Consider the following 115343-nt stretch of genomic DNA (forward strand, 5'->3'; position numbering starts at 1 on the left):
CTGACCGGGCTGACGCATCACTCGGACCACGGGTCGAACTACATGGCGATGGTCTACACCGACCGGATCGTCGAACTCGGCGCCGTCCCGTCGACAGGAACGGTCGGCGACAGTTACGACAACGCCCTGGCCGAGGCGATCAACAACCTCTACAAGACCGAACTGATCCGTCAGCGCGGCCCGTGGAGAACCGTCGAGCAGGTCGAGCTCGCGACCCTCGAGTACGTGTGGTGGTGGAACAACCAGCGACTCCACGGCGAGCTCGACATGCGCACCCCGATCGAGGTCGAGCAGGCGTACTACGCTGACCTGGAATCAGCCCACCCGGCACCTGCCGGACAAGGCTCCCGATAGGAACGAAAGTCAGGCCGATTCAAAGGGAATCAGGTCAACGAGTCAGACGAGAGCAATCCAGATGACGTCTGGCCCGCTTTCATCGTTGGCCCAGACCTGAACTCGCACCTTGGGGGCGGCCTCAACTTCAAGCAGCGCTTCGTTGTAGATGGTCATCAGGGCAAGACGACCGCTGGTTTCTAGCTCGCCTTCCCAGACGAGAGAAGCGGGTTCCCCGCCGGGCGCATCACTGGGAATCTCGATGTGCACTTCAGTCTCGCCATCGAATTCTGACACGGTCCCAATAGCGAGCCCCGACGACGTGAAGGCGACCGAGCTCCCACCTATGCGTTCTGGAACTTCGCCGGTGAGCGGATCCAGAACCAGGAGCATGCTGTTGGGAGCGGACACCCGGACGGTAGGTATCACTTCGCGCCTCCTCGGCGGATCAGTTTGGGCGATCTAAAGCTCTGCTTTCGGCCTAACCCCGAGCAGTCGGTTTGCGAGTCGAGCCTGCATGGACTCGCGACCGTGCGCGCGCACGGTCGACCTACCCACGCTCCCGGCGCAGTCTCAGGAGAAGGTCGGCTTCCTCACTGGTCGCGTTGATTTCCGATGCCTCGATGACGGATCCGTCAGGTGAATAGACACGATGGAGTACGCGAATCCCGTACTCGTAGCGGGACTCTTCGGCCAACTGTCCATCCGGCCGGTACTCCCTCACGGCACCGTGTAGTTCACCTTGAACGAACTCCGACTCGCCCTTGAGCATGCCTGTTGGGTACCAATCTCGAGCCAGTCCATCCTGGAGTCCGTCTCGGTACGAAATCTCCGATCTTCCCAGACTTGGCGACTCCTCGAAGGCTGTGCCAGTAAATGGGGCGCCGCCGAACGTGCAGACGAGGTCAGAGTCGTAATCTAGCTCTGCGTCGGAAACTACTGGTCCGTTGTTCATCGGAATATATCCTCCGCACCGTTGAGAATGCCCGCGCAGTTCTGGCACATCATGATCTGGCTACCCTGTTGAGCGCCGCGCAACCGCACACTATACAACACGAAGTCAGAAATCGTTGACCCTGGTCGAGCGAAGAGTCCCTGGTTAATCGCGTTGATTTCGGCATGTGTTCCAGGGGTTCCCTTTCCCGCCGCTGCCGGACCAGGGAAGGCGTCTATCGCAGCCTTCATATTGCTGTTGAGCGGCGTTGGAACCCCGGTGTTCTGACCGAAGAAGATCTCGCCAGACTTTCGGTCCAAGGCTCCAGACAAAACGGGGCCTCGCTGTCTGATGGATTGCGACGCCACGACCCGCGTCGATTCACCTTCCACGGCCGAAACCAGTCGTGTTCCTGCGGTGCCACCCCTGGTACTGCCGGTGGCGATCCCCCGCCAAAACAGTCCGACACCGCCAGCGAGGGGATAGGTGCCCACCATCTCAAGTGCCGACAGGCTTGTCGCTCGCGCCGTTTCACCGATGTATCTCAGGTCGCGCTTGAAGTCTCGCTGGCTGCCGCATGCGGCGAGAGTCGTCGACGCCGACAGCCGCGAGCAGGCGCTATCGAATGACTCAACCACGGCCGCCAGCCGCGCCGCCACACTGTCCCGGATCGCATCAGCCGACGAACTGTTGATGGTATTGGTTGTGACCTTCTTTGTGCGTGGGTTATAGGTGCTGCCGTCCGTGGGTCCGACCATGAGGAGACCCGACGCATCAGAGTAAGTAAGCGGATTATTGCCTGAGTAGGCGTAGGCGTTCCATTGCTGCGGGTCGGTCAGGTCCAGGACGGGGTCGACGCTGATGAAGCCGCCGATGGTTTCGTCGTAGTAGCGGGCGCCGAGCAGGGTCAACCCTGTGGTTCCGTCGCGGGTTTTGCCGAGGAACTGGGTATCGCCTGGAACGGTCGAGGCGTCGGACGCCCCACGCGTCGCACCGAATGGGGTGGTGTAGAGCCGGCTGATGGCGGTCTTGGCCGGGTGGCCGCCGTTCGGGATCGCCGCGACCGGGGTCCCGTGATGATCAGCGACCAGGGAGGTGACGCCGTTGCCGAGGCCACGGTCGGTGCGCACTGCGACGGTCTGCCCGCTGAACGTGTAGTAGCGGGTCGCTTCCACAGTGCCGTTGGTCTTGATACGGATCTCTTGACCGCCGGCGTACACGGTGGTGCCGTTCGCGTCGGTACGCACGATCCGGTTTCCGTCGGCGTCGTACACGTTCGACGTGTCCCCGGTCGTCGTGAGCTCGCCCTCGACGTCCCAGGTGTACCCGGTGGTGACACCACCGGTCTTCGCGGTCACCCGGTTGCCCGCGTCGTCATACGTGTACGTGGCGGCGACACCATCCACGGTGGCGGAGGTCACCGCGTGCGGTCCGGCCGCACCGACCCCGTACGCGTAGGTTGTGGTCTTCGCGGTGCCGTTCTGAGTGGTGCTGGTCTGCTCGGTGCGGTTGCCTAGCACGTCGTACGTGAAACCAGTCCAGTACGGTGCCGCCCCACCCATCGCCCCAGCTGCCGGCGCCTGCGTGCAGTTCCCGTCGGTCGGCGTCCACGCAGTCTGCAACCGCGTCAGACCGTCGTAGTTGAAGCACTGGGTGTCCTTGAACGCCGCACCCGACAGCTTCGGACTCGTCGGGGCATCCGCGATGTTGGTGACGTTTCCGGCCTGATCGTACGCGTACGCCAGGTTGAGCTCAGTACCGTCGATGCGTTCGCGGTCGACGCTGATACCCGACAATCGCTTCGTGCCGTCTTCGTACCGGTACGACACGACGGACCCGTACGTGTTCCCGAGGTCAGCCAACAGCGGGCGCCCGTCGGCGGCAAACCGCGACGCCGCGACGTAGACGCCCCATCCGAAGCCGCCACTCATCCAGGACGGCATCGAGGATGCCGCGTCGTAGACCGTGGTCACCGCCTCAGCACCGAGGATCATCTTCCCCCGGGAGTCGACGACGGCCGGGTAGGTGATCTTCGCGGCCTGCCCATCGACCGTGTAATCCATTCTGGTCGTGATGGTTCGGGACTGCAGGTTCGCGAACACCCCAGTGTTGGGCAGCTCGAGCGTCGTCGAGGTCGGACGGTACGCAGTGTCCCACCCGTCCGTGCGGGTCGTGTACGCCTGCCCGCCGGCGAAGCGGGTGGACTTGGTGAGTACGCCCTTCAGGACGGTGTCGTACTCCCACGACGCACGGATGCTGCCGGCCGGCGACCCATCCCGGATACTCGTCGTACGGCCGAGCGCGTCATAGGTGTACCCGAGCGTCTGACCGTTGCCGTTGGTACGGGTGCTCACCCGCCCGAGGACGTCGTACGTCGACGACGTCTGCCCGGCGTCGGGGTCGGTCGCCGAGATCTGCCGCCCAGCCCAGTCATGCTCGTAAGACCACTCCACGTTGTTTGTGACCATGCGGTTCAGCGAGCCGGCGTGGTCATAGCCGTACGTGGTCGTGGACTTCTCGAGCTTGTTCAGCTCGGTCTGGGTCGTCGCCGCAATATTCGTGTCGGGGTCGCGGTGGTACTGGGTCAACTCGACGGTCCGCCCACGCGGGTCGACCGTGGTGGTCGTCGGCGTTGCACCCATCGGCGGAATCTGCCAGGTCGTGGCGCCGTCGTAGCTCGTGACGGTGCGCCATTTCTCGTGGACGAGGCTGGAGTCGGTGCCTACCCAGAAGATCTGCGCCGTCTGGCGCCCGGCCGCGTCGTACTCGTAGGTGGTGTGCCCGGACGTGTCGGCCGGTTTGACCTCCGGTTTGGCGGACACGTCGTCTTCGACCCACCAGGGCTCGGTCTGTTCGATGACCCGGCCGGCGGAGTCGTACCGGGTGTGCGCGACCATCCGTCCAAGGTCGGGATACCCGGATCCGCGTCCTTGCTGCTGGGTCTGGAACGGGCGCATCAGGCCGTCGTAGAGGGCCGCGCTGGCGTGCTGGCTCTTGCCGTCAGCTGAGATCGTTTTCGTGATCACGGCGTTGAGCCCGTTGGCCTGAACGGTGTAGTCGTATTCCAACGACGGGGGCCCCGCGTCTGAGTGTTGCGGGTAGGTGACTGTGCTCAACCGGCCCAGGGCATCGTAGGTGCCGTGGGTTGCTCGCCCGTTGGCGTCTGTGGATCGGATCGGGGCGCCGAGGATTGGGTCGAACTTGGTGGAATTGATGTGCCCGAGCGGGTTGGTCGTCGTGGTTTCTGCGACGAGCCCGCCCGGCGACGCGGTGAACGCCGTCGTGACTTTCTGTCCCGTCGCATCCGCCGTTTCGGTCCCGCGGCCGCGGGTGTCGTACTTCGTCGTCGACGCGGTGATGTACCCGTCGCCGTCGTTCGGGTCGATGGCCTCGACCTTCGTAGGCCGACCAGAGCTGTCGTAGCTGAGCTTCGATGCGGTGATCACGTCCGCCGGGCGTTGCGGCTGCTCGTCGCAGGCCTTCGCCACCGTCTCGAGGTCGGACGGCAGTGCCACTAGGTGCTTGCCCGCGAGGGTCTGGTCAGCGTCGTGGGCATACGTCGTGGTCGTGCAGACGTTGTCGGTCGCGGTCGTGGTGTCCCCGCGGTCATCGACGCTGGTGGGCTGGCTCAGCGCGTTGAACTTCGTCGTCGTCCTGGTGTGATGCTCTTCGGCCCCGGAGGCCCGGTACGTGACCACATCGACCGATTCCGAGGGGATACGGGTTGAGAGATACCCGGAATCGTGGGCACTGGTCGCGACAGTCACGGGGTCACCGAACGTGCTCACCGTCTCGGAGACCTTGGTGCTGCCGTTCAGCTGTGTGGACGAGAAGACCTCGCCAGCGAGACGATCGTGGTCCACGACGGAGCCGATGCTCGCAATCGGGCTGGTGAGTGTTTCGCCGGTTCCGCGGTAGTAGCTGGTCACCGTGCGGGTCTGGGGTGTGCTGCCATCGCCGGAGATCGTGGTGACCTGTTTCGCACCGCGGAACTCGGAGTAGGTCTTGTCCGCGTCATCGATCAGCGGGGAGTCGGGCTTGACCCACTTCCATGCCGCACCGGTGTAGTCGTACCGAGTCACCACGGCAAGGGAGCCCGTGATCAGCTCGGGGCTGTTCGCTTCGAGGCTGCTGTCGCCCTCGACGACGGTGTCGACGACGTACTTGTAGAAGTAATCGGTGCGCGGGGTGCCATCGTTCCACTTCACGGGGAAGCAGAGGTTGGAGTTCGTGGCCGGATCGGCCGTCAACCCGTCCACGCAGCGCGTGGTGTAGTTCACACTGACGCGGCCCCCGGATTCGGTTCGCACGCTCGTCACCCGATGACGCCACAGCCCGTCCGCACCGGTGTCAGCGACCTCGACCCGGTTCTTCAACGCCGTGTAGGAGAACTTGACCGCGGGGAGGGTGACATCCGCCCGGGATCCGCCCTGACCGGTGTGGGTGACGGCTTCGAGCCGGAGCATGATGCCCGTCGCGTACTCGAGGCCGATGCCATCGCCTTGCGGAACGAACCGCTGCGACAGCGTCCACGAATCGACCGGGACATAGTTGCTGCCGTCGCTGACCGAGGTCGAGACCTTCGACAGGCGGGTGCGGTTGAAGAACGTCGGCGCGTACGTCTCACATGCCGTCGCGGTTTCGCAGATCAGATCCACCGGGGTGTCGGGCCAATGGAACCCAGTCGTTGAGGACTGCCCGCTGGAACACCACGAGTCCGGGACCGCGAGGTCCGTGATGCATCGGGGAGTGTTCGTGAACTCGACCTTCGCCGGCGCGTTGCTGACACCATCGTCGGCGTGGGTGCCGTACTCGACCCGGCTCAAGTAGCCGCCCGAAATATACGACATGGCCGTGTCGCCGTAGAACGGCCGGTACTTGTTCGACTCGGTCGTGTAGAAGTACGCCGCCGTGTTGCCTGAGGGGTCGACGACACGGTCCAGGTTCCACCGCCACACCTGCTCGGTCGATGAGTCCTTGAACGCGGACGCATGCCCGGGTTCGCCGGCGTGATTGCCGAAGACGGGCACCGTCCACGCCGACGCAGCATCGGCTTGCTGTCCGAAGAAGTACTGGGTGCCATCGGTCGTGGTGACCTTCCAGTACTCCCCCTTCGCTCCACCGGTGGGAACCTGCTCGATCCGGGTGCCATCGTCCTGCTTCGGATGCCACGTCCCGGTCGTCTTGTCCTTGACCAGATCGGACCCGCCACCATTCAGCGACAGCGTCGCGTTCTCGGTCCCCCAGCACAGATCCGGCGCGGACAGGTCGATGTTGTTCGCACCAGCCGTCTCATCCTTCGAACACGACGTGTAAGTCCGCTCGATGAAACTGCCACCGATGTCGAAGCCCTCACCGATCAGTCCCGACTGATTGTTCGTCGACGCGATTCGTCCATCAGACACGGCTGACGTGTACGACAGCGACACCGCCGGTGACGGCCCGGCCGGCACCTTCGGCACCCGCATCGGATACGCCCACGTGAACGCGCCCGTCGCCCCGGACGTACCCCAGGTCGATGACAGTGCGAGGGAGGTCGCGGACCAATCCCCGAGCGGCCCGGCGACACCGGACCCGATACCCACGGACCCACCCGATGAACTGTTCGACGCGGCAGCGGTCGTTGTTCCCCGCAGCATCGCGGGCGCCGACCCACTCACCGAGGTGTTCGAATTCACGGGCACGGTCACGGTCACGGTCTGCGCGGTTTCGTCGCGGGTGCTCTGCAACGGCACCGGACGACACTCCGAGCTGGACTCCTCGGAGGATGCACAGTCGGGAACCCACACGGCCTGCAATCGGGATGCCCAGTCCCCGCCGCCGATTCCGGCGAACGCCGCATACGCGACCGACAGTTCGACGAGCTGATCACCGGTCGCTGGCGTCTCCGAGGCATCCGTTACCTCGAGCAGGACACCGGTGACGCCGGCCTGTTCGGTGCTCGCCTGGTCGAGGACCTTGACCGAGACACGCTCGGGCGCCGCCTCTCCCTCGACGGGTGCGACCGTCACCGACATCCCGCCGAGCTCGAGCGGCACGGCCGCCCCAGTGCCCGTTGTCTGCTCGCCACGTGGAAGGTCAACCGTCGTCTCGGCGGCGCTCGGAAGCGTGGACGGCAATTCCAAAGGAACCGCTTGCGCGGCTGGATCCTCGCCCGGTCCGGTCAGCGGGACGGACGCAGCCGGCACCTCCATCCCGAGGCTCGCTTCTGCCGCCGCAAGGTTCTGCGCCCGTGACTCATCGATCACACCGCTCGCCGCCGCCTGCGCGGCCGATGACGACGCGACTCCGAGCATGCCCGGATCCACGCCGAGCACGACCACCAGGACGCCGGCCACCGTCAACATCAACCGCTCGCGCAAACGCACCTCATTCATGGTCAGCCATCCACTCCTGCGAAGCCCGTCCGCGCGCACATTCGGCATCACTGCTCACCCACGGTCGGGTCGACCGCGTCGAACGCGCCAGTGCCCTGTCCGAAGTCCTCCGCCTCGGCACCCTGACACAACCGCCGCAGCTTGGACGCATCCGTCACCTGACCTGAGAAAACTCGAACGTTGTCGATCCGACCTGGCCACCACCCCGCACTGGTACCACCGGCCTGTCCTCGACCGACTGCGAACGCGCCCGGTGATCTCCACGCACTCCCCCCACGAAGCACTGGCGCACTCCCGAGCGGATCCCCGGTCGCGAGCCGCGCCGGTGTCCCGACCTCGCAAACCCACAACCGCACCGTCTTGTTCGTCGCGTCATGCTCACCGACCAAATGCACCCACTCATCTGCCGTCACCGTGGCCGAAGTCGCCGACACCACGGTTGCCCCGGAACTCGTGTCCGGCATCCCGAACGACCAACAATCCCCACCATCACCACAATTCGCGCGATACCCCAACCGGAACGCGGACTGCGTCAACCCGTCCTGAGACAACACCGTGTAATCGCCCAGCCCGAGCTTCGAACCGGTCAACAACACGTGCGCGGACACCGTGAACGACTTCGACGTGTCCAACACCGGGCCACCAGACGATGCCGCATCATTCACCCCGTCGAAACTCAGCGCCCAATCATCACCACGCGACCCGAACACCTGATGCGGGCCCGCAACCCAACCCGCACCCGAAACCGTCAACGGCCCCGCGACCTTCGGCCCCGAATTTGCAGCACTTGAACCAGTGTTCTCATCCAACTTCCAAATCACATCCTCAACCGGCGACGCAACCTTGAAGCGGTACTCCCGTGGTGATGAACGGTTGCCGGCACGATCCACGGATACGACGGTCAGGGTCACCGGTCCCGCACTGGTTGGCGTGAACGACACGGACGCCGAGCCGTCGCCAGCCACGCTGATCGACGACGGCGTGGACGGATCGTTGAATCCGTAGCGGAACGCCACCACATCCGAAGAGCTCCCACGATCTAACGCGAACGTGCCCGCCAGGCCCACGCCGCCGCGCTCGAGATCGGGAAGATACACGGCCTGGATTCCAACGGCTCCCGCAGCAACCACAGGGATGACGGGTTTCGTCACGTCCACTGAGAATCCGCACCACGGCGACCATTCGCCGCCGCGCGCGCCATCACCGCCGCGGGCATGGAAAGCATAGGAGTTTCCGTCAACGAGAACACCTGAAGGAACCGTCGACGTGAATCGCGACTGCGACGCCCCGATCACCTGCATCCAGCCGCTATCCCAGCGAACATCATTCCCGTTGCCAGCAGTCACGACGGTGAATTGTGGGTTCAAGTTGCCGCCATCAGGGTCAGACATCACCGCCGAGAGCTGCGGCGTGAGGGAAGCCACCCACCCGTCGCATTGCGCCACCGGTGAGGTCATCATCATCCCGGTGGGGATGTTCGGCGCACGATTGAACTCGACTGAGAGTTTCGCGTCGTGGCCGAATCGCTTCCAACTCGTCATGCTCGATTCGTCGCGTGCCTTCAACCCCAGAGACAACGTCGACCAGCTGTCGTTGTCCGCGAACGTCCGCGCAGCCGACGTCACGTTGAACGTCCTCCACCCGGCGTTCCCGCAGGACGCACTGTGGTATTCCGTCCGAGAGTCGATCCGGTTCGCGTCTGCCCACTCAAGCGACCCCCATGTTGTCGCAGCCGAGACGTTGCCCAGCATGTGAAGGTCAGTCGTGGTCGCCGTGCAACTCGCCGAATGTGTGCCGTAGACGGTGAAGCCGGCGGAGATGATGTCGCTGCTCGCAAGCGACGTGATCAGGGAGAGATCTGAGTACTCCCAAATCAAGCGCTGTTTGAACGTGGTGTTGCACGTCGCGAGATCGGTGCAGTATCCCGCGCCTTCCCCTCCCACCGTGTCCCAGTTATAGAGCGTCCCGGTGTACCCACCGGTACGGATTGCGACTCGCTCCGCCGCAAGATTGGCCGTGAATCCCGGATCGATGTATACGGGCCACACCGTATCGGGACTCGTCACCATGCCCGAATCTGGGGTCACGACAATCTGTGAATCACGAACCTCGGCACGCATCGACTCGACCCTGTCGCCAAGTCCAGGCGCAGTCACCCGATCGACACTGCCAGGCTCGTCACCAACCGCGGCCGCATCAACGCTCCCGCCTGCCGAGTCCCACATCAGCGGAGGCGGTGAGAAGAACGCGACTTCGCCTGCTTCATCGAGCATTCGAACAGATCCGTCGTGATCCAAGCTCAGTCGAAGGCCTTCAGAGAGCTTCGTCGAAAAGACCAGATCCCCAGAGCCGGTCGACCCTCCAGTCGTTGGATGCTGATCAACCAACACCCGAAACCGTTCATACGCCTGCGCGTCAGCGAGTACCACGACCGGCACGAATCCACTCGCTTGCGCGTTGATCGATACCACAAGACGAACACCCTCCGCGAGGTCATAGCTGACCCGCGAGCCCTGCAACTCGGGCACCGGTAGCTCAGCCGGGAACCACACGTCCAGTCGCCCGTCCTCCCGAGTAATCGACCCGAGCGGTTGACCACTGCCCGCCGAACCACCAGCATTCAACTCGATCGGGTAGACCGGCGACGCCACGCTGAGGACACTCTCTCCCGGCGTACCTTCGACGACAGGATCAATATCAGCCCACGGACCCGACACATCCGTCCGCACCGGCACGCTGGCGACCTCCAACCTGGTCGTCCCCCGTGGGGTAGCCCACATCGTCTGCGACGAGGAACGTTCACCGACGACTTCAACGTCGGCCTCACATGCCCGCGCCTTCGGCCCAGCAGCATCGAACGACCGCGCCTCCAGCACGGAACAATCGAACATCTCGGCATCAGAGTGACCCGCCGCATCGCGAGCCACAAAAGATACGACCGCCACCGCGAGCAAACCCAGAACAAGAAGACCAACCAGAACACGCCGGTGCCAGCGCACCACAAACCACGACCTCAACAACGGCCCTTTCGAACACACACCGATGCTCAACAGCACGACGCAGGGGTTAGCATTCACGCGCAGCGTCGTGCAACCTGTCGGGCAGGGCAACCGTAGGGTTCGGGTCGAAGACACGTGACTATCCCGACGAACTTACAGGCCATCCATCATCCACCACATACCCCCGAGTGAGGGGCACAGGCCACGAGGATTCCACGCATCAAACTCGGCTCAGCGCGTTGTCGACGCTAAGCCCACTAGACGGAGAGATCAGCTGACGAGCAGCCAAAGACCATTGCGCTCGAACCGTCTAAAGCGACCAAAACACCTGATCGGATAGCATTTGTGGGGCGGACCAGACTTGAACTGGCGACCGATGGATTATGAGTCCACTGCTCTAACCGGCTGAGCTACCGCCCCTCGAGCGACGTCAGTCGGGCAGTATGACCGGCATCGACTCGGTGACCGGATCGGTCACGCGCTGACCACGATACAGACTCTCGAACGTATCGAGCGTTCGGGTGATGTCGTGGGCCTTGATGTACTTGAGCGACGACGCCTTCATCGCGTTGTAGTCGTCGGAGGATGCCTCGAGCACCGTGCGGAGCTTTGCCGCCAGGTCTTCGGGGTTGCTCGGCTCGAAGAGGTAGCCGTTCTCGCCGTCATGCACGAGGTGCGGCAGCGCCATGGCGTTGGCCGCGACCACGGGCAGGGCAGAGGCCATGGCCTCCATGGTGACGATGCTCTGGAGTTCGGCGATCGAGGGCATGGCGAGCACGGACGCGCGGTGGTAGGCCTGTCTGAGCTCGTCATCGGTCACGTACCCGGTGAAGGTGACCCGGTCGGCGATGCCGAGCTCGGTCGCGAGGTTCTCGAGGTTGCGCTTCTGGTCGCCGCCGCCGACGATCTCGACCTTCGCGTCGAGTTCGGCAGGAAGCAGGGTGAGCGCGCGCAGCAGCACGTCGATCTGCTTTTCGCCCGTGACGCGGCCGACGAAGAGGATGCGGTTCTCGGTGCGCGGCTCCCAGTTCGGGGAGTACTTGTGCGCGTCGATGCCGCACGAGATGGCGTGCACGTCGCGGAGCCCCGTGTGCTTCTCGAGGAACTGCGCGGCCTTGAGGGTCGGCGTCGTGACCGCTTCGGCGCGGCCGAAGGTGCGCCCGGCCGCCTTCCATGCGAGGCCGACGGCCCAGTCCTGCCAGGCCTTGGGCAGCAGGGTGAACTCCAGCATGTTCTCTGGCATGAAGTGGTTGGTGCCGACGATGCGGATGCCGCGCTTCTCCGCCTCGATCGAGAGACCTCGCCCGACGATGATGTGCGACTGGAAGTGCACGACGTCGGGCTTCACGGCATCGATGATGCGGGCACTGTTCTGCTTGATGCGCCACGGCAGCGCGAAGCGCAGCCAGTCGTGGGGGAACCAGCGCCAGCTGTAGAGGCGGTGGGCGGTGATCTCCTGCCCCTCGTGCACCTCGGGCCAGGTGCCGTTCTTGCGGCTCGCGGCAGGGGCGACGACGTGCACCTCGTGGCCGCGCTCGACGAGGCCGGCGGCGAGCCGCTCGGCGAAGCGAGCGGCGCCGTTCACGTTGGGGGCGAAGGTGTCGGCGCCGATCAGGATTCTGAGCGGACGTTCCGGCTCTGCGCGGTCAGCGGCACTGGCGGATGTCGCACCGGGAGTGTCAGACACGTGGAGATGTTCCTCACAATTCTGGGGCGGCCGATTCGGCCGATCTCGCCACGGCGCAGGGATGTTCGCGGGCGATGAGTTCGAAGATAGTCTATGCAATCGGCTTCGTCAGCGGCTTCACGGGCATGTCGCCGAGGGTCGAAGGTCGTCGGGGCCGCGTCAGTGTCTCGTCAGAGCCTGGTCTGCGGGTGGTTGCGCGCGAGCAGGAACACGCCCCACACCGCGATCGCGCCGGCGATGGCGAACGTCACATTCGCGAAGATGCCGGCCTGCGACGCCTCGCCGAGCACGACGATGCCGATCAGCACGGCCACGATCGGGTCGACGACCGTGAGCCCCGCGATCACCAGGTCGGGCGGACCCGACGCGTAGGCGTTCTGCACGAAGTACGCACCGAGCGCGGTCGCCAGGAGCAGGCCGATCACGCAGGCGAAGGTCAGCCACTCGAACTCGCCCTGCTGCACGCGGCCGATGACGACCTTGGCGAGCGTGGCGACGAAGCCGTAGAGCACGCCGGCCATGATCACGTAGAAGACGGCCCGAATGCGGCTGCGGAAGAACCAGAACGCGAGGCCGGCCGCGACGAGCACGAGCGCGAGGAGCGAGAGGATGACGATCAGCTGGCGTTCGGTGACGGGCTTGTCGACCGCGGTGAACGCCGCGACGCCCACGAACAGGAACACGCCGCCCACGCACATCACGATCGCGGTGATCGACTTCGAGTTGAGCTTCACCTTGTTGACGCGCGAGTTCAGGATCGACGTGATCACGAGGGCGATCGCACCGAGCGGCTGCACGACGATGATCGGCGCGAAGTAGAGGCTCGAGAGCTGGAACACGATCGCGAGGCCGAGCATGAGCGTGCCGATGACCCACGAGGGTCGCGACAGCAGGAGCCAGAGCTGGTTGAGTCCGAGGCCCGTGCCGAGCGAGTCGCGGGTGTGCGCCTCGACCTTGGTCACGCCGCGGTGCTGGAACTGGGCGCCGAGCGACAGGAAGACGGCGCCGATGAGCGCCAACGGGATGCCGATGAACTGGGTGGGGTCGAGGGCGATCTGCTCGGTGAGGTCGCTCAGTTCAGGATCCACGGAAAAACCCTACCCTCCCGGCGTCGATATCCTTGGCGAATGGCCGTGCTTCCCATTCGCATCACCGGCGATCCGGTGCTCCACTCCCCCGCGCTCCCCGTCGTGACGATCGACGACGACATCCGCGAGCTCGTACGCGACCTGTACGAGACGATGGATGCCGCGCCGGGCGTCGGCCTGGCCGCACCGCAGGTCGGGGTGCCGTTGCGGATCTTCACGTTCACGTGGACCGACGAGTCCGAGCAGTCGTGGCGCGGCGTGGCGATCAACCCCGAGCTGTGGATCTCGCCGCTGACGCCCGGCCATCCCGACCCCGACCTCGAGTCCGAGGGTTGCCTCTCGTTCCCGGGCGAGCGGTTCCCGCTGCGCCGCGCCGATCGCGCCGTGCTGCGGGCGACCGACCTCGACGGCGAGCGGTTCGAGATCGAGGCCGAGGGCTGGCTCGCCCGCATCTTCCAGCACGAGTTCGACCACCTCGACGGCACGCTTTACACCGACCGGCTCACCGACAAGGAGCAGCGCATCGTCGCGAAGATCAGCCGCAAGGTGGGGTGGGGCGAGCCCGGCGTCTCGTGGATGCCCGGCGTCGACGACCTCGAGGGCTGAACGGACACCGCCCCGCGCACGGCGCACGAAGGGACGTCGCCGCCTCGCGGCATCCGCTCGAGTGACCTGCGCTCAGGTGAAGGCGCGGATGCCGGCGGCGACCGCCGCGGCCACGATGACGACGACCACGAACGGCACCCGGAGCGCGTAGAGCGCGGCGGCCACGACGAGCGCCGGAACGCGCGCGTCGAGCACGATCGCCTGCCCCGCGCCGAGCGTCTGCACGGCGATGAGCGCGGCGAGCAGCGCGACCGTGAGCAGGTCGGCGATGCGCGCCGGCCGTTCGCGCTCGAGGAAGCCGGCGGGCACGACGTAGCCGCCGAGCTTCAACGCGAGGGTCGCCGCGGAGGCGATGAGGATCACGTGCCAGGTCGTCATGTCGCCGGCCCCTTGCGGTCGAACCAGTCGAACCAGCCGACGAGCAGGGCGACGCCCGCGGCGACGAGCACCGGCAGTCCGGGCACGAGCAGGGGCGTCGTGATCGTCGCGACGACCGCGGCTCCGACGGCGACGGCGCCGGCCTGGAAGCGCTTGAGGCGCGGCCACAGGAGCCCGAGGAACGCCGCAGCCGCAGCGGCGTCGAGTCCCCAGGCCCGCGTGTCGCCGAGCGCGTCGCCGATCAGCGCGCCGAGGAGCGTGGTGAGGTTCCAGCCGACGAAGACGATCGAACCCGTGAGCCAGAACCCGAGACGCGCCGAGCGGTCCTCGGACTGGGCGAGGGCGACCGCCGTCGACTCGTCGATGGTGATCCACGCCGCGGCGACGCGCTGCACCGGCCCTCGGCGGTCGACGAGCGGCTTCATGCGCATGCCGTAGACGACGTTGCGCACGCCGAGCAGGGCCGCAGCCGCGATCGCCGGCCCTGCTGCCGCGGCGCCACCGCCCGCGAGCACGCCGATGAGGGCGAACTGCGAGCCGCCCGTGAACATCACGAGGCTGAGGAACATCGTCTGCCAGACGTCGAGCCCGGATGCCACCGACAGCGCCCCGAACGAGATGCCGTAGGCGGCCGTGGCGAGCCCGACCGAGAGCGAGTCGCGGATCACGGCCGACCGCGCCGAAGCGGCGTCGACGCCGGCCTCCGCGCCGGCTCCGGAGCCGGCGTCGTCGCCTGCGTCGGCGTCGGCGGCGGCGGCGCGTTCGTCGTGCACGTTCGCCTCCCGCAGCGTCGGCCGGTCGACCCGTTCGACCGGGGCGGCGCCGCCGACCACCCGTCGCAACGACACCTCGGGTAAGCCTAGGCCAGGTCCGCCCCGCCCGAGCCGGCCGCCTGGCGGTCCGCGCCCGGCGGTCCCGTCGCTCACCTTTTCAGGACCACATCGGTCATGCGTGCAATATGCAGCTCTGACCGCCGTGGTCCTGAAAAGGGCCGATCGAGTGCGACTCCGGGACCGGCCGATCAGCCAGGCCACCTCGGCAACGAAGACGACCTCGGCAACGAAGAAGGCCCCCGCAACAGAAGGCCCCCGCAACAGAAGGCCCCCGCAACAGAAGGCCTCGGTAACGAAGAAGGCCCCGCATTCCGAAGAACGCGGGGCCTGTGTGGCTCCCCCACTTGGACTCGAACCAAGAACCTATCGGTTAACAGCCGATTGCTCTGCCAATTGAGCTATGGAGGATCATGCGTGCGTGTTGCAGCGGATTTACTCTAGCAAGAAGCGCGCGTCTGACCAATTCGAGCGACCCTCGACAATCCGCCCGTCGTGGCCTCGCTATGGAGACCCAGACCAGACGTGATTTCAGGCTACGCGTGCTCCCTGAGCGCACGCCGGGTGCGCCGCAGGTCGGGCCGCACACCGCGCACTCAGTAGCCGGCGTGCAGGTCGATGCGGCCGATCCACTCGCCGCGGCCGAGGAACGCCGCCACGTTCGCCGCGACGCGTTCGGCGAACAGCGGCACGGTCATCTCGACGGTGTCGGCGACATGCGGCGTGACGAGGGCGTTCTCGAGCGACCAGAGCGGATGTCCCGCCGGCAGCGGTTCGGGATCGGTCACGTCGAGTCCTGCTCCCCCGAGCCGTCCGCACGCCAGTTCGGCCACGAGCGCGTCGGTGTCCACGAGGCCGCCCCGCGCCACGTTCACGAGGCAGGCGCCGGCGGGCAGGAGCGCGAGCTCGGCGGCGCCGATCATGCCGCGCGTGCGATCGGTGAGCGCGGCCGCCAGGAACACGAGGTCGGCATCGCCGAGCACCTCGTGGAGCGCGGCATCCGTCACCGTGCGCGCGGCGCCGACGACCGGTGCATCGCGTCGGCGCACGACCGTCACGTGCACGCCGAACGGCTGCAGCAGCGCCAGCAGCGCCTCGGTGATGCCGCCGCCGCCCACGATCACCACGCGCAGGCCGAACAGGCTGCGACCTCGCTCGTCGGCCTGCCACTCGGCCGCTCGCGCACGCCGCGGGACTTCGCGCAGCACCCCGAGGGCGAGCATCAGCGCATGCTCGGCGACGGGTCGCGCGTAGGATCGCTTCGCGCTCGTCCAGACTCGCCCGTCGTCGCGGTAGCTCGCGAGCGTCGGCGCGAACGCGTCGACGCCGGCCCATGGCAGCTGCACCCACGAGACATCCGGATGCCGCGTCAACACGTCGTCGAGTTCGTTCGAACCGGATGACGCGACCCACACGACCCCGCGCGTGCCGGCGCCGAGCGGCACGACCTCGCCGCCAGCACGGCGCACCGCGGCCACGACGGACGCATCGGCGTGCGGGAGCACGGAGACCCCGCTCACGACCGAGGCCGTGCCATCGGCATCCGTCACGCTCCGAGGCCTCCGTCGAGCTCGTCGATGATCGCGTGCCCGTCGTCGAGCGCCCCTGCGAGTGCGGCGACGTACGGGTGGCTCGGGTCGTGGAAGACCTCGTCGATCGTGCCGAGCGCGGCGAGGTTGCCGCGGTCGAGCACCGCGATGCGGTCGGCCGTGCGGCGAAGCACGGGCAGGTCGTGGCTGATCAGCAGCGCCGAGAACCGCTGGCGCTCACGCAGTTCGCCGATGAGCTGCGCGACCGCGTCGCGCACGGTGAGGTCGATGCCCGCCGTCGGCTCGTCGGCGATGAGCACCGACGGCCCGAGCACGAGCGCCTGCGCGAGCGCCACGCGCTGACGCTGGCCGCCGCTCAGCTCATAGGGGTACTTCTCGAGGTAGCCGAGCGGCAGCCGCACGCTGTCGAGCATCGTCGCGACCCGGGTCTCGAGCGCTCGCCGGTTGTAACGCCGGTCGCGCTCGAGGATCGGTTCGGCGATGATCTCGGCCACGCTGCGGTCGGCCGGGAGCCGGGAGCCGGCGTCCTGGGCGAGGTAGCCGACGTGGAAGCGGAGCTCGGGCACGCGACGCTTCGACAGCCCGCGCAGCCGGTGCCCCAGCACGGAGGCCTCGCCACCGGTGATCACCGGCCGCGAGTCGGACGACCGCGGATCGAAGGCCTCACCCGAGAGCACCTTGGCGAGGGTGCTCTTGCCACTGCCCGCACTGCCCAGGAGGCCGACGACCTCGCCCGGCGCGATCGTGAGGCTGAGCCCGTGCAGCGCGACATGCGCCGGACTCGGACCCTTCGCCGGATACTCGAGCGAGAGATCGCTCACGACGATCGGGAACCCGTGCTCCGCGTGCACCATCAGTCGGCCGCCCGCAGGAGGCGGAGCTGCTCGCGACGTTCGGCCTGCGCGACCGGGTCGGGCACCGGCAACGACGCGAGGAGCCGCTGCGTGTACGGCTGCTGAGGTGCACCGAGCACCTCGCTTCCGGTGCCCTCCTCGACGAGCTTGCCGTGGTAGAGCACCGCGATGCGGTCGGCGAGCAGGTCGACGACGGCGAGGTCGTGGCTGATGAACAGCGACGCGAACCCGAACTCGCGCTGCAGCTCGGCGAAGAGCTCGAGCACGCGCGCCTGCACCGAGACATCCAGTGCCGAGGTCGGCTCGTCGGCGATGAGCAGCTCGGGCTCGAGGGCCAGCGACCTGGCGAGGCTCGCGCGTTGGCGCTGCCCTCCGGAGAGCTCGTGCGGGTACCGGTCGCCGTAGGACTTCGGCAGCTGGACCGCCTCGAGGAGTTCGTCGACGCGCGCTCGAGCGGCGCGCGCATCACGCGCACGGCCATGGATGATGAGCGGCTCCGCCACGCACTCCGCGATCGTGAGGAGCGGGTTGAAGCTCGACGCGGGGTCTTGGAAGACGAAGCCGATGCGGCTTCGGAACGGCCGGAACTCGCGCTCCCGGATGCCGTTCATCTCGGCACCGAGCACGCTGAGCGACCCGCCCGTGACCTTCGTGAGGCCCGCGATCGCACGCCCGATGGTCGTCTTTCCGGAGCCGGACTCGCCCACGAGGCCGAGCACCTCGCCCGGCCGGATGACCAGGTCGACCCCGCTCACCGCACGGAATCCGGTGCGGCCGAATCGACCGGGGTACTCGATCTCGAGGCCAGTGGCCTGCACGACCGGGGTCTGCTCGGCCCAGCCATCGGGGCGGACCGCGGCGCGGGCCTCGGCACGCGCGGTGCCGTGTCCGACGAAGGGCACCGCGGCCAGCAGCGCCTTCGTGTACTCCTGCTGCGGGTTGGCGAACAGGTCGCCGACGGTCGCCTGCTCGATGAGGTTGCCCTGGTACATGACGGCGACCCGATCGGCGAGATCGGCGACCACGCCCATGTTGTGCGTGATCAGCACGATCGCGGCACCGAACTCGTCGCGGCACCGGCGCAGCAGGTCGAGGATCTCGGCCTGCACCGTGACATCCAGCGCGGTCGTCGGCTCGTCGGCGACGATGAGGCCCGGATCGAGCACGAGTGCCATCGCGATCACGATGCGCTGCTTCTGCCCGCCCGAGAACTGGTGCGGGAAGTGGTCGATGCGCTCTTCGGGATCGGGGATGCCGACGCGGCCGAGGATCTCGATGGCCCTGGCCCTGGCATCCGCCTTCGAGACCTCGCCGTGCGCGCGGATGCCCTCGATGATCTGCCAGCCGACGGTGTACACCGGGTTCAGCGCCGTCGACGGTTCTTGGAACACCATCGCGACATCGGTGCCGCGAACGTCGCGGAGCCGCTGCTTCGAGAGCGAGATGACGTCGTTCTCGTGCGTGCCGGCCCGGTTGGACAACAGCACCGCGCCGCTCGTGGTGGCGGTCTCGGGCAGGAGCCCGAGGATCGTCTTCGCGGTCACGGTCTTGCCGCTGCCCGACTCGCCGACGATCGCGAGCACCTCACCGGCACGCACGGTGAGCGACACGTCGTCGACGGCCTTGACCGCACCGGCGTCGGTCGCGAACGAGACGCCGAGGTTCCTGATGTCGACCACCGTGCTCATGGCTTGACCTCGATTCCGTGCTCGTCGAACGTCTCGCCGTCTTCGAGGCCTCCAAGACCTCCTGGACCGGCCGTCAGAGTGCCGCCGGGAACGACCGAGGTCTCGGCGACCAGGCCGGCAGCCTTGGCGACGCGTCGGCGCCCGCGCAGGCGCGGATCGGCGAGGTCGTTGAGGCTCTCGCCGACCAGGGTGATGCCGAGCACCGTGAACACGATCGCAAGCCCCGGGAACAGTGCGGTCCACCAGATGCCGCTCGTGACGTCGGACTGCGCCTTGTTGAGGTCGTAGCCCCATTCGGCCGCTGCCGTCGGCTCGATGCCGAAGCCGAGGAAGCCGAGCGCGGCCATCGTGAGGATGGCCTCGGAGGAGTTCAGCGTGATGATGAGCGGCAGCGTGCGCGTCGCGTTGCGGAAGACGTGCTTGAACACGATGCGCGAGTTCGAGGCACCGAGCACCTTCGCCGATTCGACGTACGCCTCGGCCTTGATGCGCACCGTCTCGGCGCGGATCACGCGGAAGTACTGCGGGATGAACACGACGGTGATCGACCCGGCCGCCGCGAGCACGCCGCCCCAGAGGTCGGACTGGCCGCCCGAGATCACGATCGAGAGGACGATCGCGAGCAGCAGCGACGGGAACGCGTAGATCGCGTCGCAGATCACGACGAGCACGCGGTCGAGCCATCCGCCGAAGTAGCCGGAGTAGAGGCCCAGCGCGACGCCGATGAAGATCGAGAGCAGCACAGCGATGACGATGACGATGATCGCCGTCTGCGTGCCCCAGATCGTGCGCGAGAGCACGTCGTAGCCGCCGACCGTCGTGCCGAACGGGTGCTCGAGCGACGGCGGCTGCTGCGTGCCGAACGCGACGCCGTCTTCCTTCCGCTGCGCGAACCCGTAGGGCGCGAGCACCGGCGCGAGGAACGACGTCAGGATGAAGACGGCCATCATGACGAGACCGGCGACGAGCATGCCCCGTTGCAGGCCCATGCTCTGACGGAGCTGGTGCACGACCGGCAGGCGGTCGCGGAGTCGCCGCTTCGGAGCGGGGACGGTGGTTGCGGATGCCGTGGTCATCAGAACCTCACCCTCGGGTCGATGAACGCGGCGATGATGTCCACGACGAAGTTGGTCAGCGCGACGATGATCGCGAGGAGCACCACGATGCCCTGCACCGCCACGAAGTCGCGCGACTCGAGGAACTCCGCCAGGGCGAAGCCGAGGCCCTTCCACTCGAACGTCGTCTCGGTCAGCACGGCGCCCGCGAGGAGGAGCGCGATCTGCAGGCCGATGACCGTGATGATCGGGATGAGGGCCGGACGGTACGCGTGCTTGCGCAGCAGACGGGATTCGGCCACGCCGCGCGAGCGCGCGGCATCCACGTAGTCCGTGGACAGCGTGCCGATGACGTTCGTGCGCACGAGGCGGAGGAAGATGCCCGCCGTGAGCAGGCCCAGCGCGATCGCCGGCAGCACGACGTGCGCGAGCACGTCGCCGAGCACCGCCGGGTTGCCGGTCATGATGGCGTCGATCGTGTAGAAGCCGGTCTTGTTGGGCAGCGTCTGCAGCTGCAGCTCCGCGCCCACGCTCGCTCGCCCGGCGACGGGCAGCCACTTGAGCCAGACCGCGAAGACGAGCTTCAGCAGGAGGCCCGCGAAGAAGATCGGCACCGCGTACCAGAAGATGGCGAGCACGCGGAAGAAGGCGTCGGGCGCCTTGTCTCGGTAGTAGGCGGCGGCGAGCCCGAGCGGGATGCCGACCGAGAACGCGACGATGAGCGAGTAGAACACGAGCTCGAACGTGGCGGGGCCGTACGTCATGAGCACCTCGACCACGGGACGGTTCGTGGTCAGCGTCGACCCGAAGTCGAAGACCGCGATGCGGCTCAGGTACTCGAGGTACTGGATCAGGATCGGGCGATCGTACCCCGCGGCTGCGCGCAGCTCTGCGAGCGCCTCGGGGCTCAGGCGGCCGCCCTGGGCCGCCGTGATCGGGTCACCCGTCGTGCGCATGAGGAAGAACACGAGCGTGACGAGGATGAAGATCGTCGGGAAGATCAGCAGGAAGCGGACGAGGAGATAGCGGGCGAAACCTCCGCCCTGCGATTTGGTGCGGGGGCGCCCCGATGCGGGACCCTCCGCCGTGGAGATGGTGTCAACAGTGCTCATGGGTTCCTCAGGGGGTACAGGGGAACGGGGACGACCCGCTGGTTGCGAGTCGTCCCCGTCGTCGAGCTTCAACCGAGCCTAGACGGTCGGATCAGCCCTTCGAAAGCGCGGCGTAGCGGAACTTGAACGACGCGTCGAGGGTGTCCTCGGTGCCTTCGACATCCGCACCGACGACCGCGACCTGCGCGCCCTGCATGTACGGGATCGTGGACAGGTCGGCCGCGACCTTGTCCTGGATCTCGCCGATGAGCGCCTCACGCGCAGCCGGGTCGGCCGTGACCGCCTGCTCGAGGATCAGGTCGTTCACCTCGGGGTTGTCGTAGTGGTTCGACAGGAAGTTCTCCGTGAGGAAGAACGGGGTGAGGTAGTTGTCGGCGTCGGAGTAGTCGGGGAACCAACCGAGCTGGTAGGCCGGGTACAGGTCGGCGACGCGGTCCTTGGAGTACTGGACCCACTCGGTGGACTGCAGGTCGACCGTGAACAGGCCGCTCTCCTCGAGGTTCTCCTTGATGATCGCGTACTCGTCGCTCGAGGACGGTCCGTAGCGCTCGGCCACGTACTGGATCGAGATGTCGAGCGGCGTCGTGACGCCGGCCTCTTCGAGTCGCGCGGCCGCCTTGTCGGCGTCGGGCGCACCGTTGCCGTCGCCGTAGAGGCCCTTGAGCGCCTCGTTCGCGCCGGTCAGGCCCTCGGGAACGTACGAGTAGAGCGGCGTGAACGTGCCCTTGTAGACGTCCTCGGAGATCGCGTCGCGGTCGATGAGGTCGGCGATCGCCTGGCGCACGGCCAGCGCCTTGGCCGGGTCGGCCTCGGGGGTGGTCGCACCGAACGGCATGGTGTTGAAGTTGAAGACGAGGTAGCGGATCTCGCCGCCGGGGCCGTCGACGACCTTCACCTTGTCGTTGCCGCGGAGGTCCTCGATGTCGGTCGCGCTCAGCGTGCGGTTCGCGACGTCGATGTTGCCTTCCTGAACGTCGAGCTTCAGGTTCGAGGCATCCGTGTAGTACTTCACGTTGACCGTGTCGGTCTTCGCCGCACCCAGGAGGCCGTCGTAGTCGGCGTTGGCCTTGTACGAGATCAGGTTGTTGAAGTCGTAGCTCGTGATGACGTACTGGCCGGCGAACGCGTTGCCCTTGACGATGTCGTCGTCGGAGGTCAGCGAGTCGGGCGAGAAGACGTCCTCGTCGACGATCGGGCCGACCGGGCTCGACAGGATCTGCGGGAAGATCTGGTCGTTCTCGCTGAGCAGGTGGAAGACGACGGTCGTGTCGTCGACGGCCTCGGTGGACTCGAGGTTGTAGAGCAGCGACGACGGGCCGTTCTCGTCGGCGATCGCCGTCTGGCGGTCGAACGTGAACTTCACGTCGGATGCCGTCAGGTCGTTGCCGTTGGCGAACTTCAGGCCGGACTTCAGCTTGACCGTGTACTCGGTCGGCGACGTGAACTCGGCCGACTCCGCGATGTCGGGCTCGACGTCGGGGCTGCCGTACGGCGTGTTCATGAGGAACGGGTACACCTGGTTCATCACGGCGAACGAGCCGTTGTCGTACGAGCCGGCGGGGTCGAGTGCCGTGACCTGCTCGGTCGTGCCGATGGTCAGTGTGCCGCCGGTCTCTTCGCCGCCGGAGGCGGTGCAACCGGCCAGTGCGAGCGCTGCGACCGAGACGCCGGCGACCGTGAGGAGCGAGCGGCGCCGGTTCGTGGATGCGGATGACATATCCGTCTACCTCTTCCTGTCAGGAAACGCGGGCGCGGAAGAACCGCGTCGCGTGTGCGTATTCCCCATGAGTAGCACACGGCGCCGCGAACGCCGCAGGGTCTGCGACGGTGGAGCGCGAATGTTTATCGATCTGCAACGTCACCGTGATCGAGTCGTTGTTTCGCCGGTCGAGACGGGTTCCGGATGTCGCGGCCGGGTGCACGGCGACGGCGCCGCCGCTCGCGCGCACGGGCCGGTCGCGACACCGGTCGCGACACCGGTCGGGGCACCGGTCGCTGCGACGCGCAGAGCGGACGGTCGAGGTCGTTCAGTCCCCGCGCAGCGCGCGTCGTTCGCGCTCGAGCTCGACGAGGCCGCGCTGCAGCGCCGCGTACGTCTCGACATCGGCGCGGTCGGTGCGCTGCAGGCGCCCGAGGAGCTCGGACTTCTGCCGCAGCAGCTCGCGATCGATGAGGGCGCTCACGACGCCCTGCACGTAGACGTTCAGCTCGGCATTGCCTCGCTGGGGAATCGGAGCGACAGCCAGCTGGTGCACGACGCCCGCGAAGGGTGCCGGGACCTCGGCGACGACCCGGTCGACGCGGAGGAGCGGGTCGCCCGACGCGAGCACGGAGGCGATGCCGTCGCGGACGACCGCGAGGGACGCGTTCGTGAACCGGCAGTCGAGGGCGTGACGCAGGAGGTCGTCGCCGACCTCGGCGGGATACTGCAGCATCGCCTGCAGCGCATCGCGCTCGAGCCGCGTCGCCGGGTCGTTCGGCAGGTCGACGATGGAGAAGGGCCGCTCGGGTGCAGCGGGCGCCTGCGCACTCGTGTCGGGCGCGGGCCTGCCGCCGTTCTGCCGCTCCGCACCGTTCGCGGCTTCGCGAGGACCGCCGTCGCGCCCGGTGCCGCGAGCGCCCGCGTCGCGCGGACGCGACTGGGCCTGGCGCACCGCGCGGCTCGCCTCGCCGAGCTCGACGCCGAGCATGCGCGCGAGTTCGCGCGTGTAGCCCGGGCGCATCGCCGGATCACGGATGTCGGCGATCACGGGGGCCGCCGCGCGGAGCGCCGCGACCCGGCCCTCGACGGTCTCGAGGTCGTACCGCTCGACCGTGTGCCTGAGCACGAACTCGAACAGCGGCGTGCGCGACTCGACGAGCGAGCGGACCGCGGCATCGCCCCGCGCGAGACGCAGGTCGCACGGGTCGAGCCCGTCGGGCGCGACGGCGACGAAGGTCTGCGCGGCGAACCGCTGCTCCTCGGCGAACGCGCGCATCGCGGCCTGCTGGCCGGCGGCGTCGCCGTCGAACGTGAAGACGACCTCGCCGACGCCCGAGTCGTCGCCGAGCACGCGACGGAGCACCTTGATGTGGTCGACGCCGAAGGAGGTGCCGCAGGTGGCGATCGCGGTCGTGACGCCCGCGAGATGGCAGGCCATGACGTCGGTGTAGCCCTCGACGACGACGACCCGATGGGACTTCGAGATCTCGCGCTTGGCCAGGTCGAGCCCGTAGAGCACCTGGGCCTTGTGGTAGACCGCGGTCTCGGGGGTGTTCAGGTACTTCGGGCCGTTGTCGTCGTCGAGCAGGCGCCGCGCGCCGAACCCGACGGTCTGCCCGGTCACGTCGCGGATGGGCCACACGAGGCGACCGCGGAAGCGGTCGTAGACGCCGCGATCGCCCTGCGAGACGAGCCCCGACGCGGAGAGCTCTTCGGTCGAGAAGCCCCTGCCCTTGAGGTGGTTGGTCAGGGCGTCCCAGCTCTTCGGCGCGAAGCCGACGCCGAACCGGCGCGCCGCCTCGGCGTCGAAGCCGCGCTCGCCGAGGAACCGGCGGCCGACCTCGGCCTCGCTCGTTCCGAGCTGCTCGGTGAAGAACTCCGAGGCCGCCTGATTCGCGGCGAGGAGCCGAGCACGGTTGCCGTGGTCGCTCGCCTGCCCGCCGTCCTCGTAGTGCAGTTCGTAGCCGAGGCGGCCGGCGAGCCGCTCGACCGCCTCGGTGAACGAGACGTGGTCCATGCGCTGCAGGAACGTGTACGCGTCGCCCGATTCGCCGCAGCCGAAGCAGTGGTAGTAGCCGAGTGCGGGCCTGACGTGGAAGCTCGGGCTTCGCTCGTCGTGGAAGGGGCAGAGGCCCTTCATGGAGCCGACGCCGGCGGACTTCAGGCTCACGTGATCGCCGACGATATCGGCGATGTTCGTTCGGGCCTTCACCTCATCGACGTCACTCTGTCGAATACGGCCGGCCATGGCTCTCATCCTAGATCGCCGGGAGCGGCCTTCGGCCGGTTCGCCCCGACCCGATGCGCCGCGGGACGCGTCACCGGCGCACGACTCGCTCGTGCCACGCGAGTGCGGACTGGTCGGTCAGGCTCGCGACCTGATCGACGATGACGCGTCGACGCGCGACGTCGTCGGATGCCGCGGTCCAGTCCTCGGCGAATCCGGGGTCGAGATCGCGGTCGCCCGTCGCGAAGAGCGCGTCGGCGAGTTCGATGAGCACCTCGCGCTGCTGCGTGTAGATGGGCTGCCGGCTGTTGCGGGACATCACGAACGCCGCGACGATGCCCTTGAGCACGGCGATCTCGGCCTGCACCTCGCGCGACACGACGACGTCGGCATCGAACCGGATGAGGCTGGCCAACGGGAACGCCGAACGCGTGGCCTCGGTCGCCGCCCGCGCGAACCGGCCGATCAGCTGGCTCGTGAGGTTCTTGAGTTGCGCCTGGTCGCGCCTGCTGCCGCTCCAGGAGTCCATCCAGCCGTCGAGCGAGTCGAGCCGGTCGAAGGCGGCGATGAGCTCGTCGTGGGAGAACGCACCGCCGATCCACGCGTACATGGACGTGACGAGGGCGTCGTGGTCGACGCGCTCGCCGAGGCTCGCGACGTCGATGTAGCCGTTGACGATCGCGTCTTCGAAGTCGTGCACGGAGTAGGCGATGTCGTCGGAGAGATCCATGACCTGGGCTTCGATGCAGAGTCGGCGCTCGGGTGCGCCGCGGCGCAGCCACGTGAAGACCTCGAGGTCGTCGCGATAGAAGCCGAACTTCGCGCGACCGCTCGGATCGGCCACCGAGGTCGCCTCCGGCCACGGGTATTTGCAGCTCGCGTCGAGGCTCGCACGCGTGAGGTTCAGCCCGTAGCCGCGGCCGTCGGCGCCGAACACCTTCGGCTCGAGCCTCGTGAGGATGCGGAGGGTCTGCGCGTTGCCCTCGAACCCGCCGATGTCGGCGGCCCAGACGTTGAGTGCCTTCTCGCCGTTGTGGCCGAACGGCGGATGCCCGAGGTCGTGCGCGAGGCACGCGGTGTCGACGACGTCGGGATCGAGGCCGAGCGAGGAGGCGAGCTCGCGACCCACCTGCGCGACCTCGAGCGAATGCGTGAGCCGGTTGCGCGCGAAGTCGAGTCCGGCGGTGGGGCTCAGGACCTGCGTCTTGGCCGCGAGGCGCCGCAGCGCGCTGGAGTGCAGCAGGCGGGCACGGTCGCGCGCGAAGTCGCTGCGGCGGTTCGTGTGCTCTTCGGGATGCTGGCGCTCGGTGTCGACGTCGTGGTAGCCGCCGAAGAGTCGCTCGGACGCCACCTCAGCCGCCGCTCGTGTCGAGCTCGGCGTCGACGAGGGTCGTGCGATCGTGGCCCGCGAGCTGCTGGGAGTCGAGCCAGCCGTCGGGCAGGGCGGGCTTCTTCGGAGTGCCTGCGCGGCCGCGCGGACCCTCGGCGCCCTCGCCCGGGTACGGCATCGACCAGTCGAGCGTGCCGAGCAGGTCGTCGAGCTGCGAGAGCGACTCGACGGTCGCGAGCCTGGCTCGCAAGTCGCCGCCGACCGGGTAGCCCTTGAAGTACCAGGCGACGTGCTTGCGGATGTCGCGGCAGCCGCGCTCTTCGCTGTCGAAGAACTCGGTGAGCAGTTCGGCGTGGCGCCGGAAGGTCTGCGCGACCTGACCGAGCGAGGGGTGGAAGCTCTGCGACTCGCCGCGGAACGCCGCCGCGAGGTCGCCGAAGAGCCATGGCCGGCCGAGGCATCCGCGACCGACGACCACGCCGTCGCAGCCGGTCTCGGCGACCATGCGAAGCGCATCGTCGGCCGACCAGATGTCGCCGTTGCCGAGCACGGGAACGCTCGTGACGGTCTCTTTGAGGCGCCCGATGGCCGCCCAGTCGGCGTGGCCCGAGTAGAACTCGGCCGCCGTGCGGGCGTGCAACGCGATGGACGCGACGCCGGCGCCCTCGGCGATGCGCCCGGCCTCGAGGTAGGTGAGGTGGTCGGCGTCGATGCCCTTGCGCATCTTGATGGTGAGCGGGATGTCGCCCGCGGCCTTCACCGCACCCTCGACGATGTCGCGGAACAACCCGCTCTTCCATGGGAGGGCGGCTCCGCCGCCCTTGCGCGTGACCTTGGGCACGGGGCATCCGAAGTTCAGGTCGATGTGATCGGCCCGATCTTCGGCGACGAGCATCGTGACCGCCTCGGAGACCGTCTTCGGATCGACCCCGTAGAGCTGGATCGAGCGGGGCGTCTCGGACTCGTGGTGCGTGATGAGGCGCATCGACTCCGGCGTGCGTTCGACGAGCGCGCGCGAGGTGATCATCTCGGAGACGTAGAGACCGGCCCCGAACTCGCGGCAGAGCCGCCGGAACGCCGTGTTCGTGATGCCGGCCATCGGAGCGAGCACGACGGGCACGTCGAGTTCGAGGCCGCCGATGGTCAGCGGGCCTGCGGGAGTCGTGGAAGTGAGAGACATCACCGTCGATTCTCCCAGAATCCTGCGACATCCCGTCCTCCGGTGGTTCCGGCCAGCCTAGGATCTCCATCAGGCGAGCTGTGGAGGACGACATGGGCGAGACGATCTCGGGTTCCGAACGCGTGCAGGCGGATGCCACGGCGAGAGGTCTCGACGTCGAGATCATCGAACGCCCGGCGGCCCGCAGCCTCGAGGAGGCCGCCGAACTGCTCGGCATCACGCCGGCCGACATCGTGAAGTCGCTCGTCGTCAAGCGCAGCGACGACACCTACCTCTTCGCCCTCGTTCCGGGCGGCCGCAAGATCTCGTGGCCGAAGCTGCGCGCACTCGTCGGCGTCAACAAGCTGCAACTGCCCGACGCGTCGCTCGCGCTCGCGGCGACCGGCTACGAGCGCGGCACGATCACGCCGCTCGGGTCGACCACGCCGTGGCCCGTCTACATCGACGAGTCCGTCGTCGGCCGACGGGTGTCGATGGGCGCCGGCGAGCACGGCCGGAGCCTGTTCGTCGATGCCGACCGACTCATCGAGGCGTTCGACGCGGTCGTCGCCGACCTCAGCGACCCCGAGTAGCGCCGCACCGAGGCTCGAGCTCGGGCCGTCCCGCAGGTCTCGAGACGGCGCTCGCGACTACTCGACCGACGGGATGAAGCAGACGTCGCCCTCGCACACCATGGCCGACGGATCGCCCGTGACCATCGTGAACGGCGACGTCGCGGCATCCGTCACCGACGTCGTGGAGGCCGCCGCGAGCTCGGTGCCGCCCACGGTCGCGTCGACCGCGCTCACGCGACGCGCTCGCCGGAGACCTGCGCGATCGCCTGCGAGAACACCTCGGCCGGCTGTGCGCCCGAGATGCCGTACTTGCCGTCGATCACGAAGAACGGCACCCCGTTGATGCCGTATGCGCCGGCCTGCGCGATGTCGGCCTGCACGTCGGATGCGTACCGGCCGGATTCGAGCGCGTCGCGCGCGGCGTCGGCGTCGAGGCCGACCTCCACCGCGTAGCCGACGAGCTCGTCGATGCGGTTCACGCGTCCGCCCTCGACGAAGTACGCCTTGAGCAGGCGCTCCTTCAGCTCGAGCTGCTTGCCGTTCGCCTTCGCGAAGTGGAGGAGCTCGTGCGCCTTCAGCGTCTTCGTGTGCGCGACCTTCTCGAAGTGGTACTCGAGTCCGGCATTCGCCGCGACGCCCGTGACGTGCTCGAGCATCTGCTCGACGCGCTCGACGGGCATGCCCTTGCGATCGGCCAGGTACTCGACCGTCGACCCCTCGAAGTCGAGCGGGGTGTCGGGCGAGAGCTCGAACGAGTGGTACTCGATCTCGACATCGGGGGCGTCCGCGCCGAGGGCTTCGAGGCCGGCCTCGAGGTGGCGCTTGCCGATGTAGCACCACGGGCAGGCGATGTCGGACCAGATGTCGATCTTGATGGGTTCACTCACGGTGAGGGACAACCGATGCGGATGCATCGGTATTCCCGCCGTCCGACGCAGCGGCCCCCGAGCGGCCGGGCGACGCCCGGGCAGAACCCGAGCGACGCCCGGACGCACCACGTCAGCGGCCGACCACGATCCGCGTGGCCTCGGCGATCACCTCGTTGTTGCGCACGGCATCGGGGCGATCGGTGCGGGTCAGGATGACGAGGGTCAGCGGGTCTCGTCCTCCTCGCCAGAGCACGCCCGCGTCGTTGACCACGCCGTACTCGCCGCCGCCGGTCTTGTCGGCCAGCTCGTAGGGGGCGGTGAGCCCTGCGCGCATCCGCGCACCGGAGGTCGTGTTGCGGAGCATCCACTCGCGCAGCCGCGAGGAGGCGAGCACGCCCGCGGCGTCCTCGAGCAGCAGGGCCGCGTAGAGCAGGGCGATGTCGTCGGGGGTGGTCGTGTCGCGCACGTCGCCAGGCACGGCGTCGTTGAGCTCGGGCTCCCAGCGGTCGAGGCGCGTGCGGTTCGCACCGAGCGAGGCGGCGAACGACGTGATCGCCGCCGGGCCGCCGAGCTCGCGCAGCAGCAGGTTGCCCGCGGTGTTGTCGCTGTAGCGCAGGGCCGCGTCGGCGAGTTGCCCCGGCGTCGCCTGCTGGGGCTGCAGCGTGGCGAGCACGAGCGAGTCGCGCACGATGTCGGCATCGGTGAACGGGATCGGCGTCGCCCAGTAGCCCTCGTCGTACCCGCGGTCGCGCACGAGCGCCGCGGCGGCGAGCACCTTGAACAGCGAGCACATCGGGAACACGTCGGCACCCCGGTAGCGGAAGGCACGACGGTCGCCGTGGCCCACGGCGTGGACGCCGATCGTGACCGAGGTCGCGCGCTCGAGGTCGTGCAGGTCGCGCGTCATCCGCCCGTGGTCTGCACCGGATGCCCCGTTCGCGCGGCCGGCGCCGGACGCGGCCTGCGCGGGTGCCGACGCGAGCACGGAGGCGGCGATACCGGCGGTCGCCGCGCCGCCGAAGGCCAGCAGCGACCGGCGGGACAGGCCGGCGGTGTCGAGCGCCGATTCAGGTGCGGATTCACGTGCGGATTCAGGTGTCGAATGCATGGCTGGCAGTCTTGCGTCCGTCGATGCATGCAGGCAAAGCACGCAATCCCCCTATTCATGCCAGAATCGCATCCATGCCCCGCAACTTCGACCTCCTGTCGGCCTGCGAGGCCTTCGTCTCCGTGGCCGAGCGCGAGAGCTTCACGGCCGGCGCGATGGGCACCGGAGTCACCCAATCCGTCGCGAGTCGCCGCATCGCCGCGCTCGAGAACCATCTCGGCGCCCGCCTGTTCGAACGTTCGTCGCGACGCGTGGCATTGACCCCGTTCGGCCGGAGCGTGCTCCCCGGCGCGACGCGGCTCGTCGTCGCCGCACAGGAGTTCGCCGACGACGCCGACCATGCCCGCTCACTGCCGATCACCCTCGCCGTGCCGCGCCACCTCTCCCCCGCGGCGGCGGCCCGCGTGTGCGCCGCGGCGGCCGACCGATCGCTCACGGTCGAGCTGCTCGAGGGCGCCCCGCGCGAACGCGCCGAGTGGATGAGCGCCGGGCGCGCGCAGCTCGCGCTGCAGCACGTCGAGCCCGACCGAGCCGACTGGTCGACGCCGCTCGGGGTCGGCTTCGCCCGCGGCGCGGACACCGGCGAGGAACCGTTCTACCTCGCCGAGCTGCGTCCGAGACGCGGCACGCCCGAGCGACGCCGACTCTGGCTGCAACCCGAGGACGACGTGCCGAACGTGCGCGATCGGCTCGAACGCGTGCGGAACGGCGCAGGCCTCGCCGCGGGCCACCTGCGCCTCGCGACGTCGCTCGTGACCGCGATCGCACGGGCCATCGCCGACGGGGACCTCGTGCTGTGCACGCGCGCGGAGGCGACCGGAGCCGATCTCGCGTGGCATCCGCTCGGCGACCTGCACCTCAGGCGCGGCTACACGCTCGTGCACCGGGACGGCGACCTCGCGGGGCGCTTCCTCGACGCGACCGGCTCGCTGCTGCCCGACCTGCTCGGCACCGACGCACCGACGGAGCATCGTGCGTCCTGACCGAGCCGTGCTGCGCGACGCCGAGCAGGCCCTCGAGGACGCGGGCCTGACCGCCTCGATCACGGTGCGCGACCTCGGCTCTGGCCGCGAGCTCTCGATCGATCCGGATGCCGCGTACCCGCTCGCCTCGGTCGTGAAACTGCCCCTCGCACTCGCGGTGCTGCGCGCGGCCGATGCCGGGGCGATCGACCTCGCCGAACCCGTGCCGCTCGATCCGGCCGGCAGGACGCCCGGCCTCACCGGGCTCTGCCGGTTCGAGCATCCGTCGCGGGTGGCCGTCGAGGACCTGCTCTACCTCGCGATCTGCGTGAGTGACGACACGGCCGCCGATGCCCTCTTCGAGCGCTGCCCGCCCGCTGAGGTCACCGCGCTCCTGCGCGAGCTCGGCATCGCCCAGGTCACGGTGCGGCACTCGATCCAGGACCTGCACGAGACCCTCGCGAGTCGCCTCGAGCCCGATGAGCTGCCGCAGGCGCTCGCGCTCGCCATCCAGGCGTCGACCCGCGGCGGCGGCCACCTGATCCCCCAGCTCGACGTCACCCACGCCAACGCGGGAACCTCCCGGGCGACCGTCGACCTCCTCGAACGCCTGTGGACCGACCCGGGGCTGGCGAACGAGCACGCGCAGATCAAGCGCCTGCTCGGGATGAACCTGATGCGCCACCGTCTCGCACCAGATCTCGAGTCCGACGACGCGGCGTGGTACTCCAAGACCGGCACGTTCCTGCACCTCCGCCACGAGGTCGGCGTGCTCGAGCATGCCGATGGCGCGCGAATCGCCATCGCGGTGCTCAGCGAGTCGTCGGTGCCCGCGCGCGTCCAGCCGGGGGCGGAGCAGGCGCTCGGCCACGCGGCCCGGCTCCTGCACGACCAGGTTCGGGCCTCCAGGACGGCCAGATAGCGGATGCCGCGGGCGGGCGTCCGGTCTGCGGCCGATGCCGTGCGCGCGAGCCGCTCGGCCCGCGGCCTACTCGGAGGCCGTCGGGGTGTCGATCGCCCCGCCGAAGCGGCGGTTGCGCGACGCGTAGAGCTCGATGGCCTGCCAGAGGTCGGTGCGCGAGAAGTCGGGCCAGAGCCGGTCGAGGAACACCATCTCGGCGTACGCCGACTGCCAGAGCAGGAAGTTCGAGGTGCGCTGCTCGCCCGAGCTGCGCACGAAGAGGTCGACGTCGGGCATCTCGGGCACGTAGAGGCGCTTGGAGATGAGCCGTTCCGACACCGCCGACGGCTTCAGGCGACCGGCCGCCACGTCGTCGGCGATGGAGCGAACGGCGTCGGTGATCTCGTTGCGTCCGCCGTAGTTCACGCACATCGTGAGGGTCAGGGTGTCGTTGCCGGCGGTCAGGCGCTCGGCGAACTGCAGCTCGTTGATGACGGAGGCCCAGAGGCGGGGCTTTCGACCAGCCCATCGGATGCGGACGCCCCACTCGTTGAGCTGGTCGCGCCGACGGTGCAGCACGTCGCGGTTGTAGCCCATGAGGAAGCGGACCTCGTCGGGGCTGCGCTTCCAGTTCTCGGTCGAGAACGCGTAGACCGAGAGGTGCTTGACCCCGGCCTGGATCGCGCCGGCGACGACGTCGAGCAGCGCCGCCTCACCGGCCTTGTGGCCCTCGATGCGCGTCAGCCCACGCCGGTTCGCCCAGCGGCCGTTGCCGTCCATGACGATCGCGACGTGATTCGGCACCGCACCCTTCGGGTAGGCGGGCGGGTGCACGCCGGTCCAGTCGAGCGGGCGGTAGGCGACGGCGTCGCGGTGCGTGTAGGGCTTTGGGGTCACGGTGCGCTGGGTTCCCTCGAGACGTGCGGCAGCGAACGGAGTCCCCGTTCGAGGTGCCACTGGGTGTAGGCGGCGACGATGCCGCTGGCCTGGTTGCGGTCGCCGGCGGCCGAGGCGTCGACGAACGCCCAGTCGCCGGCGAGGAGGGCGCCGAGCAGTGCGACGGTCGACCGGGCGATGCGGGGCGTGCCGGGCGGCGCGCACTCCTCGTCGCAGACGACGCCGCCGAGCTGCACGACGACGGCCGTGTGCTCGCCCGGGCGTCCGCACCGCGAGCAGTCCTCGAAGCTCGGCGCCCAGCCGGCCAGTGCGAGCGCCCGGAGCAGGTACGAGTCGAGGGTGAGCGTCGCGCCGTGCTCGCCGCGCGCGAGCGAACGCAGCGCGCCGACGAGCAGCAGGTACTGCTGCAGCGAACCCTCGGACTCGGTGAGCTTGTCGGCCGCCTCGACCATCGCGCTCGCCGCCGTGTAGGCCGCGTAGTCGGCGCTGATCTCGGCGCCGTAGGAGCCGAGCGACTCGGCCTGCGTCACGACGTCGAGCGTGCGGCCCTCGTAGAGCTGCAGGTCGGCGACCATGAACGGCTCGAGGCGGGCGCCGAACTTCGACCCGGTTCGCCGAACGCCCTTCGCGACCGCGCGGATCTTGCCGTGCCGTCGCGTGAGGAGCGTGAGGATGCGGTCGGCCTCACCCAGCTTGTGGGTGCGCAGCACGACGGCTTCATCTCGGTAGACGGGCACCCTTCATTCTCCCACCCGCCGCCCACGGCACGGCGCACCGCGCGGATGGCCGGCACGCGGCATCCGCTCTGGTTCACTTGCCTCGTGGAAACCCAGCAGTTCTTCATCCCCCTGTGGCTCGATCTCACCGCGGTCGGACTCGGCGGCGTCCAAGGCGCCCTGTTCGCATCGGGGTTCCGCGGCCAACGCCGGCTCGACCTGCTCGGCGTCGCCCTCGTCGGCATCGTGATGGGATTCGGCGGCGGCATGATCCGCGACCTGCTGCTCGATCAGCCCCTGAGAGCCCTGCAGAGCAACTGGTACCTCGTCGTCGCGGTCGCGGCCGCACTCCTCGGCATGCTCCTGGCCGGAGCGCTCGCCCGGATCAACAGCGTCATCGTCGGCCTCGATGCCATCGTCATCGGCATGTTCGGCGCGTTCGGCACGTCGAAGGCCCTCGGCCTCGGCCTGCCGATCCTCCCGGCCGTGTTCGTGGGCGTCGCCGCGGCGGTCGGCGGCGGCGTGCTCAGGGACATGCTCATGGGCCTGCCCATCTCGATCATGCATGTCGGGTCGCTCTACGCCGTCGCGGCGGGAGCCGGGTGCATCGTGCTCGTGGTGCTGCACCTCTTCGACGTGCCGCTGTTCATCGCCGGGATCGTCTGCGTGGCGGTCACGGCGGTCATCAGGTGGCTCGCGGTCATCTTCGATGTCTCGCTGCCCGAACAGCGCATGCTCTACCGACGAAAGGTCGCGACCGAGACCGGCATGCTGCCGATCATCCGCGACTGAGACGGCGGCGGCCTTCGCCTGGCGCGCTCGAGACGAGCACGCCAGGGAGCGACGACGGATGCCGCGTGCCGACGTCGGCACGCGGCATCCGTCGTTCGGATCAGACGCCCACGGCCTCGAGCTCGTCGACCTCGACGTGCGTGCGGATCGCGCGGTTGACGGCCGAGACGACCGCCTTCAGCGACGCCGTGGAGATGTCGGCGTCGATGCCGACGCCCCAGAGCGTGCGGTCGCCGACCTGGCACTCGACGTACGCGGCGGCCACGGCGTCGCCGCCGGCCGACATCGCGTGCTCGCTGTAGTCGAGCACGCGCACCTCGACGCCCTCGGCGCCGAGCACCGACAGGAACGCCGCGATGGGTCCGTTGCCGCTGCCCTCGGCGTCGACGCGCTCATCGCCGTCGCGCAGGCCCACGCGCACGCGGACCTCACCCGTGAGGTCGCTCTCGGTGCGCAGCGACAGCAGCTCGAAGCGCCCCCACTTGTCGTCGGGCCGCTCGGCGGGCGCCGGCAGGTACTCGTCGGTGAAGACGCGCCAGATCTCGTCGCTCGAGACCTCGCCGCCCTCTTCGTCGGTCTTGGCCTGCACCACGCCCGAGAACTCGATCTGGAGGCGACGCGGCAGGTCGAGCGCGTGGTCGTTCTTCAGCAGGTAGGCGACGCCGCCCTTTCCCGACTGCGAGTTCACGCGGATGACCGCCTCGTAGCTGCGACCGAGGTCGCGCGGGTCGACGGGCAGGTAGGGCACGGCCCACTCGAGGTCGTCGACGTTCGCGCCGCGGCGCTCGGCCTCGGCGGCCATGGCCTCGAAGCCCTTCTTGATCGCGTCCTGATGCGAGCCGGAGAACGCCGTGTAGACGAGGTCGCCCGCCCACGGGTGGCGCTCGGGCACCGGCAGCTGGTTGCAGTACTCGACCGTGCGCTTGACCTCGTCGATGTCGGAGAAGTCGATCTGCGGGTCGATGCCCTGCGTGAACAGGTTGACGCCGAGCGCGACGAGGTCGACGTTGCCGGTGCGCTCCCCGTTGCCGAACAGGCATCCCTCGATGCGGTCGGCGCCGGCCAGGTAGCCGAGCTCGGCCGCGGCGATCGCGGTGCCGCGGTCGTTGTGCGGGTGCAGCGACAGGATCACGTTCTCGCGGTGCGCGAGGTGGCGGCTCATCCACTCGATCGAGTCGGCGTAGACGTTCGGGGTCGTCATCTCGACCGTGGCCGGCAGGTTGACGATGACCTTGCGCTCGGGCGTGGGCTCGAAGATCTCGATGACCTGGTTGCACACGTCGACGGCGAACTCGAGCTCGGTGCCGGTGTAGCTCTCTGGCGAGTACTCGTAGTAGACCGCGGTGCCGGGCACCGTGGCCTCCATCTCGCGGCACTTGCGGGCGCCGTGCAGGGCGATGTCCATGATGCCCTGGCGATCGGTGCGGAACACGACCTCGCGCTGCAGGATGCTCGTGGAGTTGTACAGGTGCACGATGGCCTGCTTCGCGCCCCTGATCGACTCGTAGGTGCGCTCGATGAGGTGGTCGCGCGCCTGGGTCAGCACCTGGATCGTCACGTCATCGGGGATCGCGCCCTCTTCGATGAGGCTGCGCACGAAGTCGAAGTCGGTCTGGCTCGCGCTCGGGAACCCGACCTCGATCTCCTTGTAGCCCATGTTCACGAGCAGGTCGAACATGATGCGCTTGCGCTCGGGGCTCATCGGGTCGATGAGCGCCTGGTTGCCGTCGCGCAAGTCGACGGCGCACCAACGCGGTGCGACCTCGATGCGCTTGGACGGCCACGTGCGGTCGGGCAGGTCGACGACGACCTGCTCGTGGAAGGGGCGGTACCGGTGAACGGGCATCGCCGAGGGCTTCTGGGTGTTCTTCATGAGGTGCTTCTCTCGCTTCGCGGATGATTCAGCCGACGACGAACTCCGCAGCGAGGGAGGCCTGAGAACTAGGACTCGCTGCGGCAGCTAAGGAGAAGCAGGCCGTAAGACACGCACCAAGGCTAACACTGCGTCGGGCCCGCGCGCACGACGACGCGGACGGATGCCTCCCCCGAGGCATCCGTCCGCCCTGTTCCCCCGCCTTCGCACCCCCGTGCGAAGGACGTTCTGCCGAGCGGTCCCCGCAGGATCCGGTCTAGTCGATCGCGAGCGCGACGACCGGCGACACGCGCGCCGCGCGCCGCATCGGTGCGACGGATGCCGCGAGCGTGAGCAGTGCCGCGGCACCCACGACGATCGCGACGATCGGCCACGGGATGACCGGGGCCACGATGCCGGGACCGCTGCCGACCGACCCGAGGATCGACTGCGCCCCGACCCAGCCGTAGGCGATGCCGAGCACGAGCCCCGTGAGGGTGGCCGCGACGGTCAGCGCGGCCGCCTCGACGAGCACCATGACGCGGATCTGGCGGCGATCGAACCCGAGCGCGCGCAGCAGGCCGAGCTCGCGCGTGCGCTGCATGACGCTGATCGACAGCGTGTTCACGAGGCCGACGGCCGCGATCACGGCACTGAAGCCGATGAGCGTCGAGAACACCGCAACGGTGCCGTCGATGACCGGGCCGAGGGCGTCCTGCATCTCGGGCCGGTCGGCGGTGGCGACCAGCACCATGGCGCGGTAGGTCTCCATGGTCACGGCGAACGTCGTGACGAGGGTGACGCCGATGACGAGGCCGATCGTCATGCGCGAGGACCGCTCTGGGTGGCGCACGGCGTTCTCGGCGGCGAGACGTGCCGCCGGGCGGTCGCCGAAGAGCCGGCCGACGAGGCGCAGCACGGGCGGCATGACGCGATGCGACGCGAGCACGATGGCCGTGAACGAGAGGATGCCGCCGAGCAGCCCGATGAGCACGCCCTCGGGTCGCACGAGGCCCACGACGACGCCGAGCACGAGGAGCCCGATGCCCAGGACTCCGAGGATCCAGGCCACGACCGCGCGGCCCGTGCGCGAGGCCACCTCGTCGAAGTCGGCCTCGGTCGCAGTGCCGAGCGCCTGCGCCGGACGAACGGCGAGCACGCGGCGGGATCCCGTCCATGCGGCGAGCCACGTCGTGAGCACGACGGCGGCCATGGGCACGAGCATCAGCGGGTCGACGAGCGAGTACTCGACGCGCGGGATGCTCCCCTGCGCCGTGCCGATCTCGCCGATGGCCCACGCGGCCGCCGAGCCGAGCAGCGCGCCGAGCACGGCGCCCGCCAGCCCGATGAGCAGGCCCTCTCGGGCGATGGCGCCGCGCTGCGCACGTGCGCTCGACCCGATGAGCCGCAGGAGCGCGATCAGGCGGGTGCGGCCGGCGACGACGGTCGCGACCGTGTTCGAGGTGACGACGGCGCTGACGTAGACGGCGATCACGATGAACACGCTCGCGACGAGCGAGAGCATGAGCTGCACGGTGCCGCTCTCGGACATCCCGTCCTGCGACGTGATGACGGCGGCCAGGATGCCGGTGATCTGCAGCAGGGCGACGCCGAACGCCGCGGCCAACGTGGCCACGAGCAGCGTCGGGAGGAGATCCTTCACCCGCGTCATGCCGCCGTCTCCATCGAGAGCATGTACGAGCTGATCTCCTCGGGCGTGGAGCGCCCGGCGTCGCGCACGATGCGGCCGTCGGCGAGGAACAGGATGCGGTCGGCATGGCTCGCCGCGATCGGGTCGTGGGTGACCATCGCGATCGACTGGCCGTACCGCGACGAGGCCGAGGCGAGCAGCGCCAGCACCTCGCGCCCGGTGCGCGAGTCGAGGTTTCCGGTCGGCTCGTCGGCGAACACGAGGTCGGGCCTCGTCGCGAGGGCACGTGCGATCGCGACCCGCTGCTGCTGTCCGCCCGAGAGCTCGTGCGGACGGTGCTTCACGCGGCCCGCGAGCCCGAGCGTGTCGAGGAGCTCGCCGATCCAGGCCTGCTCGTCCTTCGTCGGGCGGCGGCCGTCGAGCTCGAACGGCAGCATCACGTTCGCACGCACGTCGAGCGTCGGCACGAGGTTGAACGACTGGAACACGAAGCCGATGCGGCGACGCCGCAGCACGGTGAGCGCGCCGTCGGGCAGGTCGGTGATGTCGGTGTCGCCGAGCCACACCCGCCCAGACGTCGGCGAGTCGAGGCCGGCCATGATGTGCATGAGCGTCGACTTGCCCGAGCCCGACGGGCCCATGATCGCGGTGAACTCGCCTCGGCGCAGCCCGAGCGAGACGTCGTCGAGCGCGGCGACCGTGCTCGAGCCGGTTCCGTACCGCTTGCCGAGGTTCGTGACGCGCGCGATGAGTCCGAGGTCTGATGGTTGGATCTGCATGCCTTCGACGCTACGGATGCCACCGCCGACCCGTCATCGGGCCACGGGATGGCGCAGCGTCATCCTTCAGGATGATCGGGCATGCCGAGGTCGTGCTCGTACGCGAAGACCACGAGCTGCACGCGATCGCGGAGTCCGAGCTTCGCGAGGATGCGACTCACATGCGTCTTCACCGTCGCCTCCGACAGGAACTCCGACGCGGCGATCTCCGAGTTCGAGAGCCCCCGCGCGGCGAACCCGAAGATCTCGCGCTCGCGGGGCGTGAGCTCCGCCCAGGCCGCCGGAGCCGGGCGCCGGCCGCTCCCCCTGGCGAGATGCGCGAAGAGCTCCCGCGTGGCGCTCGCCGCGATCACCTGGTTGCCCTGGTGCACCGTGCGGATCGCCGCGAGCAGGAACTCGGGATCGGCGTCCTTCAGCACGAACCCGCTCGCCCCCGCGCGGATGGCGCGCGCCGCGTTCTCGTCGAGGTCGAACGTCGTGAGCACGAGGATCCGCGGGGCTGTGCGCCCGTCGCGCTCCGCCTCGGCGAGGATGCGCTCGGTCGCCTGGATGCCGTCGAGCTGCGGCATCCGCACGTCCATGAGCACCACGTCGGGACGGCTCGTGGCGGCCAGGGCGACCCCCGAGAGGCCGTCACCGGCCTCGCCGACCACCTCGAGGTCGGGCTGGGACTCGACGAGCATGCGCACCCCGGAGCGGAACAGCGCCTGATCGTCGACGAGTGCGACGCGGATGCCGCTCATGATGGGCTCCTCGGTTGTGCGGGGATCCTCGCGACGACGTGGAACGCGCCGTCGGCGCCAGGCTCGGCGGCGAGCGTGCCGCCCACCAGTTGGGCACGCTCGCGCATGCCCGTGATGCCGTGGCGCGTCGCCATCGGGTTCGGCCCGCCCGCGGCATCCGCGGGGATACGGTTCGAGATCGAGAGCGAGAGTCCGTCGGCCTCCCAGTCGAGGCGGAGGTCGACCGGCGCGGACGTGTCGCCGTGGCGGAGGGCGTTCGTGAGCGCCTCCTGCACGATGCGGTACACGGCGATCTGGTGGCCGGTGCCGAGCTCGCAGCGCTCGCCGGTCTCGAGGCGCCGCACGTCGAGGCCTGCCGCGACGACGCCCTCGATGAGGCCGCCGAGATCGTCGAGCACCGGCTGCGGTGCGCCGCCCTCGCGGTGCCGCAGTTCGGCGAGGAGCACGCGCACGTCGCCGAGTGCACCGCGTGCCACGCCCGAGATCGTCGACAGCGCCTCGGATGCCGCATCGGGCCGGGTCTTCGCCGCGAAGCGCGCGCCGTCGGCCTGGGCGATGACGACCGCCAGCGAGTGCGCGACGACGTCGTGCATGTCGCGAGCGATGCGGTTTCGCTCCTGTTCGACCGTGTAGCGGTACTCCGCGAGCGCGCGTTCGCGGTTCGCGACCTCCTCGCGCCGCCGCACCTCGCGGCCGTCGCGGACCGACCGCGCCAGGAGCCCCGCGGTCCAGGCCAGCACGAGCACCGCGAGCGAGGCGATGAGGATGAACGCCGCCGCGAACAGGTTCTGCGGCGTGAGACCGCCGGTGCCGCCGAAGACCGGCATGAGCACCTGCAGGTACACCGTGGCGATCAGCGCACCCGCGCCCGCCGACACCAGCCCGAGCCACTTCAGCAGCCGACCGCCGTGTGCCGACGTGGAGTACAGCACGCCGAGCACGGCGAAGTCGTAGAACTGCAGGTCGCGGAGCGCGGCCATCTGCACGGTCGCCGCGGCCCACGCGATGCCGAGCGCCCACGCCGGCGACAGGCGGCGCACCGCGAGTGCGGCGACGAAGAGCACCATGGCCACGAGGTCGGCCCAGGTGCCCATGAGCGCGAACGGCAGCGACATCAGGCCGAACACGACCGCGAGCACGATGTCGGTCGTCAGCTTCGCGCGACTGATTCGGTACTCGGGCACCGATCCACCGTACGCGCTGCCCGGGCCGGATGCCGCGTCAGCTCACGCGAATCATCCTCGAGTCGTACGCGGTCGGCCGCGCCTCAGGTCAGAACCCGAGGCGGCCGAGCAGCTTCGGGTCGCGCTGCCAGTCCTTCGCGACCTTGATGTGCAGCGCGAGGTACACCTTGCGGCCGAGGAGGCCCTCGATCTGCGCCCGTGCCGTCGCCCCGACTTCACGGAGGCGTGCACCGCCCTTGCCGATGATGATGCCCTTCTGGCTGTCGCGCTCGACGTAGAGGTTCGCGTAGATCTCGAGCAGGTCCTTGTCCTCGCGCTCGACCATGTCCTCGACGACGACCGCGATCGAGTGCGGCAGCTCGTCGGTGACGCCCTCGAGCGCGGCCTCGCGGATGAACTCGGCGATGCGCTCCGAGGTGTCCTCGTCGGTCAGGGTCTCGGCCGGGTAGAGCGGCTGGCTCGACGTCGGCAGCATGGACAGCAGCTCGTCGATGAGGACGTCGAGCTGCTCGCCACGGGGCGCGGACACCGGGATGACGGCCGCCCACTCGCGCAGCTCGGACACCGCGAGCAGCTGCTCGGCGACCTTCGCCTTCGACGCGGCATCCGTCTTCGTGACGATCGCGACCTTCTTGGCGCGCGGGTACTGGTCGAGCTGCTCGTTGATGAACCGGTCGCCCGGCCCGATCGGCTCGTTCGCCGGAACGCAGAACGCGATCACGTCGACATCGCCGAGCGTGGACTGCACGAGCGAGTTCAGTCGCTCGCCGAGCAGCGTGCGCGGCCGGTGGAGGCCGGGCGTGTCGACGAGGATCAGCTGCCCGTCCTCACGGTGCACGATGCCGCGGATCGCGCGACGCGTGGTCTGCGGCTTCGAGCTCGTGATCGCCACCTTCTCGCCGACGAGCGCGTTCGTCAGCGTCGACTTGCCGACGTTGGGGCGCCCCACGAACGAGACGAATCCTGCGCGGTACTCAGCCACGGTGCTTCCTTCCATCGGCGTCCCCGGAGTCGAATGCCAGCTGGGCGTCGATCAGGGACTGATCGCGTTCGACGAGGATCGTCGAGATGCGCTTTCTGCGGCCCTCGGTGCGCTCTGCCCGCAGGACGAGTCCGGAGACCACGGCCTGCTCGCCGGGCTGGGCGAGACGGCCGAGTTCCTTCGCGAGCAGGCCGCCCGCCGAGTCGACGTCCTCGTCGTCGAGGTCGAGCCCGAACAGCTCGCCGAGCTCGTCGATCGGCAGCCGCGCGTTGACGCGGTACCGGCCGCCGTCGAGCTGCTCGATCTGCGCCGCCTCGCGGTCGTACTCGTCGGAGATGTCACCGACGAGCTCCTCGATGACGTCCTCGAGCGTGACGAGGCCGGCGATGCCGCCGTACTCGTCGACGACCATCGCGAGGTGGTTGGACTCGAGCTGCATCTGCCGCAGCAACGCGTCGGCCTTCATCGAATCGGGCACGAACGCGGCCGGACGGGTGAGCTCGCCGACCGTGAGGTCGGCCGCATCGAGCGGACGCTCGAACCCGAGGCGCGCGAGATCACGGAGGTACAGGATGCCGGCGACGTCGTCGGCGTCCTGCTCGATGACCGGGATGCGCGAGTAGCCCGCGTTCAGGAACAGCGCCATGGCCTGCGGCAGGTGCGCCGTCGACTCGATCGTCACCATGTCGGTGCGCGGCACCATGACCTCGCGCGCCACGGTGTCGTTGAACTCGAAGATGGAGTGGATGAGCTCGCGGTCGCCCTCTTCGAGCACCTCGAGCTCCGTGGCCTCGTCGACCATGCTGAGCAGCTGCTCCTCGCTGGAGACGCCGGCGAACCGGATGCGACCCGGCGTCACGCGATTGCCGAGGCTCACGAGCGCGTTCGCGAGCGGCCCGAGCAGCACGCGCAGGAAGTGCACGACGGGAGCCGTCAACCGCAGCACGACGGCGGCGTGCGCCCGGCCGACGCTGCGAGGGCTCGCCCCGACGAGCACGAACGACACCGCCGTCATGATGAGCGCAGACCAGAGCAGCACCCACCACACGTTGTCGAGGAACGAGACGAACGCGAGCGTGACGAGCACGGCCGCGGTCGTCTCGGAGATGATGCGCACGAAGTTGACGGCGTTGACGTGCGCGCCGGTGTCATCGGCGATGGCGAGCAGCGAGCGACGCGCACGCGAGCCGAACGCGAGCTCGGTGACATCCGCCCGGCTCGTGGCGCCGAGGGCGGAGTCGACGGCCGCCATGAGACCGCCGAACGCGACGAGCACGAACGCCGACGCGAGGAAGAGCCAGGCCTGCATGGTCAGCGACGGCGCTCCTGCATCGTGAAGCCGACGAGGAGGTCGCGCTGCAGGCCGAACATCTCCTTCTCGTCTTCGGGCTCGGCATGGTCGAATCCGAGCAGGTGCAGCATGCCGTGCGTCGTGAGCAGGAGGAGCTCGTCGATGAGCGGATGCCCCGCGGTGCGCGCCTGCGCCTCGGCGACCTGCGGGCACAGCACGACGTCGCCGAGGAGGCCGGGCGGGGCCGGGTTCTCCTCGCTGCCGGGGCGCAGCTCGTCCATCGGGAAGCTCAGCACGTCGGTGGGACCGGGCTCGTCCATCCACTGGACGTGCAGCTGCTCCATCGCGCCCTCGTCGACGAGCACGATCGCCAGCTCGGCGTCGGCGTGCACGTGCAGGGCGTCGAGCACGTAGACCGCGAGGCGCTGCAGCACCTCCTCGTCGATCTCGACCGCGGATTCGTTGTTGACCTCGATGCTCACGAGTTGATGCCCCTTCGAGGGAGGTGGTCGCGCGGGCCGGCGTGCCCGCGTCGTTCGGCGCGGTTCGCGAACTCGCGCGCCTGGTCGCGCTCGAAGCGCTGCGCCTGGGCGCGTTGGTCGTACTCGGTGTAGGCGTCGACGATCTGGCCGACGAGGGTGTGCCGGACGACGTCGTCGCTCGTCAGCGTCGCGAAGTGGATGTCGTCGATGCGGTCGAGGATGCGGGGCACGAGACGGAGTCCGCTCGCCCCGCCCGGAAGGTCGACCTGCGTGACGTCGCCGGTGACGACCATCTTCGACCCGAAGCCGAGCCTCGTGAGGAACATCTTCATCTGCTCGGGCGTCGTGTTCTGCGCCTCGTCGAGCACGACGAACGAATCGTTCAGCGTGCGGCCGCGCATGTAGGCGAGTGGCGCGACCTCGACCGTGCCCGAGGCGAGGAGCTTCGGCACCATCTCTGGGTCCATCATCTCGTTGAGCGCGTCGTAGAGCGGCCGGAGGTACGGGTCGATCTTGTCGGTGAGCGTGCCCGGCAGGAACCCGAGGCGCTCCCCCGCCTCGACGGCCGGACGCGTGAGGATGATGCGGCTGACCTCCTTGCGCTGCAGGGCCTGCACGGCCTTCGCCATCGCGAGGTAGGTCTTGCCGGTGCCGGCCGGGCCGATGCCGAAGACGACGGTGTGCTCGTCGATGGCGTCGACGTAGGCGCGCTGGCCCTCGGTCTTCGGTCGGATCGTCTTGCCGCGCGAGGCGACGATGACCTGTCCGAGCAGTTCGGACGGACGGGATTCGGGATCGGCGTCGATCATGCGTGCCGAGCTCCTCACTTCGGTGGGTGTCGGGTCCTGGCCGGCTCGCACGAGCTCCAGGAGTTCTTCGATGAGACGGCGCACGCGCAGGCGCTCGTCGGTGGCCCCGCGGATGCCGATCTCGTTGCCGCGCACGTGCACCTCGACATCGGGGTACTCGCGCTGGATCGTGGTCAGCAGCCGGTCCTGCGGGCCGAGCAGCCGCACCATGGCGATGCCGTCGATGCGCAGGCGCTCCTCGTCGGCTCGCTCGGCGACCGGCTCGTCGGCGCGTCGCGCGTCGGGTGCGCCGGCCGGGGGTCGCACGTCGTCGCGCTGCGGGTCTTCGCCCTGCGGATCAGCCGCCAAGCGAGGCCTCCTCGAGGCCGCCGGCGAGCACGTGCGCGTGCACGTGGAAGACGGTCTGGCCGGCTGCCGCGCCCGTGTTGAACACCAGTCGGAACTCGCCGTCGGCGAGGTCGGCCGCGACGCCGTTGGCGACCTCGACGAGTTCGGCGAGCAACGCGGGGTCGCCCGCGGCGAGCTCGACGACGTCGCGGTAGGCGCCGGACTTCGGCGTGACGACGACATGCACCGGCGCCTTGGGGGCGATGTCGTGGAACGCGATCACGTTCGCCGTCTCGGCGACGATGTTCGCGGGGATCTCACGCGCGGCGATGCGCTCGAACAGGGTCGGCTCGGCGGTTGAGGTCATGTCCCCATCGTAGCGAGGGATGCCTCACCACCGCCCGAGTCGGGCGTTCAGCACCGCGATCGCGGCGGGGCCGGCGGTCGAGGTGCGCAGGACCGAGTCGCCGAGGCGGACGGTCTCGGCGCCGGAGGCCACGAGCCGCTCGATCTCGGCCGGCGCGATGCCGCCCTCCGGCCCGACGACGAGCGCGAGGTCGCGGCCGTCGTCGCGGAGGTCGGTGAGCGGCGTCGTCGCGGTGGGTTCGAGCAGCAGCAGGCGGGCGCCGTCGAGCAGCGCGGGAAGCCCGGCGGTCGCGGTGAGCGGTGCGACCTCTGGCATCCACGGCCGGATGGACTGCTTGGTCGCCTCGCGCACGATGCTCGCCCAGCGGGCCCGGCCCTTGTCGGCCTTCGGCCCCTCCCAGCGGGAGACGGACCGGCTCGCCGACCACGGCACGATCGCATCGACGCCGAGTTCGGTGGCCGCCTGCACCGCGAGCTCGTCGCGGTCGCCCTTCGCGAGGGCCTGCACGAGCACGATGCGCGGGCTCGGCGCCGGCGTCGTGGTGACCTCGCCGACCTCGAGCACGAGCTCGCGTGGAGCCGCCTCGACCACCGTCGCCGTGGCCAGCACGCCGCGACCGTTGCCGACCGCGAGCTGCTCGCCGACGCGCACCCGCGAGACCGTCACCGCGTGCCGCGCCTCGTCGCCGGTGAGGCGCACGAGGTCGCCGGCTGCGGCGCCCGTCAGCTCGAGGCCCTCGTCGAGGTAGAGGTGGCTCATCGCGCGCCCGTCAGCCGAGGAACTTGTCGCGCAGGCGGGCGAACAGGCCCTGCTGGAAGTGGCTGAGCTCGGGGGCCGGCGCCTTCTTCGACGACGCGAACTGCTGCACGAGGTCGCGCTCCTTCGCGGAGAGCTTGGTGGGCGTGACCACCTGCACCCCCACGCGGAGGTCGCCGCGACCGCTGCCGCGGAGCTTGGACACGCCGCGATCCTTCACGGTGAGGATCTCGCCGCTCTGCAGCCCGGCCTTGATCTCGACCTCGACGTCGCCGTCGAGCGCCTCGATCTTCGCCGTGGTGCCGAGGATCGCGTCGGTCATCGACACCGCGAGGGTGGCGAGCAGGTCGTCGCCGTTGCGGCTGAACACGTCGTGGTTCTTGACCTTGATCTCGAGGTAGAGGTCGCCGTTGGGCCCTCCGGCGGGGCCGGACTCGCCGGAACCGGGCATCTGCAGCCGCACGCCGGTGTCGACGCCCGCAGGGATGTCGACGGGAACCGTGCGGCGGGCGCGCACGCGGCCCTGGCCCTGGCAGGTCACGCACGGCGTCGCGATGACGGTGCCGTACCCACGGCAGGTGCCGCACGGGCTCGACGTCATGACGTTGCCGAGCAGCGACCTGACGGCCCGCTGGATCGACCCCGTGCCGTGGCAGATGTCGCAGGTCACCGGCGAGGTGCCCGGCTGGCAGCAGGACCCGTGGCAGGTCTGGCACACCACGGCGGTGTCGACCTCGATGTCGCGGTGCGTGCCGAAGATGACCTCGTCGAGTCCGACCTCGACGCGGATCAGGGCGTCCTGACCGCGCTCGCGGCGGGAGCGGGGGCCCCTGGTCTGCTGGGTGCCGCCGAAGAACGTCTCGAAGATGTCGCCGAAGCCGCCGAAGCCCTGCCCGCCGCCGCCGAACCCGCCCTGATCGCCGAGGTCGTACTGCTGACGCTGCTTCGCATCGGAGAGCACGTCGTACGCGTGCGTGACCGACTTGAAGCGCTCGGATGCCTCGGCGCCGGGGTTGACGTCGGGATGCAGCTCGCGCGCCAGGCGGCGGTAGGCCTTCTTGATCTCGTCTGGGGTGGCGTCGCGTGAGACGCCGAGGACCTCGTAGTGGTCTGCCACGGAGGGCGTGTCCTTTCGATTGCGGATGCCGGTGGGGGCCGGCTGCTCAGTTCTCGCCGAGCGTGCGGGAGAGGTATCGGGCGACCGCGCGAACGGCCGCCATGCTGCTGGAGTAGTCCATGCGCGTGGGCCCGACCACGCCGAGCCGGGAGATGTCGCGGCCCGGGATCTCGAAGGCGCTGGACAGCACGGACGTCTCGCCGAGGCCGAACGACGCGTTCTCGCGGCCGATGCGCACGGCCACGGCGTGCTCGTCGGCGGCCATCTCGCCGAACAGCCTGAGGAGCACGACCTGCTCCTCGATGGCCTCGATGACGCCGAGGATCGACCCCGCGAAGTCCTGCTCGGTGCGCACGAGGTTCGCGGCGCCGGCGACGACGAGGCGGTCCTGGCGCTGCGCGCGGGCCTGGTCGGCGAGCGTCGACGCGAGGGCTCGCAGCACGAGGGCGTCGGCCGGAGCGACGTCGGCGAACTCGCCGGACAGCGACTCCGCGGCATCCGCCATCGCCCGATTGCCGGCGAGATCGTTCAGCCGTGCGCGATGCGCCGAGAGGGCGGCCTCGTCGACCGGGTTCGGGAGCTCGGCGACCCGTTGCTCGACCTGGCCGGAGTCGGTGATGAGGATGCACAGCACGCGGTCGGGCGCGAGCGAGACGAGCTCGACGTGCCGTACGCGGGCGCTGCCGAAGCTCGGGTACTGCACGACCGCGAGCTGCTTGGTCAGCTGCGCGACGAGGCGGACCGTGCGTGCGAGGAGTTCGTCGAGGTCGCTCGATTCGCCCAGGAACGTCTCGATCGCGAGCCGCTGCGCCCTGCTCATCGGGCGCACGTCGGTGAGCTGGTCGACGAAGACCCGGTAGCCCTTGTCGGTGGGGATGCGGCCCGACGACGTGTGCGGGGCGGCGATGAGCTCCTCCTCTTCGAGGAGGGCCATGTCGTTTCGGATGGTCGCCGCCGAGACGCCGAACGAATGCCGCTCGACGATGGCCTTCGACCCCACCGGTTCGCGTGACGCGACGTAGTCCTGCACGATCGCCCTGAGGACGGCGAGGCTGCGTTCGGAGACCATGTCCCTCGCTTTCCCGGCGGTGTTGGCACTCAGTGGACCTGAGTGCCAATCATACCGCTCAACTCAGGGTAATCCCCATTGCCGACACTCCTGCCCGGCGCTACCGTGGGCATGTTCCGCGACACACCGAGCCGCGACCGCCCACCCCTCACGGCCGCGGAACCGTCCCCGAAGCCCCGAAAGGCACGCACATGTCAGATCCAAACGCAGGCCCGTCCGATCCGAACGTGCCGCCCACGCCGCCGCAGCAGCCGGCCGCTCCCCAGCCCGCGGGCCAGCCCGCCGCAGCTGGCGCGCCGCTCTCGCGCGAGCAGGACGTGCAGTGGGGCTCGTTCGCACACCTCGGCGGCATCATCGGATTCCTGCCGTCGCTCATCATCTGGCTCGTCTTCAAGGACCGCGGCCGGTTCACGGACACCGAGGCGAAGGAAGCGCTCAACTTCCAGATCACGCTCGTCTTCGCCCAGATCGCGATCTTCATCCTGACCTCGATCATCACGATCGTCACGTTCGGCATCGGCGGCGTGCTCGGCCTGCTCTCGTGGGCGGTCTGGATCGTCGGCGTCGTCTTCTCGATCATCGCGTTCCTCCAGGCCAAGGACGGACGCAACTACCGCTACCCCTTCGCCATCCGACTCATCAAGTAGTCGAGCCGCGCACATCGCCCGCCGCTGGAGCGTCACTCCCCGCGGCGGGCGTTGCTGTGCCAGCATGAAGGCGTCCGCAGTCCCCGCGCCGATTCGGCGCATCCGAACAGGAGAAGACGATGTCCGATCTGCCCCCTCCCCCGCCGCCGCAGAACCCATACGAGCAGAGCCCGCCGCTCAGCCCGAACGACGAGAAGCTCTGGTCGACGCTCGTGCACATCGGCGGCATCTTCTTCAGCTTCATCCCGGCGCTGATCGGCTACCTGATCCTCAAGGACAAGGGCCCCTTCGTTCGCGCCCACACCGCGACCGCGCTGAACTTCCAGATCACGATGACGATCGCACTCATCGTCGGCAGCATCCTGACGCTCGTCGTCATCGGGCTGTTCATCATCCTCGCGGTCTACGTGCTGATCATCGTGTTCAGCATCATCGCCGCCGTCAAGGCGAACCAGGGCGAGCCCTATTCGTACCCGCTCACGATCAAGTTCGTGAGCTGATCGGGGTCAGTCCTCGAGCAGGCGCCGCACGACGGCGTCCGCGAGCAGCCGTCCTCGCCGAGTGAGCGTCAGCCCGCCGGCGAGGGCGGCTTTCGCGTCCACGAGCTCATCGGCGATGAGGCCGGCGACCGCGTGGCGGCCGCCCGCGTGCAGCGACGCGATGTCGATGCCCTCGCGGATGCGCGTGAGCAGCAGCACGCGCTCGGTCTCACGGGTCGGCGCGTCGAGCACCTCGCGCCCGACGGCGGGCGAGTGCCCGGCGGCGAGGCGCTCGGCATAGGCGGCCGGATGCTTCGCGTTCCACCAGCGGACCCCGCCGACGTGGCTGTGGGCTCCCGGCCCGACGCCCCACCAGTCGTCGCCCCGCCAGTAGCCGAGGTTGTGCCGGGAGCGGTGCGCGGCATCCGTCGCCCAGTTGCTGACCTCGTACCACTCGAAGCCGGCCTCGGCGAAGGCCGTGTCGGCCAGTTCGTACATGTCGGCCTCGAGGTCGTCGTCGGGCTGGGCGAGTTCGCCGCGCCGGATCTGCCTCGCGAGCTTCGTGCCGTCCTCGACGATGAGCGCGTAGGCGCTCACGTGGTCGGGTCGCTCGGCGACGACCGCGTCGACGCTGCGCCGCCAGTCGTCGAGGGACTCCCCCGGGGTTCCGTAGATGAGGTCGAGGCTCACGTCGAGCCCGGCGTCGCGCGCCCAGCGCACGACGAGGGGCACCCGCGCGGGGTCGTGCGTGCGGTCGAGCGCCGCGAGCACATGCGGCACCGCCGACTGCATGCCGAACGAGACGCGCGTGAACCCGCCTTCAGCGAGCCGCACCAGGTCGTCGGGGCCGACGGAATCGGGGTTCGCCTCGGTCGTGACCTCGACGCCGGGCGCGAAGCCGAACTCGTCGCGAACCGCCGCGAGCATGCGCACGAGGTCGTCGGCGGGCAGGATCGTCGGCGTTCCGCCCCCGAAGAAGACCGTCTCGGCCTCGCGGGGCGCGACACCGGATGCCGCGAGCACGCGCCGCGACATCCGGATCTCGTCGATGGCCTGGTCGGCGTAGTCGACCTGGCGGGCGCCGCGGAGTTCGCTCGCCGTGTACGTGTTGAAGTCGCAGTAGCCGCAGCGCACCCGGCAGAACGGGACGTGCACGTAGACGCCGAACGCCCGGTCGTGCGCGCCGTGGGCCGCGGTCTCAGGCAGGATGCCGTCGAGCGGTGCCGGCTCGCCGAGCGGCAGCGCGGAACCCACGTCTACACGCCGCCCGCGGGATGCAGGGCGCGCAGCTGCTGCCTGGTCAGCTCGCGTCGGCGGCGGCGGACGAAGGGCGCGAGGATGCGCTTCGCGCCGCCGGCCGTCGCCCGGAAGGAGCGGATCGTGAGCCACACCGTGTCGTCGTCGCGACGCTCGAGGACGAACGACTCCTCGCCGCTCTCGAGCCCATCGGCCGTGGTGCCGAACGCGTATCCGACCCGGCCGGGCTCGTCGATGACGTAGACCACGAGCACCGGGGTCTCCTGCGGGCGGAAGCGACCGCGGCGCACGAGCGTGGCCTGCATGCCTGAGGCGATGTAGGCGGTGCCGTCCTCCCCGAAGCGGTCCTCGGTGCGGGGCCCCGGCTGCTCGGCGAGCGGGGTGCCCTCGGCGTCGTAGACGATGCCGGGATACTGGGCGCCGGTGCCGGAGGAGACCTCCGTCACCTCGTACCCCGCGCCGCGCTGGATGCCCCACGTCATGAGGGCCTCGGCCGCGCGGTCGAAGCGGTCGACGCCGCTGCCGAGGCGCACGGTGTCTTCAGCGGGCCGGTAGCCGGCGGGCGGATACCGCATGAGGTCGGGTTCGAGCGTCGCGCCGATCGAGCCGTACGTGACGGACTGGTCGGTGAAGGTGCTGCGTCGGGTCATCGGTCGTCCTGCTACTTCTTGTCCTTCTTCTCGACGTCGCCGCTCAGGGCGGCGATGAACGCCTCTTGGGGAACCTCCACGCGGCCGACCATCTTCATGCGCTTCTTGCCCTCCTTCTGCTTCTCGAGGAGCTTGCGCTTGCGGCTGATGTCACCGCCGTAGCACTTGGCGAGGACGTCCTTGCGCATGGCGCGGATCGACTCGCGCGCGATGATGCGCGCACCGATCGCGGCCTGGATGGGCACCTCGAACTGCTGGCGCGGGATGAGCTCGCGCAGGCGCCCGGTCATGAGCACGCCGTACGCGTACGCCTTGTCGCGGTGCACGATCGCGCTGAACGCGTCGACCTGCTCGCCCTGCAGCAGGATGTCGACCTTCACGAGGTCGGCCGCCTGGTCGCCGACGGGCTCGTAGTCGAGCGACGCGTAGCCGGCGGTCTTCGACTTCAGCTGGTCGAAGAAGTCGAACACGATCTCGCCGAGCGGCATGTTGTAGCGGATCTCGACGCGGTCCTCGCCGAGGTACTCCATGCCGAGCAGCGCACCGCGCCGCGACTGGCAGAGCTCCATGATCGTGCCGACGTAGTCCTTCGGTGCGAGGATCGCGGCGCGGACCATGGGTTCGCGCACCTCGGTGATCTTCGCGCCCGTGGGGAACTCGCTCGGGTTCGTGACGGTGACCGTCTTGCGGTCTTCGGTGGTGACCTCGTAGACGACGGACGGCGCGGTGGCGATCAGGTCGAGCCCGAACTCGCGCTGCAGTCGCTCGGTGATGATCTCGAGGTGCAGCAGGCCGAGGAAGCCGCAGCGGAAGCCGAAGCCGAGCGCGACCGAGGTCTCGGGCTCGTAGACGAGCGACGCGTCGGAGAGCTTGAGCTTGTCGAGCGCCTCGCGCAGCTCGGGGTAGTCGCTGCCGTCGATCGGGTAGAGACCGGAGAACACCATCGGCAGGGGTTCGGTGTAGCCCGGCAGCGCCTCGGTGGCGGGCTTGAGTGCCGTGGTGACCGTGTCGCCGACCTTCGACTGGCGCACGTCCTTCACGCCGGTGATGAGGTAGCCGACCTCGCCGACGCTGAGCCCCTTCGAGGGCGTCGGCTCGGGAGCGCTCACGCCGATCTCGAGGATCTCGTGGTTCGCCTTCGTCGAGAGCATCTGGATGCGCTCGCGCGGGTTCAGGCGACCGTCGACCATGCGCACGTAGGTGACGACGCCGCGGTAGCTGTCGTAGACGGAGTCGAAGATCATCGCACGCGCCGGGGCATCCGCATCGCCGACCGGGGCCGGGATGCGCTCGACGACCCGGTCGAGGAGGTCCTCGACCCCGAGGCCCGTCTTGCCCGAGACCTTCAGCACGTCGTCGGGCGAGCCGCCGATGAGCTCGGCGAGTTCGCGCGCGTACTTCTCGGGCTCGGCCGCCGGGAGGTCGATCTTGTTCAGCACCGGGATGATCTCGAGGTCGTTCTCGAGCGCGAGGTAGAGGTTCGCGAGCGTCTGCGCCTCGATGCCCTGCGCGGCATCGACCAGGAGGATCGCACCCTCGCAGGCCGCGAGCGAGCGCGAGACCTCGTAGCTGAAGTCGACGTGGCCCGGCGTGTCGATCATGTTCAGGGCGTAGGACGTGTCGCCGACCTGCCACGGCATGCGCACCGCCTGGCTCTTGATCGTGATGCCGCGCTCGCGCTCGATGTCCATTCGGTCGAGGTACTGGGCGCGCATGTCGCGGTCGCTCACCACCCCGGTGATGCCGAGCATGCGGTCGGCGAGGGTCGACTTGCCGTGGTCGATGTGCGCGATGATGCAGAAGTTGCGGATCAGCGCGGGGTCGGTGGCCGCAGGCACCGGCGGGGTAACAGCTCTCGGAGACATCCAGACGATTCTCCCATGAGTTGGCTTCGCACTTTCGACGGATGCCGCGCGCAGGCCCCCGCGACTACGCTGACACGCACCATGACCGCGCCCGCAGCCCCCGCTCCGCTCCCCTTCGTCGACTTCGGGAGGGTCTCGCCGTCGGCCCTCCGGCCCGTGTTCGTCACGCTCCGATTCGGCCTGCACGTGCTCGTGGTCGGGCTCGCGCTGTTCGTCATGATCCGCGCGCTGCTCGCCGACGACCAGTACGAGGCGGCGATCACGATCCTGACCGTCGCGTTCCTCGCGTGCTACGGCGCGGGCATCGCGACCTCGCACCGCAACCTGCCGCAGTGGGCCCGCGTGCTGTGGCTCACGGCCCTCCTCGCGCTCTGGGCCGGCATGTCGGCGATGACCCCCGATGCCGCGTTCCTCGCGTTCCCCCTCTTCTTCCTCGAGCTGCACGTGCTGGCCGCGCCCCTCGCCGTCCCGCTCGTGATCGTCACGTTCGGCCTCTCGGTGTGGGGCACGGCGAGCCACCTCGGATTCGACGTCGGCACGATCCTCGGGCCGCTGATCAGCGCGGGCGTAGCGATCGTCATCGGCCTCGGCTACCGCGCCATGGCGCAGGAGACGAAGGACCGCCAGGCGCTCATCCTCGACCTCATCGCCACGCGCGAGGAGCTGTCGACCGCGAGCCGCGAGGCCGGCACCCTCGCCGAGCGCGAGCGCATCGCCCGCGAGATCCACGACACCGTGGCGCAGGGGCTCTCGAGCATCCAGATGCTCCTGCACGCCGCCGAACGCGACATCGCCGACGAGCGCACGCTCGAGAAGCTGAGACTCGCCCGTGAGACCGCCTCGGAGAACCTCGCGGAGACCCGTCGCTTCATCCGGGAGCTCAGCCCGCCCTCGCTCGACGAGCAGACGCTGCCCGCAGCGCTCCGCCGCCTCGCGGCCGCCGTCGACGAGCAGGCCGCCCAGGCGGGCGCCGCGACCAGGGTCTCGTTCTCGACGAGCGGCGAGCCGGTGACCCTGCCCATGGCGATCGACGCCACACTGCTGCGCATCGCGCAGGGCGCCCTCGCGAACGTGCTGCGCCACGCCCGCGCCACGCGCGCCGAGCTCACCCTCAGCTACCTCGGCGACGAGGTCGCGCTCGACATCGTCGACGACGGCGTCGGCTTCGACCCCGCTGCGCTCGCCGCCGGTCCCGGCGCCGAGCTGCGGTACGGCCTGCGGGCGATGCGCGAGCGCGCCGAGCGCGAGGGCGGCTCGATCGAGGTCGAGTCGCATCTCGGCGAGGGCACCGCCGTGTCGGTGCGGATCCCAACGGTGACGGCATGAACGGCCGCGAGGCGATGCCGGAGGCGGGCTCCGCCTTCGGCGATGGGGCCGGCTCGGAAGCCGCCGCCGGCATCCGGCTGCTGATCGCCGACGACCACCCGGTCGTGCGCGCGGGGGTGCGCGCCATGCTCGAGGCAGAAGACGACCTCGTGGTCGTCGCCGACGTCGACCGTGCGGATGCCGCGGTCCGCCGTGCCGCCGACGGCGACGTCGACGTGGTGCTCATGGACCTGCAGTTCCCGTCCGACATGCAGGGCGCGGAGGCGACGCGGCACATCCGCTCGCTCGACGACGCGCCGCGCGTGCTCGTGCTCACCAACTACGACACGGATGCCGACATCCTGAGCGCGATCGAGGCCGGCGCGAGCGGCTACCTGCTGAAGGACTCGCCGCCCGGCGAGCTCACGGCGGCGATCCGCGCCGCGGCGACCGGCGAGCCCGCGTTCGCTCCGGGCGTCTCGTCGCGCCTCGACGCGAATGACGGCCTCGAGCGCCTGACCGGCCGCGAGGCCGAGGTGCTCGGCCTCGTCGCGAGCGGTCACACCAACCGGGAGATCGGGCGAGCGCTGTTCCTCAGCGAGGCGACCGTCAAGTCCCATCTCGTGCACATCTTCACCAAGCTCGAGGTCGGTTCGCGCACGGCGGCCGTCGCCAGGGCACGCGCACTCGGCATCATCCGGTCGAACTGATCGAGGCCGCCGCGTCGCCCGGAACCCGGCGCATTGGTGCCGCGAGCGCGTTGCTGGTATCGTTGCCTGTTGGCTTGCGTGTGGGTCCCACCCCGCACGATTCGCCGCGCGAGGCCCCTCTACCTTCGCTCGGCACATCCGGTACCCGCACAAGAACGAAAGACGAACCACGTGGCAAACATCAAGTCGCAGATCAAGCGCATCAAGACGAACCTGAAGGCTCAGGAGCGCAACAAGGCCGTCAAGAGCCAGGTCAAGAGCGCCGTCCGCGCCGCTCGCGAGGCCATCGCCACCGGTGACAAGGACAAGGCCATCGCCGCCGTCCGCGTTGCTGGTCGCAAGCTCGACAAGGCCGCCAGCAAGGGCGTGATCCACAAGAACCAGGCCGCGAACCGCAAGTCGGCCATCGCGAAGCAGGTCGCTGCGCTCTGAGGCACAGCAGCTGATCGAACGCCCCGCACGGATCGTGCGGGGCGTTCGTCGTTTCCGGGCCACGCGCATGCGTTTCCAAGAACGGGCGGGCACGATCGAGCGAGGCGACGACCTCGCGACGAGGCGGCTGGGCGGGCCGGTGACGCCGATGACGCGCCGACGACACCGCGGTGATGCCAGTGACGCAGTGACGGCCAGGCCAGGCGGTGACGGCCGTGCCAGGCGCTGCCACCGAATGCCGCCGACCGTGCCGGGCGACGACTACGCGACGAGGCGGCCTCGCGAGGCGATGACGCCGATGAGCCGCTCGAGGGCGAACACGGGATCGCGCTCGGCCCCCTTGACCGCGGCATCGGTTCGCGCGAGCTGCACGATGGCCTGCTGGAGCCCCTCGTCGGTCCACCCGGCGAGATCGCGACGCGCCCGGTCGACCTGCCACGGGGCGAGACCGAGCGACGACGCCACGCCGGGCCCGCCGCCGCGCACGCCGGAGACCTTGGCCATCGTGCGGATCTTCATCGCGAATGCGGCGACCATCGGCACCGGATCGGCTCCGCTGTCGAGCGCGTGGCGGAGCGCGACGAGCGCTTCGCCGTGACGGCCCGCGATCGCCGAATCCGCGACCTCGAAGGCGTTCGTCTCGACGCGACCGCCGTAGTACTTCGCGACCACGGCCTCGGTGATGTCGCCCGGGGCATCGGCGAGCAGCTGCCGGCAGGCGGCGTCGAGTTCGGCGAGATCGTCGCTGAATGCCGCGACGAGGGCGCGCAACGCCCGCGGTGCGATCGATCGGCCGGCCGCACGGATCTCGGTCTGCACGAAGTCCTGCTTGTCGGACTCGCGCTTGAGCTCGGCGCACACGATCTCGATGGCGTCGCCGTCGCCGGACCGGATCGCGTCGAGCATCTTCTTGCCGCGGACGCCGCCGCGATGGCGCACGACGACCGTGGTCGAGTCGGTCGACTGGCCGACGAAGTCGACCATGTCGAGGATGAGGTCGTCGGTCGCCTTCTCGGCGCCGTCGATGCGGATGAGCCGCGCCTCGCCGAAGAGGGAGGGGCTCGCGAGCGTCAGGAGCTCGCCGCGCTGATACCCGTCGCCGGCGATCTCGCTGACCTCGAGGTCGGGGTCTTCGGCCCGCAACTGATCGCGCAGCAGGCTCGAGGCCCGCTCGGCGAGCACGTCTTCGGGGCCCGAGATGAGCACGATCGGCGCCGGCCGCACCTGGCTGTAGGTGAGCTGCGGAATCGCCGCAGCCTTCGCTCGCGTGCTGCCACGCGCCGCCCCACCGGATCGAGCCGCCACGGCACCTCCCTTTCCGAACAAGTCTACGGGCGGGGTGCGACATCACCCGCGTCGCGCTCGGTCCACAGCGCGAACCCGCCGTCGCCGTTCGCCGTCAGCAACGACGTCCCGGAACGGTCGCTTCGCACCGGCACGGTGCCCACCCGGTCGAGCAGGTCGAGCAGGCGGTCGGTCGGATGGCCGTACCCGTTGTCGGCACCGACGCCGATGACGCCGACGGTCGCCGAGAGCGTCTCGTAGAGTCGCTCGCTCTGGTCGGCCGAGCCGTGGTGGGCGACCTTCACGAGGTCGACGGGCCCGAGCGTCGCGGATGCGAACAGCCGGGCCTGCGCCTCCTCACCGAGGTCGCCGAGGAACACCGCACGGCCGAGGCCGCCCTCGACCTCGACCACGACGCTCGCATCGTTGCCCGGCGGCGTGTCGACCGGCGGCCAGAGCACCCTCCAGCGAGCGTCGCCCAGCACGCCCCGACGGCCGACCTCGACCTGGACGGCCTCCGCGCCGGCCGCGAGGAGCGGGTCGAGCACGCTCGAGGAGCGGCGATCGTCGAGCGGGCCGTGGATCACCGTCGTCACCATGCCGACGACGGCGTCGCTGCCCTCGACGTGGTCGGCATCCCAATGGGTGAGCACGAGCAGGTCGATGCGCTCGACGCCGAGCAGGTCGAGGCAGCGCGCGAGGGCCGACGGGTCGGGGCCCGTGTCGAAGAGCGCGATCGCCCCCTCGGAGCGCACGAGCACGGCGTCGCCCTGCCCCACGTCGCAGTCCGCGACATCCCACTCCCCCGGATGCGCCGCGCGCGCGACCGCCGTCGGACCGACGACGGCGCCGATCGGCACGGCGACGAGGAGGATCAGCGCCGCGGTCGCCGAACGCCGCAGCATCGGGGCGCCGCGGCGATCGAGCAGCAGCCACAGTGCCAGGGCCGTCGCCACGAGCAGGATGCCGGCGCCGGCTGCATCGGGGAGCCACGGCAGACGCCCGCCTGGCAGTCCGGCCGCGCCGTGCGCGACGAGGGCGATCCACGACGCGGGCACCCACGCGACCTGGAGGAACGCGTACCCCACCGATGGCAGCAGCGGCAGCAGGAGGCATCCGAGCATGCCGACGACGGTGCCGATCGGCGCAGCGGGCGCGGCGAGCAGGTTCGCCGGAACTCCGTAGACCGCGATGGCCGGGTCGAGCAGGATGAGCACCGGCTGGCACGCCAACTGCGCGGCGACCGGCACCGCGAGCACGACGGCGAGCGGGGTGGGCATCACGTCGGCGAGGCGACGGGCCAGCGGGCCTGCGAGCAGGAGCAGGCCGGCGGTCGCGGCGGCCGACAACGCGAAGCCGTAGTCGCGCGCGAGCCATGGATTCTGCACGAGGAGGAGCACGACGGCGACCGACAACGCCGACGTACCGCCGGCTCGCCGCGACGACACCACCCCGATGAGGATCACGACCGCCATCGCAGCAGCCCGGATGACGCTCGCCTGCGGCGTCACGAGCACCACGAAGCCGGCGAGGCATGCGAGCGCGACGACGACCCGGGTGCGCCGACCGAGTCCGCACGCGGCGGCCAGGCCGAACGCGGCCGCCGTCACGATGGCGCAGTTCGCGCCGGAGACGGCGGTGAGGTGCGTCAGCGAACTCGCCTTCATGGCGGCATCGAGCTCCGCGCCGACCGCGGACGTGTCGCCGATCGCGAGACCGGGAACGAGCGCGGCCCCATCGCCGTCGAGCTCGGCCGCGGCAGCAGCGAAGCCCCGGCGCAGGTCGGCGGCCCACGCGAGCCACGGCGGCGGCCCTGAGACCAGCTCGACCCGGTCGGGCGAGACGAGCCGGAAGGCGCTGGACTCGTCGGTCGCCAGCTGCTGGGCGCGCGCGGTGAAGGCGATGCGCGATCCCCACTCGACGTTCGTCGAAACGCTCAGGCCGACCGTGACGGGAACGCCTGGCGCGCGACTCCCCTCCACGTCGATGAGCACGCCGTCGACCCGGACCATCGGCTCGTCGGCCGCCCAGACCGCAGCGCGCATCGGACGCGGGGCGGTCGTCGCCTCGATGACGACCTCGACCGTGCGTCGGGTCTCCGCGGCGGCGGCGAGCGGCGAACGCTCGCGCTCCGCGAGCGCGACGGCGGCACTCGTGGCGGCCAGTGCGGCGCAGGACGCCACGACGAGGATCGTCGCTGCGGCGGCGACCACCGCCCGTCGGTGCGGCGCATGCCGACGCTCACGCGACACTCCCGCAGAGGGTCCGCCGTCCGCATCGCGCCGCGGGCGCCCCCGCGTCGACCAGCCGAGCGCGACGATCGCGGCGACGGCCGGGCCCCAGCACCCCACGACCGTCGCCCATGCGCTCACGCCGACCCCCGGCGCACCGACGGCCACCCATGCCGCGAGCCATGCCGCGCACGCGGGCAGCAGCATTCGCAGGTCGTGCACTCAGAGCGCCACGAGTTCGGCGAGCCCCGCGAACACGGCGTCGCCGATGCCGGTGACGTCGAGCAGCTGGTCGACGCTCGTGAACGGCCCGTTCGCCTCGCGGTAGTCGAGGATGCGCTGCGCGAGCGCGGGGCCGATGCGCGGCAGCGTGTCGAGCTCGGCGACGTCGGCCGTGTTGAGGTGCACGAGGCCGTCGGATGCCGCACCGCCCCCGGACGCACCGCCGCCACCGGCGTCGGCGACCGGCACCTGGCCGATCGCGAGCACGACGAGCTGTTCGCCGTCGACGACCGGACGGGCGAGGTTCACGCCCGCGGGGTCGGCGACGGCCGTGAACCCACCGGCCGCGGCCACCGCGTCGACGACGCGCGCCCCTGCGTCGAGCTCGACGAGACCGGGTCGGGCGACGGCCCCGAGCACGTGCACGAGCAGCGGCAGCGGCGCTCCGACCGTGCCGCCCGCCTGATCGGCGCCACCCGCAGGATCGGAGCGATCGTTCGTGCCGGCCGCGCTGCCGCCGGCACCGACGCCCGCCGCGCCCGAGCCGCCGATGACCTCGTGCGAGCCGCCCCCGCCCGACGCGAACGAGATGACGGCGGCCGCCGCGACCGCCGCGACGAAGAGCACGACGGCGGCGCCCACGGCGATGCGCACTCGGGGCCCGGCGCGCCGCGTTGACGGATCGAGCACGTCGAACGCGTCACGCGCCTCGACCGCGTCGTGCACGTCACGGGCATCGAGCGGAGCGGGTTCGGCGGGCATGCCCGCACGCTATCGACGCCCCGGAACGGGCATCGGCCGGCCGAGTCGAAACCCGGCCGGCCGATGCCGGTGGTGCGCTGGGGAGGAGCGGTCAGCCCTTGATCGCGATGTTCACGAGGCGCGGAGCACGCACGATCACGTTGACGATCTCGCTGTCGCCGATCGTGCGGATGACCGCCGCCGACGCCCGCGCGAGCACCTCGAGCTCGTCGCCCGAGATCTTCGGCGAGACCTCGATGCGGTCGCGCACCTTGCCGTTCACCTGCACGATCGCGGTGACCGACTCCTCGACGAGGAGGGCCGGGTCGGCCTTGCGCCACGGCACGAGGGCCACGGTCGGCTGGTAGCCGAGGCGCTCCCACATGTCTTCAGCCGTGTACGGCGCGAACAGGTCGAGGATCATCGCGGTGACCTCGGCCGCCTCGCGGACCGCCGCGTCGCCCGCGCCGGGGCCGGAGTCGATCGCCTTGCGGGTCGCGTTGACGAGCTCCATGAGGCGTGCGACGACGACGTTGAACTTGAACGCCTCGACCAGGCCGGGCGCATCGGCCAGCAGGCGGTGGGTGACCCGGCGGAGCGCCGCGTCGCCCGTCTTCCATTCGACGTCGGGACTCGAGGTGACCTCGCCCGAGATGCGCCAGGCGCGGGCGAGGAACTTCGCGGCGCCGACCGGCGAGACGTCCGCCCAGTCGATGTCGTCTTCGGGCGGGCCGGCGAACGCGAGCGTCACGCGCAGCGCGTCGGCACCGTGGGCGCCGAGCTCGCTCGCGAACTCGACGAGGTTGCCCTTCGACTTGCTCATCTTGGTGCCGTCCATGATGACCATGCCCTGGTTCAGCAGCGAGGTGAACGGCTCGGTGAAGCTCAGGTAGCCCTCGTCGAAGAGGACCTTGGTGATGAAGCGGGAGTAGAGCAGGTGCAGGATCGCGTGCTCGACGCCGCCCACGTACTGGTCGACGGGCGCCCACTTCTCGGCCTCGGCCGGGTCGAACGCCATGCCCTCGTCGTTCGGGTTCAGGTAGCGCAGGTAGTACCAGGAGCTGTCGACGAACGTGTCCATGGTGTCGGAGTCGCGGCGCGCCGCGCCGCCGCAGTTCGGGCACGACACGTTGACCCAGTCTTCGGCGGCGCCGAGCGGGCTCGAGCCCTTCGGCTTGAGGTCGAGGCCCGCGGCATCCGGAAGCCGGACCGGCAGGTCGCTGTCGGGAACGGGCACCTCGCCGCAGTCGGCGCAGTGGATGATCGGGATGGGCGTGCCCCAGTACCGCTGGCGCGAGATGAGCCAGTCGCGCAGGCGGTAGTTCTTCGCCGCGCGCCCGAGGCCGCGGTGCTCGAGCAGGTCGATGACGCGGCGGATGGCGTTGGACTTCGAGAGCCCGTCGAGCGGGCCGGAGTTGATGAGCCGGCCCTCGCCGGTGAGCGCGACGCCCGTCTCGGCGGGGTTCAGCGGCGGCAGGTCGTCGGGGAGGTACGGGTCGCCGTTCTCGTCGAGCGGGATCACCGGGATCACGCCCGTGACGGGCTGGTTCGTGTCGACGACGACGCGCACGGGCAGGTCGAACGCGCGCGCGAAGTCGAGGTCGCGCTGGTCGTGCGCGGGCACGGCCATGATCGCGCCGTGGCCGTAGTCGGCCAGCACGTAGTCGGCCGCCCAGATCGGCAGGCGCTCGTCGTTGACGGGGTTGATCGCGTAGCGCTCGAGGAACACGCCCGACTTGGGGCGGTCGGTCGCGAGGCGGTCGATGTCGCTCTCGGTGCGCACCGAGTCGAGGTAGCCCTCGAAGCGGGCCTTGACCTCGTCGGACGCCCCCGCGGCGAGCTCTGCCGCGAGTTCGGAGTCGGGCGCGACGACCATGAAGGTCGCCCCGAAGAGCGTGTCGGGTCGCGTCGTGAAGACCGGGACGCGCTCCTCGCGGCCCTCGATCTCGAACTCGACGTCGGCACCGGCCGAGCGGCCGATCCAGTTGCGCTGCATCGAGATCACCTTCGACGGCCAGGCGCCCTCGAGCTGGTTCAGGTCGTCGAGCAGGCGGTCGGCGTAATCGGTGACGCGGAAGTACCACTGCGTGAGGGCCTTCTTCGTGACCACGGCGCCGCAGCGCTCGCAGTGCCCGTCGATGACCTGCTCGTTGGCGAGCACCGTCTGATCGTTGGGGCACCAGTTGACCTGGCCGGCCTTGCGGTAGGCGATGCCCTTCTCGTAGAGCTTCAGGAAGAGCCACTGGTTCCAGCGGTAGTACTCGGGGTCGCTCGTGTGCAGTTCGCGCGACCAGTCGAACGACGGCGCGTACTGGCGGAACGAGCGCTTCTGCTGCTCGATGTTCGCGTAGGTCCAGCCGCGGGGGTCGACGCCGCGCTTGATGGCCGCGTTCTCGGCGGGGAGGCCGAACGAGTCCCAGCCGATCGGATGCAGCACGTCGAAGCCCTGGTGGCGCCAGTAGCGTGCCACGGTGTCGCCATAGCCGAACGCCTCGGCGTGGCCCATGTGCAGGTCGCCTGAGGGGTAGGGGAACATGTCGAGGATGTACTTGCGCGGCTTCGTGTCACCGGGGCGGCCCGCCGCGAACGGCTTCGCCTCGTCCCACACCGGAAGCCACTTCGCCTGGATGGCGGCGAAGTCGTATGCGCCGGGGTCGACCTGGTCGTGATCGTGTGCCACGTGACTCTCAATCGTGTCGATGCGGTTGGCCCGCACTGCTCAGGGCACGCCAGACGTCGACGCACCGAGCATCAAGCCTACTCACTCGGGCTGGGCAGTGGCCGCGCCCAGGACCGCGAGCAGCGCACGGGCCTTGATCCGGGTCTCCTCGACCTCCTCGGAGGCGACGGAGAGCGCCGTGATGCCGCCGCCCGTGCCGATCGAGGCGCCGGTCGGACCGAGCAGGATCGACCTGATGACCATCGCGAGGTCGAGGCTGCCGTCGACGGCGAGGTAGCCGAACGCGCCCGAGTAGACGCCGCGCGGCCCGCCCTCGAGCGCGTGCAGGATCCGCATGGCGCTGTGCTTGGGCGCGCCCGTCATCGATCCGGCGGGGAACGCCGAGCGCACGGCGTCGACGGCGGTGAGCGGATGCCGGAGGCGGGCGCGCACCGTCGAGACGAGCTGGTGCACGTGCGGGTACTCCTCGACCGCGAGCAGGCTCGGCACGCGGACCGTGCCGAGCTCGGCGATGCGCCCGAGGTCGTTGCGCATGAGGTCGACGATCATGAGGTTCTCGGCGCGTTCCTTGTCGCTCTCCTCGAGCTCGCGTCGCAGGCGCCGGTCCTGCTCGGGGTCGGCGTGCCGAGGGCGCGTGCCCTTCATCGGCTTCGTCGAGACCACGCCGTCGCGCGAGACGTGCAGGAACAGCTCTGGCGACGCGCTGAGCAGCGCGTGCTCGCCGAACCGGAGGTAGCCGCCATGGTGGGTCGGGCTCGACCGGCGCAGCGCGAGGTAGGTCCTCGCGGGGTCGGGCGCGACGTCGACGTCGACCCGGTTCGTGAGGCACAGCTGGTAGGCGTCGCCGCGGTGGATCGCCTGCTGGCACGCGTCGATGAGGCGCGTGTAGGTCGCGGCATCGTGGCGCCACCTGGCCATCGGCACCGCCGACCGTGACGGGCGAGCGGATGCCGGCGGCTCCGCCGGGCGCGTCTCGAGTGGCTCGGCGGGCTCCGGCCGACCGCGAAGGCCGTCCCAGACGGCCGCGAGGTCGAGCGCCCACGCTGCGGCCTCGCCGTCGGCGTCGACATCGGCGTCGACGTCGGCGCCGCCCTCCAACCAGACGAGATCGGCCGTGCGCGCACGGTGGTCGAACACGATCGCCCGATCGACCCAGAGGAACGCCGCGTCGGGCGTCTCGGTCTCGGCCGCCGGAACGCCCACGAGCGCGGCGCCGAGCTCGTACCCGAACCAGCCGTACCAGCCCAGCGGGCCCGCCGGCGCGCCGGCCGTCTCCGATCCCACGCGGTCGTCCGCATCCTCGGCGTCGTCCGCCCGGGGCTCGGCGAGTCGCTCGGCGAGCACGTCGAACACGTCGCCGACCGTCGCGGTGCGCGACAGCACCGGACCGGCGGATGCCGCGGGCCGCGACCTCGTGATCGTGCCGGCCGAGACATCCGCCGTCAGCAGCTCGGAGCCGGCGTGCGCCGACGCGATCACGCTGAGGCCGCTGGTGGCGTCGGAGCCGCCGTCGAGCCAGACCACGTGGGTGGCGTCGGTGAAGTGCGCACGGAAGAGCAGGTGCGGATCGAGCCACCCGTCGAGCCGGCGGCGTCGGGTTCGGCGCGGCATCCGTTCAGCCTATGTCGTCGAGCGGCCGTCGAGCCGACCTTCGGCGATGGCGAGCGTGCGATCGATGAGGCGGTCGTCGACGGGCGCGTGAGAGATGACGAGCACGGTCCGGCCGGCCCCGCGTGCCGCGGCGACGAGGTCGTGCATGAGCGCACTGGCCTGCGCCGCGTCGACGTTCGCGGTCGGCTCGTCGAGCACGAGCACCGGGAACCCCGCGAGCGTGGCCCGTGCGAGCGCGATGCGCTGCGCCTGACCGCCGGAGACGAGCGATCCGCGTTCGCCCACCGGCGCGTCGAGTCCGCCGCGCTCGGCGACCCAGTCGCGCAGTCCCACGCGCTCGAGGGCGTCGAGCAGGTCGTCGTCGGTCGCCGCATCGTTCGCGAAGAGCAGGTTCTGCCGCACCGATTCGTCGAAGAGCCATGGCCGCTGCTCGACGAGTCCCACGATCCGGCGGAGCGCGTCGGGGTCGAGCTCGGACGCCTCGACGCCGCCGAGCCGGTACGAACCGTCGTAGTCGAGGAACCGCACGAGCACGTGGGCGAGCGTGGTCTTGCCCGCTCCGGACGGCCCGCGCAGCAGGGCGCACTCCCCCGGCACGAGGTCGAGGTCGACCTGCACGAGCGCGGTTCCGGATGCCGCTGGCGGCCCGTTCCGCGTGGTCGCCGCGTCGGCGGGGTCGCCGTCACCGGCGACGGCCTCCGCCACGGCCGGCCACGACGCCCGCAGGCCGCGCAGGCTGATCGCCGGCGGCGCGCCGGCCGGAGGCGGATCAGCGGGCTCCACGGGTGGGACGGGCACCCCGGCCGGCACCTGCTCCGGCACGGCCGACTCGACGCGAGCGGCGCTGGTGCGCGCCTGCCGCCAGGCGGTCGCCGCGAGCGGGATCGCCGCCGCGACCTCGGCGATGGCGAGCGGCACGAGCGCGAGCACCGCGAAGGCCGGACCGCCGATGCGGCCGTCCTCGAGCAGGGGTGCGGCGGCCGCGAGACTGCCGGCGACCGCGAAGCCGCCGATCGCGGTCATCGCAGCGGATGCCGCGCCCGCCGCCATGATCCGGGACCGCGTCGCCCTGGCGAGCCGGTCGCCGAGCCGCTCGATGCGGGCCCGGCTGCCCTCGGCGGCGTCGAACGCGACGAGCACGTCGACGGACTGCACGTGCTCGAGCACGGCGGCCTGCAGGTCGCCGCGGAGCGGCGCGAGTTCGCGCTGGGCGCGCGCCGAGGCGAAGGACTGGGCGAGCAGGGTGAGCCCGATGCCGAGCACGAGGCACGCGAGCACGGCCACCGCCGAGGCCGGCGCGAGCAGGGCCACGCCCACGATCGCGGCGATGAGGACGATCGCCGCGCTCACGAGCGGCTGCACGACGCGCAGCGGCACGTTCTGCAATTCGTCGACGTCGTCGACGAAGCGGGCGAGGAGGTCGCCGCGGCGTGCGCCCGCGAGTCCGTCGGGTGCCACCGGCAGCATCCGCTCGAACACGCCGGTGCGGATCGCGGCGAGCTGCCGGAACGAGGCGTCGTGGCCCGTGAGCCGCTCGAGGTAGCGGAAGACCGCCCGCCCGAGGGCGAAGGCGCGCACCCCGACCACGGCGACCGAGAGGTAGAGCACGGGCGGCTGCTCGGCCGCGCGCGCGATGAGCCAGGCCGAGCAGGCGAGCAGCGCGATCGCCGAGAACCCGGAGGCGATGCCGGACAGTACCGACGGCGCGAGCCTGCCCGCCGAAGGGGTCGCCGCTCGGAGCATGATGGAGCCGCGCTCAGACATGCGCACCCGCGAGGTCGAGCGTGCGGTCGGCCGCGGCGACGACGCCGGCGCGGTGGGTCGCGACGAGCACGAGGCAGCCGTCCTCGGCGAGTTCGCGCAGGCCCGCCGCGATGGCGGCCTCGTGCGCGGGATCCTGCGCCGACGTGGGCTCGTCGAGCAGCACGACGGTGGCCCGTGTCGCGAGCGCTCGGTGCAGGGCGCGGGCGATCGCGACGCGCTGCGCCTGCCCGCCGGACAGGCCCGTCCCGCCATGGCCGACCGGGGTCTCAGGGTCGAGGCCGACGGCCGCGAGTCGCATGGCCCGCTGCGCGAACGCCGGGTCGGCGTGCTCGGCGCCGAGGCGCACGTTCGAGGTCACCGTTCCGCCGGAGAGCGTCGCACCCTGCGGCGCCCAGGCGATCGACGCGCGGGCCGCCGCCCCCGGAGGCTCGCCGTCGACGAGCACCTCGCCGCCCATCGGCGCGAAGCCGAGCAACCCCGCGAACAGGCTCGACTTGCCGATGCCGCTCGGCCCCGTGACCGCGACGACGTCGCCGGGGCGAGCCACGAGATCCACGCCGTCGATCACGACCACGCCGCCGCGGCGAACGCTCGCACCGACGAGCGAGACGCCGGATGCGGCATCCGCGACCCGTTCGCCACGGGCCGCACCCACGTCGGCGGCCGCGCGCTCCTCGGCGGCCGCGATCAGCTCGAACGCGTCGTCGGACGCCGCGACCCCCGCCGACGACGCATGGAACGCCGCCCCGACGTTGCGCACGGGCAGGAAGATGTCGGGCGCGAGGATCAGCACGAACAGGCCGGGCAGCAGGTCGATCTCGCCCCACACGAGCCGGAACCCGATCGAGACCGCGACGATCGCGACCGACAGGCTCGCCGCGAACTCGAGCGTGAACCCGGAGAGGAAGGTCACGCGCAGCACCGCCATCGTGCGCTTGCGGAAGTCGTCGGTGATCGCGCCGATGCGCTCGACCTGGCGCCGCGCACGCCCGAACACGATGAGCGTCGAGAGCCCGCCGACCACCTCGAGGAACCCGTGCGAGAGGGTGCCGAGCGAGTCGTACTGCCGGCGCTGCACCCCGGCCGTGGCCATGCCGATGAGCGCCATGAACAGCGGGATCAGCGGCAGCACGATGACGAACACGAGACCGGACAGCGGGTCGGCGGCCCACGCGACCGCGATGAGGATCGGCGTCGACACCACCGTCAGCACGAGCTGTGGGAGGTACGACCCGAAGTACGCGTCGAGTGCGTCGAGGCCGGGGCCGAGCAGGGTCGTCGTGCGGCCGCTCGAGAACCCCGGAACCCCCGCAGGCGCGGATTCGATCGACTCGAGCAGGTCGCGGCGCAGCTCCTGCTTGACGCGCATCGCCCCGGCTGAGCCGACGAGCTCCCACGACCACGCCGCCAGGGCGCGGACGGATGCCGAGGCCACGAGCAGCACGAGCAGTGGCCACGCCTGCGACATCCGCTCGCCCTCGATGAGGTTCGCGACGAGCGACGCGAGCGCGTAGGCGAGTCCGATGGTCGCGGCGGTCTGGAGCAGGGCGAGCGCGCCGCCGACGAGGAGGAACCGTCGGGCGGCGCGCGAGCGCCGGATGAGTCGTGGATCGAGGGGTTTCACGTTCAGTGCGCAGCAGCCTCGATCGACGCTCGGGAGACGCGCTTGCGGAACACCCAGTACGTCCAGCCCTGGTAGAGCAGCACGATCGGCAGCGTGAAGAGGGCGACCCAGCTCATGACCGTGAGCGTGTACTCCGTGCTCGACGCGTTCTCGATCGTGAGGCTGTTGGCCGGATCGTTCGAGGCCGGCATCACGTCGGGGAACAGCGCGGAGAAGAGCGCGAGCACCGCCGTGGCGATCGTGACCGCGAACAGCGTGAAGGCGATGCCCTCCGCGCCCCTGAGGTTCGCGAGCCAGCCGCCGATGAGGGCGAACGCCGCCACCGCGGCGAAGACCCAGAACCAGAAGGTGCCGAACGCGAACCCGGTCCAGAGCAGGAAGCTCGCCGCGACGACGATCGTGATCGCGCCCGAGCGCACCGCGAGGAGGCGGGCGCGCTCGCGCAGGTCGCCCTCGGTCTTGAGCGACGCGAACACGACGCCGTGCGTGAAGAACAGCAGCAGGGTCGTGAGGCCGCCCAGCAGCGCGTACGGGTTCAGCAGCGTGAACAGGTTGCCGGTGAAGTTGTGGTCGGCGTCGAGCGGCACGCCGGCCACGATGTTCGCGAACGCGACGCCCCAGAGCAGGGCGGGCACCGCCGAGCCGACGACGATCATGCCGTCGAACCACGCCCTCCACTTCGAATCGGGCCGCTTGTGCCGGTACTCGAAGGAGACGCCGCGCGCGATGAGGGCGAGCAGGATGAGCAGCAGGGCGAGGTAGAAGCCCGAGAACAGCGTGGCGTACCACTCGGGGAACGCCGCGAACAGCGCCGCACCGGCGACGATGACCCAGGTCTCGTTGAGGTCCCACACGGGGCCGATGGTGTTGATGAGCACGCGCCGATCGGTGTCGTCCTTGCCGAGGAACGGCAGCGACATGCCGACGCCGAAGTCGAACCCGTCGAGCACGAAGTACCCGATGAACAGGAACGCGACGATCCAGAACCAGAGTGTTGCGAGATCCATGTCCGTCGCCTCCTAGTAGACCGTCGTCGCGGGTTCGATCTTGCCGGTCTCGGGGTCTGGATCGCCGACCTCGGGCGGCCCTTTGCGGATCGCCTGGATGATGAGCCGCACCTCGACGACCGCGAGGATGCCGTAGATCAACGTGAACGCGACGAGCGAGATGAGCACGTCGAGCCCGGTGACATACGGTGAGACGCCCGACTCGGTCTTCATGAGGCTGAACACGATCCAGGGTTGGCGGCCCATCTCGGTGAAGACCCACCCGACGCTCATCGCGAGCAGCGACAGCGGGAAGCTCCAGATCGCGACCTTCCAGACCCATGCCTGCTTCGGCATGCGTCCCTTGCGGGTGACCCAGAGGCCGACGACCGCGATGACGACGTGCAGGAGGCCGAGGCCGATCATCCAGCGGAACGCCCAGTAGGTGACCCAGAGGATCGGGGTGTAGTCGCCGGGGCCGAACTGCTCGGTGTACTGCGCCTGCAGGTCGTTGATGCCCTCGACGCAGCCGTCGAACGTGTGCGTCGACAGGAACGAGAGCAGGTAGGGGATGCGGATCGAGAAGAGCTCGCTCGAGCCGTCGGGCGTGCCGAGGGTGAAGATCGAGAACGAGGCGTCGGCCCCGCAGACCGTGTCGAACGTGGCCTCGGCGGCGGCCATCTTCATGGGCTGCGTCGCGACCATCGCGAGGCTCAGCTGGTCGCCGAACAGCGTCGTGAGGATGCCCGAGCCGACCATGAGCCAGAGGCCGTACTTGAGCGCGGGCCGCATGGTGTCGATGTGCTGGTTGCGGGCCAGGTGCCAGGCGGCGGCGCTGATGATGAGGCCGGCGGCGACCATGAAGCTCGCGGCGATGGTGTGCGGGAACGCCGCGAGGGCGACCCGGTTCGTCAGGAGCGCTCCGATGTCGACGAGTTCGGCGCGGCCGCTCTCGGCGTTCAGCTCGTAGCCGACCGGGTTCTGCATGAACGCGTTCGCCGCGAGGATGAAGTAGGCCGACAGGATCGTGCCGATCGCGGTCGCCCAGATCGTCGCGAGGTGGATGCCGCGGGGCAGCTTGTCCCAGCCGAAGATCCACAGGCCGATCATCGTCGCCTCGAAGAAGAAGGCGAGCAGGCCCTCCATCGCGAGCGGGGCGCCGAACACGTCGCCCACGAACCGGGAGTACTCCGACCAGTTCATGCCGAACTGGAACTCCTGCACGATGCCGGTGACGACGCCCATGGCGAAGTTGATCAGGAAGATGTTGCCGAAGAAGCGCGTGATGCGCAGGTACTCGGACTTGCCCGTGCGGTACCAGGCGGTCTGGAAGACCGCGGTGCTCGTGGCGAGCCCGATCGTGATCGGCACGAAGAGGAAGTGGTAGACGGTCGTGAGGCCGAACTGCCATCGGGCGAGCAGCAGCGGATCGAGCAGGTCGTTCACGGATGCCCCTTTCACGTGGTGGTGCCACGCCGAGTCGTTCTTCTACAGAGCGTAGAACATTCAGGCTCGCGGCGGTAGTCTTGATGCATGGCGAGTCTTGGCGAGTTGGAGCGCTCCGTGATGGAGGTCCTCTGGAACAGCGACGCCGATGTGACCGCGAACGAGCTCCGCGACGCCCTCGTGCTTCGGCCCGACTCCAGCGGGCGCGCCGTCGCCACCACCACGGTGCTGACCGTGCTCTCCCGGCTCGAGCGCAAGGGTTTCGTCACCCGCTCCCGCGACCAGCGCCCGCACCGCTACCGGGCGCTGCTCTCCCGCGAAGAGCACACCGCCGAGCTCATGCACGAGGTGCTCGATCGCTCGAGCGACCGCGATGCCGCACTCGCCCGCTTCGTCGGCACGGTGAGCGATCGGGAGGCCGCGACCCTGCGCCGCCTCCTCGACGAACTCGCGCACCACTGACCATGCTCGTCGCCGCCGTCGTGCTCGGCGCGCTCGCCGCCGCCCTGGCCTGGCCGGTGCCCATGGCGCTGTCCCGTGCCGCCTGGCCGTCGCGCTCCCCCGCGGTCGCCCTCGCGCTCTGGCAGGCGATCGCCCTCGCGGGCGCGCTCTCGATGATCGGCTCCCTCCTCGCCTTCGGCGCCTCGCCCGCCGGATCCCTGGCGGCGGCCGTCGACCACCTCCTGCCTGCCGCCCTGCACGGGGCGATCCCCGCCGAGTACGCCGTCGTGCACCTCGCCTCGATCACGCTCGCCATCGGCCTCGCGATCCACCTGCTCCTGAACCTCGGGCTCACGGCGGTCCGCGCCGAACGCGAACGGCGTCGCCAGCACCAGCTCATCGCCCTGCTCGGCGACCCGATGCCGGGCGTGCCGCGCACCCGGGTGCTGGCGCACCCCGAGCCGCTCGCCTACTGCGTCCCCGGCATCCGCACCGCGACCGTGCTGACCGACGGACTCGTCGACGTGCTCGAGCCCGATGAGCTCGCCGCCGTCATCGCGCACGAGCGCGCCCACCTCGACCAGTTCCATCACCTCGTCCTGCTCTCGTTCCGCGCCTGGCACAGTGCGCTGCCGTGGTTCCCGATCGCGAATCGGGCCGAGCGCGCCGTCGCGCTCCTGACCGAGATGCTCGCCGACGACGAAGCCAGGCGCGAGGTCGGCGATGCCACGCTGCGCTCCGCGATCGTGCTGGTCGGCAGCGCGGGCGAGCCGGGCGCCTACGCGGATTCCGGCGGCATCTCCCCCGATCTCGAGATGCTCACGGCTCGGCTCGCACGACTCGGGGTCAACCCCGGGTACGCCCCTGAATCACCCTGAGGTCTGATGCACCGCCCGGCCGCCGCGGTTACGCTCGAACGATGAACGAGATCCTCGACTGGATCCTGGACACGGTGCAGAGCGTCGACCCGGTCGCACGCACGCTGCTGGCCGGACTCGGCATCATGTTGGAGACCTCGGTGCTGATCGGCCTCGTCGTTCCGGGCGACACCATCGTGCTGGTCGCGTCGACCGCGGTCGACGGCGTGGTCGAGTACCTCGCCCTCACCTTCGCGGTGATCATCGGCGCCCTCGTCGGCGAGAGCATCGGCTTCGCGCTCGGCCGTTGGTTCGGACCCCGCATCCAGCGCTCCCGGCTCGGCCGTCGCATCGGCGAGCACAACTGGCGGCGCGCGCAGGTCTACCTCGCGCGCCGCGGCGGCCCGGCGGTCTTCGTCTCGCGATTCCTGCCCGTGCTGCACTCGCTCATCCCGCTGACGGTCGGCATGAGCGACATGCGCTACCGCAAGTTCATGGCGTGGACCGTGCCGGCCTGCGTGCTCTGGGCGTTCGCGTACGTCTCGGTCGGCGCCGCGGCCGCCGGCGGCTACCGCGAGCTCAGCCGCGACCTGCACTGGGCCGGGTACCTCTTCGTCGCGGTCATCGTCGTGTTCCTCGTGGTCGTGTGGGCGGTCAAGCGGTGGCTCGTCCGTTCCGAGGCACGCCATATGACGGATGCCGCGACGGAACGGCCGAAGGGGCCGGTGACCGAAGTCCCCGACCCCCTCGATGCCGATGGCGCCTAGATCAGGCCGTTCTCGGTGAGCCAGTCCTTCGCGGCCGTGTTCGCGGAGGCCTTCTCGTCACCCTCGACCCGATTGCGCAGGTCGATGAGGTCGTCGGTCGTGAGCTGGGCCGAGATGGCGTCGAGCGCCTCCTGCAACTCGTCCGAGGCGATCGAGCTCGAGAGCAGCGGAATGACGTTCTGCGCCGCGATCAGGTTCTCGGGGTCGTCGAGCACGACGAGATCCTTGGCCTTCAGGTCGGGCGACGTCGTGTAGATGTCGGCGACCTGGACGGTGTCGTCGGTCAGCGCCTTGACCGTGTCGGGTCCGCCGTAGTCCTCGTACGGCACGAACGTGACATCCGCCACGCCGTAGACCGACGCGAGCCCCGGGATGCCGTACCCGAGTTCGGCGAACTGCGGGTTGGCGCCCAGGCTGAACGGCTGCACGGCAGCGAGGTCGCCGATCGCCTTCAGGTTGTTCGCGGTGGCGAACTCGCTCGTGACGACGTAGGCGTCCTTGTCCTCGGCCTCTGCCGAGGCATAGACGACGAGGTCGTCAGCCGCAACCGCGTCGACCAGTGCGGCGTCGACGTCCTCGGTCGTGCGCTCGGCGAACTCGGGGTCGTAGTACGCCAGCAGGTTGCCGTTGTACTCGGGGATCAGGTTGATCGATCCGTCCTGCAGCGCCGGGATGGTCTGCTGGCGCGGTCCGATGTTGAACTTCGTCGAGACGTCGAAGCCCTGGGCCGTGAGCGCCTGGGCGTAGATCTCGCCGAGGATCTCGCTCTCGGGGAACGCGAACGAACCCACGACGATGGCGTCGCCGCTGCCTCCGGCGGCGTCGGTCTCGGGAGCGGTGGGATCTCCTGATGCGCACCCTGCCAGGGCCACCATGGCCCCGACCGCGACAACGCCTGCGGCGATCCGGCCCTTCTTGAACATGCTCATGGTCATTCCCTCTCTTGGTTCGGTGTTCCCACCGTTGCCGGCTGACGCTGTGCCTGCCGACGAACAGCACTCCGACCAGTCTCGGCCGGACGGCCGACACCAGGTGTCGCAGTGAGTCTCTGGATGACCGCGAAGACGCCGTCCACGAGGAGGGCGAGTGCGGTGATGAGGATGGCACCGCCGAGGATGCGGTCGTAGTCGTTCAACCCGATTCCGCTCGCGATGATCCGTCCGAGGCCGCCGAGGCCGACGTAGGACGCGATCACGACCGTCGCGATGACCTGCAGCACGCCGGAACGCAGCCCCCCGACGATGAGCGGAAGCGACAGCGGGATCTCGACCTTGGTGAGGATCTGCAGCTCCGTCATGCCGTTCGCACGAGCGGAGTCGATGGTCTGCCGATCGACGGACTCGAGCCCCGAGTACGCACCGGCGAGGATCGACGGGATCGCGAGGAGCACGAGGGCGATCATCGTGCCGAGGAAGTTGGCCGTGGTGCTGACCATCGAGTAGCCGAGGACCATCGTGAGGAAGAACAGCACACCGAGGGTCGGGAGGGCTCGCATGCCGCCCGTGAACGAGATGACGAACTGCCTGCCCTTGCCCGTGTGGCCGATGTAGAAGCCGAGCGGCAGGGCGATGCCCGCTGCGATGAGCACGGCGACGAAGGTGTAGAGCAGGTGTTCGGCGATGCGGTCCTGGATCGGCAGCGGCGATTGGGCTCCGGCGACCCAGTTGGCCGGATTGAGGATCCAGGCGAAGGCGTCGATGAAGAGGTTCATCCGACGTCACCCACCGTGATCGGAAGGCGCACCGAGTCGGTCTGGACCGGCTTGGAGCCGCCCTTGCGGTTCCAGGGCAGCAGCAGGCGGCCGAGCAGCACGAGGATCACGTCGAAGACGAGTGCGATGAGCAGGCTCGCGACGATGCCCGTCGCGACCTCCTCGAGGATGTTGCGCTGCTTGCCGTTGGTGAACAGGTAGCCGAGGTTCTCGGATCCGATCAGGACGCCGACCGAGACGAGCGCGATGGTGGAGACCGACACGACCCGCATGCCCGCGAGCAGCACCGGGCCGGCGAGCGGGAACTCGACACGCCAGAACTGCTGCCACCGGGAGTACCCCATCGCGAGCGAGGCCTGCTTGACGTCGATCGAGACCGAGGCGAAGGCATCGGCGGCGGCGCGCACCATGATCGCGACCGCATAGATCGACAGGGCGACGATGAGGTTGATGTCGCTCAGCACCTTGGTTCCGAGGATGGCGGGGAGGATCACGAACAACGGCAGCGACGGGATCGTGTAGAGCAGGCTCGTCGACGTGATGATGATGCCGCGCGCCGTACGCCCGGTCACGGCGATGCGGGCGAGCGGCACCGCGATGACGAACCCGACGACGATCGGGACGATGCTGAGACGCACGTGGTTCACGGTCAGTCCCACGACGAGGTCGAAGTTCGAGATGAGCCAGTTCATGAGGCGTTCGCGACCGGCGACGTGCGGTCTCCGGCCGACACGCTGTCGTCCTCGATGAGGCCGGCGGGCCGGCCGGCGGAGTCGACGACGAGGATCCGGCCGCTCACCGGATCGCGCGGTTCCAGCCGCAGTCGGCGCTGGCCGCGATCAACCCCGATGAACGACGCGACGAAGTCGTCCGCGGGGTGGGCGAGCACCTCGGCCGGCGTGCCGACCTGGGCGACGACGCCGCCGGTGCGGAGGATGATCATCTGGTCGGCCAGGGCGAAGGCCTCGTCGATGTCGTGGGTCACGAAGACCACGGTCTTGCCGAGGGCGCTCTGGAGCCGGCGCAGTTCGGTCTGGAGCTCGAGTCGCACGATCGGGTCGACCGCACCGAACGGCTCGTCCATCAGCAGGATGTTCGGATCCGCCGCGAGGGCACGTGCCACGCCGACCCGCTGCTGCTGTCCGCCGGACAGCTGGCTCGGATACTTGTCGGCCAGCCCGCGGTCGAGCCCCACCGTGTCGAGGAGTTCGAGAGAGCGCAGCCGGGCCTCCGATTTCGCGACGCCGCGAAGCAACGGGACCGTTGCGACGTTGTCGATGATGCGACGATGCGGCAGCAACCCGCCGTTCTGCATCACGTAGCCGATGCCGCGGCGCAGGCGCACCGGGTCGACCGTCGCGACGTCGGTGCCGTCGATGAGCACCTGGCCGCCCGTGGGATCGACCATGCGGTTGATCATGCGCAGCAGCGTGGTCTTGCCGGACCCGGACGACCCGACGAGCACCGTGGTGGTGCGCGGCTCGATCACGATGTCGACGTGTTCGATCGCGAGCGTGCCGTCGGGATACTGCTTCGTGACACCGCGGAATTCGATCATGGCCGCCTCACACCCTGTTCGAACGGTCGTTCGAACTGCAAGCCCCAAGCCAAACACCTATTCGGGCACGAGGCAACGCGAAGGCCGCGCGCGTCGCAAGACCGCGTCACGGAGTGCGGTGATCGGCGGCGGCGCGCGGCTCCGACGGGCCGCGAATGGTCGGCTCGGGCCGGCTCAGGCGGCGTTGCTGGCCGCGCGGGGCGTGCCGAGGTGCTCGCGCAGGTAGGACTGCACGAGGGCACGGGCCTCGGCGAGGTAGCGCTCGTCGCCCTCGATCGAGCGCTCGAACGCCCGGTTGATGAGCGAATCGGCCACCTCGAGTGCGATGCCGATGCGGAATCCCAGCTCCTCGGCCTCGAGGTCGATCTCGAACTCGGCCGCGATCAGCTGCGCCATGCGCCCGGCGAACTCGGGCTCGTGGTCGGCGTCGCGCTCGCGGCGACCGGCGTGCACGACCGTGAAGCCGGGCTCGTCGCGGTAGAGCGCGATGCAGGCGTCGAGCGCGATGTCGATGAGGTCCCACCAGGTGGCCGGCGTGTGCCGCTCGAGCTCGTCGGCGACGCGCTCGCGGTACCGCCGGATGGCGCGCTCGCGCAGCGCCTCGACCACGGCGACGCGGTCGGGGAAGTAGCGGTATACCGTGCCGATCGAGGCTCCGGCGCGCTCGGCGACCATCTGCGTGGTGAGTCGCTCGAACCCGGACTCGTCGACGATCTCGGCCGCAGCGTCGAGCAGGGCGTCGAGTCGCTGCGAACTGCGTCGTTGGGTCGGCTCGGTGCGGACTGAGCGTTTCCTGCTCGAATCGGCCCCGAGGATCAGGTCGACATTCGGCACGGAACCTCCTCAGTTTGCGCGGTCAACTCTACCGGCCGTCGAAGGGCCTCGATGACCACGACACCTGTGCGTTTCACGTGCGTCCGCTCCGGCATGACAGACTGGTGGGATGCCGGCGAGCCCCCCTGATCCGGCCGGATCCCGCGAGCGCCAGGTCCGGCATCGTGCCGCGCGCATCGAGGACTGGATCCACGTCCAGCATGTGCGCTGGGCGCGCAGCCGCGGGCAGGTGCCGACGGTCGTGCCCTACACGGGCTACGGTTCGACCGAATGGGTCCGAGTGCTCTGCCGGGTGCTGCTCAGCCGGCAGATCCCGGCCGACGACACCTCGCCGCGCCGACGCAAGCGGCGCGAGCAGGGCATCCGAGGTTGGCGCAGCTTCACGAGCGCTCCGGTCGGGGACGTGCCCGTCGTCATCGAGGTCGGCGGCCAGCGCATCGAGGTCCTCACCGACCGCGGCGGCGTGGTCGACACGCGCGTCCCGGTCTCGTTGACGCCCGGCTGGCACGAGGCGACGCTCAGCACGGCCGGCTCCGAGAAGGTGACCGCGCCCATCCAGGTGCTCGACCCCGACGCATCCTTCGGCGTCATCTCCGACGTCGACGACACCGTCATGGTCACGGCGCTCCCCCGGCCGTTCGTCGCCTTCTGGAACACGTTCGTGCTCGACGAGCACGCGCGCATGCCCACGCAGGGCATGGCGGTGCTCTACGACCGTCTCGTGCGCGCCCACCCCGGCGTGCCGGTCGTCTACCTCTCGACGGGCGCGTGGAACGTCGCTCCGACGCTCAACCGGTTCCTGTCCCGCAACCTCTACCCGGCAGGGCCGCTGCTGCTCACCGACTGGGGTCCGACGCACGATCGGTGGTTCCGCAGCGGTCGTGCGCACAAGGAGGAGAACCTCCGCCGCCTCGCCGAGGAGTTCCCGAGCGTGCGATGGCTCCTGATCGGCGACGACGGCCAGCACGACGAGGTGATCTACGCCGACTTCGCCGCCGAGTTCCCCGACAACGTCGCCGCGATCGCCATCCGGCAGCTCTCGAAGGGCGAGGCGGTGCTCGCGGGCGGGCGAGGCAAGGCGTCGCAGGTCCACGTCACGGTGCCGTGGGTGTCGGCGAGCGACGGCTCGGCGATGGCCGACCAGCTCGCCGAGGCCGGCCTTCTCTGAGCCGCGGCGATCGCACACGCATCATCGCGGCGCGATCGTGCGGTGCGGCGCCGAACGCAGCGCCGCTGCGCCGACGATCAGGCGGTGACGGATGCCGCGGCCGCGCGTTCGCGACGGATGCGCGCGAGTCCCCGGTTGACCTGGCGCGCCCACAGCGGGCCGAGGTAGATGAACGCGGAGTACCCCTGCACGAGGTCCGCGCCGGCATCGAGTCGCGCCTGCACGTCGGCGGCCGTCTCGACGCCGCCGACCGAGATCACGCACATCCCCTCGGGGACGTTGCGGCGCACGAGCTGAAGCACCTCGAGCGAACGGGCCGCGAGCGGCGCGCCCGAGAGCCCGCCGGCGCCGATGCGCTCGACCTCGGCGGCGGAGGCGCGCAGCCCCTCGCGGGAGATGGTCGTGTTCGTCGCGATGATGCCGTCGAGCCCGAGGCGCGTCGCGAGCTCGCAGATGCGCACCACCTCGTCGTCGCCGAGGTCGGGGGCGATCTTCACGAGCAGCGGCGTGCTGCCCGCCGAGGCGCGGACCGCCTCGAGCAGCGGGGCGAGCGCATCGAGCTCCTGCAGGCCGCGGAGGCCGGGGGTGTTCGGCGAGCTCACGTTCACCACGAGGTAGTCGGCGTAGGGGGCGAGCACCCGCGTACTGCGTTCGTAGTCGCCGACCGCGTCCTCGACGGCCGTGACCCGGCTCTTGCCGATGTTCACGCCGAGCACGGGCCGATGCCGTCGACGTGCCAGGCGCGACAGGCGGCCGACTGCGGCATCCGCACCGCCGTTGTTGAAGCCCATGCGGTTCACGAGCGCGCGGTCGCCGACCAGGCGGAACAGGCGCGGGCGTTCGTTGCCCGGCTGGGCGATCGCGGTGATCGTGCCGACCTCGACGTGGCCGAAGCCCAGGTTGCCGAGCCCGCGCACCGCGAAGCCGTCTTTGTCGAAGCCCGCGGCGACGCCGAACGGCGATGGGAACGAGAGCCCGAGGGCCTCGACCGCGAGTGCGGGGTCGGGCTTCGTGAACTGCTCGACCACCCGCCCGACGCCGAGCGTGGGCAGTGCGCGGATCACCCGGAACGCGAGGTGATGCGCGTCTTCGGGGTCCATGCGGGACAGGACGAGGGAGAAGAGGAGTCGGTACATGCCGCCCATCAGGCTATCGGAGTTCGACGCCCGTCGACGCGTGCGGCTCGACCGTGCTGCTCGACCGGCTACTCCACCGGGCGTGCGGGGAGGCGGCCGTGCGCCTCGCGCAGCTGGTCGATGGCCGACTCGAAGTCGTCGAGCGACTCGAACGCCTGGTAGACGCTCGCGAAGCGCAGGTACGCCACCTCGTCGAGGTCGCGCAGGGGCGGCAGGATCGCGAGGCCGATGTCGTTGGCCTCGATCTGCGACGTGCCGGTCGACCGGATCGTCTCCTCGACCGTCTGCGCGAGCAGCGCGAGGTCGGAGTCGGTGACCGGACGCCCCTGGCAGGCCTTCTTGACGCCGAGCACGACCTTCTCGCGGCTGAACGGCTCGGTCACCCCGCTGCGCTTCGTGACCGAGAGGCTCGCCGTCTCGGTGGTCGAGAACCGCCCGCCGCATTCCGGGCACTGGCGACGACGACGGATCGAGAGCCCGTCGTCGCTCGTGCGGGAATCGATGACTCGGGAATCCGGGTGGCGGCAGAACGGACAGTACATGGTGCTCCCAGCCTAGCGGGGTCGGAACGGCCGGCGCCCGAAGGCGAGCGTGCGTGCGGCGCGGCGCCGGGGTCGCCGTCGGGCGCCCGCGAACGCCGATGCCGACGCCGGCGCCGCGCCGCGGCTCAGCGCTCGAAGCGCGCCGTCACGGCCTCGCCGTGGGCCGGCAGGTCCTCCTCGTCGGAGAGCGTCGCGATCACGGGCGCGACCTCGCGGAGCGCGGCCTCGTCGTAGCGCACCACCTGCTGCGGCCGGAGGAACGTCGCCGCCGAGAGACCCGACACGTGCCGCGCCGTGCCGCCCGTGGGCAGCACGTGGTTGGATCCGGCGGCGTAGTCGCCGAGGCTCACGGGAGAGTACGGGCCGATGAAGATCGCACCGGCGTTCTCGATGCGCGCGAGCGTCGCATCGACGTCGGCGACCTGGATCTCGAGGTGCTCGGCGCCGAACGCGTTCGCGAACGCGGCCGCCTGCTCGAGGTCGTCGACCAGCACCAGCGCCGACTGCGGGCCCTCGACGGCGGCGCGCACCCTGGCCGAGTGCTTCGTCGCCGACACGCGCGCCTCGAGGCGCGCGCGCACGGCCTCGGCGAACTCGGCCGAATCGGTGACCAGCACGGATGCCGCGAGCTCGTCGTGCTCGGCCTGGCTCACGAGGTCGGCGGCGACGAAGTCCGGATCGGCACTCGCATCGGCGATCACGAGGATGTCGGTGGGGCCGGCCTCGGCGTCGATGCCCGTGACGCCGGCGACGAGGCGCTTGGCCGCCGCGACGAACACGTTGCCCGGGCCCGTGACGCGCTGCACGGGCAGCAGGCCGAGATCAGGCACGCCGTACGCGAAGGCGCCGATCGCGCCCGCTCCGCCCATGGCGTACACCTCGTCGACGCCGAGGAGCGCGGCGACCGCGGCGATCGTCGGGTGGATGCGGCCCTCGTGGTCGGCCTGCGGCGGCGAGGCGAGGGCGATCGACCGCACGCCGGCGACCTGCGCCGGGACGACGTTCATGACCACGCTCGACGGGTACACGGCCTTGCCGCCGGGCACGTAGAGCCCGACGCGCTCGACGGGCTGCCACCGCTGCTCGATGACCGCACCGGGCGCGAGCACGGTCGTCACCGCCGCGGGCACCTGGGCGGCGCTGGCCGCGCGGACCCGCGCGATCGTGGATTCGACGGCCTCGCGCACCGCGGGGTCGAGCGCCGTGAGGGCGCTGCGGAGCTCGTCGGCCGGCACCCGGATCGCCGCGGGGCGCACCCCGTCGAACCGTTCGGCCTGGTCGAGCAGCGCCTGCCCGCCGTGCTCGCGCACCTCGTCGATGATGCGGCCGGCCGGCGCGAGCGCAGCCGTGACGTCGGTCTCGGCGCGCGGAACGAGCGCGAGGAGCTCGGCAGATGACGGACGGGAACCGCGGAGGTCGATGGTGCGCAGCATGATGCCTCCAGCGTACCGACCGAGCACGCCGGCGACCTCCGAGGTCGTCACATGGGCGTCGTCACATGAGACAGCTGGGCCCGAGGAGGCTCTTCAGCTCGCCGTAGAAGTCGGCGGTCACCTTGACCGGGTACTGCCCGACCTCGAAGACGCGACCGACTCGGCCCTTCGTGAGCGTGATGCGGACCTCGGTGTCTCCTCGATGGCGCACCAGCACGTCGCGGAGCGCCTCGGTCGTCTCCTGCGTCGCCCGGTGGTCCGGCACCGTGATCTTCACGATGCCCGAGTCGTCGTCTTGGCCGAGCTCGGGCGAGAACACGCTGTAGGCGTGCAGGTTCATGCCGTCGTCGCGCATGCTGACGCGCCCCCGCACGACGACGATCGAGTCTGACTGCAGGCCTGGCGCGAACTCCTGGTAGGCCTTGCCCATGAACATCACCGTGATCTCGCCCGAGAAGTCCTCGACGGTGATCATGCCGTACTGGTTGCCGGAGGCTTTCGCGATGCGGTGCTGCACGTTCGTGACGAGGCCCGCGACCGTGACAGTGTCGGCGTCCTGCGTCGCATCGGAGGTGGTGAGATCGAGGATCGACGTCGACGCGTGCTTCGCGAGGGGCGCCTCGAGTCCGTCGAGCGGATGCTCGGAGACGTAGAGGCCCAGCATCTCGCGCTCGAACGCGAGCTTCTGCTTCTTCGGCCACTCGGGACGGTCGGGCACCAATGAAGGTGCCGCATCGCGCTCGTGGTCGTCGAAGAGGCTGTCGAAGTCGAAGCCGAAGTCGCCGACCTCCTCGGCCCGCTTCTCCTTCACGACCGACTCGACGGCACCCTCGTGGATCTCGACGAGCGAGCGGCGGGTGTGACCGAGCGAGTCGAACGCGCCCGCCTTGACGAGCGACTCGACCGTGCGCTTGTTCGCGACCTGGAGCGGCGACTTCTTCAGGAAGTCGTGGAACGACTCGAACCGCCCCTTGCTCTCTCGGGCGCCGCGGATCGCGTCGACCACGTTGAACCCGACGTTGCGCACCGCGCCGAGCCCGAACCGGATGTCCTCGCCCACGGCGGCGAAGTAGCCGATCGACTCGTTCACGTCGGGCGGCAGCACCTTGATGCCCATTCGGCGGCACTCGTTGAGGTAGAGCGCGAGCTTGTCGCGCGCATCGCCGACGCTCGTGAGCAGGGCCGCCATGTACTCGGCCGGGTAGTGCGCCTTGAGGTAGGCGGTCCAGTAGCTGAGCACGCCGTAGGCGGCGGAGTGCGCCTTGTTGAAGGCGTAGTCCGAGAACGGGAGCAGGATCTCCCAGAGCTTCTGGATCGCGGCATCCGAGTAGCCGTTGGCCTTCATGCCGCCCGCGAAGCCCTCGTACTGCTTGTCGAGCTCGGACTTCTTCTTCTTGCCCATCGCACGGCGCAGGATGTCGGCCTGACCGAGGCTGAACCCGGCGACCTTCTGCGCGATCGCCATGACCTGCTCCTGGTAGATGATCAGGCCGTAGCTCGTGTCGAGGATCTCCTTCAGCGACTCCTCGAACTCCGGATGGATCGGCGTGATCTCCTGCAGCGCGTTCTTGCGGAGCGCGTAGTTGGTGTGCGAGTTCGCGCCCATGGGGCCCGGACGGTACAGCGCGATGACGGCCGAGATGTCCTCGAAGTTGTCGGGCTTCATGAGCCGGAGCAGCGAGCGCATGGGCCCGCCGTCGAGCTGGAACACGCCGAGCGTGTCGCCCCGGCCGAGCAGCTCGTACGCCCCGGGGTCGTCGAGCGCGAGGTCCTCGAGCACCGGGCGGATGCCGCGGTTCGCCTCGATGTTGTCGAGCGCGTCATCGATGATCGTGAGGTTGCGCAACCCCAGGAAGTCCATCTTGATCAGGCCGAGCGACTCGCACGCCGGATAGTCGAACTGCGTGACGATCTGGCCGTCCTGCTCGCGCTTCATGATCGGGATGATGTCGATCAGCGGGTCGCTCGACATGATCACGCCGGCCGCGTGCACGCCCCACTGGCGCTTGAGGTTCTCGAGGCCGAGCGCGGTCTCGAAGACCGTCTTGGCCTCGGCATCCGTCTCGATGATGGCCCGGATGTCGCCGGCCTCCTTGTAGCGCGGGTGGCTCGAGTCGAGGATGCCGGTGAGCGGGATGTCCTTGCCCATGACGGCGGGCGGCATCGCCTTGGTGAGCTTCTCGCCCATCGAGAAGGGGAACCCGAGGACGCGGCCGGAGTCCTTCAGCGCCTGCTTCGCCTTGATCGTGCCGTAGGTGACGATCTGCGCGACGCGCTCGTCGCCGTACTTCTCGGTGACGTACTTGATGACCTCGCCGCGACGGCGCTCGTCGAAGTCGACGTCGAAGTCGGGCATCGAGACGCGGTCGGGGTTCAGGAACCGCTCGAAGATGAGGCCGTGCCGCAGCGGATCGAGGTCGGTGATGCGCATCGCATAGGCCGCCATCGACCCGGCGCCCGAGCCACGACCGGGCCCCACGCGGATGCCGTTGTTCTTCGACCAGTTGATGAAGTCCGCGACGACCAGGAAGTAGCCGGGGAACCCCATCTGCGAGATGACGCCGACCTCGTAGTCGGCCTGCTTGCGCACCTCGTCGGGGATGCCGTTCGGGTAGCGCACGTGGAGTCCCCGCTCGACCTCCTTCACGAACCAGCTCTGCTCGTCTTCGCCTTCGGGCACGGGGAAGCGCGGCATGTAGTTGGCGCTCGTGTTGAACTTCACGTCGCAGCGTTCGGCGATCAGCAGCGTGTTGTCGCACGCTTCTGGATAGTCGCGGAACACCTGGCGCATCTCGGCGGCCGTCTTGAGGTAGAACTCGTCGGCGTCGAACTTGAACCGGTTCGGGTCGTCGAGCGTCGAGCCCGACTGCACGCAGAGCAGCGCGGCATGGCTCTTGGCGTCGTGGGCGTGCGTGTAGTGCAGGTCGTTCGTGGCGACGAGCGGGAGGTCGAGCTGCTTCGCCAGGCGGTGCAGGTCGGTCATGATCCGGCGCTCGATGCCGAGGCCGTGATCCATGATCTCGGCGAAGTAGTTCTCCTTGCCGAAGATGTCGCGGAAGTCGGATGCCGCCTGCACCGCTTCGTCGTACTGCCCGAGCCTCAGGCGGGTCTGCACCTCGCCCGACGGGCAGCCCGTGGTCGCGATCAGGCCGGACGAGTAGGTGGAGAGCAGCTCGCGATCCATGCGCGGCTTGAAGTAATAGCCCTCGAGCGAGGCGCGGCTGGAGAGCCGGAAGAGGTTGTGCATGCCCTCGGTATTCGCCGAGAGCAGGGTCATGTGCGTGTAGGCGCCCGAGCCCGAGACGTCGTCGCCGCCGCCGGATCCCCATCGGATGCGCGTCTTGTCGCTCCGGTGCGTTCCGGGCGTGACGTACGCCTCGGTGCCGATGATCGGCTTGATGCCGACATCCGTCGCCTGCTTCCAGAAGTCGTAGGCGCCGAACACGTTGCCGTGGTCGGTGACCGCGACGGCCGGCATGCCCTGCTCCGCCGCTGCGGAGACGAGCTCACCGACCCGGGCCGCACCGTCGAGCATCGAGTACTCGCTGTGCACGTGCAGGTGGACGAAGGAATCGGTGGCCACTGGGCTCCTCTTCGGGTGCTGCGGGGTGGTTCTCGGGGGCGCAATCGAGTCTAGGGCGACCCGACGTCAGCGCCGCCCGTTCACTCGGCGCGGAGTGATTCGAGGGCCGCCGCGAGGTCGGCGGGGTACTCCGACTCGAACGTGACCCAGTCGCCCGTCGCGGGGTGCGTGAGCGAGAGCCGGTGCGCGTGCAGCCACTGGCGGGTGAGCCCGAGCCGCGCCGAGATCGTCGGGTCGGCGCCGTACATGGCGTCGCCGACGCACGGATGCCGCTGGGCGGCCATGTGCACGCGGATCTGGTGCGTACGCCCCGTCTCGAGGTGCACCTCGAGCAGCGACGCGTACGGGAACGCCTCGAGCGTCTCGTAGTGCGTCACCGCGTGCTTGCCGTCGGAGACGACGGCGAACTTCCATTCGGAGCGCGGATGCCGGCCGACGGGGGCGTCGATCGTTCCCGCGAGCGGGTCTGGGTGCCCTTGCACGACCGTGTGGTAGACCTTCTCGACCTCGCGGTCGTGGAACTGCCGCTTGAGTTCGGTGTAGGCGCGTTCCGACTTCGCGACGACCATCAGGCCGCTCGTTCCGGCGTCGAGGCGGTGCACGATGCCCTGGCGCTCTGGAGCGCCGGACGTCGAGATGCGGAACCCGGCGGCGGCCAGGGCACCGACCACGGTCGGGCCCTCCCAGCCGAGGGACGGATGCGCGGCGACGCCCGCCGGCTTGTCGACCACGACGAGGTCGTCGTCGTCGTGCACGATGCCGAGGTCGGGAACGGGGATCGCGACCACCTCGACCGTGCGCGGCGGCTGCCAGCTCACCTCGAGCCAGCCGCCGGCGCGGAGCCGGTCGGACTTGTCGAGCGTGCGTCCGTCGAGGACGACTCCCCCGGCCGCGGCGATCTCGGCCGCCTGGGTTCGCGAGAAGCCGAGCAGCTTCGCGATGCCCTGGTCGACACGGATGCCTTCGAGCCCGTCGGGGACGGGAACGGAACGCGACTCCATGCCGATCAGGCTTCGCGCGCGACCGGGACGCTCAGCGCGCCCCGGCCGGTCGAGACGCTCGGGTTCGCGCCGGCGGTGCCGGGTTCGCCACGTCGGCCGTCGTGATCGGCGTCGGTGTCGGCGCCTCGAACGTCGTCGTCGATGACGACGTCGCTCGCGGGGTCACCGCCCGCCGGAACCGTCTCGGCCTCGTCGTCGGTGCGCTTCGCCCCGCCCTTGACCTCGCGCGAGCCGTCGAGCCCGACGCCGCGGATCGTCAGGATCATGAACAGCACCATGCTCGAGACGATCGCCATGTCGGCCACGTTGTAGATCGCGGGGATCATCCACGGCGTCGAGATGAAGTCGACGACATGCCCGAGGCCGAAGCTCGGCTCGCGCAGGAGCCGGTCGGTCAGGTTGCCGAGCACGCCGCCGAGCAGGAGGCCGAAGACCAGACCCCACGCCTTCGAGCGGATGCGCCGCGCGAACCAGATGATGAAGGTGATGACGCCGGCAGCGAGGATCGTGAAGATCCACGTCATGCCGCTCGCGAGCGAGAAGGCGGCGCCGGGGTTGCGGACGAAGTGCCACTGGAGCAGGTCGCCGAGCACCGGCACCGTCTCGCCCTCGGTGAGGTTGGAGACGACGAGGAACTTCGCCAGCTGATCGAGCCCGTAGACCGTGAGGGCACCGAGGACGAGAACGACGAGTGCGGTCGCGGTTCCGGCCTTCGTGCCCCGATCAGGCTCCAAAGCCCTGGAAGGTGGGCGTGGGCGCCTGCTCGTTCGAGATGCCCGACGAACCCGCGAAGCCCTGGTTGTCGGGGACCTGCACCGGAGCGGCCGTGTCGAGGTCGCGGAGCTGGCCCTCGATGTAGCTCTTCAGCTTCTGGCGGTACTCGCGCTCGAACAGGCGCAGCCCGTCGACGCGCTTCTCGAGCACCTGGCGCTCCTGGTCGAGCACGCCGATCTGTGCGCGCTGCTTGGCCTCGGCCTCGGCGACCACACGGGCCGCAGTCGCGTGGCCCTCGGCGATGAGCGCGTCGCGCTTCTCGATGCCCTCGCGCACGTGCTCCTCGTGGAGGCGGCGCGCGAGCTGCAGCAGGTTGGTGGTGCTGGTCTGCTCGTCGAGCTCGGACTGCACGGCCGGAGCGGGCACGGAGACGGCCACGGTCGCGGGCTGCGGAGTCGGCTCCGAGTAGGAGGGCGCCTGCACGGCTGCCGCCGGGGCGGATGCCGCGGCCTTCGCGGCCTCTGCGGCGCGCGCTTCGGCGGCCGAGACGCGCTGACGCAGCTCTTCGTTCTCCTGATTCAGTCGACGAAGCTCGACGACGACCTCGTCGAGGAAGTCATCGACCTCGTCCTGGTCGTATCCCTCGCGGAACTTCGTCGCCTGGAAGCGCTTGTTGACCACATCTTCCGGAGTTAGCGCCATGGCTTCTCACCCTCACATCTTCGAACTGTTCGTTGCGTTCTGCTAAACGGTAGCAAAGTCCACTCGGATCACCCAGTGTCGCCTGCGCAGGTTGCGCCGGGTTCGCAGGAGATCGTCAGGCGACGGCCGCGAGCCACGACACCACCGTCATGGCGACGATGACGACGAGCATCGCGAGCGACCACCCGAGGTCGAGGGCGACCTGCCCGATGCGGATCGGCGGAATCAACCGCCTGAACAGCCGCACGAGCGGGTCCGTGATCGTATAGGCGAGCTCGACCACGACCAGCCAGCCGCCCTGGGGACGCCAGGATCGGTTGAACGTGCGGATCAGGTCGAGGACGAAGCGCGCCCACATCACGAAGAAATAGATGACGAGCAGCGAGTAGAGGATGCTCCAGACGACGGACAACGCGCCTACCGACGGCTACGCGTGCGTGAAGAACGACGCGTCGACGTCGCCTTCGGCTTCACCGGTCTCCCCCGAGACCACGACGTGCGACGGCGAGAGCAGGAAGACCTTGCTCGTGACGCGCTCGATCTTGCCGTGCAGGCCCTGCGAGAGGCCGCTGGCGAAGTCGATGAGTCGGCGCGCATCGCCGTCGGACATCTGCGAGAGGTTGATGATGACCGGTACTCCCTCGCGGAAGGACTCGGCGATGACCTGCGCGTCACGGTACTGACGCGGGTGCACGGTGAGGATCTCGTTCATCTCCGCCTGCGGTGTGCTCGGTTGGATGTGGTTCTTGCGGAGCGGCGTGACGGCCGCACCGGTCTTGGGTGCCGGCGCAGCGTGCACGACCGGTGTCGCCGCTGCGGGCGTCTCTCGGGGCTCGGCCTCGAACTCCTCGTCCGCGAGGCCGAGGTAGACCATGGTCTTCTTGAGCGGGTTGGACATCGCTGCCTCCGTCTGTGTTCCGTCTCTTCGAGGCTAACCGGCGATGGGCCGATTGCCGGTGATTGCCGTGCCGATCCGCAGGTGTGTCGCGCCTTCGGCGATGGCATCCTCGAGATCGTGGCTCATGCCCATCGACAGCCCGGAGGCCGTCGGCGCGAGGGGCAGCACGAACCGCTCCGACAGTCCGCGCACCCGCGCGAACGCCGGCCGAGCGGGCTCGTCGAGCGGCGCGACGGCCATGAGGCCCCGCAGCTCGAGTCCGGGCGCGGCGAGCACGTGCTCGACGAGCGACGCGAGCTCGCTCGGCGCGACGCCCCCGCGACCTGGGTCGTCGGTGAGGTTCACCTGCACGAAGCAGTCGAGGGATGCCTCGTCGGAGCGCAGTGCGTCGACGAGCCCTGGACGGTCGATCGAGTGGATGGCCGTGGCGTAGGCGCGCACCTGACGCGCCTTCTTGCTCTGCAACTGCCCGATGAAGTGCCAGCGCAACGGGAGGTCGGCCAGCTCGCGGGCCTTGGCCTGCGCCTCCTGGTGCCGGTTCTCGCCGACATCCAGCACGTCGAGCGATGCGAGTTCGCGTACGAGCGATGCGGGGTGGAACTTGGTCACGACGATCGTGCGGATGCCGGCCGGGTCGCGGTCGGCGAGGCGCGCAGCCTCGCCGACGCGCGCGGCGACGACCTGGAGACGCGCTCGCAGGTCGTCGACTCCTGCGGAGCGCTCCTCGGTCACTTCAGGAAGTCGGGGATGTCGAGGTCGTCGTCGTCGGCATCGAACGCCGGGTCGGAGACGATCTGGTCGGCCGTCGAGGTCTCGGGTCCGCCCCAGTTCGCGGTCTCCACGAGTTCGTCGATGTCGATCTCGCCGATGACGTCCGCGGAGTCGGCTCCGCCGACCGAGGAACCGCCGACCGAGGAGCCGCCGACGGCGGCGCCGATCGAGACCGCGGCGGGCACGAGCTGCTCGCGACGCACCTCGACGGGCTTGGCTCCGGGCTCGCCGCCGTCGAATCCGGCGGCGATGACGGTGACCCGCACCTCGTCGCCGAGCGTGTCGTCGATGACGGCGCCGAAGATGATGTTCGCCTCGGGGTGCACGGCCTCCTGCACCAGCCTGGCGGCGTCGTTGATCTCGAAGATGCCGAGGTTCGATCCGCCCTGGATGGAGAGCAGCACGCCGTGCGCGCCGTCGATCGACGCCTCGAGCAACGGGCTCGCCACGGCGAGCTCGGCGGCCTTGATGGCGCGATCGGCCCCCCGGGAGGAGCCGATGCCCATGAGCGCAGAACCTGCGCCCTGCATGACGGACTTGACGTCGGCGAAGTCGAGGTTGATGAGGCCCGGCGTCGTGATCAGGTCGGTGATGCCCTGGACACCCGCGAGGAGCACCTGGTCGGCCGTGGCGAACGCCTCGAGCATCGAGATGCCGCGGTCGCTGATCTCGAGCAGGCGATCGTTCGGCACCACGATGAGGGTGTCGACCTCTTCCTTCAGGCGCGCGACGCCCTGCTCGGCCTGAGTCTGGCGGCGCTTGCCCTCGAAGCCGAACGGCTTGGTGACGACACCGATGGTGAGTGCGCCGATGGACTTCGCGATGCGCGCGACCACGGGTGCGCCGCCGGTGCCGGTGCCGCCGCCCTCGCCCGCGGTCACGAAGACCATGTCGGCGCCGGCGAGGGCCTCTTCGATCTCTTCGGCGTGGTCTTCGGCCGCACGGCGGCCGACCTCGGGGTCGGCGCCTGCGCCGAGCCCGCGGGTGAGGTCCCGACCGACGTCGAGCTTCACGTCGGCGTCGCTCATGAGCAGCGCCTGTGCGTCGGTGTTGATCGCGATGAACTCGACGCCACGGAGGCCGAGCTCGATCATGCGGTTGACGGCATTGACGCCGCCGCCGCCGATGCCGACCACCTTGATGACGGCGAGGTAGTTCTGGTTAGTCGACATCTCCGGCCCTTCGTGCGAACTCTGAACTTTGAACCTCAAGTCGAGGGTTAAAGTCTTGCCGAGTATGCAATTCCTGTGTTCGAAGGTATGCGGATCGCGCGCGTCGTGCGGCAAGGCACGCGGGCGTGTCGCGAACCCTTCGTCTCGATTGGGGCGCACGACGAGCGGGATGCTCGAACGAGCCTCCGATCACATCGTGACCGGACTCATCGGCGCTGAGACATCGTACAGCGACACCGAGCCCGGTGGCGCCGCCCGCATGAGGTCGTCGAGCACGTCGGCCTTCAGGCCCGAATCCTGCGCGCTGCCCCACACGACCTTCGCGTCGCCGATCTGCAACGTCACGTCGTCCGCGGTCTCAGCAGACGCCGCCGTCAGCTGCATCCTGATCTCCGCAGGCAGGCTGCGCACGACGCCGGCGACCGCCCGGAATCCGTCGCCGGTCACACCCCCGTCGACCGTGATGAGCGGCTGGCCCTCCGGCCTGGCCTCGGGTCGCTCCATGACCACGCCCGCCGCGTCGACGAGCACGAGCCCGTCGTCGGCCTCGATCACCCCGACGGGCGTGCGTTCCACGATGCGCACGACGAGGGTGTCAGGCGGAACGGCCTCGGTCTGGTAGGTCTCGATGAGCGGGAACCCGGACATCGCCTTCTGCACGCCGGCGCGGTCGATGAGGGCGAGCGGCGTGCCGAGGATCGGTCCGAACGCCGCTTCGACCTCCGCGGCCGGAACCCGCGAAGCACCCTCGACACGGACCTCGCGGAGCGCCATGACCGGCGAGTAGGCGCCGATCAGCACCACGCCGACGAGCAGTCCGACCGCTCCCAGCGCGATGCCCCACCCCAGCCTGCGCCGCCTCGTGCGAACGGTGAACCTGCGCACCTCGGCGCGCTCGTACCTGCGCCGCTCGCGCGTGGCCCTGGCCAGTGCGCGCCGCGCCGCCCATCCGCTCGGCGGAGACGCCCCTTCGGCCGCGTCGGCGGCAGCCCCGGCATCCGGAGCCGCCTCCGCAGCCGGATGCGATGCGGGCCGCGGTTCGGCAGGCCGGGCACCGGACGTGCCTGGCCCGCCGGGGACCATGCCCGCCAGGGCGTCGATCGGCACGGGGCCGATCGGCACGGGGTCGATGGCCTCGGTGGGCATCGCGCCGGATGTCGCAGGCGGCGGCGACGCGGCATCCGCTCGCCGTCGATCGGCGGCGCTGCGCTTCTGGGGCGCGGGCGTCGGCGAGGGCGCGGCCCCCGGCCTGCGCGGCTGCGTGCCGCTCGCGGCCTGGCGCGGTTGCGCCGGCCGATCGAATCCCTGCGGCCGCTTCACGCGGCGGGGGTCCTCACCCGAGCTCGCGTTCGAGCGAGCCGAGCAGCTGCGGCACGATGCGGTAGACGTCGCCGCAGCCGAGCGTGATGACGAAGTCGCCCTCGCGGGCGATCTGCGCCGTGTGGTCGGCGGCGGCCTGCCAATCGGCGATGAAGGAGACGTGCTCGGGGTGGGCGAACCGCTCGCTGACCAGCGCGCCCGTGACCCCTGGCACCGGGTCTTCACGCGCGCCGTAGACGTCGAGCACGACGGTCTCGTCGGCGTACTGCTCGAGCACCTCGGCGAACTCCTGCGCGAAGGCCTGCGTGCGGCTGTAGGTGTGCGGCTGGTGCACGGCGATGATGCGGCCGGGGCCGACGACAGTCCGGGCCGCGGCGAGGGCCGCGGCGACCTCCGTCGGGTGGTGCGCGTAGTCGTCGTAGACGCTGACACCGCCGACCGTGCCGTGCAGCTCGAACCGGCGCCCCGTGCCGGCGAACCTCGCGATGCCGGCGAGGGCCGCAGCGGGGTCGAACCCGAGTCCGGTGAGCACGGCGAACGCGCCCGCCGCGTTGATCGCGTTGTGGTGACCGGGGATCGCGAGGCGCGCACGGTAGGTCGCGCCCTCGTAGTCGACCGCGAACGCGACGGGACCGTCGGTGACGATCGAGTGCACGCGCACCGTGGCGTCCGCCGCCTCGCCGAACGTGACGATGCGCGCATGCGAGAGCCGCTCGCGCACGCGCGTCGCTCCGGCGTCGTCGCTCGAGATGACGACGAACTCGCGCGCGCGGTCGGCGAACTCGACGAACGCCTGCTCGAAGGCCTCCCGCGAGCCGTAGTGGTCGAGGTGGTCGGGGTCGACGTTCGTGATGAGGGCGACGGAGGTGTCGTAGAGCAGGAACGATCCGTCGGACTCGTCGGCCTCGACGACGAAGAGTTCGCCCTCCCCGGATGCCGAGCTGACGCCGAGGTCGGCGAGCACCCCGCCGTTCACGAACGTGGGATCGGCGTCGAGCGCGAGCAGGCCCGTGACGATCATGCCGGTCGACGTCGTCTTGCCGTGCGCGCCCGCGACCGACACGAGCCGCTGGCCCGCGATGAGCGCGGCCAGTGCCTGCGAGCGGTGCAGGACCGGCAACCCGCGCGAGAGGGCCAGCTGGTACTCGGGGTTGTCCTGCCAGAGGGCACCCGTGACGACGACCGTGTCGATGTCGTCGCCGAGGTTCGCCGCGTCGTGGCCGATCGCGATCTCGGCGCCGAGCTCGCGGAGCGCGCCGATGTTCGCCGAGTCGCGCACGTCCGAGCCCGTGACCCGGTGGCCGGCGCCGAGGAACAGGCGGGCGATGCCGCTCATGCCCGAGCCGCCGATGCCGACGAAGTGCACGGCGCCGAGGTCGGACGGGATCGGGGTGGACGGATCGGGCTTGATGGTCACGGCATTGCTTTCTCTGGGCTCTGGGCTGTGCTGCGCCGGCCGGCGTCGACGGGCTGCGGCCGAAGGTTCGAGGTGGCGGATGCCGCGGCATCCGTCATCTCAACGTTACGCGTCTGCGACGGTGCCGTCGGCATCCGCGCCGAGGGCGGCCTCGATGAGGTCGAGCATGCGGTCGGTGCCGTCGCGCCGACCGACGGATGCCGCGGCGACCGCCATGCGGGCCACCTGCCCCTGGTCGGCGAGCAGCGGCAGCACCTGCTCCCCCAGCCATTCGGGCGTGAAGTCGGCGTCGTCGACGAGGATCCCGCCGCCCGCCTCGACGACGTCGGCCGCATTGAAGCGCTGCTCGCCGTTGCCGACCGGGTAGGGCACGAGGACGGAGGGGATGCCGAGGGCGGCGAGTTCGCTCACGGTCGCCGCCCCGGCTCGGGAGACGGCGAAGTCCGCGACCGAGAGCGCGAGGTCCATGCGATCGGCGTACTCGAGCATGCGGTAGTCGGGGATCCCCGGATCGCTCACGTCGGAGTTCGCTCCGGTGATGTGCAGCACCTGCCAGCCCGCCGCCGTCAGCGCCTCGGCCGAGGCCGTCACGGTGCGGTTGATGCGGCGGGCGCCGAGCGACCCGCCGGTCGCGAGGAGCACCGGCCGTTCGGGATCGAGCCCGAAGAACTCGGCGGCGGGTCGTCGGAGCACGGCGCGGTCGAGCAGCTCGATCTCGCGGCGCAGCGGCATGCCGACGACCTCCGCGTGGCGGAGCGGCGTGCCGCTGAACGCCACGCCGACGGTCTCGGCCCAGCGGGAGCCGAGGCGGTTCGCGAGTCCGGGCCTGGCGTTCGCCTCGTGGATCGCCACGGGGACGCCCATACGGCGCGCCGCGAGATAGGCGGGGGTCGAGACGTATCCGCCGAATCCGACGACGATGTCGACGCCCCGTTCGGCGATGATCGAGCGCACATCCGCGATGGAATCGCGGAACCGCTTCGGGAACCGCACCGCGGCACCGTTCGGGCGACGCGGGAACGGCACCTTCGCAATGGTCAGCAGTTCGTAGCCGCGGGCGGGCACGAGGCGCGACTCGAGGCCCTCGGCCGTGCCGAGGACGAGGACCTCGGCGGTCGCGTCGCGTTCGCGCAGCCGGTCGGCGACGGCGAGCAGGGGGTTCACGTGGCCGGCGGTGCCGCCGCCGGCCAACAGGTAGACGGTCATCGGGTGCGCCCGGCCGTCGACCGGGTGTTCGCACGGGCCGCCGCGCGCGCCGCGGCGCGCGCGGTCGCCGCTGGATCGCGGGCGACCGACAGCACGACGCCGATCGCGAACAGGGTCGTCACGAGCGCGGTCCCGCCTGCGGAGACGAGCGGGAGGGGAACGCCGAGAACGGGGAAGACACCAAGCACGACACCGATGTTGACACATGCCTGGCCGATGACCCACACCATGACCGCCGCCGTGACCGTCTTCGCGAAGGGCGTCTGCGCCGAACGAAGCACGCGCGCGAACGCGACGGCGAGCAGCACGAACAGGGCGATCACGACGATGGCCCCGATCAGGCCGAGTTCCTCGCCGATGATCGCGAAGATGAAGTCGTTGTCGGCGGCGGGCAGCCACGACCACTTCGCCGTGGAGTTGCCGAGGCCGACGCCGAAGACCCCGCCGTTCGCGAGCGCGAAGCGCCCGTGCTGGATCTGCCAGCAGTCGTCGCCCGAGCCCTGTTCGCAGTTCTCCTGGAGGAACGCGGTGATGCGCCGCATGCGGTTGTCGCTCGAGACCGCCACGACCACGAACACCGCCGCGCTCAGCAGCACGGGCGGCAGCAGGAGGCGGAACCTGACCCCGATGAGGAACAGCGTGCCCAGCAGCATCGCGCCCATGATCATGACGGTTCCGAGGTCGCCGCCGATGAGCACGAGGCCGATCGCGCCACCGCCGACGAGGAGGATCGGCATCACGCCCTTGCCGAGGTCGCCGAGGTACGCCTGCTTCTTCGTGACGATGAGGCCGAGCCAGATGACGAGCGCGACCTTGATGAGCTCGGATGGCTGGAACTGGATGGGCCCCAGCGCGAGCCAGTTCGTGTTGCCGCCGACCTCGATGCCGAGGGGCGTCGCCACCACGAGCACCTGCATCACGCACGCCGCGAGCAGCAAGGGCCACGCGAGGCGGAGCCAGAAGCGTTCGGGCATGCGGCTCGCGATGAGCATGAGCGGCACGCCGATCAGCGCGAACGTGCCCTGCCGCGCCGCCTGGTCGAAGAATCCGCCGTCCTCCAGGCGCGACTCGACGGTCGACGAGGAGAGCACCATGACGAGACCGAACAGCACGAGGAACACGACCGTGCTGAGCAGCAGCACGTAGTCCTTCGACTCGACGCGGAAGACCCTGCCGAGGCGGATGCGGGCGGCGACGCCCCCGCGCTCAGGATCCGGGGTCGGAGTCGTTCGGGGCGGTGTCGTGCGGGGCGGAGTCGCCATCCGCCTCACCTTCCAATCGTGCTCGTACCGCTTGCTGGAACCGACGGCCCCGATCGGCGTAGTCGGCGAACTGGTCCATCGAGGCGGCAGCCGGCGCCAGGAGCACCGTGTCCCCGTCTTCGGCGATCGACTCGGCGAAGGCGACGGCCAGCGCCATGACGCTTCCAGTGTCATCGGCGTCGACCTCGAACACCGGCACGTCGCTCGCGTGTCGAGCGAACGCCTCGATGAGCGCCGACCGATCGACGCCGATCACGACGGCCGCGCGGAGGCGGCCGACGTGCGCCGTGACGAGCCCGTCGACGTCGACGCCCTTCAGGAGTCCGCCGACGATCCAGACGACCCTGGGGTACGCCGCGAGCGACGCCTCGGCCGCGTGCGGGTTCGTGGCCTTCGAGTCGTCGACCCAGCGGATGCCGCCGGCCACCGCCACGGTCTGGATGCGGTGCGCGTCGAGGCTGAACTCGCCGAGCGCGTCGTGGATCACGCCGACCGGGACGCCGACGGCGCGCACGAGCGCCGACGCGGCGAGGATGTTGGCCACGATGTGCGGCGCCCCGAGCCCGCGGGGCTCGAGTTCGGCGACCGTGGTGATCTCGAGCGCCGACGAGTGCCGCTCCTCGAGGAACGCGCGATCGCAGAGGATGCCCTCGACGACGCCGAAGTCGCTGGGGCCTGGCGTGTCGAGTCCGAAGCCGATCGCACGGGCGCCGTCTTCGACCTCCGCCTCCTCGACCATGCGCCGCGTGGCCTCGTCGGCCCGGTTGTAGACGCACGCGACGCGCGTGTTCGCGTAGACCTTCGCCTTGGCGGCGCGGTAGGCATCGGCCGAGCCGTGCCAGTCGAGGTGGTCGTCGGCCACGTTCAGGCAGACGCTCGCGACCGGATGCAGCGCCCCAGCGCCCTCGGTCGGCAGCGCGTGCAGCTGGTAGCTGGAGAGCTCGACGACGAGCACGTCGAAACCGCCCGGATCGCGCACCGCGTCGAGCACCGGCACGCCGATGTTGCCGCACGGTGCCGCCCGCAGGCCGTTCGCCGCGAGGAGGGTCGCCGCGAGCTGCGTGGTCGTGGTCTTGCCGTTCGTGCCGGTGACGAGGATCCAGTCGGCGGCGCGCACCTTGTCGCGCACCCGCCAGGCGAGCTCGATATCGCCCCAGACGGGCACCGGCGAGGCGGCCGCCCACTCGAGCACGGCGTTGTCGGGGTGGAATCCGGGCGAGGCGACGACCAGCTCGGGCGCGAACGCCGCGACCTCGTCCGGCACCGCGTCGAGCGGATGCCGCAGCACCCGCACCCCGATGATGTCGAGGATGCGCGCGCGGTCGTCGTCGACGTTCGTGGCCGCCAGCAGCACGTCGGCGCCGAGCTCCGCGAGTGTGTCGGCGACCGCGAACCCGGTGACGCCCGCGCCGAGCACGAGCACCCGGAGGCCGCCCCATTCGGCGTGCCAGCTCGTCAGGGAGTCGAGGCGGCCGCCTGCGGCATCCGCCTCGCTCATCGCTGGAGCCACTCGAAGTAGAAGGCGCCGGTGCCAGCGGCCACGAACATGCCGGCGATCAGCCAGAAGCGCACGACGATCGTGACCTCGGCCCAGCCCTTCAACTCGAAGTGATGGTGGATCGGACTCATCAGGAAGATGCGTTTGCCTCCGGTGAGCTTGAAGTACGCGCGCTGCACGATGACCGAGCCCGTCTCGATGACGAAGATGCCGCCGATGAGCAGCAGGAGCAGCTCGGTGTGGCTGAGGATCGCGAGCGCGGCGAGGGCGCCGCCCAGCGCCAGCGAACCCGTGTCTCCCATGTAGATCTTGGCGGGATTCGTGTTCCACCAGAGGAACCCGATGAGTCCGCCGACGATCGCCGACGCGACGATCGCGATGTCGAGCGGATCGCGGACGTCGTAGCAGCGGTACGCATCGGCCTGGTTGAGGCTCTCGCCGAAGCACGACTGGTTGAACTGCCAGAAGCCGATGATGACGAACGACCCGATCGCGAGCACCGATGCGCCGCCGGCGAGGCCGTCGAGTCCGTCGGTGACGTTGACGGCGTTCGAGGTGCCGGCCGTGATGAGGCAGATCCAGACGACGTAGATGATCGTGCCCGCGATGGTGCCGAAGACCATGAAGTCGAGCGGCAGGTCGCGGATGAACGAGATGTTCGTGCTGGCGGGCGTGACGCTCTCGGCGTTCGGGAAGTTGATCGCGAGCAGCGCGAAGGCGGCGGCGACCGCCGTCTGCCCCGCGACCTTCGCCCATCCGCCGAGCCCGAGGCTCTGCTTCTTGCGGGTCTTCAGGAAGTCGTCGAGGAAGCCGACCAGGCCGAGTCCGACCATCATGAACAGCACGAGGAGCCCGGTCGCCGTCGGCTTCTCGTTGCTCAGCAGCAGCGTCGCCCCGAAGTAGCCGAACAGCGTGCCGAGAATGAAGACGATGCCGCCCATCGTGGGCGTGCCCCGCTTGACGTGATGGCTCTGCGGCCCGTCGTCGCGGATGAACTGGCCCCACCCGAGCTTCACGAAGAGCCGGATGAACAGGGGGGTCAGAAACAGCGTGAAGGCGAGCGACAACGCGCCGGCGCTCAGAAGTGCTCTCACGAGAACCATTCTCCCAGTCGGTCGCCGAGGTGGCGAAGGCCCGCCGAGTTCGAGGATTTCACCAGCACGGTGTCACCGGGCCTGACGGAGGCGACGACGAGGTCGTACGCCTCGTCGGAGGTCTCCACGAAGGCGGACTCGCCGTCCCACGAGCCCTCGTTGATCGCCGTGATGTGCAGGCGCCTGGCACCCTGCCCGACGATGACGAGCTGCGAGACGCCGAGGCGCACGGCGAGCAGGCCGATGCGGTCGTGCTCCTCGCCCGAGAACTCCCCCAGCTCGCTCATCTCGCCGAGCACGGCGATCGTGCGCGTGCCCGGCGCCTTGACCTGCGCGAGCGTCTTCAACGCCGCGCTCATCGAGTCGGGGCTCGCGTTGTACGCGTCGTTGATCACCGTCACGCCGTCGCGGCCGCCCATGACCTGCATGCGCCAGCGCTCGGCCAGCGTGACCTGCTCGAGTGCCGCGACCACGTCGGCGAGGGCGACGCCGAGTTCGACGGATGCCGCGACGGTCGCCAGCGCGTTCATCACGTGGTGCTCGCCGAGCACCCCGAAACGCACCTGTGCGGACTCGCCGCCGGGCACGTGCACCATGAACTCCGTGCCGCGTGCGTGCACGACGACGTCGGTCGCGCGCACGTCGGCGGCGGCCCCGAGGCCGAAGGTGACGATCCGTGCGCTCGTGAGCGCCGCCATGGGGGCCACGCGGGGGTCGTCGAGGTTCAGCACCGCGACATCCGTCGGCAGCAGGTCGGTGACCATCTCGGACTTCGCGAGCACGGTCTGCTCGATGCCGCCGAACTCGCCGGCGTGGGCGAGGCCGACCTTCAGGACGATGCCGATGTCGGGCCGGGCCATGCGCACGAGGCGCGCGATCTCGCCGACGCCCGACGCACCCATCTCGGCCACCAGGAAGCGGGTGTCTTGCGCGAGCGAGAGCATCGTGATCGGCGCACCGACCTCGTTGTTGTACGACGCACGGGCGGCCACCGTCGGGCCGACGTGCTCGAGCACTGCGCGCAGGAGGTTCTTCGTCGTCGTCTTGCCGTTCGAGCCGGTGACGCCGATGATCTTGAGGTCGCCGGTCGCGCGGACGCGCGCGACGACCTCGGTCGCGAGGTCGCCGAGCGCGACGACCGAGTCGTCGACGACGATCTGCGGAACCTCGAGGTCGAGCTCGTGCTCGACGACGAGCAGCGCCGCGCCCTGCTCTGCTGCGGCAGGCGCGAAGCGGTGTCCGTCGTCGAACTCGCCGCGCTTGGCGAAGAACACGTCGCCGGGCGCGATCTCACGTGAATCGGTGGTCACGGTGCCGGCGACGCGGGTCGCGGACGTGGCATCCGTCGTGCGCAGCCGAAGCGACCCGCCGATCGCCGAGGCGATCTCGTCGAGGCTGAGGGAGATCATGCGAGCCACCCGGCTTCGCGGAGCGCTGCGCGCGCGTCGTCTCGTGCTGAGTAGGGGATCTTGACGCCTTTCACTTCGTGGTAGTCCTCGTGGCCCGGGCCGGCGTAGAGGATCGCATCGCCGTCGCCCGCGAGGGCGAGCGCGGCACGGAATGCGGCGCGCGGGTCGGCGATCTCGTGGAGCTCGCGGTCGGGTACCGCGGCTCGAGCACCCTCGATGAGCGCCGCGCGGATGGCCGCGGGGTCCTCCCATCGCGGGTGGAAGTCGGTGATCACGACCGCGTCGGCACCGCGCGCGGCGATGGCGCCCATGTCGGCGCGCTTCGTCGTGTCGCGGTCGCCGTCGGCGCCGAACACCATGACGACCTTGCCGGTCGTCGTGCGGCGGATCGCGTCGAGCGTCTGCAGGAACGCGTCGGGGCTGTGCCCGTAGTCGATGTAGACGATGGGTCCGCGGTCGCCGGAGATGCGCTCGGCGCGACCGGGGATGTAGGCATCGATGCCGCCTGTGCCGAGCGCGGCCCCGATGCGCTCGAGGTCGTAGCCGGCCTCGACGAGCATGACGATCGCGAGTGCGGCGTTCGCGGCCATGTACCAGCCGAGGAGCGGCACCCGGGTCTCCAGCACGCGCCCTTCGGGACCCTCGAGCCGGAACGCGGTGAAGGCGGGCTGCTCGTCGAGCACCGTGAGGCGCCAGTCGGCGGCGACGTCGGGCCTGGTGGTCAGGGTCGTGACCGGGATGCGGGAGTCCTCGACCAGGCGGCGCCCCCACTCGGAGTCGACCGTCACGACGCCCCGGCGCGCGCGCTCGGGCTGGAACAGGTCGCGCTTGGCCTCGTAGTAGACATCCATCGACGCGTAGTCGTCGAGGTGGTCGTGCGTGAGGTTCGTGAAGCCCGCGATGTCGAACACGAGGCCGTCGACGCGGTGCCGCGACAGGGCCTGCGCCGAGACCTCGACGCCGACCGCGCGCACGTCGACCTCGCGCATGCGCGCGAGGAGCGCGTGCAGCTCGCTCGCCTCCGGCGTCGTCAGCGAGCTCGTCACGGCCTCGTCGCCGATGCGGCGCTCGGCGGTGGACGTGAGCCCGGCGACCACGCCGAGCTGGCGGAGGATGCCGAAGAGCAGGTAGACGACGCTCGTCTTGCCGTTCGTGCCGGTGACGGCGAACAGCGTCGCGGGGTTCTCGGCGGTGCGGTGGATCCATGCGGCGACGTCGCCGAGCGTGGCGCGCGCGTCGTCGGCGACGAGCACGGGCAGGCCAGAGTCGGCCGCGAGGTCGGCGCCCGCGGCATCCGTCAGCACCGCGACCGCGCCGGCGTCGCGCGCGGCGGCGGCGTACTGCGCACCGTGGGCGTTGCGCCCGGGCACGCCGACGTAGAGGTCGCCGGGGCGCACCGTGTTCGACGACAGCACGACACCGGTGACCTCGAGGTCGCCCGGATCGCCGCGCACCTCGAGTGCGAACGTCTCGGCCAGACCGCGAAGCGATCGCGGGGCGGGGTGCTGCGGCCGGAGGGCCGTCGGAGGCGATCCGGTCACGAACCCAACTTTCTCACCAGGTGGCTGGCAGGTCAGGCGCCGGAGCGCCGGATGGAATGGTCCGATACTTCTTCAGCACCTGGCTCATGACCTGCTGGAACACGGGAGCGGATGCGGCGGACGAATTCATCTTAACGGGATCCATGATGCTCACCGAAACGACGAACTCGGGATCGTCGGCCGGCGCGTAGCCCGAGACCGACACGAGGTACCCCGTCAGGTATCCGCCATTGCCGTCGGCGACCTGCGCGGTTCCGGTCTTCGCGGCGACTCGGTAGCCCGGGATGTTCCACTGATCGGCGAGCCAGCCCTGGGTGTAGACGTTCTCGAGCATCTCGCTCGTCTCGCGTGACGCCTGCTCGCTGATCACCCTGGTGCCCTTCACCTCGGGCGAGGTCGTCTCGCCCGCGGCGTCGGTGCAGCCCTCGACGAGTTGCACGGGCATGCGCACGCCGTCGTTCGCAATGGCCTGGTAGGCGCTCGCGATCTGCACGGCGGTGGTGGTCAGGCCCTGCCCGAACATGGTCGTGTACTTGGTCTGGTTGTCCCACTCCTCGGGGCCGCCGTGCAGGTCGCCGGACTCCTCGCCCGGGAACCCGACCTCGCTCACGCGGCCGAAGCCGAACTTCTGCATGTACTCGAACCGCGCCTGATCGGACATCTGCTCGCCGAACTTCGCGGTGGCGGTGTTCGACGAGTCGATCAGCGCACCCGTCAGCGTGTAGGGCGTGTCGTCGTGGTAGAAGCTGTCGCGGAAGTTCGCGCCGTTCGGCGCATCGTAGGAATAGGGCGCCACGACCTGGCTCAGCGGGTTCGCGATGCCGACGTCCTCGAGGGACGCCGCGGTGATGGCCTTGAACGTCGACCCCGGCTCGAAGGGCGCCGTGAACGTGCGGGATCCGCGATCGGCGTCGTCGGTGCCCGACGGGTTGTTGGGGTCGACGGTCGGCACGTCGGCCACGGCGAGCAGCTTGCCGGTCTTGGCCTCCATGACCGTCACGGTCGCCCACTGGGCGCCGACGGCGAGGCGCTGCGCCTCGGCGATGCGCTGCACCTCCCACTGCAGGTCGGAGTCGATCGTGAGCTGCAGCGTGCCGCCGTTCTTCGCCTCCTTGTGCACGACCTCGGTGCCGGGGATCTCGACCCAGTCCTGCAGGCTCGGGATGAACGTGACCTCGCCGTCCTCGCCGGCGAGGCACGCGTCCTGCCCGAGTTCGAGCCCGGCAAGGGCGTCGCCGTCGGTGCCGACGAAGCCGAGCAGGTTGCCCGCGACCGCGCCGTTCGGGTACCGGCGGCTGGGATGGGGGTAGCTGACCACCCAGGGGATGTCGAGCGCGCTGAGCTTCTCGTAGGTGTCGACGTCGACGAGCTTCGCCACGTAGGCGAAGTCCGAGTCGGGGTCGTCGGCGAGCTCCGAGGCGATGATGCCGAGCACCTGGTCGCCGGTGAGGCCGACGATCGCGCCGAGCTCGGCCGCGGTCTGCTCGAGCGGCACCTCGACCTGTTTCGTCTTGCTCGGATCGGCGGGGTCGGGCTCCTCGCGCATGATCTTGCTCTTCTGCGCGTTCTTCGGCGAGAGGGCGACGTCGTAGCGCATGACGCTGTCGGCGAGCACCGTGCCGTTGCGGTCGACGATGTCGCCTCTGGCACCGAACACCGTGATCGGCGCGGTCGAGCGCACCTCTTCGGCCTGCTCGTTCAGTGCCGACGCGCGCACCACCTGGATGTCGATCAGTCGTGCCACGAACAGCCCGACGAGCAGGACCAGCACGATGCCGGCCGCCAGGATCCGCCGCATCGGATGACGGCTGATGCGGTTCACCTGGATTCGCCTCCAGCGGTTCGGTGCGTCAATGGGTCGTGGGCGTCGGGAGCGAATCGCCCGCGGCCGGTGGCGCCGGCGCCACCGGCGGATCGGCCACGGGATCTCCGAGGCCGGCCCCCTGGCCGCCCACGGGTGCAGTCTCCCCCGCCTGCTGCTCCGTGACGAGCGGCACGCCGCTGATCAGCACATTCGGAACCAGCGCCCCGGATGCCCCGGCGCCACCGCTCGCGGCCGCAGGCTGTCCGAGCACGGCGCCGTCGCTGAGCCGCAGGAACACCGGGTTCGTGTTGGGCACCATGCCGAGCGCCTCGGCGTTCTGCGCCAGGTACTGCGGCGACTGCACCCGGTCGAGGTCCTCGGCGAGCGTCTGCTGCTGCCGCGACAGCTTCGCCTGGCTGAGCTCGTAGCCGTCGATCTCGTAGGCGCCCTGGGTGACGGCGATCGACAGCATCAACTGCGCGAGCGCGATGGCGAGGACACCGCCGACCGCGATGATCGCGTAGGCGAGGCGGGGCTTGGGCCTGGCGGCCCGATCGGGTGCCGGTCGCAGGATCTCGGGGATCCAGGCGCGGCGCCGGATCGGACTCGGTGCGCTCTGCGCGGGAAGGGCGCTCATGTCGCGCTCCTCACCCGTTCGGCGGCACGCAGCCGCACGGGCTTGGCACGCGGGTTCTCGGCCTGTTCGGCCTCGCTGGCGAGCTCGGCGCCCCTGACCAGCAGCTTGAACTGCGGGCGATGCTCGGGGAGCTCCATCGGCAGGTCGGCGGGTGCCGATGACGTCGAGGCGGCCTGGAGCACGCGCTTGACGATGCGGTCCTCGAGCGACTGGTAGGCGAGCACGACGATGCGACCGCCGACATTGAGCCCCTCGAGCGAGGCGGGCATCGCCCGCTGGAGCACCGAGAGCTCCTCGTTGACCTCGATGCGGAGGGCCTGGAAGACGCGCTTGGCCGGGTGCCCCTGCCGCTGCACGGCGACCGGCGTCGCATCGTGGATGATCGACACGAGCTCGGCGGAACGCAGGATCGGCTGCGTCTCGCGAGCCTTCACGATCGCCTTCGCGTACCTCGCGGAGAGCTTCTCCTCGCCGAAGTCCTGGAAGATGTGTCGCAGCTCGGTCTCGCTGTACGTGGCGATGATGTCGGCCGCCGTGCGTCCGGTCGTGCCGTCCATGCGCATGTCGAGCGGTGCGTCCTTCGAGTACGCGAACCCGCGCTCGGCCCGGTCGAGCTGCAGCGAGGAGACCCCGAGGTCCAAGAGCACGGCGTCGACCTGGCCGAAGCCCTCGGCCGCGATCGCGTCGAGGATGCCGTCGTACACCGTGTGCACGTAGCGTGCACGGTCGCCGAATCGCGCGAGTCGCTCGCGGGCGATCGCGAGCGCGTCGGTGTCGCGGTCGAGCCCGATGACCGTCAGGGACGGGAACCGCTCGAGCATCGCGGCCGTGTGGCCGCCCATGCCGAGCGTCGCGTCGACCGCCACGGCGCCGTCGCGGCGAAGGGCGGGTTCGAGGAGTTCGAGCGTGCGCTCGAGCATGACTGGGGTGTGGATGCGTTCGATGTCCATGATGCCTCCGGGATCGTGTCCGACGGATTCCGATCCCCATCCGTTCGTCCTGTTGCGGGGAAGTGCAGCAGGCGCGTACGGCTGGGAGTCGCAACCCGTCGACCTAGAAGAGCCCGGGAATCACCTCCTCCGCCGTCTCTGCGAAGGCCGCCTCCTGTTCGGCGAGGTACGTCTGCCACGCCGTGGCATCCCAGATCTCGACCCTGCTGCCGGCGCCGATGACCGTGAGGTCTCGACCGAGCCCCGCATAGCTGCGGAGCGTTGCAGGGACCGTGATCCGGTGCTGCTTGTCGGGGGTCTCCGCAGAGGCCCCTGAGAGGAAGACGCGCATGTAGTCGCGCGCCTGTTTGCTCGTCACCGGGGCTTGGCGGATCTTCTCGTTCATCTGCTCGAACTCCCGTGCACTGAACACGTAGATGCAGCGCTCCTGCCCGCGCGTGAGCACGAGACCGGTCGAGAGTTCGTCCCGGAATTTGGCCGGAAGAATGACGCGGCCCTTCTCGTCGAGCTTCGGCTCGTAGGTCCCGAGGAACACCGCACCACCCCCTTTCCTCCGACCAGGATCCAGGTACCCCCACTTTACTCCACTCTCATCCCCTGAGCAACGACACGCGGGCTATCGATGCCGAATAGCAGTGATCGATCCTTGAGAACATGCGGAATTCGGCGGTGGAGGACCGTGGAGGGATTCGACCCGAACAGGGGTCTGAGTGGGCGCGAACGGTCGCCGCGCGTGCTGGACCCGAGCGCTCGGGCGCTCCGGGCGCAGCGGGGATCAGCGCGAACGTCGCCGGATCAGGGCGGAAACGGCCCGGACACGACGAAACGGGCCGATCCGGAGGATCGACCCGTTCAACGGTGGAGGACGGTGGAGGGCTTAGTCGCCGCGCTCCTGGCGGCGGTCCCAACGCTCGTTGAGACGGTCCATGAAGCCGGCGGACTGGTTGCCCCGCGGCTTGCCGGTCGAGGGTGAGCCCTCTTCGGGCGCCGGAGCGGTCGCTCCGCGCTTGCCGGGCGTGATCGCCACGAGCACGCCCGCGAACATCATCGCGAACCCGAGGATGCCGACGATGAGCATCTGCAACGCGACGCCGGCGATCAACGCGCCGGCACCGATCACGGCGAGCAGGACCCCGAGCACGATCGCGCGGTAGTTCGGGCGCCGCCCACGGCCACCCCCGACCGCATGCACGAAGTCCGCATCGTTGCGATAGAGGTTCCGCTCCATCTCCTCGAGAAGACGTTGCTCCTGCTCTGAAAGCGGCATCTCTTTCCCCTCAGGCTCGGGACCGACGCATCCGGGCCCATTCTAGCGCCGCGCAGCCTCGCTAGGCTAGGCGGGTGACTCAAGGTTCTCGACTCGTCGATCTGGTTCAAACACGCATCGATGAGTTCCTCGATGAGCGCAGCACCATTCTCCGCTCGATCACACCCGAGCTGGAGCCGCTCGACCTGTTCTCAAGGCGGTTTCTCAGCGGAGGCAAGCGCTTCCGGGCCCTGTTCTGCTATTGGGGATGGGAGGCCGTCGGCGGACGCGGATTCGATCCCTTCGCCGACGGGTCCGAACGCGACCCGTTCCCCATCGTCTCGGCCGCCTCCGCGCTCGAGGTGTTCCACGCCGCGGCGCTCGTGCACGACGACATCATCGACAACTCCGACACCCGCAGAGGCGCACCGGCGGCCCATCGCCTCTTCGAACGACTGCACGCCGACGCCGGGTGGCTCCGCAGCAGCGACGAGTTCGGCCGGGCCTCGGCCATCCTGCTCGGCGACCTGCTGCTCGGCTGGAGCGACGAACTGCTCGACGAAGGCCTCGACGCCCTCGCCGACCGCAGCTCGGCCCGCGCCGCACGGGCGGAGTTCGTGCGCATGCGCACCGAGGTCACGGCGGGGCAGTACCTCGACATCCTCGCGGAGCAGTCCTGGCACACGCGGCCCGACGACGAGCAGCGTGCGACCGCCGAACGCGTGATCACCTACAAGGCGGCGAAGTACTCCGTCGAGTCCCCGCTCGCGCTCGGCGGCCTCATCGCGGGCGGCACGCCGGCCCAGATCCAGGCGCTGCGCGCGTTCGGACTCCCCCTCGGCATGGCCTACCAACTGCGCGACGACCTGCTCGGCGTCTTCGGCGACCCGAAGGTCACCGGCAAGCCGAGCGGCGACGACCTCCGCGAAGGCAAGCGCACCATGCTCATCGCGATCGCGCGCGAACGCCTCGCCGCCGGCCCTCGCACCCTGCTCGACGAGCTGATGGGCGATCCCGACCTCTCAGAGGAGCAGATCCGGATGCTGCAGCGCACCATCTCGGAGACGGGCGCCGTCGACGAGGTCGAGGCCATCATCGCGGGCGAGGTCGGTCGCGCACGCGAGGCCCTCGCCGACGCACCGCTCGGTTCCGCGGCGCGCACCGAACTCGCGTCGCTCGCGACGACCGTGAGCCGTCGCAGCAGCTGATCGACGGTGGGAGCCGATCGACGACGGCAGGATCAGAGCGCCTGCGCGACGCGCCTGACCTCGGCCTTGCGGCCCGCGAGCAGCGCATCGATGGGGCTGACACCGAGGCTGTCGTCGACGTTCAGCAGCCAATCCAGCGCCTCGGCGTCGCTGAACCCGCCATCGCCGAGCACCACGATCGTGCCGTGCAGCTCTGGCAGGGGATGACCGTCGCGGATGAAGACCGCCGGAACCTTGAGCACGCCGTCGACACGGGCGGCGAGCAGGTGGCGGTCGTCGATCAGACGACGCACCCGGCTCGGAGTCGAACCGAAGAGGTCGACGAGGTCGGGCACCGTCAGCCACTCGGGTGCGGTCGAATCGGGTGCGGTCGAGTCTGGTGCAGTCGCATCGGTCACCGCACCAGCCTAGCGAGAGCAGGGTTCAGGAGGGTACCCGTCCGGGGCCCTCCGATCGAGCCGCCATGCGCCCACGGCGAACGCGTCCCGCGACTCCCGGGGACACGCGCGCATGTCGTTGACACGCCTCCGCGCCTGTGGAACCGTGACGCCCAGTGCCGATGGGGGTCGGCCTGAGGGGGCAGCATGACGAACCGCGAAGCGCCGGCACCGGAGCCGCCGGAGCCCGCAGCAGGGCGAGCGCGATCGAACGCGCGCCGGCCACGCGGCATCCGTCGCCTCCTGACCCTGCCGGTCGCCGTCGTCGGGACCCTCGCCGTCACCCTCGGCATCGTGCAGCCGGCCGAGGCCGCCCCGCAGCCGGCGAAGCGGCTCACGAAGGCCAAGGCGACGAACGCCGAGACCCGCCGCACGGCCGTGGTCGCGGCGTCCGCCCCGCCGGCCGAGATCGTCGTCGCCGAGGGCGACACCATCAGCGGCATCGCGGAGCGGTACGGACTCGCGACCGCCGAGGTGCTCGCCGCGAACGGCCTCGGCTGGTCGAGCCTCATCTTCCCCGGACAGCGGTTGGCCCTGCCTGGCGCTTCGGCACCCGTCGCGCCGATGCCCGCGGCGGCCAGCGACATCCGGCGGCACACCGTCGCGGCCGGCGACACCATCAGCGGCATCGCCGAGCGCTACGGGCTGTCGACCCGCGACGTGCTGAGCGCGAACGGCCTCGGCTCCTCGAGCCTCATCTTCCCCGGCGAGTCGATCGTGCTGCCCAGCACGGGCGGTGCACCGGATGGCGCGGCGCAGTCCGAGGCGCCGGCGGCCGCGCCCGAACCGCCGCCCGCGGAACCCGTGCCCGCGGAGCCCATCGCTGCTGAGCCCGTCGCTGCGGAGCCCGTCGCGGTCGCCACCCCGGTTCCCGAGCCGGACCGGCCCGCCACCCTCACCGACGAGATGCGCGCGAACGCGCTGCTCGTCATCGAGGTCGGCCGGTCGATCGGCGTCTCCGACGACGGCATCGTCGTGGCGCTCGTCGCCGCGGCGCAGGAATCCGGGTTGCGCGACATCGACACCGGCGATCGCGACTCGCTCGGCCTGTTCCAGCAGCGGCCGAGCCAGGGCTGGGGCACGGTCGAACAGGTCTCGGACCCGGCCCACGCCGCACGCTCGTTCTACGGCGGCCCCGGCGGTCCGAACGTCGGCCGCGCCCCCGGGCTCCTCGACGTCGGCGGGTGGGAGGCGATGCCCGTCGCGGTCGCGGCGCAGGCCGTGCAGCACTCGGCGCACCCGGACCACTACGCGAAGTGGGAGACGGCGGCGCGCGTCTGGATCGCCGAACTCGGCTGACCGGCCCACGTGCCGCCGTCGGACCGCCGCCGCACCGCACCCGTTCGCATCACGAAGCGATTTCGATCCCAGCGCGGACGGTGTGTAGTCGGCCATCGGCATGCACGACTTCGTACACTCGTCTGGTGACCACTGCGCCCGCCGACCCGATGATCGGCCGTCTCATCGACGGCCGGTACCAGGTGCGCTCGCGCATCGCGCGCGGCGGCATGGCGACGGTGTACCTCGCGACCGACCTGCGGCTCGAGCGGCGCGTCGCGATCAAGATCATGCACGGCCACCTCGCCGACGACAACACGTTCAAGACGCGCTTCGTCCAGGAGGCGCGTTCGGCCGCGCGCCTCGCGCACCCCAACGTCGTCAACGTCTTCGATCAGGGCCAGGACTCCGACATGGCGTACCTCGTCATGGAGTACCTGCCCGGCATCACCCTGCGCGACCTGCTGAAGGACTACAAGCGGCTGACGCCCGAGCAGACCGTCGACATCCTCGACGCCGTGCTCGCCGGCCTCGCGGCAGCGCACAAGGCGGGCATCGTGCACCGCGACCTCAAGCCCGAGAACGTGCTGCTCGCCGACGACGGCCGCATCAAGCTCGGCGACTTCGGCCTCGCACGGGCCGCCAGTGCGAACACCGCAACCGGCCAGGCACTGCTCGGCACCATCGCGTACCTCTCCCCCGAACTCGTGACCCGCGGCGTCGCCGACGCCCGCAGCGACATCTACGCGGTCGGCATCATGGTCTACGAGATGCTCACGGGCGAACAGCCCTACGTCGGCGAGGCTCCGATGGCGATCGCCTACCAGCACGCCAACGACCAGGTGCCGATGCCGAGCACCAAGAACCCGAACGTGCCGGTCGAGCTCGACGAGCTCGTGGTCTGGTCGACGGCGCGTGACCCCGATGCCCGCCCACGCGACGCGAAGGAGATGCTCGACCGGCTCCGGCAGATCGAGCCGGAGATCCGCGGCGGGCAGCTGCACGTCACCCAGGCGACCACCGTGCTCACCGGCGCCGGTCTCGGTGCGGCCGGCATCACCGGCGCCTCGACCGCGGCCACGACCGTGCTCACCGGCACGGCACTGGCTCCGAAGCCGCTCGCCCCGTCCGCCGACCCTGCCTCCGATGCCGACGGCGGCGGTCCCGATGCCGCTGCACTCACTGATGCGGCCGCGCACCGGAGGCGACGCGGGTACTGGATCCTCGCCCTCGTGCTGCTGCTCACGGGCCTCGCGGCGGGCACCGGCTGGTACTTCGGCGCCGGCCCTGGTTCGTACGCGACCGTTCCCGCGATCGTCAACGAGACTCCCGCCGACGCCCAGGCGATGCTGGTCGACGCCGGCTTCGAGGTCACCGAGGCCCAGCGCAGCGACCCCGAGGTCGCCGAGGGCCGGGTGTCGGGCAGCGATCCGGCTCCGGGCGAGCAGGCGCAACGCGGATCGAAGCTCACGATGTACGTCTCCACCGGGCCCGCCATCATCGCCGTGCCGCAGGTCGTCGGCACGCCGGAGGCCGACGCTCGAACCCAGCTCGCCGAGTTCTCGGTGAACGAGAAGGCGATCGAGCAGTTCTCGGGCGACGTGCCCGACGGTTCCGTCATCGCCGTACTGACCGCCGACGGCGAACCCGTGCCCGATCAGTTCGCCGAGCGCGGCGAGCTGAGCCTCGTCGTCTCGGTCGGCGCCGTGCCGCCCGTCGAGGGCCTGCCCGTCGCCGAGGCAGAGTCCAAGCTCACCGCTGCCGGGCTCACCATCGAATACGCCGATGCGGTCTTCGACAACGAGGTGCCGAAGGACCACGTCAAGACCGCCGACTGGTCGGCCGACCCGATGGTCCCGGGCTCGAAGGTGGTCCTCACCGTGTCGAAGGGACCCGACCTCGTCGTCGTTCCCGCCGTGGTCGGCAAGACCGTCGCCGAAGCGAAGGACGAGCTCGAGGCGGCGGGGTTCGCCGTGAGCTACAGCCTCCCCGACGTGTTCCTCAACTTCGCCAAGGTCACCTCCATGGACCCCGCTGCGAACAGCGAGGCCCCCCGCGGTGCCACGATCACCCTTGTGGGCCAGCTCACGCTCTGACGCCCACGGACCGGCGCGCTCCGACGCTCGCCGGCCAGCGGTCGGCGTGGCTCCGCCCGCCGTCGCCTGCGCGGCGTGCATCGACGGCCGCCCGCCTCGGCTGCGCTGCGCGAAGCGAAGGCGCCGGAACGCGCCGGTGCCGGAAAACGCGCGTGCGCGGCATCCGTCCCTATGGACGAATGCCGCGCACGCGGATGGATCAGCGGGCCGAGAGCTCCTCGGCCACGAGGAAGGCGAGCTCGAGCGACTGCATGTGGTTCAGGCGCGGGTCGCAGAGCGACTCGTAGCGCGTCGCCAGGGATGCCTCGTCGAGGTGCTCGGAGCCGCCGAGGCACTCGGTGACGTCGTCACCGGTCAGCTCGACGTGGATGCCGCCCGGGAACGTGCCGGCGGCGCGATGCGCCTCGAAGAAGCCCTTGACCTCGTCGACGACGTCGTCGAAGCGACGCGTCTTGTAGCCGTTCGGCGTGGTGATGCCGTTGCCGTGCATCGGGTCGGTGACCCAGAGCGGCGTGGCATCGCTCGCCTTGACGGCTTCGAGCAGGGGCGGCAGCCCGTCGCGGATCTTCGTGGCACCCATGCGGGTGATGAAGGTGAGACGGCCGGGCTCGCGGTTCGGGTCGAGCTTGTCGATGAGCTCGAGCATGGTCTCGGGCGACGTGGTCGGGCCGAGCTTCACGCCGATCGGGTTGCGCACGCGCGAGAGGAAGTCGACGTGCGCGCCGTCGAGTTCGCGGGTGCGTTCGCCGATCCAGATGAAGTGCGCCGACGTGTCGTACGGCGTGCCGGTGCGCGAGTCGATGCGGGTCATCGGGCGCTCGTAGTCCATGAGCAGGCCCTCGTGCCCCGTGTAGAACTCGGTGTGCCTCAGCGACTCGAAGTCCGCGCCGCAGGCGTCCATGAACTTGATGGCGCGGTCGATATCGCGCGCCATGGTCTCGTAGCGCGCGTTCGCCGGGTTGGAGGCGAAGCCCTGGTTCCAGGCGTGCACCTGCCGAAGGTCGGCGAAGCCGCCCTGCGTGAACGCGCGGATGAGGTTCAGGGTCGATGCGGCCATGTGGTACCCGCGCACGAGACGGGCCGGGTCGGCGTTGCGTGACTCGGGCGTGAAGTCGTAGCCGTTCACGATGTCGCCACGGTAGGCGGGCAGCGTGACGTCGCCGCGGGTCTCGGTGTCGCTCGAGCGCGGCTTCGCGAACTGGCCCGCCATGCGGCCCATCTTCACGACCGGCATCGACGCGCCGTACGTCAGCACGACGGCCATCTGCAGCACGGTCTTGACGCGGTTGCGGATCTGGTCGGCCGTGGCGCCGGCGAAGGTCTCGGCGCAGTCGCCGCCCTGCAGCAGGAACGCCTCGCCGCGGGATGCGGCGGCGAGCCGCGCGCGCAGGTTGTCGACCTCGCCCGCGAACACCAGCGGCGGCAGCGTGGCCAGCTCTGCGGATGCCGCGGCCGCCGCTGCCGCGTCTGGCCACTGCGGCTGCTGCTTGATCGGCAGCGTTCGCCAATAGTCGAGGCCGTCGATCACGGAAGGATCTGCATTGACGACGGGCTCGACGAGCTGTACCACGGGTATGTCCTGAGGGGTTCGGGGCGCACGAGCGCCGGTGAAATGACGATCGGCGGCGCGAGCGCGCCACCGCATTTCCGAGCCTACCGCGATTGCGTGGCCCGTTGCTCCCGCACCGAACTGGCGTAGACGTCGACGTACTCCTGGCCGCTCAACGCGCGGAGCGAGTGCACGAGCTCGTCGGTCACGGAGCGCAACACGAACCGATCGCCCTCGAGTCCCTCGAAGCGCGTGAAGTCGATCGGCGAGCCGATCACGATGCCGATGCGGCGCACCTTCGGCAGTCGGGTGCCGATGGGCATGACCTTCTCGGTGTCGATCATCGCCACCGGGACGACCGGCACGCCGGCCTCGAGCACCATGCGCGCCACGCCGGTGCGACCTCGGTAGAGGCGCGCGTCGGGGCTGCGGGTGCCCTCGGGGTAGATGCCCAGGATGCCGCCGCCGCCCAGCACGCGGAGCCCCGTCTCGAGCGATGCCTCGGACGCCTTGCCGCCCGAGCGATCGATGGGCAGCTGCCCCGCCGCCTGGAAGAACATCTTCGTCGCCCAGCCCTTGAGGCCCTTGCCCGTGAAGTACTCGCTCTTGGCGAGGAACACGACCGGACGGTCGACGACGAGCGGGAGGAAGATCGAGTCGATGAAGGACAGGTGGTTGCTGGCGAGCACCACGGGGCCGTCCTTCGGCACGTTCTCGAGGCCGACGATCCACGGCCGGAAGATCGCGAGGAGGATCGGTCCGACCACGATGTGCTTCATGATCCAGTAGAACACCGCGCTGTCGCTCCTTCCGCTCGCCCGCTCAACCCTATCGCCGCAGCGATTCAGGCGTGCTCGGCCGCCCAGACGCGTGCGAGATCCGCCGCACCGACCACGCCGGCGTCGTTCACGAGCTCGGCGATCACGAAGTCGGGCTCGGGGTGGTAGCCGCGCGCCGGCAGGTGCTCGAGGTACGCCTCGCGGATCGGGCCGAGCAGGAGTTCGCCCGCGGCCGCGACGCCGCCGCCGAACACGAACCGCTGCGGGTCGAGCACCGCGGAGATCGAGGCGGACGCCTCGCCGAGCCAGTGTCCGAGCTGTCGCAGCGCCGCGATCGCGCCGGGATCCTCGGACTCGATCATCGCGCCGACGATGTTGCCGTCGAGGGCGCCGTTCGCGTCGCGGGCGCGCGCCAGCTGCAGGCCGATGCCACCGGCATCCGCGATCTCGTTGGCCATGCGCAGCAGGGCTCGGCCGGAGCCGTACATCTCGATGCAGCCGCGCTGGCCGCACCCGCACGGGAGCCCGCCGGGGACGACGCGCAGGTGGCCGAGTTCGGCGCCGGCCCCGAATCCTCCGCGGAAGAGGCGGTCGCCCGCGACGATCGCACCGCCGACGCCCGTGCCGATGGTGAGCATGACCATGTCGCTGACCAGTCGGCCCGCGCCGAAGCGGAACTCGGCCCACCCCGCGGCGTTGGCGTCGTTGTCGACGATGACGGTCGCCCCGACGCGGGCCTCGAGCTTCTCGCGGAACGGCTCGTTGCGCCAGTCGATGTTCGGCGCGTAATAGACGGTCGACTGCGCGGCGTCGATGAACCCGGCGGCGGCGACGCCGACGACCACGTCGTCGGACGCCCCGTCGGAGAGGGTCTGGATCATCTCGACGACGGCGTCCTCGAGCAGGGCGGAGTCGCCGGCGGGAGTCGGAACACGTTCGCTGCGGACGATGACGCCCGCCTCGTCGACCACGGCTCCCGCGATCTTGGTTCCGCCGATGTCGATGCCGATCGCGTGCACGGTGGATCGCCTTTCCGTTGGGCCGCCCTGTGGAGTGTTGCGCACCGCTCGGCCACTGGGCTCAGAGGGCAACCACTAGAGTGTAATAGACCCGGACGTCTCCCCTACATGCGGCCGGAACCCCCCGTTCGACCCGGTGCCGAAGGAGCTACCGTGATTCAGTTCGATACCCCCGTCGTCGTTCCAGCCGATCCCGAAGCGAACGCCACCGACCTCCTGGTCCAGCGCGTCGCAGCGACGCCGGACTCGGTGCTCTTCTCGCTGCCGACCGCAGAGGGCGGCTGGTCGCCGGTGACCACCCGCGAGTTCTACGACCAGGTCATCGCCCTCGCCAAGGGCTTCGTCGCGGCGGGCATCCAGCCCGGCGACAAGGTGGGGCTCATGAGCAAGGTCCGCTACGAGTGGACCCTCATCGACTTCGCGATGTGGTTCGCGGGTGGCATCCTCGTGCCCGTCTACGAGACGAACTCCCCCGCGCAGGTGCGGTGGAGCCTCAGCGATTCCGGTGCCATCGCCGCGATCCTCGAGACCGCCGACCACTTCACGCGCTTCGACGAGGTGCACCCCGACCTGCCTGCGATCCGCAACACCTGGCAGATCGACCTCGGCGACCTCGACAAGCTCGCCGCGGCGGGTATCGACGTGCCCGACGAGGAGATCGAGCGCCGCCGCAACCTCGCGGTCGGCTCCGACATCGCGACCCTCATCTACACCTCCGGATCGACCGGCAAGCCCAAGGGCTGCGTGCTCACGCATTCCAACTTCGTCGAGCTCTCCCGCAACGCGGGGGTCGCGCTCTCCGACGTCGTAAAGGACCCCGACGGCGCCTCGACGCTGCTCTTCATCACGACCGCGCACGTGTTCGCCCGGTTCATCGCGGTGCTGAGCGTGCACGCCGGAGTCCGCGTCGGGCACCAGCCGGACACGAAGCAGCTCCTCCCCTCCCTCGCGAGCTTCAAGCCGACCTTCCTCCTCGCGGTCCCCCGCGTGTTCGAGAAGGTCTACAACGTCTCCGAGCAGAAGGCGGAGGCCGGCGGCAAGGGCAAGATCTTCCGCGCCGCGGCCGAGACCGCCGTGGCGTACTCGACGGCGAAGGAGGCCGGCGCGCACATCCCGCTCGGCCTGAAGCTCAAGTTCCGGCTCTTCGACGCGCTCGTGTTCTCGAAGCTGCGCGAGGCGATGGGCGGCAAGGTGAAGTACGCCGTCTCGGGTTCCGCCCCGCTCGGCCCGCGCCTCGGGCACTTCTACCACGCGCTCGGCATCACGATCCTCGAGGGCTACGGCCTCACCGAGACCACCGCGCCGGCGACCGTCAACCTCACGACGCGGTCGAAGATCGGCACCGTCGGCCCCGCGCTCCCGGGCGTCTCCGTGCGCCTCGCCGACGACGGCGAGATCCAGGTCAAGGGCATCGACGTGTTCAAGGAGTACTGGAACAATCCCGAGGCGACCGCCGAGGCGTTCGACGGCGAGTGGTTCAAGACCGGCGACCTCGGTTCGTTCGATTCCGAGGGCTTCCTCACCATCACGGGCCGCAAGAAGGAGATCATCGTCACCGCCGGTGGCAAGAACGTCTCCCCCGCGATGCTCGAGGACCCGATCCGCGCCAACCCGCTCGTCGGGCAGGTCGTGGTCGTCGGAGACCAGAAGCCGTTCATCTCGGCCCTGATCACACTCGACCCCGAGATGCTCCCCGTGTGGCTGAACAACAACGGCGAAGACGCGGCCATGTCGGCCGACGAGGCCGCCACGAACCCCGCGGTGCTGGCCGAGGTGCAGCGCGCGATCGACACCGCGAACGACCACGTGTCGCGCGCCGAGTCGATCCGCAAGTTCGTGATCCTGCCGGGCGAGCTCACCGAGGCGAGCGGTCACCTCACGCCCAAGCTGAGCATCAAGCGCAACGTGATCCTCGCTGACTTCGCGAGCCAGATCGAGGGCATGTACGCCGGCTCCCCCGCGACCGAGGGACACTCGATCATCCGCTGACGATCGCGCACACGCTGAAGGGCCTCGCGGAGACATCCGCGAGGCCCTTCGGCGTCTCAGGGTTCAGCGCCGATCAGGTCCGGCGGATCAGACCGGGCCGATCAGAACCAATCGGACTCGCGGACCGCACGCATCGCGGCGCGACGCTCGTCCTTCTCGAGGCGGTCGAGGTAGAGCAGCCCGTCGAGGTGGTCGCACTCGTGCTGCAGCGCCTGCGCCATGAGGCCGGTTCCGGACACCTCGA

Annotated in this window: 100 protein-coding genes and 2 tRNA genes (1 of these 102 running past the window's edge); 19 read left to right on the top strand and 83 right to left on the bottom strand. The window is 70.0% G+C overall.

Going from position 1 to position 115343, the window contains the following annotated elements; genetic code table 11:
* Positions 1-354, top strand: a 354-nt coding sequence (locus ABIC29_RS14655; protein ID WP_502915495.1) for an integrase core domain-containing protein, incomplete at its 5' end; no start/stop codon positions are given.
* A 42-nt stretch (positions 355-396) separates the two neighbouring features.
* Here the strand turns inward: ABIC29_RS14655 and ABIC29_RS14660 are convergent.
* From ABIC29_RS14660 to ABIC29_RS14690, 7 genes are all read right to left on the bottom strand, one after another.
* Complete coding sequence (locus ABIC29_RS14660; RefSeq protein WP_354246523.1) at positions 397-726, bottom strand: hypothetical protein; 330 nt, start codon at positions 724-726, stop codon at positions 397-399.
* A gap of 157 nt (positions 727-883) precedes the next feature.
* Positions 884-1288, bottom strand: coding sequence for a toxin-antitoxin system YwqK family antitoxin (locus tag ABIC29_RS14665; protein WP_354246526.1), 405 nt, complete (start codon positions 1286-1288; stop codon positions 884-886).
* Entirely contained in the window at positions 1285-7644 is a 6360-nt protein-coding gene (locus ABIC29_RS14670) for an RHS repeat-associated core domain-containing protein (protein WP_354246529.1), read from the bottom strand. The genes ABIC29_RS14665 and ABIC29_RS14670 overlap by 4 nt, the downstream gene beginning before the upstream one ends.
* Before the next feature lie 47 nt (positions 7645-7691).
* On the bottom strand, positions 7692-10700 hold the full coding sequence (locus ABIC29_RS14675; RefSeq protein WP_354246532.1) for a LamG-like jellyroll fold domain-containing protein: 3009 nt from the start codon (positions 10698-10700) through the stop codon (positions 7692-7694).
* 289 nt (positions 10701-10989) lie between these two features.
* Positions 10990-11063: transfer RNA gene (locus ABIC29_RS14680), tRNA-Ile, on the bottom strand.
* A gap of 10 nt (positions 11064-11073) precedes the next feature.
* The gene (locus ABIC29_RS14685) at positions 11074-12330 is read right to left on the bottom strand and encodes a glycosyltransferase (RefSeq protein ID WP_354246535.1); all 1257 of its coding nucleotides are present in this window, start codon (positions 12328-12330) and stop codon (positions 11074-11076) included.
* A 170-nt stretch (positions 12331-12500) separates the two neighbouring features.
* Complete coding sequence (locus ABIC29_RS14690) at positions 12501-13418, bottom strand: DMT family transporter (protein WP_055858324.1); 918 nt, start codon at positions 13416-13418, stop codon at positions 12501-12503.
* A 39-nt stretch (positions 13419-13457) separates the two neighbouring features.
* Here ABIC29_RS14690 and def (ABIC29_RS14695) point away from each other — a divergent pair, with 39 nt between their 5' ends.
* Positions 13458-14024, top strand: coding sequence for a peptide deformylase (def, locus tag ABIC29_RS14695; protein ID WP_354246538.1), 567 nt, complete (start codon positions 13458-13460; stop codon positions 14022-14024).
* A gap of 72 nt (positions 14025-14096) precedes the next feature.
* Here the strand turns inward: def (ABIC29_RS14695) and ABIC29_RS14700 are convergent, their stop codons facing one another.
* The 12 genes from ABIC29_RS14700 to dusB all read right to left on the bottom strand — a co-directional run bounded on the left by ABIC29_RS14700 (position 14097) and on the right by dusB (position 27930).
* Entirely contained in the window at positions 14097-14402 is a 306-nt protein-coding gene (locus ABIC29_RS14700; RefSeq protein WP_116084976.1) for an AzlD domain-containing protein, read from the bottom strand.
* Complete coding sequence (locus ABIC29_RS14705) at positions 14399-15070, bottom strand: AzlC family ABC transporter permease (protein ID WP_354247025.1); 672 nt, start codon at positions 15068-15070, stop codon at positions 14399-14401. Before ABIC29_RS14705 ends, ABIC29_RS14700 begins: the two co-directional genes overlap by 4 nt.
* Positions 15071-15567: 497 nt before the next feature.
* Positions 15568-15643 (bottom strand) — tRNA-Asn (locus ABIC29_RS14710).
* 185 nt (positions 15644-15828) lie between these two features.
* The gene (locus tag ABIC29_RS14715; RefSeq protein ID WP_354246542.1) at positions 15829-16782 is read right to left on the bottom strand and encodes a D-isomer specific 2-hydroxyacid dehydrogenase family protein; all 954 of its coding nucleotides are present in this window, start codon (positions 16780-16782) and stop codon (positions 15829-15831) included.
* The gene (locus ABIC29_RS14720) at positions 16779-17636 is read right to left on the bottom strand and encodes an ATP-binding cassette domain-containing protein (RefSeq protein ID WP_116084982.1); all 858 of its coding nucleotides are present in this window, start codon (positions 17634-17636) and stop codon (positions 16779-16781) included. The genes ABIC29_RS14715 and ABIC29_RS14720 overlap by 4 nt, the downstream gene beginning before the upstream one ends.
* Positions 17636-19324: a dipeptide ABC transporter ATP-binding protein gene (locus tag ABIC29_RS14725; RefSeq protein WP_116084984.1), complete on the bottom strand. Its 1689-nt coding sequence runs from the start codon at positions 19322-19324 to the stop codon at positions 17636-17638. The genes ABIC29_RS14720 and ABIC29_RS14725 overlap by 1 nt, the downstream gene beginning before the upstream one ends.
* Entirely contained in the window at positions 19321-20400 is a 1080-nt protein-coding gene (locus ABIC29_RS14730; RefSeq protein WP_116084987.1) for an ABC transporter permease, read from the bottom strand. Before ABIC29_RS14730 ends, ABIC29_RS14725 begins: the two co-directional genes overlap by 4 nt.
* Positions 20400-21491, bottom strand: a complete 1092-nt coding sequence (locus ABIC29_RS14735) for an ABC transporter permease (RefSeq protein WP_116084989.1) — start codon at positions 21489-21491, stop codon at positions 20400-20402. Before ABIC29_RS14735 ends, ABIC29_RS14730 begins: the two co-directional genes overlap by 1 nt.
* A gap of 91 nt (positions 21492-21582) precedes the next feature.
* Positions 21583-23208, bottom strand: coding sequence for an ABC transporter substrate-binding protein (locus tag ABIC29_RS14740; RefSeq protein WP_116084992.1), 1626 nt, complete (start codon positions 23206-23208; stop codon positions 21583-21585).
* A 310-nt stretch (positions 23209-23518) separates the two neighbouring features.
* A complete protein-coding gene (gene dnaG, locus ABIC29_RS14745) occupies positions 23519-25441 on the bottom strand; it encodes a DNA primase (protein ID WP_116084995.1) in 1923 nt (640 codons plus the stop codon).
* A gap of 70 nt (positions 25442-25511) precedes the next feature.
* Positions 25512-26771 carry a deoxyguanosinetriphosphate triphosphohydrolase gene (locus ABIC29_RS14750; protein ID WP_354246549.1) on the bottom strand — a complete coding sequence of 420 codons (1260 nt, stop codon included), beginning with the start codon at positions 26769-26771 and terminating at the stop codon, positions 25512-25514.
* A gap of 1 nt (position 26772) precedes the next feature.
* A complete protein-coding gene (gene dusB / locus ABIC29_RS14755) occupies positions 26773-27930 on the bottom strand; it encodes a tRNA dihydrouridine synthase DusB (protein WP_354246552.1) in 1158 nt (385 codons plus the stop codon).
* A 92-nt stretch (positions 27931-28022) separates the two neighbouring features.
* Here dusB and ABIC29_RS14760 point away from each other — a divergent pair, with 92 nt between their 5' ends.
* Positions 28023-28502, top strand: coding sequence for an aminoacyl-tRNA deacylase (locus tag ABIC29_RS14760; RefSeq protein WP_116085473.1), 480 nt, complete (start codon positions 28023-28025; stop codon positions 28500-28502).
* 57 nt (positions 28503-28559) lie between these two features.
* On the opposite strand, the gene ABIC29_RS14765 is transcribed toward ABIC29_RS14760, so the two are convergent.
* The 3 genes from ABIC29_RS14765 to bla all read right to left on the bottom strand — a co-directional run bounded on the left by ABIC29_RS14765 (position 28560) and on the right by bla (position 30461).
* The gene (locus tag ABIC29_RS14765) at positions 28560-28718 is read right to left on the bottom strand and encodes a hypothetical protein (protein ID WP_354246555.1); all 159 of its coding nucleotides are present in this window, start codon (positions 28716-28718) and stop codon (positions 28560-28562) included.
* On the bottom strand, positions 28715-29371 hold the full coding sequence (locus tag ABIC29_RS14770; RefSeq protein WP_116085476.1) for a DsbA family oxidoreductase: 657 nt from the start codon (positions 29369-29371) through the stop codon (positions 28715-28717). Before ABIC29_RS14770 ends, ABIC29_RS14765 begins: the two co-directional genes overlap by 4 nt.
* Positions 29372-29483: 112 nt before the next feature.
* Positions 29484-30461 (bottom strand): class A beta-lactamase, encoded by a 978-nt coding sequence (bla, locus tag ABIC29_RS14775; RefSeq protein ID WP_354246558.1) that lies wholly within the window; start codon positions 30459-30461, stop codon positions 29484-29486.
* Positions 30462-30535: 74 nt separating this feature from the next.
* Between bla and ABIC29_RS14780 the strand changes: the two genes are divergently transcribed.
* Together ABIC29_RS14780 and ABIC29_RS14785 are read left to right on the top strand one after the other, a co-directional pair.
* Positions 30536-31444: a LysR family transcriptional regulator gene (locus ABIC29_RS14780; protein ID WP_116085005.1), complete on the top strand. Its 909-nt coding sequence runs from the start codon at positions 30536-30538 to the stop codon at positions 31442-31444.
* On the top strand, positions 31434-32345 hold the full coding sequence (locus tag ABIC29_RS14785; RefSeq protein WP_116085008.1) for a serine hydrolase: 912 nt from the start codon (positions 31434-31436) through the stop codon (positions 32343-32345). The genes ABIC29_RS14780 and ABIC29_RS14785 overlap by 11 nt, the downstream gene beginning before the upstream one ends.
* A gap of 66 nt (positions 32346-32411) precedes the next feature.
* Here the strand turns inward: ABIC29_RS14785 and ABIC29_RS14790 are convergent, their stop codons facing one another.
* Positions 32412-33221, bottom strand: a complete 810-nt coding sequence (locus ABIC29_RS14790; RefSeq protein ID WP_116085010.1) for an isoprenyl transferase — start codon at positions 33219-33221, stop codon at positions 32412-32414.
* The gene (gene recO / locus ABIC29_RS14795) at positions 33218-33958 is read right to left on the bottom strand and encodes a DNA repair protein RecO (RefSeq protein ID WP_116085012.1); all 741 of its coding nucleotides are present in this window, start codon (positions 33956-33958) and stop codon (positions 33218-33220) included. Before recO ends, ABIC29_RS14790 begins: the two co-directional genes overlap by 4 nt.
* Before the next feature lie 84 nt (positions 33959-34042).
* On the opposite strand from recO, the gene ABIC29_RS14800 reads away from it, so the two are divergent.
* Positions 34043-34729, top strand: coding sequence for a trimeric intracellular cation channel family protein (locus ABIC29_RS14800; protein WP_354246564.1), 687 nt, complete (start codon positions 34043-34045; stop codon positions 34727-34729).
* Positions 34730-34829: 100 nt separating this feature from the next.
* On the opposite strand, the gene leuA is transcribed toward ABIC29_RS14800, so the two are convergent.
* The 13 genes from leuA to hrcA all read right to left on the bottom strand — a co-directional run bounded on the left by leuA (position 34830) and on the right by hrcA (position 48138).
* The gene (gene leuA, locus ABIC29_RS14805; protein ID WP_116085018.1) at positions 34830-36602 is read right to left on the bottom strand and encodes a 2-isopropylmalate synthase; all 1773 of its coding nucleotides are present in this window, start codon (positions 36600-36602) and stop codon (positions 34830-34832) included.
* 256 nt (positions 36603-36858) lie between these two features.
* On the bottom strand, positions 36859-38253 hold the full coding sequence (locus ABIC29_RS14810) for an ABC transporter permease (RefSeq protein WP_116085020.1): 1395 nt from the start codon (positions 38251-38253) through the stop codon (positions 36859-36861).
* Complete coding sequence (locus ABIC29_RS14815) at positions 38250-39011, bottom strand: ABC transporter ATP-binding protein (RefSeq protein ID WP_116085023.1); 762 nt, start codon at positions 39009-39011, stop codon at positions 38250-38252. Before ABIC29_RS14815 ends, ABIC29_RS14810 begins: the two co-directional genes overlap by 4 nt.
* 59 nt (positions 39012-39070) lie before the next feature.
* Positions 39071-39754: a response regulator gene (locus ABIC29_RS14820; RefSeq protein ID WP_116085025.1), complete on the bottom strand. Its 684-nt coding sequence runs from the start codon at positions 39752-39754 to the stop codon at positions 39071-39073.
* Entirely contained in the window at positions 39751-40938 is a 1188-nt protein-coding gene (locus tag ABIC29_RS14825; RefSeq protein ID WP_354246569.1) for a sensor histidine kinase, read from the bottom strand. The genes ABIC29_RS14820 and ABIC29_RS14825 overlap by 4 nt, the downstream gene beginning before the upstream one ends.
* Positions 40939-41026: 88 nt before the next feature.
* A complete protein-coding gene (era, locus tag ABIC29_RS14830) occupies positions 41027-41935 on the bottom strand; it encodes a GTPase Era (protein WP_116085028.1) in 909 nt (302 codons plus the stop codon).
* A complete protein-coding gene (locus ABIC29_RS14835; protein WP_116085030.1) occupies positions 41913-43229 on the bottom strand; it encodes a hemolysin family protein in 1317 nt (438 codons plus the stop codon). Before ABIC29_RS14835 ends, era begins: the two co-directional genes overlap by 23 nt.
* Positions 43230-43231: 2 nt before the next feature.
* On the bottom strand, positions 43232-43693 hold the full coding sequence (gene ybeY, locus ABIC29_RS14840; RefSeq protein WP_116085033.1) for an rRNA maturation RNase YbeY: 462 nt from the start codon (positions 43691-43693) through the stop codon (positions 43232-43234).
* Positions 43690-44712, bottom strand: a complete 1023-nt coding sequence (locus tag ABIC29_RS14845; protein WP_116085482.1) for a PhoH family protein — start codon at positions 44710-44712, stop codon at positions 43690-43692. Before ABIC29_RS14845 ends, ybeY begins: the two co-directional genes overlap by 4 nt.
* A 127-nt stretch (positions 44713-44839) precedes the next feature.
* Positions 44840-45196 carry an HIT domain-containing protein gene (locus tag ABIC29_RS14850; RefSeq protein WP_116085036.1) on the bottom strand — a complete coding sequence of 119 codons (357 nt, stop codon included), beginning with the start codon at positions 45194-45196 and terminating at the stop codon, positions 44840-44842.
* Positions 45197-45220: 24 nt separating this feature from the next.
* Positions 45221-45955: a 16S rRNA (uracil(1498)-N(3))-methyltransferase gene (locus tag ABIC29_RS14855; RefSeq protein WP_116085039.1), complete on the bottom strand. Its 735-nt coding sequence runs from the start codon at positions 45953-45955 to the stop codon at positions 45221-45223.
* A gap of 10 nt (positions 45956-45965) precedes the next feature.
* Positions 45966-47069 (bottom strand): molecular chaperone DnaJ, encoded by a 1104-nt coding sequence (gene dnaJ / locus ABIC29_RS14860; RefSeq protein WP_116085042.1) that lies wholly within the window; start codon positions 47067-47069, stop codon positions 45966-45968.
* A 46-nt stretch (positions 47070-47115) separates the two neighbouring features.
* Positions 47116-48138 (bottom strand): heat-inducible transcriptional repressor HrcA, encoded by a 1023-nt coding sequence (gene hrcA, locus ABIC29_RS14865; protein WP_116085045.1) that lies wholly within the window; start codon positions 48136-48138, stop codon positions 47116-47118.
* A gap of 191 nt (positions 48139-48329) precedes the next feature.
* On the opposite strand from hrcA, the gene ABIC29_RS14870 reads away from it, so the two are divergent.
* Complete coding sequence (locus ABIC29_RS14870) at positions 48330-48785, top strand: DUF4870 domain-containing protein (RefSeq protein ID WP_116085048.1); 456 nt, start codon at positions 48330-48332, stop codon at positions 48783-48785.
* 119 nt (positions 48786-48904) lie between these two features.
* Positions 48905-49285 carry a DUF4870 domain-containing protein gene (locus ABIC29_RS14875; RefSeq protein ID WP_116085050.1) on the top strand — a complete coding sequence of 127 codons (381 nt, stop codon included), beginning with the start codon at positions 48905-48907 and terminating at the stop codon, positions 49283-49285.
* Between the two features lie 6 nt (positions 49286-49291).
* Here ABIC29_RS14875 and hemW read toward each other — a convergent pair whose 3' ends face one another.
* Genes hemW through lepA form a run of 3 tightly spaced genes read right to left on the bottom strand, consistent with a single transcriptional unit; the run spans position 49292 to position 53036 of the window.
* Positions 49292-50518 (bottom strand): radical SAM family heme chaperone HemW, encoded by a 1227-nt coding sequence (gene hemW / locus ABIC29_RS14880; protein WP_354246580.1) that lies wholly within the window; start codon positions 50516-50518, stop codon positions 49292-49294.
* Between the two features lie 2 nt (positions 50519-50520).
* On the bottom strand, positions 50521-51171 hold the full coding sequence (locus tag ABIC29_RS14885) for a DUF1990 domain-containing protein (RefSeq protein ID WP_116085055.1): 651 nt from the start codon (positions 51169-51171) through the stop codon (positions 50521-50523).
* 11 nt (positions 51172-51182) lie between these two features.
* Positions 51183-53036 carry a translation elongation factor 4 gene (gene lepA, locus ABIC29_RS14890; RefSeq protein ID WP_116085057.1) on the bottom strand — a complete coding sequence of 618 codons (1854 nt, stop codon included), beginning with the start codon at positions 53034-53036 and terminating at the stop codon, positions 51183-51185.
* 81 nt (positions 53037-53117) lie between these two features.
* Between lepA and ABIC29_RS14895 the strand changes: the two genes are divergently transcribed.
* The 3 genes from ABIC29_RS14895 to rpsT all read left to right on the top strand — a co-directional run bounded on the left by ABIC29_RS14895 (position 53118) and on the right by rpsT (position 55483).
* On the top strand, positions 53118-54362 hold the full coding sequence (locus ABIC29_RS14895) for a sensor histidine kinase (protein ID WP_116085060.1): 1245 nt from the start codon (positions 53118-53120) through the stop codon (positions 54360-54362).
* A 14-nt stretch (positions 54363-54376) separates the two neighbouring features.
* Positions 54377-55051: a response regulator gene (locus ABIC29_RS14900; RefSeq protein ID WP_116085485.1), complete on the top strand. Its 675-nt coding sequence runs from the start codon at positions 54377-54379 to the stop codon at positions 55049-55051.
* Positions 55052-55222: 171 nt separating this feature from the next.
* Positions 55223-55483, top strand: a complete 261-nt coding sequence (gene rpsT, locus ABIC29_RS14905; RefSeq protein WP_055858437.1) for a 30S ribosomal protein S20 — start codon at positions 55223-55225, stop codon at positions 55481-55483.
* 261 nt (positions 55484-55744) lie between these two features.
* On the opposite strand, the gene holA is transcribed toward rpsT, so the two are convergent.
* From holA to ABIC29_RS14950, 9 genes are all read right to left on the bottom strand, one after another.
* Positions 55745-56788: a DNA polymerase III subunit delta gene (holA, locus tag ABIC29_RS14910; RefSeq protein WP_116085062.1), complete on the bottom strand. Its 1044-nt coding sequence runs from the start codon at positions 56786-56788 to the stop codon at positions 55745-55747.
* Positions 56789-56811: 23 nt separating this feature from the next.
* Positions 56812-59220 carry a ComEC/Rec2 family competence protein gene (locus ABIC29_RS14915; protein WP_354246587.1) on the bottom strand — a complete coding sequence of 803 codons (2409 nt, stop codon included), beginning with the start codon at positions 59218-59220 and terminating at the stop codon, positions 56812-56814.
* Positions 59221-59982, bottom strand: coding sequence for a ComEA family DNA-binding protein (locus ABIC29_RS14920; RefSeq protein ID WP_354246590.1), 762 nt, complete (start codon positions 59980-59982; stop codon positions 59221-59223). It lies immediately after the preceding gene.
* Between the two features lie 91 nt (positions 59983-60073).
* Entirely contained in the window at positions 60074-62641 is a 2568-nt protein-coding gene (gene leuS / locus ABIC29_RS14925) for a leucine--tRNA ligase (RefSeq protein ID WP_354246593.1), read from the bottom strand.
* Positions 62642-62722: 81 nt separating this feature from the next.
* Positions 62723-64252: an aminodeoxychorismate synthase component I gene (gene pabB / locus ABIC29_RS14930; protein WP_354246596.1), complete on the bottom strand. Its 1530-nt coding sequence runs from the start codon at positions 64250-64252 to the stop codon at positions 62723-62725.
* Positions 64253-64261: 9 nt separating this feature from the next.
* Positions 64262-66016, bottom strand: a complete 1755-nt coding sequence (locus tag ABIC29_RS14935) for an amino acid ABC transporter ATP-binding/permease protein (protein ID WP_354246599.1) — start codon at positions 66014-66016, stop codon at positions 64262-64264.
* Positions 66009-67640 carry a thiol reductant ABC exporter subunit CydD gene (gene cydD / locus ABIC29_RS14940; RefSeq protein WP_354246602.1) on the bottom strand — a complete coding sequence of 544 codons (1632 nt, stop codon included), beginning with the start codon at positions 67638-67640 and terminating at the stop codon, positions 66009-66011. Before cydD ends, ABIC29_RS14935 begins: the two co-directional genes overlap by 8 nt.
* A gap of 2 nt (positions 67641-67642) precedes the next feature.
* Positions 67643-68647 (bottom strand): cytochrome d ubiquinol oxidase subunit II, encoded by a 1005-nt coding sequence (gene cydB, locus ABIC29_RS14945; RefSeq protein WP_116085077.1) that lies wholly within the window; start codon positions 68645-68647, stop codon positions 67643-67645.
* Positions 68648-68659: 12 nt separating this feature from the next.
* The gene (locus ABIC29_RS14950) at positions 68660-70072 is read right to left on the bottom strand and encodes a cytochrome ubiquinol oxidase subunit I (protein ID WP_116085080.1); all 1413 of its coding nucleotides are present in this window, start codon (positions 70070-70072) and stop codon (positions 68660-68662) included.
* Between the two features lie 87 nt (positions 70073-70159).
* On the opposite strand from ABIC29_RS14950, the gene ABIC29_RS14955 reads away from it, so the two are divergent.
* Genes ABIC29_RS14955 through ABIC29_RS14965 form a run of 3 tightly spaced genes read left to right on the top strand, consistent with a single transcriptional unit; the run spans position 70160 to position 72137 of the window.
* Complete coding sequence (locus ABIC29_RS14955) at positions 70160-70534, top strand: BlaI/MecI/CopY family transcriptional regulator (protein ID WP_116085082.1); 375 nt, start codon at positions 70160-70162, stop codon at positions 70532-70534.
* A gap of 2 nt (positions 70535-70536) precedes the next feature.
* Entirely contained in the window at positions 70537-71391 is an 855-nt protein-coding gene (locus ABIC29_RS14960; protein WP_116085084.1) for a M56 family metallopeptidase, read from the top strand.
* 41 nt (positions 71392-71432) lie between these two features.
* A complete protein-coding gene (locus ABIC29_RS14965; protein WP_116085086.1) occupies positions 71433-72137 on the top strand; it encodes a DedA family protein in 705 nt (234 codons plus the stop codon).
* Here ABIC29_RS14965 and ABIC29_RS14970 read toward each other — a convergent pair.
* The 5 genes from ABIC29_RS14970 to ABIC29_RS14990 form a co-directional block, all read right to left on the bottom strand.
* Positions 72134-73066 carry an ABC transporter substrate-binding protein gene (locus tag ABIC29_RS14970; RefSeq protein ID WP_158551853.1) on the bottom strand — a complete coding sequence of 311 codons (933 nt, stop codon included), beginning with the start codon at positions 73064-73066 and terminating at the stop codon, positions 72134-72136. The genes ABIC29_RS14965 and ABIC29_RS14970 overlap by 4 nt on opposite strands.
* Positions 73067-73068: 2 nt before the next feature.
* Positions 73069-73848: an ABC transporter permease gene (locus tag ABIC29_RS14975; protein WP_354246612.1), complete on the bottom strand. Its 780-nt coding sequence runs from the start codon at positions 73846-73848 to the stop codon at positions 73069-73071.
* The gene (locus ABIC29_RS14980) at positions 73845-74540 is read right to left on the bottom strand and encodes an ABC transporter permease (RefSeq protein ID WP_116085093.1); all 696 of its coding nucleotides are present in this window, start codon (positions 74538-74540) and stop codon (positions 73845-73847) included. Before ABIC29_RS14980 ends, ABIC29_RS14975 begins: the two co-directional genes overlap by 4 nt.
* A complete protein-coding gene (locus ABIC29_RS14985) occupies positions 74537-75406 on the bottom strand; it encodes an ABC transporter ATP-binding protein (protein WP_116085095.1) in 870 nt (289 codons plus the stop codon). Before ABIC29_RS14985 ends, ABIC29_RS14980 begins: the two co-directional genes overlap by 4 nt.
* Before the next feature lie 174 nt (positions 75407-75580).
* The gene (locus ABIC29_RS14990) at positions 75581-76240 is read right to left on the bottom strand and encodes a TetR/AcrR family transcriptional regulator (RefSeq protein ID WP_116085098.1); all 660 of its coding nucleotides are present in this window, start codon (positions 76238-76240) and stop codon (positions 75581-75583) included.
* A gap of 109 nt (positions 76241-76349) precedes the next feature.
* On the opposite strand from ABIC29_RS14990, the gene ABIC29_RS14995 reads away from it, so the two are divergent.
* Positions 76350-77408 carry an App1 family protein phosphatidate phosphatase gene (locus ABIC29_RS14995; RefSeq protein WP_116085101.1) on the top strand — a complete coding sequence of 353 codons (1059 nt, stop codon included), beginning with the start codon at positions 76350-76352 and terminating at the stop codon, positions 77406-77408.
* A 77-nt stretch (positions 77409-77485) separates the two neighbouring features.
* Here the strand turns inward: ABIC29_RS14995 and ABIC29_RS15000 are convergent, their stop codons facing one another.
* The 24 genes from ABIC29_RS15000 to ABIC29_RS15115 all read right to left on the bottom strand — a co-directional run bounded on the left by ABIC29_RS15000 (position 77486) and on the right by ABIC29_RS15115 (position 104765).
* The gene (locus ABIC29_RS15000; protein WP_116085491.1) at positions 77486-78544 is read right to left on the bottom strand and encodes a quinone-dependent dihydroorotate dehydrogenase; all 1059 of its coding nucleotides are present in this window, start codon (positions 78542-78544) and stop codon (positions 77486-77488) included.
* 68 nt (positions 78545-78612) lie between these two features.
* Positions 78613-79086, bottom strand: a complete 474-nt coding sequence (nrdR, locus tag ABIC29_RS15005; RefSeq protein WP_055858480.1) for a transcriptional regulator NrdR — start codon at positions 79084-79086, stop codon at positions 78613-78615.
* Positions 79087-79211: 125 nt separating this feature from the next.
* Positions 79212-80519 carry a histidinol dehydrogenase gene (gene hisD, locus ABIC29_RS15010; protein ID WP_116085494.1) on the bottom strand — a complete coding sequence of 436 codons (1308 nt, stop codon included), beginning with the start codon at positions 80517-80519 and terminating at the stop codon, positions 79212-79214.
* 61 nt (positions 80520-80580) lie between these two features.
* Positions 80581-84054, bottom strand: coding sequence for a DNA polymerase III subunit alpha (dnaE, locus tag ABIC29_RS15015; protein WP_502915498.1), 3474 nt, complete (start codon positions 84052-84054; stop codon positions 80581-80583).
* Between the two features lie 128 nt (positions 84055-84182).
* Positions 84183-85103 carry an RluA family pseudouridine synthase gene (locus ABIC29_RS15020; protein WP_116085106.1) on the bottom strand — a complete coding sequence of 307 codons (921 nt, stop codon included), beginning with the start codon at positions 85101-85103 and terminating at the stop codon, positions 84183-84185.
* A 5-nt stretch (positions 85104-85108) separates the two neighbouring features.
* Entirely contained in the window at positions 85109-85837 is a 729-nt protein-coding gene (gene lspA / locus ABIC29_RS15025) for a signal peptidase II (protein WP_116085109.1), read from the bottom strand.
* Positions 85827-86519 carry a DivIVA domain-containing protein gene (locus ABIC29_RS15030; RefSeq protein WP_116085112.1) on the bottom strand — a complete coding sequence of 231 codons (693 nt, stop codon included), beginning with the start codon at positions 86517-86519 and terminating at the stop codon, positions 85827-85829. The genes lspA and ABIC29_RS15030 overlap by 11 nt, the downstream gene beginning before the upstream one ends.
* A 115-nt stretch (positions 86520-86634) precedes the next feature.
* On the bottom strand, positions 86635-86931 hold the full coding sequence (locus tag ABIC29_RS15035; RefSeq protein ID WP_354246620.1) for a YggT family protein: 297 nt from the start codon (positions 86929-86931) through the stop codon (positions 86635-86637).
* Between the two features lie 15 nt (positions 86932-86946).
* On the bottom strand, positions 86947-87417 hold the full coding sequence (locus tag ABIC29_RS15040) for a cell division protein SepF (RefSeq protein WP_116085114.1): 471 nt from the start codon (positions 87415-87417) through the stop codon (positions 86947-86949).
* A 33-nt stretch (positions 87418-87450) separates the two neighbouring features.
* Positions 87451-88149, bottom strand: coding sequence for a YggS family pyridoxal phosphate-dependent enzyme (locus tag ABIC29_RS15045; protein WP_116085117.1), 699 nt, complete (start codon positions 88147-88149; stop codon positions 87451-87453).
* Positions 88146-89360: a cell division protein FtsZ gene (ftsZ, locus tag ABIC29_RS15050; protein WP_116085119.1), complete on the bottom strand. Its 1215-nt coding sequence runs from the start codon at positions 89358-89360 to the stop codon at positions 88146-88148. Before ftsZ ends, ABIC29_RS15045 begins: the two co-directional genes overlap by 4 nt.
* 189 nt (positions 89361-89549) lie before the next feature.
* On the bottom strand, positions 89550-90680 hold the full coding sequence (locus tag ABIC29_RS15055) for a cell division protein FtsQ/DivIB (RefSeq protein WP_354246625.1): 1131 nt from the start codon (positions 90678-90680) through the stop codon (positions 89550-89552).
* A gap of 13 nt (positions 90681-90693) precedes the next feature.
* A complete protein-coding gene (murC, locus tag ABIC29_RS15060) occupies positions 90694-92097 on the bottom strand; it encodes a UDP-N-acetylmuramate--L-alanine ligase (RefSeq protein WP_354246628.1) in 1404 nt (467 codons plus the stop codon).
* Between the two features lie 105 nt (positions 92098-92202).
* Entirely contained in the window at positions 92203-93303 is a 1101-nt protein-coding gene (gene murG, locus ABIC29_RS15065) for an undecaprenyldiphospho-muramoylpentapeptide beta-N-acetylglucosaminyltransferase (protein ID WP_116085126.1), read from the bottom strand.
* Positions 93300-94565: a putative lipid II flippase FtsW gene (gene ftsW, locus ABIC29_RS15070; RefSeq protein WP_116085129.1), complete on the bottom strand. Its 1266-nt coding sequence runs from the start codon at positions 94563-94565 to the stop codon at positions 93300-93302. The genes murG and ftsW overlap by 4 nt, the downstream gene beginning before the upstream one ends.
* Positions 94510-96063, bottom strand: a complete 1554-nt coding sequence (murD, locus tag ABIC29_RS15075) for a UDP-N-acetylmuramoyl-L-alanine--D-glutamate ligase (protein ID WP_354246631.1) — start codon at positions 96061-96063, stop codon at positions 94510-94512. Before murD ends, ftsW begins: the two co-directional genes overlap by 56 nt.
* Positions 96060-97157 (bottom strand): phospho-N-acetylmuramoyl-pentapeptide-transferase, encoded by a 1098-nt coding sequence (gene mraY, locus ABIC29_RS15080; RefSeq protein WP_116085499.1) that lies wholly within the window; start codon positions 97155-97157, stop codon positions 96060-96062. Before mraY ends, murD begins: the two co-directional genes overlap by 4 nt.
* Positions 97154-98566 (bottom strand): UDP-N-acetylmuramoyl-tripeptide--D-alanyl-D-alanine ligase, encoded by a 1413-nt coding sequence (locus ABIC29_RS15085; protein ID WP_354246635.1) that lies wholly within the window; start codon positions 98564-98566, stop codon positions 97154-97156. The genes mraY and ABIC29_RS15085 overlap by 4 nt, the downstream gene beginning before the upstream one ends.
* Positions 98563-100107 carry a Mur ligase family protein gene (locus ABIC29_RS15090; RefSeq protein WP_116085134.1) on the bottom strand — a complete coding sequence of 515 codons (1545 nt, stop codon included), beginning with the start codon at positions 100105-100107 and terminating at the stop codon, positions 98563-98565. Before ABIC29_RS15090 ends, ABIC29_RS15085 begins: the two co-directional genes overlap by 4 nt.
* Positions 100108-100120: 13 nt before the next feature.
* Positions 100121-101929: a peptidoglycan D,D-transpeptidase FtsI family protein gene (locus tag ABIC29_RS15095; protein ID WP_354246639.1), complete on the bottom strand. Its 1809-nt coding sequence runs from the start codon at positions 101927-101929 to the stop codon at positions 100121-100123.
* Between the two features lie 28 nt (positions 101930-101957).
* Positions 101958-102548: a cell division protein FtsL gene (gene ftsL, locus ABIC29_RS15100; protein WP_116085136.1), complete on the bottom strand. Its 591-nt coding sequence runs from the start codon at positions 102546-102548 to the stop codon at positions 101958-101960.
* Positions 102545-103498, bottom strand: a complete 954-nt coding sequence (gene rsmH, locus ABIC29_RS15105) for a 16S rRNA (cytosine(1402)-N(4))-methyltransferase RsmH (RefSeq protein ID WP_354246642.1) — start codon at positions 103496-103498, stop codon at positions 102545-102547. Before rsmH ends, ftsL begins: the two co-directional genes overlap by 4 nt.
* A 103-nt stretch (positions 103499-103601) precedes the next feature.
* Positions 103602-104033, bottom strand: a complete 432-nt coding sequence (gene mraZ / locus ABIC29_RS15110) for a division/cell wall cluster transcriptional repressor MraZ (protein WP_067877136.1) — start codon at positions 104031-104033, stop codon at positions 103602-103604.
* Positions 104034-104375: 342 nt separating this feature from the next.
* The gene (locus tag ABIC29_RS15115; protein ID WP_116085142.1) at positions 104376-104765 is read right to left on the bottom strand and encodes an SCO2097 family morphological protein; all 390 of its coding nucleotides are present in this window, start codon (positions 104763-104765) and stop codon (positions 104376-104378) included.
* Between the two features lie 74 nt (positions 104766-104839).
* Here ABIC29_RS15115 and ABIC29_RS15120 point away from each other — a divergent pair, with 74 nt between their 5' ends.
* Positions 104840-105952, top strand: a complete 1113-nt coding sequence (locus ABIC29_RS15120; RefSeq protein ID WP_116085145.1) for a polyprenyl synthetase family protein — start codon at positions 104840-104842, stop codon at positions 105950-105952.
* A gap of 32 nt (positions 105953-105984) precedes the next feature.
* Here ABIC29_RS15120 and ABIC29_RS15125 read toward each other — a convergent pair whose 3' ends face one another.
* Positions 105985-106350, bottom strand: coding sequence for an Rv2175c family DNA-binding protein (locus tag ABIC29_RS15125; RefSeq protein ID WP_116085148.1), 366 nt, complete (start codon positions 106348-106350; stop codon positions 105985-105987).
* Positions 106351-106536: 186 nt separating this feature from the next.
* On the opposite strand from ABIC29_RS15125, the gene ABIC29_RS15130 reads away from it, so the two are divergent.
* Positions 106537-107688 (top strand): LysM peptidoglycan-binding domain-containing protein, encoded by a 1152-nt coding sequence (locus ABIC29_RS15130; RefSeq protein WP_116085151.1) that lies wholly within the window; start codon positions 106537-106539, stop codon positions 107686-107688.
* Positions 107689-107813: 125 nt separating this feature from the next.
* Complete coding sequence (gene pknB / locus ABIC29_RS15135) at positions 107814-109763, top strand: Stk1 family PASTA domain-containing Ser/Thr kinase (protein ID WP_354246648.1); 1950 nt, start codon at positions 107814-107816, stop codon at positions 109761-109763.
* A 199-nt stretch (positions 109764-109962) separates the two neighbouring features.
* On the opposite strand, the gene ABIC29_RS15140 is transcribed toward pknB, so the two are convergent.
* From ABIC29_RS15140 to ABIC29_RS15150, 3 genes are all read right to left on the bottom strand, one after another.
* On the bottom strand, positions 109963-111291 hold the full coding sequence (locus ABIC29_RS15140; RefSeq protein ID WP_354247029.1) for a class II 3-deoxy-7-phosphoheptulonate synthase: 1329 nt from the start codon (positions 111289-111291) through the stop codon (positions 109963-109965).
* Between the two features lie 125 nt (positions 111292-111416).
* Positions 111417-112106, bottom strand: coding sequence for a lysophospholipid acyltransferase family protein (locus ABIC29_RS15145; RefSeq protein WP_116085158.1), 690 nt, complete (start codon positions 112104-112106; stop codon positions 111417-111419).
* A 50-nt stretch (positions 112107-112156) separates the two neighbouring features.
* Positions 112157-113110 carry an ROK family glucokinase gene (locus ABIC29_RS15150; protein ID WP_354246652.1) on the bottom strand — a complete coding sequence of 318 codons (954 nt, stop codon included), beginning with the start codon at positions 113108-113110 and terminating at the stop codon, positions 112157-112159.
* 108 nt (positions 113111-113218) lie between these two features.
* Between ABIC29_RS15150 and ABIC29_RS15155 the strand changes: the two genes are divergently transcribed.
* Positions 113219-115099 (top strand): AMP-dependent synthetase/ligase, encoded by a 1881-nt coding sequence (locus ABIC29_RS15155; protein ID WP_502915496.1) that lies wholly within the window; start codon positions 113219-113221, stop codon positions 115097-115099.
* 101 nt (positions 115100-115200) lie between these two features.
* On the opposite strand, the gene def (ABIC29_RS15160) is transcribed toward ABIC29_RS15155, so the two are convergent.
* Positions 115201-115343, bottom strand: partial view of a peptide deformylase gene (def, locus tag ABIC29_RS15160; protein ID WP_116085165.1) — the 3' end only. 349 nt of this gene lie beyond the right edge of the window; 143 of the gene's 492 nt are visible here — the last part of the coding sequence; its start codon lies beyond the right edge, outside the window; the stop codon is at positions 115201-115203.

Source organism: Agromyces sp. PvR057 (assembly GCF_040547485.1).
Taxonomy (GTDB): Bacteria; Actinomycetota; Actinomycetes; order Actinomycetales; family Microbacteriaceae; genus Agromyces.

Bases quoted from the DNA above. Each gene is read 5' to 3' on its own strand.
- ABIC29_RS14660 (WP_354246523.1), bottom strand. From the start codon at position 726: ATGCTCCTGGTTCTGGATCCGCTCACCGGCGAAGTTCCAGAACGCATA.
- ABIC29_RS14665 (WP_354246526.1), bottom strand. From the start codon at position 1,288: ATGAACAACGGACCAGTAGTTTCCGACGCAGAGCTAGATTACGACTCT.
- ABIC29_RS14670 (WP_354246529.1), bottom strand. From the start codon at position 7,644: ATGAATGAGGTGCGTTTGCGCGAGCGGTTGATGTTGACGGTGGCCGGC.
- def (WP_354246538.1), top strand. From the start codon at position 13,458: ATGGCCGTGCTTCCCATTCGCATCACCGGCGATCCGGTGCTCCACTCC.
- ABIC29_RS14700 (WP_116084976.1), bottom strand. From the start codon at position 14,402: ATGACGACCTGGCACGTGATCCTCATCGCCTCCGCGGCGACCCTCGCG.
- ABIC29_RS14720 (WP_116084982.1), bottom strand. From the start codon at position 17,636: ATGGTGCACGCGGAGCACGGGTTCCCGATCGTCGTGAGCGATCTCTCG.
- ABIC29_RS14725 (WP_116084984.1), bottom strand. From the start codon at position 19,324: ATGAGCACGGTGGTCGACATCAGGAACCTCGGCGTCTCGTTCGCGACC.
- ABIC29_RS14730 (WP_116084987.1), bottom strand. From the start codon at position 20,400: ATGACCACGGCATCCGCAACCACCGTCCCCGCTCCGAAGCGGCGACTC.
- ABIC29_RS14735 (WP_116084989.1), bottom strand. From the start codon at position 21,491: ATGAGCACTGTTGACACCATCTCCACGGCGGAGGGTCCCGCATCGGGG.
- ABIC29_RS14740 (WP_116084992.1), bottom strand. From the start codon at position 23,208: ATGTCATCCGCATCCACGAACCGGCGCCGCTCGCTCCTCACGGTCGCC.
- dnaG (WP_116084995.1), bottom strand. From the start codon at position 25,441: ATGGCCGGCCGTATTCGACAGAGTGACGTCGATGAGGTGAAGGCCCGA.
- dusB (WP_354246552.1), bottom strand. From the start codon at position 27,930: ATGTCTCTCACTTCCACGACTCCCGCAGGCCCGCTGACCATCGGCGGC.
- ABIC29_RS14760 (WP_116085473.1), top strand. From the start codon at position 28,023: ATGGGCGAGACGATCTCGGGTTCCGAACGCGTGCAGGCGGATGCCACG.
- bla (WP_354246558.1), bottom strand. From the start codon at position 30,461: ATGCATTCGACACCTGAATCCGCACGTGAATCCGCACCTGAATCGGCG.
- ABIC29_RS14780 (WP_116085005.1), top strand. From the start codon at position 30,536: ATGCCCCGCAACTTCGACCTCCTGTCGGCCTGCGAGGCCTTCGTCTCC.
- leuA (WP_116085018.1), bottom strand. From the start codon at position 36,602: ATGAAGAACACCCAGAAGCCCTCGGCGATGCCCGTTCACCGGTACCGC.
- ABIC29_RS14810 (WP_116085020.1), bottom strand. From the start codon at position 38,253: ATGACGCGGGTGAAGGATCTCCTCCCGACGCTGCTCGTGGCCACGTTG.
- ABIC29_RS14815 (WP_116085023.1), bottom strand. From the start codon at position 39,011: ATGCAGATCCAACCATCAGACCTCGGACTCATCGCGCGCGTCACGAAC.
- ABIC29_RS14820 (WP_116085025.1), bottom strand. From the start codon at position 39,754: ATGAGCGGCATCCGCGTCGCACTCGTCGACGATCAGGCGCTGTTCCGC.
- era (WP_116085028.1), bottom strand. From the start codon at position 41,935: ATGGAAGGAAGCACCGTGGCTGAGTACCGCGCAGGATTCGTCTCGTTC.
- ABIC29_RS14835 (WP_116085030.1), bottom strand. From the start codon at position 43,229: ATGCAGGCCTGGCTCTTCCTCGCGTCGGCGTTCGTGCTCGTCGCGTTC.
- ABIC29_RS14845 (WP_116085482.1), bottom strand. From the start codon at position 44,712: ATGGTGCGGCTGCTCGGCCCGCAGGACCGGCTGCTGACCACGATCCAG.
- ABIC29_RS14850 (WP_116085036.1), bottom strand. From the start codon at position 45,196: ATGACCTCAACCGCCGAGCCGACCCTGTTCGAGCGCATCGCCGCGCGT.
- ABIC29_RS14855 (WP_116085039.1), bottom strand. From the start codon at position 45,955: ATGAGCCACCTCTACCTCGACGAGGGCCTCGAGCTGACGGGCGCCGCA.
- hrcA (WP_116085045.1), bottom strand. From the start codon at position 48,138: ATGGTCTCCGAACGCAGCCTCGCCGTCCTCAGGGCGATCGTGCAGGAC.
- ABIC29_RS14870 (WP_116085048.1), top strand. From the start codon at position 48,330: ATGTCAGATCCAAACGCAGGCCCGTCCGATCCGAACGTGCCGCCCACG.
- ABIC29_RS14875 (WP_116085050.1), top strand. From the start codon at position 48,905: ATGTCCGATCTGCCCCCTCCCCCGCCGCCGCAGAACCCATACGAGCAG.
- ABIC29_RS14885 (WP_116085055.1), bottom strand. From the start codon at position 51,171: ATGACCCGACGCAGCACCTTCACCGACCAGTCCGTCACGTACGGCTCG.
- lepA (WP_116085057.1), bottom strand. From the start codon at position 53,036: ATGTCTCCGAGAGCTGTTACCCCGCCGGTGCCTGCGGCCACCGACCCC.
- ABIC29_RS14895 (WP_116085060.1), top strand. From the start codon at position 53,118: ATGACCGCGCCCGCAGCCCCCGCTCCGCTCCCCTTCGTCGACTTCGGG.
- ABIC29_RS14900 (WP_116085485.1), top strand. From the start codon at position 54,377: ATGCCGGAGGCGGGCTCCGCCTTCGGCGATGGGGCCGGCTCGGAAGCC.
- ABIC29_RS14920 (WP_354246590.1), bottom strand. From the start codon at position 59,982: ATGCCCGCCGAACCCGCTCCGCTCGATGCCCGTGACGTGCACGACGCG.
- pabB (WP_354246596.1), bottom strand. From the start codon at position 64,252: ATGCCGCGCCGAACCCGACGCCGCCGGCTCGACGGGTGGCTCGATCCG.
- ABIC29_RS14935 (WP_354246599.1), bottom strand. From the start codon at position 66,016: ATGTCTGAGCGCGGCTCCATCATGCTCCGAGCGGCGACCCCTTCGGCG.
- cydB (WP_116085077.1), bottom strand. From the start codon at position 68,647: ATGGATCTCGCAACACTCTGGTTCTGGATCGTCGCGTTCCTGTTCATC.
- ABIC29_RS14955 (WP_116085082.1), top strand. From the start codon at position 70,160: ATGGCGAGTCTTGGCGAGTTGGAGCGCTCCGTGATGGAGGTCCTCTGG.
- ABIC29_RS14960 (WP_116085084.1), top strand. From the start codon at position 70,537: ATGCTCGTCGCCGCCGTCGTGCTCGGCGCGCTCGCCGCCGCCCTGGCC.
- ABIC29_RS14965 (WP_116085086.1), top strand. From the start codon at position 71,433: ATGAACGAGATCCTCGACTGGATCCTGGACACGGTGCAGAGCGTCGAC.
- ABIC29_RS14970 (WP_158551853.1), bottom strand. From the start codon at position 73,066: ATGAGCATGTTCAAGAAGGGCCGGATCGCCGCAGGCGTTGTCGCGGTC.
- ABIC29_RS14975 (WP_354246612.1), bottom strand. From the start codon at position 73,848: ATGAACCTCTTCATCGACGCCTTCGCCTGGATCCTCAATCCGGCCAAC.
- ABIC29_RS14980 (WP_116085093.1), bottom strand. From the start codon at position 74,540: ATGAACTGGCTCATCTCGAACTTCGACCTCGTCGTGGGACTGACCGTG.
- ABIC29_RS14985 (WP_116085095.1), bottom strand. From the start codon at position 75,406: ATGATCGAATTCCGCGGTGTCACGAAGCAGTATCCCGACGGCACGCTC.
- ABIC29_RS14995 (WP_116085101.1), top strand. From the start codon at position 76,350: ATGCCGGCGAGCCCCCCTGATCCGGCCGGATCCCGCGAGCGCCAGGTC.
- ABIC29_RS15000 (WP_116085491.1), bottom strand. From the start codon at position 78,544: ATGTACCGACTCCTCTTCTCCCTCGTCCTGTCCCGCATGGACCCCGAA.
- nrdR (WP_055858480.1), bottom strand. From the start codon at position 79,086: ATGTACTGTCCGTTCTGCCGCCACCCGGATTCCCGAGTCATCGATTCC.
- hisD (WP_116085494.1), bottom strand. From the start codon at position 80,519: ATGCTGCGCACCATCGACCTCCGCGGTTCCCGTCCGTCATCTGCCGAG.
- dnaE (WP_502915498.1), bottom strand. From the start codon at position 84,054: ATGCTCGACGGTGCGGCCCGGGTCGGTGAGCTCGTCTCCGCAGCGGCG.
- ABIC29_RS15020 (WP_116085106.1), bottom strand. From the start codon at position 85,103: ATGGAGTCGCGTTCCGTTCCCGTCCCCGACGGGCTCGAAGGCATCCGT.
- ABIC29_RS15030 (WP_116085112.1), bottom strand. From the start codon at position 86,519: ATGGCGCTAACTCCGGAAGATGTGGTCAACAAGCGCTTCCAGGCGACG.
- ABIC29_RS15040 (WP_116085114.1), bottom strand. From the start codon at position 87,417: ATGTCCAACCCGCTCAAGAAGACCATGGTCTACCTCGGCCTCGCGGAC.
- ftsZ (WP_116085119.1), bottom strand. From the start codon at position 89,360: ATGTCGACTAACCAGAACTACCTCGCCGTCATCAAGGTGGTCGGCATC.
- murG (WP_116085126.1), bottom strand. From the start codon at position 93,303: ATGACCGTCTACCTGTTGGCCGGCGGCGGCACCGCCGGCCACGTGAAC.
- ftsW (WP_116085129.1), bottom strand. From the start codon at position 94,565: ATGGCGACTCCGCCCCGCACGACACCGCCCCGAACGACTCCGACCCCG.
- murD (WP_354246631.1), bottom strand. From the start codon at position 96,063: ATGAGCGAGGCGGATGCCGCAGGCGGCCGCCTCGACTCCCTGACGAGC.
- ABIC29_RS15085 (WP_354246635.1), bottom strand. From the start codon at position 98,566: ATGATCTCCCTCAGCCTCGACGAGATCGCCTCGGCGATCGGCGGGTCG.
- ftsL (WP_116085136.1), bottom strand. From the start codon at position 102,548: ATGAGCGCCCTTCCCGCGCAGAGCGCACCGAGTCCGATCCGGCGCCGC.
- rsmH (WP_354246642.1), bottom strand. From the start codon at position 103,498: ATGGACATCGAACGCATCCACACCCCAGTCATGCTCGAGCGCACGCTC.
- ABIC29_RS15115 (WP_116085142.1), bottom strand. From the start codon at position 104,765: ATGCCGCTTTCAGAGCAGGAGCAACGTCTTCTCGAGGAGATGGAGCGG.
- ABIC29_RS15130 (WP_116085151.1), top strand. From the start codon at position 106,537: ATGACGAACCGCGAAGCGCCGGCACCGGAGCCGCCGGAGCCCGCAGCA.
- ABIC29_RS15155 (WP_502915496.1), top strand. From the start codon at position 113,219: ATGCGGCCGGAACCCCCCGTTCGACCCGGTGCCGAAGGAGCTACCGTG.